Raw genomic sequence first — 114,705 nt, forward strand, 5'->3', positions numbered from 1 at the left:
ATCAACAACATGGTAGTCGGTGTAACCGATGGCTATCAGAAAGTTCTGGAGGTAAACGGTGTTGGTTACAGAGCTTCCAAGCAGGGCAAGAAATTAACCCTTAACCTTGGTTATTCCCATCCGGTAGAGATGGAGGACCCGGAGGGTCTGGAGACCGTTCTCGAGGGACAGAATAAGATTACGGTTAAAGGTATCGATAAAGAAAAAGTTGGCCAGTACGCTGCTGAGATCAGAGACAAGAGAAGACCTGAGCCTTACAAGGGCAAAGGTATCAAGTATGCCGATGAGACAATCAGACGTAAAGTTGGTAAGACTGGTAAGAAATAATTTAAGGAGAATACGAAGATGGTTAGTAAGAAATCAAGAAGCGAAGTTCGCGTTAAAAAGCATACCAGATTACGCAACCGCTTTGCAGGTACTGCAGAGAGACCGCGTCTGGCTGTGTTCAGAAGTAACAACCACATGTATGCTCAGATTATTGACGACTCAGTCGGCAATACTCTGGTAGCAGCATCCACCACAGAGAAGGCAGCCAAGGCTGAGCTGGAGCATACCGATGACACCGCAGCAGCAGCTTATGTTGGAACTCTGATCGCTAAGAGAGCACTGGAAAAGGGCATCGAGGAAGTCGTTTTCGACAGAGGCGGGTTCATTTACCAGGGTAAAGTTCAGGCACTTGCAGACGCAGCCCGCGAGGCTGGTCTGAAATTCTAGTAGAGAGGAGAACGGCATGAAGCGTACAATTATTGACCCAAGTCAGTTTGAGTTAAATGACAATGTAGTAGCAATCAAGCGTGTATCTAAGACCGTAAAAGGTGGACGTACCATGAGATTCTCTGCTCTGGTAGTAGTAGGCGATGGCAACGGCCACGTAGGCGCAGGTCTTGGTAAAGCTGGTGAGGTTCCGGAAGCGATCCGCAAAGGAAAAGAAGCAGCAATGAAGAATCTGGTAGAGGTTCCGGTAGACGACAACAAGAGCATCCCGCACGACCACATCGGTAAGTTCGGCAGCTCCTCCGTACTTCTTAAGAAGGCTCCGGAAGGTACCGGTATCATCGCCGGCGGCCCGGCCCGTTCCGTACTGGAGCTGGCAGGCATTAAGAATATCCGTGCGAAGTCTTTAGGCTCCAACAACAAGACCAACGTGGTTCTTGCAGTTATCAGCGGCCTGACCCAGCTTAAGACTCCGGAAGAGTATGCAAAACTTCGCGGCAAATCCGTTGACGAGATTTTAGGCTAAGGAGGACAATGAAATGGCAGAGAAGTTAAAAGTAACATTAGTCAAATCCCCGATCGGCGCTGTTCCGAAGCACAAAGCGACCGTTGAGGCTCTTGGTCTTCGCAAGGTCAACAAGACTGTTGAGCTTCCGGACAACGAGGCTGTCAGAGGCATGATTTGGCACGTAAAGCATTTAGTGAAAGTAGAAGAAATCTAATATAGAAGTAAGGAGGTGCATTGCAATGGATTTATCCAATTTACAGCCTGCTGCTGGTTCTAAGCACAGTGATAATTTCAGACGTGGACGTGGTCACGGTTCAGGCAACGGAAAAACTGCCGGTAAAGGCCATAAGGGCCAGAAGGCACGTTCCGGAGCTCCGAGACCTGGTTTCGAGGGCGGTCAGATGCCGTTATACAGACGTATCCCGAAGAGAGGATTCAAGAATCGTAACACCAAAGTGATCGTTGGTATCAACGTGGAAGCTCTGGAGTGTTTCGAGAATGACGCAGTTGTAACTGTGGAATCCCTGCTGGAGACCGGCATTGTTAAAAATCCGAGAGATGGCGTTAAGATCCTGGGAAATGGAGAATTAACCAAAAAGCTGACCGTAAAAGCTGATGCATTCAGCGAGGGTGCAAAGGCAAAAATTGAAGCTTTAGGTGGAACCTGCGAGGTGATCTAATATGTGGAAGACACTCCGAAATGCATGGAAGGTTAAGGAGATCAGACAAAAACTGATCTTCACCTTCCTGATGCTGGTAGTCATCCGTTTTGGATCCGAACTGCCGATTCCTGGAGTAAAGACTGACTTCTTTAAGAATTTCTTTGAGAGTCAGAGCAATGATGCATTTGGCTTTTTCAATACGATGACCGGCGGTTCTTTTACGTCCATGTCGATCTTCGCATTGAGCATTACCCCGTACATCACATCCTCCATTATCATGCAGCTTTTGACGATTGCGATTCCGAAACTGGAAGAAATGCAGCGTGAGGGCGAGGATGGAAGAAAAAAGATTGCAGAGTACACCCGTTATCTGACTGTAGGGTTGGCACTGGTTGAATCCATCGCTATGGCGATCGGCTTCGGCGGACAGGGGCTGCTCGTTGATTACAATGTGTGGAGCATCGTGATCGCAGTTGCGACCATGACCGCAGGCAGTGCGTTCCTGATGTGGATCGGTGAGCGGATTACGGAAAAGGGCGTAGGCAACGGTATTTCCATTGTCCTGCTCTTCAACATCGTATCCTCACTCCCGGAAGACATCAACACCCTGTACACCAGGTTCCTGAGAGGACGCAACATCGGCACGGCAGTTACTGTCGCTATCATTATGTTGGCGATCGTATTTGCCATGGTAGTGTTCGTTATTATTCTTCAGGATGGTGAACGCAGGATCCCGGTGCAGTATTCCAAGAAGATGGTAGGCAGGAAAATGGTGGGCGGACAGGCTTCCCATATTCCGTTAAAAGTAAATACCGCAGGCGTTATCCCGGTAATCTTTGCCTCCTCCATCATGTCTTTCCCGGTTGTCATCGGCCAGTTTATTAAACCGGACGTATCTACTGCCTTTGGCAGAGGGATGTCTCAGTTCCTGACGGTGATGAACTCATCTTCATGGTTTAAGCCGGAGATGCCGTGGTATTCTGTCGGTTTGGTAATCTACCTTGTGCTGATTGTGCTTTTCGCATATTTCTATACAAGCATTACCTTCAACCCGCTTGAGGTGGCGAACAATATGAAGAAGTCCGGTGGATTTATCCCAGGCATCCGCCCGGGTAAGCCAACTTCTGATTATTTAGACAAGATTCTGAACTATATTGTATTTATCGGTGCTGTTGGCCTGATCATCATAAGCATTATCCCGATCATGATTTCCGGGGTGTTTACGGTCAGCCGGCTGTCCTTTATGGGTACGTCCCTGATCATTATTGTCAGCGTTATCCTGGAGACACTGAAAGCGATCGAGTCTCAGATGATTGTGCGGAATTACAAAGGCTTCTTAAACGATTAAGCATTCGTAGAGACGAGCTGCTGCACTGGAATGGGCAGCAGCTCTTTCTGCTAAATAAAAGGAGGATAAGCCATATGAAGATTATCATGTTAGGTGCTCCAGGTGCAGGCAAAGGCACCCAGGCAAAGAAGATCGCGGAAAAGTACGGGATTCCGCATATCTCCACTGGTGACATTTTCCGCGCCAACATAAAAGGCGGCACGGAGCTGGGAATGAAAGCAAAATCCTACATGGACCAGGGACAGCTGGTTCCGGACGATGTGACCATCGGGATGCTTTTGGACCGCATCAGCGAGGCAGACTGCGCAAACGGTTATGTGCTGGACGGTTTTCCGAGGACGATCCCGCAGGCGGAGAGTCTGACAAAGGCACTTTCCGACCGCGGAGAGAAGATGGATTACGCCATTGATGTGGATGTGCCGGATGAGGCGATCGTAACCCGTATGGCAGGCAGGAGAGCGTGCCTGAAATGTGGAGCTACCTACCATATCGTATACAACGCGCCGAAGACAGAAGGTGTCTGCGATGTGTGTGGCGAGAAGCTGGTGCTGCGTGACGATGACAAACCTGAGACCGTGCAGAAACGTCTCACGGTGTATCATGACCAGACCCAGCCGCTTATCGAGTACTATAAAGAAGCCGGTATTCTGGCTACCGTAGATGGAACTAAAGATTTGAACAAAGTATTTGAGGACATTGTAAATGTCCTGGGAGCGTAAACTATGTCAGTGACCATAAAATCTGCGAGAGAGATCGGGCTTATGCGTGAGGCTGGAAAGATTCTGGCAAAGGTGCATGAGGAGCTGGGAGCGGCGATCAGGCCGGGCATGTCCACTCTGGATATCGACCGTCTGGGTGAAAAGCTGATCCGCGGTTACGGATGCGTCCCCTCTTTCAAAAATTATAATGGCTATCCGGCTTCCATCTGTGTATCGGTCAACGATGAGGTGGTACACGGAATACCAGATAAAAACCATATCCTCCATGAAGGCGACATCGTCAGTCTGGATGCAGGTGTCATCTGGCATGGTTATCATTCAGACGCCGCAAGGACCCATGCAGTAGGGAAAATCACTCCCGAAGCGGAGAAATTGATCGAAGTTACGCGGGAATCTTTCTTTCAGGGGATTAAATATGCAAAAGCTGGCAATCATCTAGGTGATATCTCCTCAGCCATCCAGGCTTATGCGGAGAGCTTCGGCTACGGTGTGGTGCGTGACCTGGTGGGCCACGGCATCGGCGAGCACCTTCATGAGGACCCGGAGGTACCCAACTTTGCACAGAAAAAGAAGGGCATTAAGCTGGTGCCCGGCATGACCCTGGCGATCGAACCCATGATCAACGCCGGACGCCCGGATGTGGTATGGATGGATGACGACTGGACTGTGGTAACGGATGACGGCACTTTGTCAGCCCACTATGAGAACACGATTCTCATTACTGAGGGCGAGCCTGAGATCCTGTCTTTGTAAGGCGGTGCGGGCATGACCTACGAGTATGGATGCCCGGCGAGATCTCTTGCCGGACATGACAAAGACCAGTATTTTATCATATTGACCGATGAAGGGGAATACGTTACCATATCGGATGGAAAGACCAGGAAGGTTGAAAACCCAAAACGGAAAAATAAAAAGCACATCCAGGCAGGGAAGACGCCGCTTTTGGTGGGAAGGCCTGCAACGGATGAAGCGATCCGAAAAGAGCTTGAAAACTACTTAAGAAGCCATTGTGGTATTTAGGAGGTAAAACGCATGTCAAAAGCAGATGTGATTGAAATTGAAGGAACTGTAATAGAAAAGCTGCCCAACGCCATGTTCCAGGTGCGCCTGGAAAACGGTCATGAGGTGCTGGCACATATCAGCGGCAAGCTGAGGATGAACTACATCCGTATCCTGCCGGGGGATAAGGTGACCATTGAGATGTCCCCATACGATCTGTCCAAGGGAAGGATCATTTGGAGAGATAAATAGTCGTGCAAAAATGACTGGGGGATTTTATCATGAGTAATTTGCGAAGCAAATTGCGAATGGCACGACGTATGGTTGCAACAACCTGCAGGTAATCGCCTGCAGAAAATCAAATAAAAATTGGAAAAAACGCTTGCATTATACAATCTATGATGTTATAATGTCATGGCGACTTTGTTGAGATACCGGGTGAAGTTTGTCCAAAATCGACCCCGGTTGTACCAATATATCTAGTAAAATGGATATATGCAAGTAGAAAGGAGAATTGCCGTGAAGGTGAGATCATCAGTAAAACCGATTTGCGAAAAGTGCAAAATCATCAAACGCAAAGGCAGTATCAGAGTAATCTGTGAAAATCCTAAGCACAAACAGAGACAAGGTTAAAAAACAAAAAGTATAGGAGGTGTACGACGCAAATGGCTCGTATTTCAGGTGTTGATTTACCAAGAGAAAAACGTGTGGAAATCGGCTTGACTTATATCTACGGTATCGGTAGAACAAGTGCAAACCGTATTCTTGCTGAGGCTGGCGTTAATCCGGACACTCGTGTCAAGGATTTAACCGATGACGAAGTGAAGAAGCTGGCAGCTGTTATTGCTGACTCTCAGACAGTTGAGGGTGATCTTCGCAGAGAGATCGCTATGAATATCAAGAGACTGCAGGAGATTGGCTGCTATCGCGGAATCCGTCACAGAAAAGGCCTGCCGGTTCGTGGTCAGAAGACCAAGACCAACGCAAGAACTCGTAAGGGTCCTCGTAAGACTGTTGCGAACAAGAAAAAATAAGTAACACAGTGAATGAATCACGTTGCATGTTTTAAAAACAGGAAACAGGATTCGTAAGTAAGAAGAAAGTAGGTTAGTTTAAAATGGCTAAAAAAGTGTCCACTACTAAAAAAGTGACAAAAAAGCGTGTAAAGAAAAACGTTGAACGCGGACAGGCACATATCCAGTCTTCTTTTAATAACACGATCGTTACCTTAACTGATGCACAGGGTAATGCATTGTCTTGGGCAAGTGCTGGTGGTCTGGGATTTAGAGGTTCAAGGAAATCTACTCCATATGCAGCGCAGATGGCTGCAGAAACTGCTGCTAAAGCAGCTTTAGTACATGGCTTAAAATCTGTAGACGTTATGGTAAAAGGACCTGGTTCAGGCCGCGAAGCAGCGATCCGTGCGCTTTCTGCATGCGGTATTGAAGTAACTAGTATTAAGGACGTAACTCCGGTTCCGCACAACGGATGTCGCCCGCCAAAACGTAGAAGAGTTTAATAGGAGGTACTAAAAGTGGCAGTAGATAGAGTTCCTGTTCTTAAAAGATGCAGATCCCTTGGTTTAGATCCGATCTATTTAGGAATTGATAAAAAATCAAACAGAGAATTAAAAAGAGCTAACAGAAAAGTAAGCGAGTATGGTCTCCAGTTACGTGAGAAGCAGAAAGCGAAATTCATTTACGGCGTATTAGAAAAACCTTTCCGCAACTACTACAGCAAAGCCGCAAAGATGGAAGGTCAGACCGGTGAGAACATGATGATCCTTCTGGAGAGAAGACTGGACAACGTCGTTTACCGTATGGGATTCGGCCGCACCAGACGCGAGACCAGACAGATCGTTGATCACAAGCACATCCTGGTAAACGGCAAATGTGTAAACATTCCGTCCTACCTGGTAAAAGCCGGTGATGTAATCGAGGTAAAGGAGAAGGCAAAAGCTTCTCAGAGATATAAAGATGTTCTGGAAGTAACCGCAGGCCGCCTGGTTCCGGCATGGCTGGATGTTGATCAGGAAAATCTGCGCGGTACTGTAAAAGAGCTGCCGTCCAGAGATGAGATTGATGTTCCGGTAAACGAAATGCTTATCGTCGAGTTGTATTCCAAGTAAAGCATTGAACGCTTGAGTACACATCCCTCGATAAAAGAACCCAAAAGGAGGGGCTATAGTCGTGTTCGATTTTGAAAAACCAAACATTGAGATTGTTGAAATTTCAGATGATAAGAAATATGGCAAGTTTGTAGTTGAACCACTTGAGAGAGGCTACGGCACCACATTAGGCAACTCCCTGAGAAGAATTATGCTTTCTTCCCTGCCGGGTGCAGCAGTCAGCCAGGTGAAAATCGACGGCGTTTTGCATGAGTTCAGTTCTATTTCCGGAGTAAAGGAAGATGTGACTGAGATCATCATGAACATCAAAAGCTTATCTATTAAAAACAACAGTGACAGCAACGAAGTAAAGACCGCCTACATTGAGTTTGAGGGTGAAGGCGTGATCACTGCAGCAGATATCCAGGCTGACCCGGATATCGAGATCATGAATCCCGACCAGGTGATCGCCACCTTGAGCGGCGGCGCGGACAGCAAGTTCTATATGGAGCTGACCATCACCAAGGGCCGCGGATATGTGAGTGCAGACAAGAACAAAAACGACGACCTGCCTATCGGTGTGATCGCGGTGGATTCCATCTACACCCCGGTAGAGCGTGTCAATATGGCAATTGAGAACACCCGTGTGGGACAGGTTACCGACTACGATAAGCTGACCCTGGATGTTTTCACCAATGGAACTCTTGCTCCCGATGAAGCTGTCAGCCTTGCGGCCAAGGTTTTGAGCGAGCACTTGAATCTGTTCATTGACCTCTCTGAGAATGCCAAGACCGCTGAGATCATGGTAGAGAAAGAGGACAATGAAAAAGAGAAAGTCCTGGAGATGAACATTGATGAGCTGGAACTTTCCGTTCGTTCCTACAATTGCCTTAAGAGAGCCGGCATCAATACTGTGGAGGAGCTTTGCAACCGCACTCCGGAGGATATGATGAAGGTCCGCAACCTGGGAAGAAAGTCTCTTGAGGAAGTTCTTGCCAAGTTAAAGGAATTAGGCTTACAGCTGAACCCGAGCGAAGAGTAAAGCGAGCAAAGCGAGCGCTACCCAAACGTAGCGAAGCGGAGTTCGGGTTTCCCGCAGAACTGTGCGGGAGTCGATCAACTGACAAGAGTGCTTACCCCATAAGTCCAATGAGCGGGGGCGGGTACGTTACAAAATTCGGATGATGCGGTCCAGTAAGACCGAAGGGCATGAGACTGCACTCCACATTTCATGGAGGAAATGATAATGGCAGGTTATAGAAAGCTGGGAAGAACTTCCAGCCAGAGAAAAGCAATGATCCGCAGCCAGGTTACTGCACTGCTGTACAATGGCAAGATCAGAACCACTGAGGCAAGAGCAAAAGAGATCCGCAAAGTAGCAGAGGGTCTGATCGCTTTAGCTGTAAAAGAGAAAGACAACTTTGAGACCGTTACCGTTACCGCTAAGGTTGCCCGCAAGGACAAAGACGGCAAGAGAGTCAAAGAAGTAGTGAACGGCAAGAAAGTTACCGTTTACGATGAAGTTCAGAAGGAGATCAAGAAAGATAATCCTTCCAGACTGCATGCAAGACGTCAGATGCTGAAAGTTCTTTATGATGTGACCGAGGTTCCGACCGAGGCTGCAGGCAGAAAGAAGAACACCAAATCCGTAGATCTTCCGGCAAAGCTCTTTGATGAGATTGCTCCGAAGTACGTTTCCCGCAACGGTGGATATACCCGTATCGTTAAGATCGGCCAGCGTCACGGCGACGGCGCTATGGAAGTGCTGCTTGAGTTAGTTTAATCTGATCTTTGTATTTATGAAAGGCATTATGCGAAAGCATAGTGCCTTTTTTGACAAAATCATTTTAATTCCGTATAATAGAAGAAATATAAAAGTGCAGTGCCAGGATGCGGCAAAGAAGCGATAAACTCAGCGAACTGACACTGCAAGAGGGAAATACGACATGGAAAATAAAACATTGGCAGAGCAGACAGCACAGCGTTTGATGGAGGAAATCCGGCGGCGCCAGTATGTGCCGGGGGATAAGCTTCCTACGGAGACAGAACTGTCGGAATCATTGGGTGTGGGACGGAATACAGTCCGGGAAGCAGTGCGGATTCTGGTATCCAGGAATGTGATCACGGTCCGGCAGGGGGCAGGCACCTTTATATCGGAAAAACAGGGTGTGGTGGATGACCCATTTGGTTTTTCTCTTGTGAGCGACAGGAGGAAGCTTACAAAAGAGCTGATCCAGATCAGGACCATCCTGGAACCGCCCATTGCTGCGCTGGCGGCTCAGAATGCATACCCTCATGAGATTGAGCGGCTGGAATGTATCCTGCATGAGATTGAGGACCTGATCGAGCAGAAACAACCTTATGCAGATAAGGATGTGGAATTCCATGTACAGATTGGCATGTGCACCCACAATGATGTGATCTCGAATCTGCTGCCGGTGATCGGCAATGGAATTTCCATTTTTGCCAGCGAGGTCCGTGAGCCAGAATATAAGCAGACTGTAGCGTCGCACCGGGCTATATTTGATGCTATAAAGAACCGGAAGGGCGTGGAAGCCCAGCAGGCGATGTATTTTCATCTTCTGTACAATGAGAACAGATATGCGGAGGAAGAGCGGGAGCAGGACGTTACAGGAGCGTAAGCTGCAGGAGTTTAAGTAACCAGAATGAAGTCTAATCTTCCATCGGGACAGCGAGTATTTAATGAGCTCTCTTTCAGACAGACAGGCGAAAACGTAAATAGCCTGTGTCAGAAAGAGAGCTTTTGTTATGCCAGGAGCTTGTATATGTTCAGTAATAATTCCATTCACACACAATACATGGGATGAATATGGCAAATAATTTCATAAAATATTGACATTGAGCGATTGATATGATAAAAAAGAAGTATATTCATAGGATGATTGGAGGTCGTTATGAAGAAAGTATATGATGTTCTGATAATTGGCGGGGGAGTCATAGGGAGCGCTGTTGCAAGGGAACTGTCCAGATATAAGCTTTCTATCGGTGTATTGGAGAAGAACCTGGATGTATGTTATGAGACCAGCGGGAGGAATTCTGCAGTGGTACACGGCGGTTTTGCCTATGACACGGGGACGCTCAAAGCGAGACTGTGTGTGGAAGGAAACCGCATGATGGGAGAGCTGTCAAAGGAACTGGATTTTCCCTTTAAGAGGTGCGGAAAGGTATTAGTGGGAAATACAGACGAGGACATGGAAGCTTTAAAACGCACCATGAAGCAGGGAGAGATAAACGGGGCGGAAGGACTGGAGATCATCGACGAGAAACGTCTTCATGAACTGGTCCCGGCGGTTGTTGGCAAATTCGCAATGTTTTCTCCCAACAGCGGTATTTTGGAGCCGTTTGCCTACACGGTTGCGTTGGCTGAGAATGCCCACCAAAACGGCGTGGAGTATTTTTTTGACTGCAAAGTACAGGCCATAGAAAAGCTGGAGGATGGAACCTACAGACTGGCTACTTCTCATGGGCCGTATGAGTGCCGATGGGTTGTGAATGCGGCGGGGCTTGGGTGCGGAGTGGTATCCGATATGCTTGGGATTGGCGGATACAGGATCATCGGTTCTAAAGGAGATTATATTATCCTGGATAAACGGACAGGTCCTCTGCTGCCCATGCCTGTCTATCCGGTCCCCACAAATACCTATATGGGTATCCACGTGACGAATACCATCGACGGAAATGTGATCGTTGGTCCCAATGCTGAGCAGGTTACTGACTTTTCCTACTACGGCGTGCCTCAGAAAAATATGGATTATCTGGCGGAGGATGCGGCGCGGCTCTGGCCTCATATCAGAAAAGAAGATTATATCCGTAATTATTCCGGCATCCTGTCAAAGTGGGTGGATGAGGAGGGGGTGATCCAGGATTTTAAGATTGAGATAAAGGATGAACTGGCGCCTCGTGCGGTCAATCTGATCGGTATCGAGTCACCGGGGTTGACGGCGGCAGTGCCGATCGCCAGATATGCGGTCGGATTGATGCGGGAGAGGGAAGCATTTGCAGAAAATCCGGAGTTCAATCCGGTCCGAAAAGGAATTGTCCGTTTCGAAGAGCTTTCCCTGGAAGAGAAAACGCAAAAGATCGCGGAAGATCCTGACTACGGCGAGATCATCTGCCGCTGTGAGAAGGTTACAAAGGCGGAGTTGCTGCAGGCCATACACAATCCGCTGGGGGTACATACCATGACCGGGATCAAGTACCGGACCCGGGCCATGATGGGGAGATGTCAGGGCGGATACTGCCAGATGCGGCTGGAACAGATGCTGGAGGAAGAGCTTGGAGTCAGAGAGACTGAGGTTTTATATGCGCGTCAGGGTTCCCAGGTACTGATGGGCAGGGTCCGGGAGGAGGTTTGATTGTGGAAAATATAGATGTGATCATCGTCGGAGGCGGGCCGGCGGGCCTGGCTGCGGCAGTGGAGTTATATAAAAAGGGCGTCAAAGATATCCTTGTGCTGGAGAGGGAGAGCTCCCTTGGGGGGATTCTCCGCCAGTGTATCCACGATGGATTTGGTCTGACACGTTTCAAGACCACACTCAGCGGGCCGGAGTATGCCCAGAGATTTATCGATGAGATTGTCAGGGAACATATCCCGTATCAGACAGATGCGGCAGTTTTGGAGATCACAAAAGATAAGGTTGTCACGGTAGCGTCTCGTAATGGATTAAAGCAGTATCAGGCGCGGGCGGTGATCCTGACCATGGGCTGCCGGGAGCGGACGCGGGGCGCCCTGGGAATCCCGGGAGAGCGGCCCGCCGGCATTTTTACGGCGGGAGTTGCGCAGGCATACATGAACCTGTATAACAGAATGCCTGCGAAAGAAGTGGTGATCCTTGGGTCCGGGGATATTGGGATGATCATGGCGAGGAGGCTGACACTGGAGGGGGCGCATGTGCAGGCGGTTTTTGAGATACAGCCGGTGCCAAGCGGGCTGCCAAGAAATATTGAGCAATGCCTGAATGATTATGGGATTCCTCTGTATCTTGGCCATACCGTATCGGAGATCCATGGAGATTCCCGGTTGACAGGAGTTACAGTGTCGCAGGTTGACGGGAATTTAAGACCCATTCCGGGGACAGAAAAAGAATATTCCTGTGATACGCTGATCCTTTCCGTTGGGCTAATACCGGAAAATGAGCTGTCCATAGATGCGGGCGTTGAATTGGATCCCCGCACGAAGGGGGCGGTGGTGGATGAGTATTTCCAGACCAGTGTAGACGGGATCTTTGCGGCGGGAAATGTCCTTCACGTGCATGACCTGGTTGATTTTGTGTCCCTGGAGGCGGAAAAGCTGGCGGATTCTGCGGCTGGATACCTGGCGGACAACGGTCTGCCGGCATGTGATATCCTGATAAAAACGGATTCCCATATCGGACATACGGTTCCGCAGCGGATCAGCGGAGCTTCGGATGTAGTGATCTCCATGCGCGTACGAAGCGTGATAAAAGACGGACGGATCGTGATCAAGCAGGGCGGAGTGGAGCTTGCATCGAAAAAAATGAAAAAACTGCTTCCGGCGGAGATGATCCGGATACCCCTTAAAGCGTCTGCGGTCAAAAGCAGGGAGGAACTGGAGGTGTGTGTAGAATGCTGAGAGAATTCACTTGTATCGTGTGTCCCAATGGCTGTGAGATAGAAGCGGAGATCAAGAATGATAAAATATCTTCGCTCACCGGAGCGGCCTGTCCCAGAGGGGAGGAATATGTGCAGCAGGAGCTTTTGGCCCCTCAGAGGAATATAGCAACGTCCATCCTGGTGACGGGCGGCGTCCTGCCGCTCGCAAGTGTCCGCCTGACAAAACCAATACCTAAAAAGGAAATATGGAATGCAATGCAGGAAATTAAAAAGATCAGGGTCCAGGCGCCTGTCACCGCGGGAACACGGGTGATCAGCGGGATCCTTGGATTTGACAGTGATGTGATCGTAACTAAGACCGTTGAAAGGAGTACCGGGAGGTGAAGCCCGGTACTCTTTTTAATTCACAGGTAATTCATGTAATAGTAAAAGTATATAATAAATCGACAAATGATGGGATGAATAAATGCGAAATAACGAAAAAAATAGAATATATTGCGATATACTCTTGAAATATAGTGAAAAATATGGTACTATTCCGATATAAACATAGGATGTATTTACAATTTTACAAAAAACAAGGAGGGTATTATGATGAAAGGGTTTACAGCAATTGCATTATCAGCGGCATTGGTTTTTGGTGTAACGGGATGTTCTAATGGTCAGACTGCGTCTACTACAGCAGCTCCCACTGCGGCGGCTGAAAAAACGGCAGCGGCAGATACGGCAGCGGCAGGCGCAGCAGAGGCAACAAAAGCAGAGGCGAAACCGGCAGGTGAGAAATACGTCCTGCGTTTTGGGCATGCGCTGACAGAACAGGATAAGGCGCATGAATACATGCTGAAATGGGCTGACGCCGTGCGTGAAAAGACAAATGGGGAGGTTGATATTGAAATCTATGCCAATTCCCAATTGGGAACCGAGGAGGACGTGATCGAGCAGATCCGCCAGGGAGCCAATATCGGATGGCAGACGGATTTTGCCAGACTGGGGTCTTATGTGAATGGCCTGTCCGTATGTAATGCCGCGTATTTTGTGGATACTGTGGAGGAAGCTTCCAAATTGAAGGATTCCAAGACTATCCAGGAGCTGAACAAGCAGCTGGCGGATGAGTTCAACATCTATAACCTGTCCTTTGACTGGATGCAGGGACCGCGTCATCTTTTCACCAATAAGAAGGCAACGAATCCGGCTGAATTAAAGGGACTTTTGATCCGGACGGCTCCGGCGCCCATCTGGGTTGAGTCGGTAAACAGCCTGGGATGCACCGCTACGGCTCTTTCTTATGGGGAAATCTACACGGGGATCCAGACAAAGGTGGTTGACGGCTGTGAGCTTCCGTATAATGCGGCGCTGAACTTGAAGATCAACGAGGTTTGTAAGTATGTGCTGGAGACCGGACACTTTTTCGCCATCAACACTATGATCGTCAGCCAGGACTGGATGAATTCCCTTCCGGAAGAGTATCAGAAGATCGTTATTGACGAGTGCAACAAGGCGGGCATGGAAGAGACCATAGAGCTGGCGAACCAGACCGCAGAGAGCAAGCAGGCCATGATCGATGCCGGTATGACCGTTATCACGCCGGAGGAACTGGACATGGAAGCGTTCAAGGCAGGAAGTGAAGCCGCCTATGTGAATCTGGGCCTTACGGATATAAGGAAAGCCATTTACAGCGAAATCGGAAAGAATTAGTGTGTGAAAAGAGAGTTGGAGTATCTCCAGCTCTCTTATAAGGAGGATGGATCTGGTGAATAAGATTTATAAACGGATATGTGATGCTGAGATGATGTTCGCCATATACCTTTTGATCGCCAGCGTGAGCGTTATTTTTATCGCTGCAATGTCGAGGACATTTGGACACCCTCTCCGATGGGGAACGGATCTGGCGCTGATACTTTTTACCTGGAGCACATTTATGAGTGCGGATATCGTGTTCCGTCTGAGACGCCATGTGGTTGTGGACATCCTGATCTCCAGGCTGCCGGGCGTCCTCAAAAGCTTTATGCAGCTCATCGTCCATCTGGTGATCCTGGCGGCGATCCTGTTTATGGTCGTGTATGGGGCAAAACTGACGTATGCATCCAGGGCGCGGGTGTTCCAGGGAATCCCGTGGCTCAGTTACAGCTATATATCCGCCAGCGTGCCGGTGTGTATGACCATGATGCTGATCACAGAGCTGAGGCAGCTGTATTTTACCTACATTGTTCACAGGGATGTTGAAGATATTTAAGGCATGAAAGTCGGAAAGGAAAACAAATGATAATAGTATTCATTGTATTTGTGGTTTTATTATTCATTGGTGTCCCGGTAGGATTTTCGGTGTTGGCAGCAGGCGCGTGCTTCTTCTTTCAACATCCGGAGCTTCCGCTTACTACGATACCGCAGCTCCCGGTCACGCAGCTTCAGAATGTGACATTGCTGGCAGTCCCGCTGTTCATTTTTGCGGGAAACCTGATGAATGCGTCAGGCATAACACAGCGCCTGATCAAGCTGTCCATGGCCCTTACCGGGCATATGAGAGGCGGGATGGCACAGGTCAGCGTCGTTTTGTCTACATTGATGGGCGGAGTTTCCGGCTCTGCCAACGCGGATGCAGCTATGGAAGCCCGTGTGCTTGGCCCGGATATGCTGTCGCAGGGGTATCCCAAGGGATACACAAGCTGTGTGATCGCGTTTACCGCGCTGATCACAGCCACGATTCCGCCGGGAGTCGGATTGATCACCTATGGAACTACGGGAAATGTATCGATCGGAAAGCTGTTTGCAGCGGGTATCACCGTGGGCCTGATCATGATGGTCATGTATATGCTTCTGGTAGCGGTCACTTCGAGAATTTACGATTTCAAGCCCATACGGGAGGAGCGGGCTTCGTTCAGGGAGATAATGGGTATCCTGAAGGAATGTATCTGGGCGGTGATCTTCCCCGTGCTTCTGCTGGTGGGGATCCGTCTGGGCCTGTTCACTCCGTCTGAGGTTGGTTCCTTCGCGTGTGTGTATGCGATCTTTGTAGGCAAGTTTGTGTATAAGGAGATGACGAAGGAGGTCTGGATCCAGACACTGAAAAATTCTATCGTAGACATCGGTTCCATCATGTTCATGATCTCCATGTCCGGAGCCTTTGGCTACGGGATACCGATCGATAAGCTGCCTCAGAAGGTCACGCTGCTGATCACAGGGCTGACCAGCAGTCCGCTTATTGTTATGGCGATGGTGGTAATATTCCTGGTGATCGCCGGAATGTTTATGGAGGGCTCCATCATTATCCTGCTCACCACTCCGATCCTTTTGCCTCTGGTACAGAGCTATGGGATTGACCCGGTAGTGTTTGGCATGATCATGTGTACGATCGTTACCATGGGAAATATGACGCCTCCTGTGGGCATGGCAATGTATACGGTCTGCGGGATACTGAAGTGCAAACTGGAAGATTACATTAAGGCGTGTCCGCCGTTTATTATCCTGGTCCTGGTTGAAGTATTTATCCTGACACTGTTCCCGGGGCTGGTGATGTTTTTGCCGAACCTGATGTACCGGTAGGAGTGGTTTTTCATAAAAATGAAGAGGAAAAACAAATGAATAATGAAAGAAAAATATTATGCCCGTCAACCATGAACCTGCCGATCGACCATATGCGGGAGGAGATCGAGAAGTTGGACGCGACGGATATGGACATTTATCATGTGGATATTATGGATGGCATGTTCGTACATAACTTTGGCATGTCGGTCCGGGAGCTGGAGATGATCCGCAGGATCACGGACGCCGGGCATCACCGGATGATCGACTGCCATATGATGGTGATGCAGCCGCATCGGTATGTGGAGATGATCGCAAAAGCCGGAGCGGATATCATCTATATCCATCCGGAATCGGAGTTGATCCCTTCGGCTACTCTGGATCAGATAAAGCAGTTGGGGAAAAAGAACGGGCTGATCGTAAACCCGTGCACCTCCCTGGAGTTTATTAAGGATATGCTTCCCATCACGGATTACGTCATGGTGATGGGGGTCAATCCCGGTTTCGCGGGAAGGGATTTCATGCCCTATACCAGGGAAAAATTCGTGGAGCTGAACCAGTACCGGAAGGAAAAGGGGCTGTCATATCACCTGCTTTTAGATGGAGGAGCCACAAAAGAGGTGATCCATGATCTGTATCACAATTGCGGGGTGGAAGGCTATGTGCTGGGCAAGCAGGAGCTGTTTTTCCAGGAGGAGGATTATGCCGCCTGCATTGACCGGGTGAGAAGCATCTGATTGACGTGAGAAAGGCAGGGATGGAGGATGAGATTTGAGAAAAAAGTCGTATTTGTGACCGGGGCCGGAGCGGGGATCGGCCGCGCGGCTGCCATGCGGTTCTGTGAAGAAGGCGCGGCGGTGGCCTGCAATTCTGTCAGCAGTTCTGCGGAAAAGGTGGTGGAACAGCTGACGGCGCAGGGAAAAGAGGCCATGTTTGTACAGGGGGATATTGCGTCGGAGGCAGATGTGGAACGGATGGTCGCAGCGGTGATCGGGAAGTACGGAAGGATTGACATACTTGTCAATAACGCAGGGATCGTGATCGGCGGGACCCTAGAAAATACAGTGCCGGAGGATTTTAAGAGAACTCTGGACGTCAATGTGGTCGGCACGTTTTTGATGTCACAGCATGTTGTGAAACATATGAAGGAAGCCGGTGGAGGTGTGATCGTCAACACGACCTCGGTAGCTGGAAAAACAGGGCTTGTCAACCGCCTGGCTTACTCTGCGAGCAAAGGGGCGGTGGAATCCCTGTCCCGGGCAATGGCAAGGGAGCTGTGCCATGATAATATCCGCGTGAACTGCGTCTGTCCAGGCACAGTTCTGACGCCGTCGCTGGAGGACCGGATCAACCAGTCTGAGGATCCGGAAAAGGCCATGAAAGAGTTTTGCGGCAGGCAGCCTGTCGGGAGGCTTGGGAAACCATCGGAGATCGCGGAGGCTATTTTGTTTGCCGCCTGTGATGAGGCTGCGTTCATGACAGGCAGCTCGGTTGTGATTGACGGAGGTATGCTGATTTGACCTGTATGAAATATCAATGGGAATATAAAAGGCGTCTGCGGATTGGGATGGTCGGAGCCGGATCTCATACTTACCGGAATCTGCTGCCGGCATTCAATTACCTGCCAGTGGAACTGAAGGCGATCTGCGGGTATTCGGACCGGAATAAAGGGGAGGCCCTTGCCCGTCAGTATGGCTGCCATTATTGGCAGGGGATGGATGAGCTCCTGGACAGAGAGGAACTGGATGCGGTATTTCTGTGCGTATCTCCGCAGCTGCATCCTGAGCTGGCTATAAAGGCGCTGGATGCGGGGCTTCACATTTATATGGAAAAACCAGCCTCCGCCTCCGCGGAAGCTGTACAGGCAATTCTGGAGCACCGAAAGGATCAGGTCGTAGTTGTCGGATATAAAAAGGCCTTTATGCCCGGTACGGACAAGGCCGTTGAGCTGGTACACGACCCGTCATATGGAAAGCTTAAGTCCATATTATCGGTCTATCCCGTCCATGTGCCGACAGCAGGGGACGACAGGGGGGAATGGCTGGCCAACAGCTGCCACCCGCTTTCTTTTATGGCGGCGGTGGGCGGTGATATCAGGAGTATAGAGACGCTGCGGGGCAGGAGCGGGAATACCATCTGTACAGTAGAGTTTGCAGACGGTGCGATCGGAACTCTGCATGGAGCGACCGGGCCTCATCCCATAGAGTCCTATTCTGTTTTTGGTTCCGACTGGAACTTAAGAATAGAAAATGGCGACCGGGTTATATTAAACCGGGGGATCCCGTTTGAGTACGGCAGGACAGAGAGCTTTGTCTCCTGCGGAGAAACAGGAGGTTCTCTTATATGGGAACCGCAGAACTGCCTGGCGACAATTGAAAACAGTACGTTATTCATACAGGGGATTTATTTTGAGATGAAATATTTTTGTGATTGTGTGCTGGAGAAGGAGAAGCCCGAGCGGGGCACTCTGGAATTTGCGCTGATGATGGCGAAGCTATATGAGGCCGGGATACGGTCGGAAGGCAGCAGGATCTATATTGATTGATCAGTGGAGCGGGATTCTTCGGAAACCTGCTCCTTTTTGTTTTTAGAGTGAACATCGTGACATTTGTCATCGAACATCGTGACGGACGGTATCTACAAACTCAGCCTCCATCCCTATATAATAAGATCATAAGAAACAGGAAAAATTTATGGAAAGAGGGGTTGGGTATGTATATCATCGTAGTGATACTTATCTGGTTTTTGGCTCCGATCGTGGAGTTGGGAGTCATCATTGGGCTGGCGATAGCCAACGATAATAAGAAACGGAAGATCAGGGAGCTGACCGGACGGCTGGAGCGAAATCAGGCGCTGGCTCCGGAGTCCACGGCGGCGGAGCAGGTTTTGGCTGAGGAACAGTCGTGGGCAAGTGAGGATGGACCACACAAAGAACCCATAGAGACAGAAGCAAAAGAGCAGAATAAGAATGACAAGGATTCCTCAGGTTTTCAGCAACCAACCCGTTTAACGCATTTCAGCAGGGAAAATAAGGCGCGCAGCCTTGTCAGAAAAATAGATTTTGCCTCTGCCGCGTTTCAGGGGACGGCAGCGTTGATCATAGGCGTGGTGCTGGTTGTTCTTGCAGGTGCTGTGTTTGCCACAACCACCTGGGAGGTTTTGCCGGATATCTGTAAAGCGGTGGGAGTGCTGCTCTTTGCAGGTCTGTTTTTTGGAACAAGCGCGCTGGCGGAACGTAAGCTGAAGCTGCACAGGACCAGCTGGGCGTTTTATACGCTGGGATGTGTATTTTTATTCCTTACGGTACTGGCGGTTGGGTATTTTGAGATTTTAGGACCGGGATTTGTACTGTCGGGGCTGGGACGATGGCGCGTGCTCTTTGCAGGCAGCCTGATGACCGAGATCGCCTGGTGCTGCGGTTATAAAAGATTCAGGGACCGTGTCTATACCATCTCCTGCCTGTGGGGAATAACAGTCTGCATGACATTCCTTTTGCTGGCCTTGGGACTGGGATACTCCGGATTTATAAACGGACTGATGATCTATGCGGGAATATTGACATTGTATTCCGGGAATCTGGAGGGAATCCTGGATACTGACAGGCAGTCAGAGGTCCCGAAGCCGGATTTCGGACAGCCGGACCCTGACCAGTCTGATCATGATCCGTGTTGGAATGTGGGGGCGGTGATCCGGATTTTCGAGCTGCGCATTTCTGGTGTGTCAGCCTGTTGATGATCTTTCGTGGGATCTGGGGGTCCTATACATTGGGGACGGTGCTTGCTTTGGCAGTACAGCTTCTGGTGACTGACCGGCTTACGGCAGAAATGGCAGCGGGGGCTGATCCAGCAGCCATTGGTGCAAGCGCCAACAGTACAGCAGGAAACGGTACAGCCGGAAGTTCTACGCGGAAAAAACTTCTTCGCTGGCTGATACCGGTTGTTATGTTTTTACTGTTCATGAACGCGCGCGGCTGGTTTAACCTGACCTTTGAACAGAAATGGGACTGGGATGTACTGATGCTCGTTTACCTCACCGCATTATCTGTCTGGGACCTGGTAAGGAAGGAGCGTTTCTGGCTCCTGCTGACCATTGTGGGAGTTATGTCCCAGGCTTTTTACTGGATCATAAATATAAGGCCTCTTCCCATGCTTCTTGTGCTGGCAGGCTATCTGTATCTGAAGCGTGGCCAGGTTGAGGCGGAGGAACGAAGCCTGTACTTAAAGGACAGCTGTCTTTTGATGTTGCTGGGACTGTACCTGTGTGCAGATCATTATGCAGGATTCAGGCTGCAGGCCATAATGCCGTCATTGACCGTATATACAGTGGGGTATGCTGCTGTATTCTGGAAAAAGGGCGGTTTCAGGAATCCGGCTCAGAAACGGGATGAATTTTGGGATGTGCTTGCTGCAGCGATCCCGTCGGCCGCATTGTATTTTTATTATGGGCAGGCTGCTTTTAAAGGTTCGGCCTGGTATCTGATTCCCTGTATGGCAGCATTTGCAGTCTGTTATGGAATCCTGTATCTGGGAGAACGAAGCTGGCCGCATGTTATCCTGGCGCTGTTTGCCCTGCCGCTGCCGTTTATCCTGCTGGACTATAGGGTATTCCCGGAGGACTGGTTTTACGGAGGGTTTGCGGTAGTGTCCCTCGTGCTGGGACTGTTTGCCAGACGGTATGGCGCAGTTGTGCGAAGAAAGGAAGGCCTCTGCGGCTGGTCTGTGGACTGGTATCATATCCTGATCGGCCCGACGTTTGTATTTCTGGCCCTGATCTCCGGTTCTATAGTAAGGACGCAGGTCTGGATGTCGGTCTATCTGATCCTCCTGGCACTGTATCTCCTGCAGTATGCGGCTCTGCCGCGGCTGCGAAAATACGCTGCCACTTCTGCCCTGGCGATCCTGGGGTGGGCATGGTGGGTTCAGAAGCTGATCAGCTGGCCGGAATGGCTGGAGCTGGGAATGCAGATTCTTCCGGTTGCCGGCATGGCGGCGATCCTTCCATTTATCTGGGGAAGGAACCGCGGTACGATGTGGCTTGGGCGCAGTGTGCACACAGCCTGTCTGTTTCTCCTGACGGCGGATGCGCTGATGGCCGGGGATGTCAGCAGGGCTTTGGTTTTGGAGGCAGTATGTCTGGCAGTGTTTCTGGGGAGCCATGCAAGGAAGTCTGTCTGGTGGATGAGGATATCCGGCGCGGTGCTGGTTACGGTAGCGCTTTATATGACCAAGGCATTCTGGCTGAGCATCTCCTGGTGGGTATATCTTCTGGCGGCAGGCCTGGGGCTGATCCTGTTTGCAGCTTTTGGTGAGAAAAGGCGCCAGGAAAAGGAAAAGAATTTTGACAGGTAAATAGATAAAAGGTATACTATGGATAAAGGCGCAGGAGGAGACAGGCAATATGATCTGGACAACATTATTAAATGTAATATATCTCGCAGTGATCGCCCTGTCTTTCTATATGGCGGGCTGGCTGCTTTTGAAAGCTGACAGAAACCAGGTCACCAGTTCGCTGGCGGCCTGCCAGATCCTGATGATGCTGTGGTGTATTCCGCAATTGTTTTTGGCTCTGCCCATGAGCCTGGCTGTAAAATATCTGGCATATGGGATTTCCTATATAGGGATCAGCTTCATCGGCCCGGCCTGGCTGCGGTTTGCCTGCCTTTACAGCAAAAGGAGGCTGGGGAAGACGGCGGCATGTATGCTGTTTGTCATAGCTGCGGTGAACTATGCACTGTTCTGGAGCAATGAGTACCATCATCTTTTTTATGAGGTATTTGAGATAGACCGGGTGGTCTATGGACCGGTATTTTATGGTCATATGATATATACGTATCTGTGCGTACTGGCAGGTATGGCGGTAGTCCTGTGGGATTTTCGGAAAAGACAGATCGCCCCAAGAAATATCCTTATGATCGTTCTGGCGGCGGCTGTCCCACTGGGCTTCAACCTGCTGTATATCACAGGGATCGTGAAGGCAGGATTTGATCTGACGCCTCCCGCGTTTGCACTGTCAAGCCTGCTGATGCTTCTGGCGGTGTTCCGCTATGATCTTTTAGATGTCAACCCCATGGCATTTGAGCGGATATTTGATTCCATCGCAGAGGGCGTTATCGTGCATAACCGGAGCGGAGTCATTACCTACTGCAACGAGACTGCCACCCGGTGGACCGGTGCGAAGACAGGGGGGCGGATCGAGGAACTCTCCGGGGAACTTAGCGGCAGCGGGGACATTGACGGGGAGAAGCTCCTTACACTGGAGGGGAACCGGAAGGTGGAAGCCAGGTGTTACCAGTACAGGGACAAGAATGGACAGGTGATCGCAGGTACATTTCTCCTGACAGATGTGGGGAAATATTTTGAGCTTCTGGAACAGAGCCGGGAGCTGGCAATCTCCAATCAGAGACTGGCGATCGAGCGGGAACGGAACCGGATCGCCCAGGAGGTCCATGATACTACCGGACATACTTTGACTATGATCCAGTCCCTGCTGAAGCTGATGCGGGTGACATGGAGGACTCAGGAGGCGGAGGACAGAACTGGGAGTGAGAGTGGGGAGCAGTTTGAGGAGTACCTGGCACAGGCCCAGGAGCTGGCTGGTTCCGGGATCCGACAGCTGCGCTGTGCCATCAATCAGATGCGTCAGACAGCAGCTTATGAACTGGTGACCCAGGGGGTGTATCAGCTGGCCGGACAGGTGAAGGAGCTGAAAGTGGATGTGGAGATCCAGGGAGAGGACGGGCCGGCATACTCCCATCTGTCTTCTGTTGTGTACAGCTGTGTGCGGGAAGCCATCACCAACTGTCTGCGCTATGCGGGAGCCGCACACATGGATGTGATCCTCAAATTCCTGCCTGAGGGATTAAACCTCTATCTGTTTGACGACGGCGCAGGCTGCGGGGAGATCGTGGAGGGGAACGGAATCCGAGGTATCCGGGAGCGTGTGGAGCAGGCGGGAGGAACGGTGCGTTTCCGCTCGGAGAGCGGGGCAGGATTCCAGATCACCATACAGCTTCCGCTGAAAGAAACGTGAATACAGCCACAGCAGTATACAGGAAAATCATAGATCATGGAGGACCGGATGAAAATAAAAGTACTGATAGCAGATGATATCCAGATCCTGCGGCAGGGCCTGCGGGCCATCCTCATGCAGGATGGGGACTTAGAGGTGGTTGGCCTGGCTTCCAATGGGAAAGAGGCGTGGGAACTGTGCGGCAGGGAGCACCCGGACGTGGTGCTGATGGACATGCGTATGCCGGAGTATGACGGGGCTTACGGGATCAGGCGGATCAAAGCAGATTACCCGGGTATCCGTGTGCTGGTGCTGACTACATTTGACGACCGGGAGACGGTGGACGCAGCTATGGACAGCGGAGCGGACGGCTATATCTTAAAGGAAATGGAGGATGAGAAGGTCATCCAGTCGGTGAAAGCGGTACACGCCGGTATGCGGATATTTGGGGAGAGCATTTTTGAAAATATCAGACGGCCCGCGGTTCCTGCAAAAGGGGCGGATGCAGCTCAGGTCCCGGAGCTGACGCCGCGGGAGCGGGATATGATGAGGCTTGTGGCCCAGGGTCTGGACAACCGGGAGATTGCAGCCGAGCTGTTTCTGGCAGAAGGCACGGTCCGCAATAACATTTCCCGTTTGCTGGAGAAGCTGTCCCTAAAGGACCGGACCCAGCTGGCGGTATTTGCGGTGAAGCATGATCTGGATACATAGATTCTTAATAGTTTTGCAATAAGGTAAGAATATCGTAAGTTGACCATACATCGTCCGCAGTTTATAATAAAATTACAAAGTAAACGGATAGTTTCAGAAAAACAGTTTTTTGGAAAAGAGGGAGTTTATGGGTAAAAAGAAATATTTATTGTGGACTGCACTTTTTGCAGCGTGTGTCAGTGCGATGGGGGCGATGACATCACTGGCGGCAGACAAAACGGTTTCCAGTGTCAGCATACGGGTGAATACCAAGCTGGAGCCGGGGACTTCACTGCCCGATATAGACTATAATAATACGGGCGGAACCGAGGTCTCAGATGGCGATATCTGCATTTCCTCATCTTCTGATAAGTATTCCATAACAGCAGTTGACTGGGTGACGTCCAAGTCTAAGACGATGGATGTAGGAGACCAGCCGGAGATGAAGGTCACGCTGAGTCCCAGTGTGGATTATCAGTTTAAGGGGACTTACCGCTCCAGCAATGTCAGTATCAAGTACGGTACCTTTGTCAGCGCCAAAAAGAGCGGCGACGACCTGGTCGTGAGGCTGAGAGTACGCGCGATCAAAGGAACCTTCTCACCGCCGGAGGATGCATACTGGAAGGATAACTCGAAGGGAACGGCCAGATGGGAAGAACCGGAGGAAGGCGGTACCGGTCGCTACGAGGTCGTGCTCAGGAAAGGTTCGACCAAGATCCATTCGGTGGAGACCACATCCCGCAGCTACAATTTCTATCCCTATATGACCAAAGCAGGGACCTACACCTTCCGGGTGCGCACCATTGCCAAGACGACAAGAGAAGAAGATTATGGACAGAGCAGCGAGTGGGTGGAGTCAGACGAGATCTACCTTGCCAAGGAGGACGTCTCTGACGGCAGCGGACAGAGTAGTTCAGGAGGAACCAGCAGCGGCCCAGGCACCAGCGCCGGACCGACAGGCAACACCAGAGTGGGCTGGCAGTACATCAACAATTACTGGTACTACTACTATCCGGACGGCTCCTGGCAGAAGGACGGCTGGGCGGCGGTGAACGGCAAGTGGTATCTGTTCCAGAGTGACGGAAAGATGCTGACCGGCTGGCAGAACCGCAACAACCAGACCTACTACCTTGCGGACAGCGGTGAGATGGTCATCGGCTGGGTGAAGTGGAATAATCACTGGTACTACATGAATCCGACCCAGGATGCCTATGTGGGCTGTATGCTCAAGAACCGCTGGGCTGATGTGGGCGGGAAGAGCTACTATTTCGGCAATGACGGCGCCATGGCAGAAGGCTGGGTACAGGTGAACGGCAGTTGGTACTACTTCTATCCTGGCTCAGGGCATAAGGCAGTGAACACCTGGATCAATACATTTTATGTGAATGAGAATGGCGTATGGGTTCAGTAAGCTTATCGTAGCTTGATGAAGGAAGAAAAGCGTTAAGAAAATAGTTATCAATAAATTGCAAAAAAGTTCTTTACAAGCTAAAAAATAATGGTATAATCGTTATACAAACAAAGTTTGTTTTCTCTGCTGCGGAGAAGAAAAATATGAGCAGAATAAATGTTAAGCGAACAGCGTAAGCTATAAGCAATCGGGAGCAGCTCCTGATTTCTCTGCTGCGGAGAGTTTAAATATGAGCAGAATAAACGTTAGCTGCAGGAAAGGGTTCTGGTTTTCCAGAGCCCTTTCTTTTCAATTTTACCGGAGGTGGCATGTATAACATCATACAACTAAAGCACTTGAAGTCAAAGCCTAAAATTAACGATATTTCTTTACATCTGCTCTGTGAATACTATGAAGCTTTTTTAAATCCGTTTATCTATCAATACGAAATCGAATTTGCAAACCACACTAAAAAGAAACTTAAGCTTAAATTTGAACTTGAAAATTTCTGCCATTTATTAGGTCTTGAATCAGTCGCTAAAAATTCTGTGAAATCGGCGGAACGATTCCAATATAAAGGAAAAACTGGTTGTTCCCACTGCCGTAACAAGGTCTGGGACTATTTTCCAAAAGAATAAAATGGGAATGATTTACAAGGAGATCGTTGCTGGTTATAATGTATTTTATGGTAGTACTACGGGGAGTGGAAGATGGGGAGGAAAAATCATGGAATTGAATCAGCTTAGGTATCTGGTCAAATTGAGTGAGATCCAGAACTTTTCAAAGGCAGCGGAGGCGCTCTATATAACACAGCCGACGCTGTCGCAGCAGATTGGGCGGCTGGAGGAAGAGTTGGGTGTGAAGTTCTTTGAGCGGACGACCAGAAGCGTGGTGCTGACGGAGATTGGAAGTAACTGTGCTGCCTGTGCGAAGGCCGCTTTAGAGCGCATTGACGACATGGTGTCGGCGGCAGAGAAGTATAAGCGGTCGGAGAATACGGAGCTGTTGGCGGGAATCCTGACAGTGCTACCGCAGATTGGTATCACGGATATCATTGCGGATTTTCGCGAAAAACGCCCGGAAACGAAAATAGAGCTGATGTTTGGATGGAGCGCGGATTTGATCGAGATGCTGCTTCAGAAAAAGCTGGATATCATCATATCCAATGTGTATTTTGAGGAGATGAAGAACAAGCAGGAGAGGCTTAACATAGTTCCGTTCCTGGAGGACAGGCTGGTTGTGGTCGTGAGCAATAGAAGTCCTTATGCGGACAGGGATGAGATTGCGCTGCAGGAGTTTGTTCAGGAGCGGTTTTGGGTGGTGGACCCCAATTCCAGTGTAAAAATTGCTGTGGAGAGGAAGATCCAGGAGAGCGGGTATCCGATGCCGGAGTTTAAGAATTGCCACAGTATGGCCAGTGTGATGAAAATGGTGGCGTCCAATTTAGGTGTTTCGGTCATCTCCTCCAATGTGGCGAAGGAGTACCTTCTGCCGGAAGTCAGGATCGTGCCGATCGTTCCGCGCATAAAAACTTCCACGGCGATCATTACGCTGAAAGACGGGAATGAATCCCGGAGAGTGAAGGACTTTAAAGAATTTTTTCTGAATTCCATATCGTAAAATTCATCTCCAGCTTGTGCACGGCATGTGAAAAAGACGGATTTATAGATACAGTCTATAAATGAATTGATAGTAACTATTTCACAATTCACATTGCCGGATTTATACTTAAAATATAAAAAATGCACAAGACTGGAGGGGTTGTATGTATTACAAAATTTCACCGGGCGGTAGTCTTTTGGGAGATGTCAGGATTCCAGGGTCCAAGTCCGGCACAGCCAGGGGACTGATCATCGGTACGCTGGCGGAGGGGGTCTCACGTATCCAGAATCCCATGCCCGGAATTGACAGCTATTCGATCGCGGACTGCTGCCGGGCGCTTGGCGCAAAGATCGATACGGACAATGAGAAGGAGTGGATCGTAGAAGGAGTGGGGCTTGAGAATCTGAAGGTGCCGTCCTGTGTCCTGGATGTGGGAAATTCCGGGACTGGATATTATTTCCTCACAACCCTGGCGGCGATGATCCCGGGGAAATCTGTAGTGACCGGGGATTATCAGATCTGCTACCGGCCCATAGCCCCCCTTTTAAAAGCGATCAGGGAGCTTGGCGGCAGTGTGGTTTCGAGCCGTGGCAATGAGCTGGCGCCGCTTATGGTGGAAGGCCCGATGGAAGGCGGTCATACGGTCCTTATGCCGGGAGAGAATGTGCAGTGGTCAATCGGGCTGATGGTGTGCTGTCCGCTCCTGAAAGGCGACACAGTCATAAAGTTCCACAATCTTGGCGAGCGTCCTTATGCGGCGCTGACCATGGACTGGATGAAGGCTGCTGGTGTGGAGATCATCAATCATGATTACGAGGATTTCGTGATACCTGGCGGACAGGTTTACCATCCGTTCACGAAAAAAGCGCCGTCAGACTGGTGCGGGGCGTCCTATCCGATGGTGGCGGCAGCCATCACAGAAGGCTCAAGGATACGGCTCCTGGATATGGATATCCATGATTTCCAGGGGGAAAAGATGTACGTGGACATTATCAATCAGATGGGCGGGCATGTGGAAGTGTTAAATGACGGGGCGGACGGTGTGATCGTGGAAGGCGGACATGAGCTGCACGGGATCGAGATTGACTGCAAAAATACGCCGGACGCCATTCCTGCGCTGGCGGTCCTGGGATGTTATGCACAGGGCAGGACCGTTCTTAAAAATATCCAGGCATGCCGCATGAAAGAAACGGACCGGTGTAAAACCATTGTGGAGGAACTGACCAAGATGGGAGGCAGGTTTGAGGAATATGAGGACAGTCTGGTGATCCATCACAGTAAATTACATGGAGCGACGTTGAGCGGGCATCACGACCACCGGATCGTCATGGCGTCAACCTGCGCGGCGCTGATGGCTGACGGAGAGACTCTGATTGATTCGGCAGAACATGTGGGAGTGTCATTCCCAAGATTTTATGAGGAGATGACCGGAATTGGAGCAGATATCAGACGGCTGGTGGAAAAATAGTCAGAAGGGAGTTTCATTATGATAAAAAGAATTATAGCAGGTATTTTGGTTACAACCATGTGCATCAGTATGACGGCGTGCGGAGGCAGCAGCGGACAGAAACCAGCGGCGCAGGATACGGCGGCGCAGTCAGGGGCACAGGCAGGCAGCTCCGGTGGAGAAGCTTCGGGGACTGGATCTGCAGGGGCAGAGAAATCCGGCTCCATAAAGCGGATCACGATCGGGACGGCAGGAACCGCAGGAGCGCTGTATCCCATGGGGGTTGCCATGGCCCAGACTATCACGGATCACGTAGATGGGATCGCGGCTACGGGTGAATCCACCGCTGCATCCATCGAGAACTTAAGGAATATGCATCAGGGTGCAATGGAACTGGGCATATCCCAGACTGAGGTGGCTTCCTTTGCCTATTATGGGCAGCGGGACTATGAGGGAGAGGCCTATGAGGACATCCGGGCATTATTTTCCACCATTTACAATTACCTTCAGGTATTCACACTGGAGGGAAGCGGGATTGAGAGCATAGCGGACCTGGAGGGCAAGACGGTCAGCATGGGGGCAGCGGGAAGCGGCGGAGAAATGGCGGCCCGTGCGCTGCTTGCTGTGTACGGCCTGGATTATGACAGCGTGGACGCCCAGTTCATGGGGGAATCTGACGGTGTTACTGCACTGAAGGACGGCAAGATCGATGCAATGATAGCCACCAACCCGATTGGTTCAGCGAGCCTTACAGAGCTGACTACATCTGCTGACGCAAAGCTTCTTCCGATCGACAATGATGCATTTTATGAGGCATATCCTGCCTATACAAAATACACAGTACCTGGAAATACCTATACAGGGATAGAAGAGGATGTGATAATCCCCAAATCCCGGATCATCATGTGCACCTCCACCAATTCCGGTCTGACGGATGACGAGGTATATGAGATCGTGAAAGCGGTCTGGGAAAACCGTGCGGAGTGGAGTGAGAGCGCAAAATCCGTTTCCACTCAGGCGGTTCTTGAAACGGCTCTGGAGGAGATCGATATCCCGCTCCATCCGGGAGCGGTCCGTTATTTCGAAGAAAAAGGGATGGAGATCCCGGATAAGCTGAAAAAATAGCAGAAATCGGGGTACCCTTTGCAGGCGATAGGAGGAGAGAGCATGGATCCGGCGGGTAAAAAGATACAAAAATGTTTGGTATTGTTACTTTCGTTAAGTTGTCTGGTGGTATCTCTGTTTCACATTTATGTGGCATGGGATTCGTCCATCAGCGTGGCGCAGCAGAGGGTGCTCCATGTGTTTTTGATGCTCTTTCTCTATTTTCTGTCCCAGACGGTGCAGTATATAGAGAAAGACAAACGATGGAGCGCCGCAGCGCACCTTATCTTTACTGTAGTAATCATTGTGGTGGGGATTTATTTTGTAAAGAATACCACGTTGGCGGCTCTGGCAAAGCGGGGGATCTCCGGTGCGGACAAGACGGATATTGTGATGGGCTGTATCATGGTCGCGGCAATCCTGTTTATTGCGTGCAGGACGGTCGGATGGGCGCTCACGGTCCTGTCAGTGATCTTCATAGCCTATGCCCTGCTTGGCCCGTATATGCCGGACCTGATTGCGCATAAGGGCTACCGGATCCCCTACATCATAAGCTATGTGGCATGGACGACGGAATCCGTGTTCGGCTCCTGCATTGGCGCGTGTGTTTCTTTTGTGGCGCTTTACATTGTGTTCGGAGAACTGCTTGACAAGTTCGGTGCGGGACAGTTCTTTATTGATATCGCCTATGCTCTCACCGGGAGGATGAAGGGGGGACCGGCGGAGGCGTCCGTCGTTTCCAGCGCTCTGATGGGGTCGATCAACGGCAGTGCGGTGGCCAATGTGGTCACCACGGGCACGTTTACGATCCCGCTGATGAAAAAAGTCGGCTATAAACCGGAGTTTGCGGGAGCGGTGGAAGCCGTGGCGTCCACCGGGGGCCAGCTGCTTCCTCCGGTCATGGGGGCAGCCGCGTTTGTGATGGCGGATATGACAGGGATTCCCTATTCTCAGATCATCATTGCGGCGATCATTCCCGGTATCCTCTATTACATAAGCCTGGGGGTATCGGTATATTTGGAGGCAGATAAAGGGAATATGACGGCGGAGGATCCATCCCGGCTTCCGCAGGTGAAACGTGTCCTGCAGGGCGGATGGTACTATGCGATCCCGATCGTTGTCCTGATCGCTGCGCTGATGGGCTTCGGTCTGTCGGCAAACTATTCAGCTATCTTTGCGATCCTCTCCCTGCTGGTGATCGGAATAGGGAAATGCCTGCTCCGGGAGAAGCGGTTTCCCTTAAGAGAGCTTTACAATGCCCTGGTCAGTGCGGCAAAGACCACCATACCGGTGTCCATCGCCTGTGCCTGCGCGGGGATCGTGATCGGTATCGTGAGCATGACGGGGATCGGAGTGAAATTCACCAGCATCGTGTTCCGTGTATCCGGCGGAAACCTGTTCTTTATGCTGCTCATGATCATGCTGGCATGCATTGTTATGGGGATGGAACTGCCGTCTACCGCTGCGTACATTATCGCAGCCAGTATCGGCGCGCCGGCATTGGTGGAGGCGGGGATTCCTCTGATCGCAGCCCATCTGTTTGTGTTCTATTTTGCGATCATGTCCTTTATCACGCCGCCGGTAGCCATGTCCGCCTATGCAGCGTCAGGGATCGCGGGCAGCAGCTCGGCAAAGACCGGCTGGCTTGCATTTATGCTGGGCCTGCCCGGATTTATTATCCCGTTTATCTATGTCTACAGGCCGGCGCTGCTGATCATTGATACGCCGGTACTGGATACAGTCGTTGTGGCGGTATTTACCACGCTTTCGGTTGTCGTGATATCTGTTGCGGTCATTGGATGGTTTAAGCGAAAGCTGACTCTGGCGGAGCGGGCAGTTCTGTCCGCGGCAGCCGTGCTCATGGCGATGCCGCACCTGGTATTTAACCTGGCGGGAGCAGCCGCAGCGGGAATAGTGGCTGGCTACATCATTTTTAAAAACAAAAACACAGTTTCTTCATAATTTCCCTGTATAATACAAATGATAAAAGCCACGGTTTTTTGGGGAGAGGTGACGGATGAATACAGGGAAATGGTTTCAGGATTTGATGAGCGGCGGCAGGCTGATGGGGGTATGCCTAACAGCAGCCGCATTGTCGGCAGCCGTATTTTTCACTACAGCCGCCGGAGTTGCGGAGGTCATGGTATTCTCCGCCTACGCGTCGGATAAAGCGGTGGAGCAGGTGTATTTAGGCGCGCCGCAGCATGTGTGGTGGGAGACGGACACGATGGGAAAATGGTCGTCTGTCAGCAAAGCGCACGAGTATCAGGTGAAGCTCTATATTGCGGATTCTGTGAGCCGGAACGAAGAGAACTGGAAGTACATTGATTTTAATGATGAGGATATGCTGGAAGCAGAGTGTGTGATGACAAAGCGGACGTCGGAGCTGAGCTGCGATTTCACCAATTATATGAACGATCTGCACTCTTACTTTTTCGTGGTGCGGGCGACCCCGAAGGTGAGCGAGCAGGCGTATGTGTCTGCCGGTGAGTGGGTGGCTTCCCCGGATGTGGATTTTCGTGAGAAACAGGTCCAGGGCATCACGGAAGGGAAATGGCGCAATTATCTGGAGGGCAGTAAGTATGAGGACGGCGACGGGAATTTCCTGCCGGGCGGCTGGCATCTGATCCGGGGAAGCTGGTATCTGCTGGATGCAGACGGATACCGGCTGGACGGCTGGCAGACCGTGGATGGAGACCGCTATTATCTGGGAGAGACGGGCCAGATGGCCACAGGCTGGTTTGTGTGGGACGGAAACTGGTATTATGCAGATCAGAGCGGCAGGATGCAGACAGGCTGGGTGATGGATCAGCCGGGGAAATACTATTATCTCAATGAAGATGGTATCATGGCTCACAATGTGGTGGTGGACGGATACTGGCTGGATGACAGCGGGCAAGCCTCAATGGATGAAAAAATAAGTTGATTTTTTAGTGTAATCGGATATAATATAAGTAGAGCAGTAATGCCTCGATGTGAGAGCATCGTAAAAAGTTGTGCTGCAGATGGAGCAGGTTAAATGTCCATTTCGTTAGATGCCTTAACTGGGCATCGAGCCTGGCAGCTTGGATAAAGTTGTAGTCCACGTGGGGGACTTAATGATTTCCACGTCGTTATGGGTATCTTAACTGGATGCCGAGGCTGACAACCAGCATAAAACTCTTTTTGAAAAAATCTTTGAGGGGTGTGGAGACACACTCCTCTTTACGTTAGAGGTGCAAATGGCAACAAAAATCGATAAAAAGAATGCAATACGACAAGATATTATAGATGCTGCAGAAATATATAGGGATCGTTTGGCAGGTAAAAATTTTCTTTATATATATGGAGAAGAATATTTTGAGGTTTCATTTCCAACAGATCACTTTTTACATCTTACTGGGGTGGAAACAAGTTTATCAGCTAAGGACTTCTACAAAAATTCTAAAAAAGGAAAACTTACTGCCAGGCAGTTTTTCTTTTCAGACAGACATCCGTATGCAAATGCAAAGAAAAAACTCCCATGTTTAAAGCGTCTCCCAGAATTGACCAATGATATGGTATGCATTTTGAAAGATATGCAGACAGTATCGATTGTTTATAAAATAAGTGTCACCAATCTGGAATTTACACTTGGACTTACTGAGAATATAGATGGAAAGGGAAAGAAAATAAATGATTTATTTCTTCCTATGTCACTCAGAGTGGGAGACTCATCAGTAGCCAAAAGTAATGATGGTGAGGTTGTTGATTTTATTTTTTCAAAGGATGCGTGTGATTCCAAATATAAGGATTTGATTGTGAATGATAGAGGAAAAAACATACCAGAAAGTGTGCATCATTTAGTTGCAGATTACTTTTATGATGAGAAAACAGAATAATACATAACTATGACAGACGCGCGGCTGCTTCCCAAAGCTATGCACCCGCGCAGAATATTTTGTCATGTACAATGAAGAAATTCAGAAGTAGTCATGTTTTACAACCACACCGCCCAGTCCCCATACTCAAAGGTCCCGCTGCCATGGTGCAGCTTCCTTTCTGCCTCAAGCTTTCGGAATTCATCACGCATCCTGACAATGATCTCAGGCTGGATGTCCAGGGAGTGATGGGCGGGGAATATTTTTGTGGCAGGCAGGGCGGCAAGCCTCTCAAGAGAACGGAGGTAGCTTTCTGGATCGGTGGAAGGATAATAGGCGAACAGGGTATCTTTGTAAACCAGATCCCCGGTAAAGAGATACCCCCGGTCCTCCTCCCAGAAACACAGGTGCCCCGGCGAATGGCCCGGAGTGTGCAGGATGCGGATGCTGCGTCCGCCCAGGTCGATCACATCGTTGTCCTGCACAAGCTTCGAGGGCATCCCCTGGAAAAACTCGTAGGTATCCACGTCATAGCCTTCCGGCAGGTCGCAGCGGTCAACTACCATGTCTTTGATGGTTTCCAGCGTCAAAGGAAAGGCGCCGTTTAACCAGTCCAATTCCTCTCCATGTGCATAGAAATCAGGAAAATACCGGTGTCCACCGATGTGGTCCCAGTGGATATGGGTGGCGACGGCTGTGACAGGCTTGTCTGTCAGTTTTACTACTTCGTCATAAATATTGCAGATCCCAAGCCCGGTGTCGATCAGCAGGCTTTTGTCCGCACCGTTTAAGAGATAGCAGTGGGTCTCCTCCCAGTGCCGGTATTCGCTGATGATAAATGTGTCCTTGTCAATTTGTTCCATCGTGAACCAGTTGTTCATACTTCTTTCTCCTCGTCTATTTTCCTGAGCAGGCAGGGAAACAGTCCCAGGCTCCTCTCCAGGATTCCTTTTAAAAATGCAATGGTGATGCCATAATTGGTAAATGGTACGGCAGCATCTTCCGCACACTTCTGCCGGTAATGGATCTCCCGCTCGTTCAGCATACAGCCGCCGCAGTGGATCACCAGGCGGTAGGGCGAGAGGTCCTCGGGAAAGTCATTTCCGGAGCTGGTATCAAACAGCAGCTCTTTTCCCGTGTAGTTCCTGATCCAGTTGGGAATCTTTACGGAGCCGATATCCCCACACTGGCGATGGTGGGTGCAGCCCTCACAGATCAGCACACGGTCCCCATCCTCCAGACGTCTGATGGAAGAGACGCCAAGGACAGCAGTTTCTAAAAAGCCCTTGTAGCGCGCCATCAGGATGGAGAAGGAGGTCAGGGGGATCGCAGCAGGGACGATCCTGCCGACCGCTTCAAAAGCCTGGCTGTCCGTGATGACCATGGCGGGCAGGATGCCTTTTAAGACCAGCCTGTCAAGGATTTCGGAGAGCTCTGTATCTTTTGTTACCACAGAAACAGCCCCGGCCTCCAGGATATCCCGGATCATCTGCTGCTGCGGCAGGATCAGCCGCCCCTTCGGCGCGGAAGAATCGATGGGGATGACCAGAACCGCAAGGTCACCGGGACTTAAAAGGTCTCCCACCAGACGGCGGTTGAGACTGTCTGTCTGTACCAGGGAGGCGATCCGTTCCTTCAGTTCATGGATGCCGGAGCCTTTCAGGGCGCTGACACAGATGGAAGGCTCGCCATCTGCAGCAGGAACGCCTGCCGCAGATATCCCTGCCGCAGATGTGCATCCGACAGCCAGATCACATTTATTGTAAACTACAATATAGGGAATCTGCTTCTCCTTAAAAAGTGAGATCAATTCCTCGTCCGCTGCGGTCCTGCCCTCGCTCTGGTCGATGACCAGAACAGCGCAGTCCGATTTGTTTAATATCTGCCGGGTGCGTTTGATGCGCAGTTCTCCCAGCGCTCCTTCATCGTCAAAACCGGGGGTGTCGATGACGACCACCGGTCCCATGGGAAGCAGCTCCATAGACTTATATACCGGGTCGGTGGTGGTGCCCTTCACATCAGACACCACCGATATCTCCTGCCCGGTCACTGCATTGACGACGCTGGATTTGCCGGCGTTGCGCCGGCCGAAAAAGCCGATGTGGATACGCTCGGCGTAGGGCGTGCTGTTTAATCCCATAGTCAGTCACCTCTCTGTAGAATCCATTGAAAACAGTGGGTACCGGGATCAGAAACGGAAATCCCGGATTCCCTGTTCGATCTTTTCCAGGTGGTCTTTGCAGATCTCACGCACCTTTTCCTTGGGAATGTTGTCAAGCTCTGCTAAGATCAGCTTTTCGCCGATGGCTTTTGTCTCTTCTGAAGCGTAGTCCATCAAGTATTCCTTTAAAGTCATCAGGGCGTTGGGGTGGCAGCAGTTCTGGATCTGCCCGCTCTTGCACAGGCTCATGAAACGGTCGCCGGTCCGTCCCTCCCGGTAGCAGGCCGTACAGAAGGAGGGGATGTAGCCCAGCTCCATCAGCCATTTCACCACTTCATCCAGGGTACGCTGGTCGGAAACGTCAAACTGCTCCGTGTCGGTGGGACGCTCTTCCTCCTGGTAACCGCCCACGGAAGTGCGGGAGCCGCCGCTGATCTGGGATACGCCCAGGCGGATCACTTCCTCCCGCACCTTCTGGCTCTCCCGCGTCGAGATGATCATGCCGGTGTAAGGCACAGCCAGGCGGATCAGGGCGCAGAGCTTTGCAAAGATCTTGTCGTCTATGCCATTGTCAAAGGCGGATGGGTCAATATCATCTGCGTGCTTGATGCGCGGCACGCTGATGGTGTGAGGGCCAACCCCATGCACCGCCTCCAGATGTTCTGCGTGCATCAAAAGTCCGGCAAATTCATATTTATACAGCTCCAGCCCGAACAGAACGCCCAGTCCCACGTCGTCGATGCCGCCCTCCATAGCCCGGTCCATGGCCTCCGTGTGATAGCAGTAGTCATGTTTCGGTCCCGTCGGGTGCAGGGTTTCATAGCTTTCCTTGTGGTAGGTCTCCTGGAAAAGAATATAGGTTCCGATGCCGGCGTCCTTTAACTTCCGGTAGTTCTCCACGGTAGTCGCTGCGACATTTACATTGACCCTCCGGATCGCACCGTTTTTGTGTTTGATGGAATAGATGGTATCGATGCATTCCAGTATGTATTCGATGGGATTGTTGACCGGGTCCTCGCCGGCCTCGATGGCGAGCCGCTTGTGGCCCATGTCCTGCAGTGCGATGACCTCGTCGGCAACCTCCTGCTGAGTCAGCTTCTTGCGTGCAATGTGTTTGTTTTTGCTGTGATAAGGGCAGTAGGTACAGCCGTTGATACAGTAATTGGACAGATACAAGGGCGCGAACATGACAATACGGTTGCCGTAAAACTTCTTTTTCAGTTCTTCAGCCAGGTCATAGATCTCCCGGATCTTTTCCTGGTTCTCACAGGCGAGGAGCACGGAGGCCTCCCGGTGGGTCAGACCCTTGCACAGACGGGCTTTCTCGATGATACTGTCGATGAGCGGGAGATTGTCTTTGTTCTCCTCTGCATAGGCGAGGGTGTTAAGGATCTCCTCGTGGTTGATGAATTCTTCTGCTTTTAATGAAGCTGGATTGTAAGTATACATGATTTCTCCTTTCTTTTGGGTCAGCGTTGCTTCCCCGTCAGTGAATCAGACTGTCGCCGCGGTCTGCTTCGATGCGGTATCCGACGCTCTCCACACGGCGCCTTAAGCATCCCAGGCATTCGGCGGCCTCCTCACCGGTACAGATCTTATTGTCGTAAAGCTCGTATTTCTTCCGCACAGCGACTGGGGATAGATTGGGCATGATCACATTGGCGCCGTGCAAAAGACCGGCTTCCCGTCCGTCCGAACGGGCGGTTCCCAGAGCCGTGGTGGCTGGGAGCAGGACTCCGGGCAGCAGCAGGCGGATGATGGATAAAAGGTACAGGGTCAGGTCCACGGAACCGTTCGGCTCTCTAAAAAAGGGTGTGTCCTTGTGGGAGAGAAACGGTCCGATCCCTACCATATGGGGACGGAATTCCTTGATGAAACGCAGGTCCCGCACCAGATGCTCTGCGGTCTGTCCCGGCGAGCCAACCATAAAGCCGCAGCCAGTCTGATATCCGATATCCCTTAAGTCGTGCAGGCAGTCCATCCGTTTTTTAAAGCTCATGCCCGCCGGATGGAGCATCTCATAATGGGACTGGTCTGCAGTCTCATGGCGGAGCAGGTAGCGGTCCGCGCCCGCGTCAAAAAGCCTCTGATAGCTCTCGTGGCTCCGCTCCCCCAGAGACAGGGTGATGGCGCAATCAGGGAACTCCCGGCGTATGGCGGATACGATGGCAGTCATGCGGGCGTCATCGTACCAGGGGTCTTCTCCACCCTGCAGAACGAAGGTGCGGTAGCCCAAAGCATAGCCCTGACGGCAGCAGGCCAGGATCGTCTCTGTGTCCAGACGGTAGCGCTGTGCGTTCTGGTTGCTGCGGCGGATCCCACAGTAGAGGCAGTCGTTTTTGCAGTAGTTGGTAAATTCGATCAGCCCCCGGAGAAAGACCCGGTTCCCGTACATGTTCCGGCACTGCATGGCAGCCTGTTCCTGAAGAAAATGGTCCGTCTCACCGTCCCGTCCGTTGATCAGTTCCAACAGGCCCTGGTCCGGCAGGTCATGGCGCTCTGCCAGTTCGGCGGCAAGGGCCAGCATCATGTCCCCACTCCTGAGTAGGCGGTCTTGGAGCTGATGCCCTTCAGCTTCCCGATCTTTCCTGAGAGCGCGGAGATGACCGGCTGGGGCGCGTCGATGGCGATGCTGATAATGCTTAAATTCTTCTGGCGGTAGGGGATGCCCATACGCCCAATGATGTACTCGCTGTAGCCATGAAGGATCTCATTGAGCGATTCCACTGCCTCCGGGTTTTCCACAACAATGCCGATTACGGCGATTCTGGTTTCTGGCTGTTCCATCCATAGTCCTCCTTTGAATAATAAATAAACCGTATCGGACTGGTGATCCGGTACGGTCTGCAATATATCCCTCTAAAAAAGTTTGATTGTCTGCCGAACCTTTTACCTCAAACCCAGTTTTTGGTGTCAGGATACAAGGTCATCGTATCACACGAGAGAAAATTTCGCAATAACAAAATATCCTGTCCGATCCCCCGCCTGCCGCCGCTGCAAAATGCGGGACACGCAGGAAAAATATTTTGTCCATATTCTGCCAAATATACTAGGAATACTTGACGGCGCACCAGTTATCGCGTAAAATTGAGAAACGTATCAACGAAGTTTTCAGGAAGGGGAATCCAATATGGGGATTATCAGGGCTTCCAAGTTAATATATGATTATATCCGCAGGGATGAAGAAGACCATGTGGAGGAAGTGAACCGGGCCATTGACGAACTGACGCTGGATATCAAGACCGGCGATTTCGTTGCGATCCTGGGTCACAACGGTTCCGGCAAGTCCACCTTTGCCAAGCAGATCAACGGCATCCTGCTCCCGACGGACGGGACGGTGTGGATATCCGGCATGGACACCGCCGATGACGCCCATATCTGGGATATCAGAAAGACGGCGGGGATGGTTTTTCAGAACCCGGACAACCAGATCATCGGGAATATTGTGGAGGAGGATGTCGGGTTTGGGCCAGAGAACTTAGGTGTTCCCACGGACGAGATCTGGAGGCGGGTAGATGAGAGCCTGGAGGCAGTCGGCATGGCTGCGTTCCGCATGAAGTCGCCCAACAAGCTTTCGGGAGGACAGAAGCAGCGGGTAGCGATCGCCGGCGTCATGGCAATGAAGCCCCAGTGTATCATCCTGGACGAGCCGACCGCCATGCTGGACCCAAACGGGCGGAAAGAGGTGATCTCCACGCTCCATGAGCTGAACCGGAAGGAAGGCATCACGGTGCTTCTCATTACCCATTATATGGAGGAGGTCATCGACGCGGACCGGGTCATCGTCATGGACGACGGGCGGCTGGTCATGGACGGGACGCCGCGTGAGATATTTTCCAGAGTTGGCGAGCTTAAGTCCTACCGCCTAGATGTACCGCAGGTGACGGAGCTGGCTTACGAGCTGAAACAGGATGGTGTGGAGCTGCCGGATGGGATACTGACCATGGAGGAGCTGATGGAGCACCTGCTCCCCATGCTCAAGGAGCGGTATCCGGATGAGGTATGGCTGGAGGAAGAAGCGTAATGTCAATTAAGGCAGAACATGTGAACTATATATATGGAGAAGGCACGGCCTTTGAGCAGTATGCGCTGCGGGATTTAAGCTTTGAGATCGAGGATGGACAGTTCATCGGGCTGATCGGTCACACGGGTTCCGGTAAATCCACCCTGATCCAGCATTTGAACGGGCTTTTGCGGGCGACCAGCGGAACCATCTATTATAATGGAGAGAATATCTATCAGAATGGCTACGACATGAAGGCGCTGCGCAGCAAGGTAGGACTGGTGTTCCAGTACCCGGAGCATCAGCTTTTTGAGGTAGATGTGTTTTCCGACGTTTGTTTTGGACCGAAGAACCAGAAGCTGCCGAAGGATGAGATTGAGGCCAGGGCAAGGGAAGCCCTCAGGCAGGTAGGGCTGGATGAGAAATTCTGGGACCAGTCGCCCTTTGAGCTTTCCGGAGGACAGAAGCGCCGCGTGGCGATTGCCGGGGTGCTGGCGATGCAGCCGGAGGTGCTGATCCTGGATGAGCCGACCGCCGGACTGGACCCGAAGGGCAGGGATGAGATCCTGGATGAGATTGAGACGCTGCACCGGGAGAAGAAGATGACGATCATCCTGGTATCCCACAGCATGGAGGATATTGCGCAGTATGCAGACCGGATCATGGTGATGAACCAGGGAGAAAAGATCTTCGACGCTCCTCCGCGGGAAGTATTCAAGCATTACCGGGAACTGGAGAAGATTGGTCTGGCAGCTCCGCAGATTACCTACATTGTGCATCACTTAAAGGAGCACGGGGTTCCGATCGACAATGATATCACAACCGTTGCGGAGGCGAAGGATGCGATCCTGAAGCTTTTAAAGGATTGACCTGTGGCAGCATATCATATAGAAAGAAGAACAAAAAATGATACGAGATATTACATTAGGACAATATTACCCGGTGGATTCGCTGCTGCACCGGATGGACCCGCGGACCAAGCTGTTCGGTACGCTGGTGTTTATCATTTCTTTATTTATAGCAAACAGCATTCCGGCATATATTGCGGCGGTTGTATTCCTGGCTGGAGCGATCCGGCTGTCGAAGGTGCCGTTTAAGTTCATTGTGCGTGGCTTGAAAGCCATTGTGTTCCTGCTGCTGATCAGCGTCAGCTTCAATCTGTTTCTGACGCCGGGGACGGTCCTGTTCCAGATCGGATTTTTGAAGCTGACGTTGGAAGGGCTGAAAACAGCGGGATTTATGGGGCTGCGCCTGGTATTTTTGGTGATCGGTTCCTCCATCATGACGCTGACCACGACCCCCAACGAGCTGACGGACGGTCTGGAAAAGAGCCTTGGGTTTTTAAATAAGATCGGAGTGCCGGTGCACGAAGTATCCATGATGATGTCCATTGCGCTGCGCTTTATCCCTATCCTGGTTGAGGAGACTGACAAGATCATGAAGGCGCAGATGGCGCGTGGCGCTGATTTCGAGAGTGGGAACCTGATCCAGAAGGCCAAGGCCATGGTGCCGCTGTTAGTGCCGCTGTTCATCTCCGCATTCCGCCGGGCTACGGACTTAGCCATGGCGATGGAAGCCCGCTGTTACCACGGCGGAGAGGGGCGGACCAAGATGAAGCCGCTCCACTATGCGCGGAGGGATAAGATCGCTTACGTTGTATATCTTGTATATTTTGTGATCGTTTTTTTGCTGAGAGGTAGTCTATGAAACGGGTGAAGCTGGTTGTAGCCTATGACGGCACCAACTACTGCGGCTGGCAGCTCCAGCCCAACGGCGTGACCATAGAGGAAGTGTTAAACCGTGCGCTGTCAGAACTTTTAAAGGAGCCTGTCACTGTGATCGGTGCAAGCCGCACCGATTCCGGCGTCCATGCCAGAGGAAATGTTGCAGTGTTTGATACGGAAAACAGGATGCCCGCAGACAAGATCTGCTTTGCCTTAAACCAGCGTCTGCCGGACGACATCCGCATCCAGTCCTCAGAAGAAGTCCCCTTAGACTGGCATCCAAGAAAAGCCAACTGCACCAAGACCTATGAATACAAGATCTTAAACCGTAAGATCGCCATGCCCTTAGAGCGTCTGTACTCCCATTTCTGCTACGTCCCCCTGGACGTAGAAAAGATGAGGCAGGCGGCCCAGTACATCATCGGCGAGCACGACTTCAAGAGCTTTTGCACCGTGCGTACCCAGGCGGAAGAGACCGTGAGGACGGTTTACAGCCTGGATATCACGAAAGAAGATGACATGATCACCATCCGCATCAGCGGAAACGGTTTCCTCTACAATATGGTCCGGATCATCGCAGGGACCCTTATGAAAGCAGGGATGGGAGTCTATCCGCCGGAGCATGTGCAGGAGATCATTGAGGCGAGGGACCGGCAGCAGGCCGGCCAGACCGCGCTGGCAAAGGGACTGACCCTGGTGAGTATGGAGTATGAGACGGAGCTTCCACAGTGGCAGTACAGCGAGAACCTCCACTGGAATTATGACATCCTCCAGTCCCATATCAAGGCGGACGGGATCGCCTATTTCCTGATCGAGCGTTGCGAGGACGAAGAGTGGGAAAGACTGCTCCGGCGAAACATCCACCATGCATTTCAGAACGGCGCGCGAAAGGTTTTTCTGATCGATCTGGAAAAGGACCGCCTGACGCCTGGAGATAGCTACGGATATTATGTGATCGAGGACATGGAGCCTGAAACCATGGGCGATGCCATGATGCTTCTGGATGACGATGAGAACATGGCGATCATGGAGATCCATTGCATGGCGGAGCGAAAGACCGGCGGAATGCCCATGTGGTACCTGGCGGTGGATAGCGGCCCAGCAGTCGCCACTTCCTCCCGCTCTTGAATTTATGTGCGGATGCGAGATACCAGAAGGTCGGCCACGTTCAGTTCAGCCTAGTTTGTTACTATGGGAAGGCGCGGACGGCAGAGTGACCTCCAGATGCGTTCTGCCGTCCGCGCCTTCCACCGCGACACCCTCCCCCGCGCTGAACTGAACGCACTCCCATTATGAATTTTCCCCGCATCCCCCCAAAAATCAAGAAAATCTGCTTGACACACGTGGACAGGTGGGATATAATGTATAACTGTGACGTTAGGTGGAAATGCTTAGGCCAAAGCCCCGGAGTAGGCATTTTACTATAATTGTTAAGCGAAAAGTTGAATCAGAAGCAGTAATTTAACAGGAGGTTAACCAATGAAAAGTTTTATGGCTAGTCCAGCGACAATTGAGAGAAAATGGTACGTAGTAGATGCTACCGGATATACATTAGGACGTTTGGCTTCAGAAGTAGCAAAGGTTTTGAGAGGTAAGAACAAACCGATTTACACCCCGCACATGGACTGCGGCGATTATGTGATCGTAGTAAACGCAGACAAAGTAAAAGTTTCCGGCAAGAAGATGGATCAGAAGATTTACTACAGCCATTCTGATTATGTTGGCGGCATGAAAGAGACCACTCTGCGCGAGATGATGGCGAAGAAGCCGGAGCGCGTTATGGAGCTGGCAGTTAAGGGTATGCTTCCGAAAGGACCTTTAGGAAGAAGCATGATGACCAAACTTCATGTGTATGCAGGCCCGGATCACGAGCAGGCAGCTCAGAAACCAGAAGTTCTGGAAATCAAATTTTAATTAAAGGTACTGAAAGGAGGAAGTTATCATGGCAAACAAATTTTACGGAACAGGCAGAAGAAAAAAATCTATCGCAAGAGTATATCTGGTACCGGGTACCGGCAAAGTTACCATCAACAAGAGAGACATGGATGAGTACTTCGGTCTTGAGACCTTGAAGGTAGTAGTTCGTCAGCCGCTTGTGGCTACCGAGACTACCGATAAATTCGACGTACAGGTTAACGTTCGCGGCGGCGGTTTCACCGGCCAGGCAGGCGCTATCCGTCACGGCATCTCCAGAGCACTGCTTCAGGTTGATACGGATTACAGACCGATCCTGAAGAAAGCAGGCTTCCTGACCAGAGACCCGCGTATGAAAGAGAGAAAGAAATACGGTCTCAAAGCAGCGCGTCGTGCTCCGCAGTTCAGCAAGAGATAATTATTCTGCAAACAGAATATCAAAGATTACGACAATCCCCGAAGCGGTTTTTGCTTCGGGGATTTTTTTCTTTTGTGATATGACATATTAGACGGGCTGTCTCAGGGGGAGCGCCGTAGAGTTACTTTTCCGTGAATTCAGCCGGAAGATAGGCAGCGTTATGTCCCAAAATATCATCCATCAACGGTTTTGCAAGGCTGAAATCACCGATCAGAGGATGAATCATCATGCTCATTAAGAGTTCACGTCTGCTCCGATGAACAGCGGCATCAATGAGTGTGTTCTCAAAAGCCTTCATTGTAGAGATAATAGGGGCGGCGGTGGCAGGCAGCTTCCCGCAGGCAATGGGACGGACCAGATTTTTATTGACAACGCAGGGTACTTCCACAAAACTTTCGTAGGGCAGATCGGGAATTGCGCCCAGGTTTTTTGTGACAATATAATGGGTCCGGTTATCTCCGGTCTGCAGGGAACGGATCACATCAACTACGGTCTTGGAATAGCCATACCCCCCACGTTTGGTAAGGGCTTCCGGTACGTAGTTTACACATTCATACTGTTCCAGAAGTTCTGCATTGATTTCTTTGACAAGCTGTGAGCGTACCTGTATAGCCGCCTGTTCCTTTGTTACCAGCTCGCGTTCCAGAAAATAGTATTGGAAGTACTGGTTGGGAAGGTAGCCAAGTTCCCTGCCCAGAAGCGCGGGGAATGGTGTACGGTCGGACTCGTAGTCTTCCAGAGAGTCGAGAATTTCAGGCAAAATTTCTTTGCCATTTAACTGGAAGGAATCTACTACAGTCAAGTGGTTGAGTCCGCGCCAGCTCATAAAGCAGGAATCGTCCTCTGAAAATCCGATTTTTTCTTTTAAAAATCCCATCAGGCGGGTGGAGGCATTGCACACCCCGATTACTTTTGTGACACCGCAGGCAGACAGGGACTGGGCCACCAGCTCTGCCGGATTGGCGAAATTCAACACCCAGGCATGAGGCGCTTTTTCCAGGATAATTGCAGCTATTTTTTCTATTTCGTAGTAAGTGCGAAGGAATGTTGCAATGCCGCAGACGGATACTGTCTCTACAAAAGGGATGTGGTATTTTTTTCCCAGAAGTTCATCATCGATCCGGGCATCCTCGCCTCCCACCCGAAACTGGATCAGAAGGTAATCGCAGCCATCGATGACTTCCTCATAGCTGTCTACATAAGATATGAAAACAGGGGCATTTGTTTTGAATACGATTCGTTCGCAAAGATCGCCCACCACTGCCTGCCTTTTTTTATCTATATCCATAAAACGGATATGGACCTCTCCAAAATTCCCGGTCTCTTTTGCTATCAGATCTACCAGCTCAGGAGAGAAGATACTTCCTCCGCCAATTACGCCAAATTTAATTACATTCATACCTGTTACCTCTGCTTTCCTTTATTTTCATTATTTTTTTATCAAATGTATCCATACATTGTTCCAATGGGAGATATATCTCATGATAAAGTTCTTTAAAGTAGTCAGTCCGGGCGGGTTCGGGCTGAATCACACGGACTTCTGCATTGTGGGTAACTCTGCCGGCCTCCTGATGACTGTGGTACAATCCGCAGCCTACGCCGGCTAACAGGGCAGCGCCCAGGGCGGAAGCCTCCTCCACGTCGGGAATGCATAGGCGCATGCCGAGAATATCCGCTTTGACCTGCAGCCATGTAGGGTCTTTACTTCCGCCGCCTGCCAGGATCATATCTTTACAGGGTGGATGGCCGTCTTCCATGTAGCAGATCATTTTCCGCAGCTGAAAACACATTCCCTCAATCGTGGCCAGTAAAAGAGCTGCCGCGGTGGTATGCTTGTTAAGACCGCAGTACATGCCGAAGCTGTGCTGGTCCACACGGGGAATATAAGTCCCGAACACTTTAGGAATAAACAGTTCGGTCCGGGGAAGCTTGTCAGCATAGAGCGGAGCAATCTGTTGAAAGAAATCCTCCCATGATAGAGTAAGTCCCAGAGTGTCATTGGCGGCAATCTGATTTTTCAGCCATTCAGTCTGCACGGCTCCCGGAGTCTCCATCATGCAGCTCCGCTGTCCGGGGATCACATGACGGTCGGATATATGGCGGCATCCCTGGATATTGGCCGGAAGCTTTTCTTCATCGAAAGAAGCCAGCATATCAATGGTACCTGTGATGTTGAAAAGATTTCCCTCTACAAAGGAATGACAGGCAAATGCCGCGCATTCGTAATCGTGCCCCCCTGTGGACACCAGAACATCTTGCGGAAGACCGGTCTCCTTACTGGCTTTGGCGCTTACCTTGCCTATGGGAATACCGCTGTCTGTGGGTATCCCCATAATCTGGGCGGTAAGGCCGGTTCGTGACAGAAATTCCGGCAGCCAGCGGTTGGTTTTCCAATCCCACATTCCACAGGATACGGCTGTGCTGTAGTTCCTGGACAGTTCTCCACAGAGCCGGTAAGCAATATAGTCATCAACATTGACAACATGGGCGATCTGGTTGTGAATGGTCTGCCGGCAATAAGCGCTCAGGTGGAAGCTGGAGTTTTCTTTATCAAGAGGATATCCTGTCCGGGCAGAGAATTCCTCATCATGGTACAAACCTGCGTAATGGAGGATCTCCTGCTCCCGTACCCCGGCCTCTATATGAAGGTCAATCTGTTGGTCCTGTTCGTCCAACAGGATGACCGTACAGCCGCAGCAGCTTACAGAGATACCACGGAGTACACAGTCCTTTGGCAAAGCGGATACGGCATGACGGATGGTTTCGGCAGTGATGGCCCAGAGCTTATTCGCATCAAAACGCCGCTGAGGACCGGTGTCTGTGGTTTTCCCATCCGTCCCGATATAAGCGGGAAGTGTGGGGGATTTTTCCAGTACGATCCGGTGGGCCTGTGTGTCGCAGATCAGCACTTTTATACTGGTTCCGCCGATATCCACACCGGCAATGCATTCTTTTTTAACAGAGTTTAACATATCATGACACCTATCCTTTCGTCGCGCCGCCGACAATTCCCTTCATGAGGAATTTGCGGAACACAATGGCTATGATGGCCGGAGGGATGATCGCAAGAATGCCGCCGGCATTCATCAGCCCGTAATCCACGCTGCTTTTTGTGACGAACTCGGACACAACAACAGCTATGGGCTTGGTCGCTTTGGAAGGCGCAAGGATCAATGGGATCTGAAACTGATTCCATGTGGTTAAAAATACGATCAGGGTGTCTGCAAAAATAATAGGGTAAGAGACCGGCATTATGATTGACAGCATGGTCCTGAATTTTGTGCACCCGTCCACATACGCGGCCTCCTCAAGCTCCTTCGGCAGGGTATCAAAATAGCTGATCAGCAGCCAAACGGACAGCGGAAGGAATGAGGTGATATAAACCATAATGAGTGCCACCAGATTGTCCAGCAGGTTCATATTGGCATACATGCGGTACAGCGGAATAATTGTGGCGAATACCGGTATGGCCATGGTAAACAGCAGGACGTTGCGAAAGGCAGCGGAACCTTTAAATCTCAGCCGGGACATTGGATATGCGCACAGGATTGACATCGGTATCCCCAGCAGCAATGAGACTATCGCAGCTTTCAGGGAATTCAGCATCCCGTTTCTGAATAATTCGCCCTGCTGGTCTGCATTCGATAAAAGCTTCCGGTAGTTATCCAGTGTTGGATTGACTGGGAGGAGCCTGGTAGTCTTCCCAGCCAATTCGGTTTGGGGTGTGATACTCATGATAAAGGACCACAGAATCGGACCTAAGGCAAACAGTACGAATGCAAGAATGGCGAGAGTATACCATGTCCGGAAAAGGATTGTATTTTTTCTTCTCATATGTAGTCCACCTCCCTGTAAACGTTCCTGATATAAATAAGTCCGAGGACTCCTGCAAATATCATAATGATATAAGTCATTGCGCTGCCCATGCCATAATCCAGAAAACTGAATGTCTTTAAATATGCCTGCAGCATCAATGTTTTGCTTACATCTCCGTAGCCTGACAGTGAGACGATCTCGTCAAATACATTGATTGCCGTGATAGAGGTATTGGTCAGCACGATCCCTAAAGACGGCATTAAGAGCGGCAGGGTAATCCGCTTAAATGTCTGAAAGCTGCTGCTTCCGTCGATGCAGGCGGATTCATATACCTGCGTAGGTATGGACTGCATGGCAGAGAGGATCACTATGGAACAGAATGGGATACACCTCCAGGCAACGACCACCGCCGTAATAAAAATGACAGACCATCGCTCTGAAAGCCACTGTACCGGTTCGCTTATGATACTTAAGTTTAATAAAATCCGGTTCATCAGGCCGTAACTGGGATGAAAGATCCAGCGCCACATGACGCCGTTGACAATAGGAGGCAGTGACCAGGGGATGATCGCGATGGCCATCAGGATCCCTTTGACCTTGGTATCCACATTGAGCAGCAGGGCGATCAACATGCCCACAATGGCAGTAAAAAGCACTACACTGACCAGAATAACGACAGAATTACTCAGAGCATACCAAAAATCAGGGTCCTGCAGGATGGTTATGTAATTATGTAATCCTATAAACTTTGTATTCGCCGGCTCAGTCAGCTTCATCTTCTGAAGACTGTATAAAAAGGTCCGGAGGATAGGATAGAAAACCAATACCAGCATAAGGATCGTGCCGGGCGCCAGCATGATGTAGGGAGTTGAGTTTTTCTTCATGCCTTCTCCTTTCATGGGAACGCCACTATGGAAAATGGCGTTCCCACTTATTTTTATTGATTCAGTTCCTTTACTTTTGCAGAGATTTTTTCATAAGCCTGTTCCGGCGTCAGGCTTCCGGTTACCATCTGGTTTACGCTGTTGTATATGGCATTGCTCATCTCTGAATACCAGGCAGGAATCCCTCCGGGGAATGGGGAGGCAATATATTCGGACTGTTTCAGCATCACTTCGCCATTTTCCAGGATTCCGTCATCGATCAGTTTTTCAAGTGCAGATGTCCTTGTGGGGATATTACCCAGCTCATTATATAACTGAACCTGGATATCGGGAGAGGTATACCACTTCACAAACGCGAGGGCGGCTTCTTTGTTTTCTGAAAACTTAGAGATACCAATCCCTTCCGGAAGGGCAAAGGTGGCGGTCTCGGTGCTGCCGTTTCCGGGGATCAGCGTCGGCACAAGCTTGCCTACGACGCTTGAGTACTCCGGATTGTTGATCCTTCCGACAAAATAGGTGGGACCAACCATGAAGCTTGCAGAATCGGATGTTATTTTCTCATACACCTCCACGTCCTTCATGTTCTGGCTGGCAGGATCGATCAGCTTATCCTCCTTTACGATCTTATCGATACTTTCCAATGCCGTCACAACATTGTCCCTGTTAACCGTAAAATCGCTGTTAAAGAAATCTCCATACCTGGAGATGGTCATCCACAGGAGACTGGTAGTTGCGGCTTCTGTTGCAGACAACGTAAAGGACAGCGGGTATTCACAGATGCCTTCGGCCTTGATTTTTTTACATGCTTCGATCATATCATCCCAGTTATCGGGGGCTTGATCTAATCCGATTTTGCTGAAATGCTCTTTGTTGTAATAACCTAACCGGAAGTCGTTGGCGTAGGGCAGTGCAATGGTGGTATCCCCGTACTGGAAGGAGGCCGCTGTTGGCATGCCTGCTTTTTCTTCATCTGTCAAGATGATTGGCTCGAACCAGCCTGCCGCTCCGAATTCGCCGACCCATGACCAGTCAACCTCAATGACATCAGCAGGCGCTTTATTGCCTACCGCGGCGATGGATACTTTGTTGCGGATATCATCCCAGCCGACAATATTCATCGTTACCCTGATCCCGGTATCTTCAGTAAAGGAATTCAAAAGCTCCGGTGACGGCTCGGCCCACGGCGGGACCATGACCGTGATCTCACCCCCATCTGCAGCTTTTACTGCAGTTTCTGCTTCTTTTTCAGTCTCCGGTGCCTCGGCTGTTATGTCCGGGGCGCCCTCCTTTTTGCCGCTGTTTCCACATGCCGCAGTAGCAGTTGCCATAGCAAGGCAGCAGGCAATACTGGTAACTCGTTTTGTGATCTTTCGCATCATTTGTCCTCCTTTTTTAGGGTTGGTTTTGTTACTCACACAATTGGTATATACCAATGTTAGCATAATGCATAATGAAAGTCAATATAACAACCTAAATAAAAGATAATATGACTATTTGTTTGGCGAAAATCCAATGGATCGTTGACAGATTACACAATAAAGACATTTATATGATCTTATGATATAATGTAGTAAAGTCAGGTGATAGAGGAGAAAAATATGGATTCGAATGTCTACCGTTACAGTGAAATACTTAATTTGTTTCTGGAGAAGATCAACTCGGATGAATGGTCAAAAGGATTTCGTCTGCCCACAGAGCGTGAATTGGCAGAAGAATATGGTGTGAGCAGAGGGACAGTGCGCAAAGCGCTGGATGTGCTGGAACAGAGGGGACAGGTTTACCGCAGGCAGGGAAGGGGCACGTTTGTGAAAAACAGGCCATTTGACCACCGTTTGTCCAAATCCTACAGCCTGAGAGAGGAACTGAGCAGACGGGGGGTGAAATGTATCGTGAAGATCCTGGAATATTCCCATATCCGGGCGGCCGGTGAGGTATGCAGCAAGCTGGAACTCCGGGAAGAGGATTCCGTGATTAAGGTGAAGCGGCTGTTTTATGCAGAAAATACTCCCTTTGCAGTAGATACCACTTATCTGCCTCTTGATATGTTTGGTGAGATATCAAGAGCGGAAATTGATAAAAATGGCCTTTATAACACCTTTTATAAACACGGTATTACCATTACCCGCGCGTTGGAGACGATCCGTGGTATCTGTCTGTCAGAGGATGATGCTAAGCTTTTGAGGATTGCACCTGGTGAAATGACTATGTGGAAATCGCGTGTCGCCTATAACGACCAGGATCGTCCGATCGAGTACAGTGACGGCGTTGTGCGCAGCGACTTCTTTTCTTATACGGTAGAGCTGCGATGAGAGTGGTTACAGCCTGATACAAGACAACTTGAAACTAAAGAAACGGAGGTACAGATTCTTGAAGCCTGCAGATAAGTTACAGCGGAGCGTCCAGCTTTATGTCCCAGGAGTCGGTACCGGCCACCAGTGAGAATATCCGGCGGGCCATTGATTTTATTGATCAGGAGAACGGCGGAGGGGGAACGGAACTTGCCCCGGCTCTCAACGAGGCGATCGGGCTTGCGCGGGCCGAACAGATGACGAGAAATATCGTGATCGCTACAGACGGATATATTTCTGGAGAAAAAGAGATCTTCGATCTGATCGACGGGAATCTTAATACGACCAGTTTCTTTGCCTTTGGTATCGGAGATTCCGTCAACCGCTATCTGATCGAAGGGATCGCAAAGGCAGGCCAGGGAGAAGCGTTCCTGGTGACGGATTCTGAGGATGCGAAAGAGACTGCGGGACGTTTTAAAACCTATATAGAAACGCCGCTTTTAACGGACATCCAGATTTCCTATGATGGGTTTGACGTGTATGACACAGAGCCGTCCTCCGTGCCTGCCCTGTTTGCCCAGCGGCCAGTGACCATATTTGGGAAATGGAAGGGAGAGCCTGCGGGAACGATCCGGATCACCGGCAAGACTGGCGGTAAAGATTATGAACAGGAGATAGACGTATCCCAGGTGAAGTCCCTGGCGGTCAACGACGCAATCCGTTACCTGTGGGCGCGTAAGCGGGTGGAACAGCTTACGGACTATGGAAGCGGCAGCCCGAATCAGGAGGATGTGAAAGAAGAAGTGACCTGGCTGGGTTTAAACTACAGTATGATGACGCCCTATACTTCCTTCGTGGCAGTGTCGGAAAAGGTGCGCAACCCGGACGGGAGCAGCACGGAAGTGGAACAGCCCCAGGTACTGCCCCACAATGTATCGAATTTTGCAGTCGGCGGATATACAACAGGTTCCGAACCGGGGACATGGCTGTTTGCCTTTGCGGCGGTTCTGATGTTGGTGTGCGGGCTGCGCGGGAAGCGTGGAAAACGCAGCTGAGAAAAAGGAGCAGTATGATATGACGGTGTGTTCTGTGAAGGATGCTGCGGCAAAACGATGCTGGGGATACCATATCCTCACTGTGTTGGCCGTACTTGGAATGAAACTGTACTACAGCAGGGCGGACAGCAGCGCCCTGCGCTGGATTCTGGCTCCCACCGCATGGTGGGTGAGGCTTTTGAGCGGGACTGCTTTTGTCTATGAGCCCGGGGTTGGTTATGTCAACCACGCGATCCGTTTTATTATTGCGCCGTCCTGCTCAGGCGTTCAGTTCCTGATGATCGTGTTTGCGGTGCTGGCAGTTTCCTTTGTCCACCGAATGAGGACTCCCCTGGGGAGAATCCTCTGGATGGCAGGGAGCGCGGCAGCATCTGTGCTTCTAACGGTTTTTGTGAACGGGTTCCGGATAGCGCTGTCAATATGGGTTCCGGAGCTGGTATTTCGTCCGGAAGCAGGTTTAAGCAAGGGCGGATTGAGCGGTTGGCTGACCCCGGAGCGGCTGCATACCATAACCGGAGTAGCCGTCTATTTTACGGCGCTGCTGGTGATCTTTGGCATCGCTGACCGTGCTGCCAGCCACATGACGGAAAGCTGTCCTGAGAAGGGGGCAGAAGGAATGACGGGCGGAGTGCGGAGACATTGCGGTTGGACGTTGCCGGTGTTGATGTATTTTCTGGTAGTGTTGGCGCTGCCCCTGTTCCATGGGGCATTTGCGAAGAATCCGGGGCAGTTTGCAGAGTTTGCAGCGCTTGTGGCGGCTGTCTGCACGGTGATCTTGTGTCTGGTGCGCGGGATTGCAGCGGTTTGGAATGGGAGGCGTGTCTAAAATCCGCGCCGGTATTCCGTTGGCGTTACGTTCTTATATTTCTTAAAACACCGGCTAAAATAATTCAAGTCGGAAAAACCTACATAAGCAGCGATATTCTGCACAGACATGGAGGAGAAGGCCAGCAGCTCGGCGGCCTTCTCCACACGCGCTCTGGAGATGTAGCAGGAGATGGACTCGCCGGCTTCCTGGTTGAAGGTCCGGGACAGGTAGGAGGCGCTCACCCGGATGCCGCCTGCGATCTGTGTGAGGGACAGGGTGTCTGCCAGATGAATGTGGATGTAGGTGATGGCCCGCCGGATCATGGGCGAATACTGGTCCAGCCGGTTTTTCTGGACAAACCGGCTGTAAGCGCTGACCATATGGGACTGGATCTCCCCGATCTCCTCGACCCGCGCGGCATTCTCAATCAGCATGGCAAAATTGGAGGAAATGATATCTAAGTAGACCGGGTGGATCCCTGCCTCCTCCACACTTTTGCGCAGCATGGTGTTTAAGGAAAATGACAGGTTTTTCCGGGTGCGCAGAGGATCTGCCGTCCGGTTGATAGACTGTCCGGCGCGGTGGAATTCACGGAAGTATGCCAGCGCCCGGTCCTGATTGCCCTGGCGGACCTCCTGCAGCATCAGGTTCTCATAGTAGTACCGGTGCTCCATCAGCTCCATCTGAGCCTCATCCACGCCCTCGGGAGACAGGTTGGCAACCTCATGGCGGTAGTTGGAATAGGGCTGGAAATGGAGGTAGGGGATCTCATCGGCGTACCGGTTGATGGTCTTTATTGCAGTCCTGGAGGCGGAGATGACAGTGGAATTCCCCACAACCGGCAGGGTGAGGTAAAACTGGTAAAGCGGGACCAGCAGGGAGAGGGTGCGGCTGTTTTTTTGCAGGATCCCTTCGCAGAATGCCTTATCCGGCGGGGCGCTCAAATAAGGACCGGTCATCAGGACAAAGCCCCCGTCCCCGTAAAGGAGCAGGTTATAATTCAGTCCGGCATAGTCCGTAACGTGGTACAGCGCATTCATGCAGAGTGATTCCGTCATCTGCGGGGTGAAGAACGGCAAAAAATTCTCCAACAGAAAATTCGGCTGGTTCTGACGCATACAGGTGGAAATGGCAGTGTGTTCCTTCTGGCATAATTGTACCGGGATATCCAGCAGTTCTTCGATAAAACGGGCGGCCAGTTCCGCCTTCTCCTGACAGGGCAGCATTTTTCTCCTTTTCTCCGGGGCTGATCCGGGTACCTTCCGGCACGCCGGCATTTCCCGGTGCGGCAATCTGCCGCAGTATTCTCTGCTTGAAAGTTTTCATTAAAGTGCACAAAAATCCCATATGATCCATGTAGAAAAAAACGAATCAGTTATGACAAAATATTACTAATCAGTATTATATAATACTAACTCCTAAAAGGCAACTGTGTTAAAATAAGAATTACAAAAGCCGGCAGCAACATGTAAACAAGGGATTTTTAGGAGAGGTAAAATGGAAAAGCAAGCAAAAGCAGCAGTACAGTACAACAATGCAAAAATGTGGCAGATCGGGTTCTTTTCTCTAAACAACTGTGCGACCAACATCGCCATGTTCCTGATGATGCAGTATTCCTATTACACGCAGAATGTGTTGGGGCTGGCGGCAGCCATCATTGGGATCATTGCCACGGCAACCCGTATTTTTGACGCAGTCACAGACCCGCTGGTAGGCTTTTTAGTGGACCGGACCAACGGGCGTTTCGGCAAATTCCGCCCCTATATGCTGGTGGGCAACATCATCATCTGGGCCAGCCTGATCGTGATATTCAACACGCCCACAACGTGGAGTATCCAGCAGAAATATTTATACACAACATTGTTTTACATTATCTATATCATCGGCTATACCTGCCAGACGGTTGTGACCAAGGCGGGCCAGGCGGTGCTGACCAACAACCCGAAGCAGCGCCCGGTCTTCTCCGGATTCGACAGTGTTTTGACCCAGATGGCAAGTGCGCTGGTGCCCATGCTGATCACCACGATCCTGGCGGAAAAGTATTCGGTAGGTGAGTTTATCGCAGAGAACGGCAAGAGCCTGGGCATGATCAATCCGGCTATGTGGAAAGAGGCAGTCTTGATCCTGGCAGCGGTTTCCTTTATTTTTACTATCCTTGCGATCATCGGCATCAGCCAGAAAGACCGCCCGGAATTCTTTGGCGAGGGCGGCAGCCAGCCGAAGGTAGGTTTTAAGGATTACAAGGATATCGTGATGCACAACCGTCCGATCCAGATGCTGATCATCTCGGCGGCGACAGACAAGCTGGGACAGCTTCTGATGAGCGGCACCATGACATATGTATTTGCCAATATGCTCCTGGATTCCAAGCTGCAGGGTGTTTTTTCCAGTATCCTGATCGCTCCGCTGGTGGCGGTCTCCATCGGAGGCGTGTTCGTATCCAGGAAATTTGGTTTAAAGCGCACCTTCCTTGTGGGTACCTGGACCTCCATGGTTATGCTGGCTGTCATGTTTGTGGTGAAGCCCGATCCGGAGATGCCGGCGTTGTTCCTTGGCATGTTCCTGGTGCAGAAGTGCTGTGCCAGTATGGGAAATGCCGGGGTTATCCCGATGATCGCCGACTGTACAGACTACGAGACCTACCGCAGCGGCCGCTTTGTGCCGGGCATGATGGGGACCATGTTCTCCTTCATTGACAAGATCATATCCTCCTTCTCGGCGCTGATCCAGGGATTTGCACTGACCATGGCAGGAGTGGGAAATGTGGTCATCCGCCCCAATGAGCCGGTGAACGACACCTTCAACATGGCGATCATGATCTGCTTCTGCATCGTGCCGATCCTGGGACATATCGCCACCGTGATCGCTATGCGCTGGTACAATCTGGACCGGGAGAAGATGGCCGAGATCCAGCATGAGCTGGAGCAGAGAAAGCTTCGGGCTCAGGAAGGCTGAGACGAAGGGGACCGGACTGCGGGGACATTGAAAGAGAGGAAAGGAAAAATAGATTATGAATAAAGCTACATCCAATATCCGTTATTATAAAAACCAGGACGGCCCAACCATCGGTGTGACGGTCCGTCCGGTGATCGAGCGGGATGGGAAGTATTTTAAGGATCTGACTGGTGACGGAAGGCTCACGGCCTACAAGGACTGGAGGAGAAGTCCCAAAGAGCGCGCAAAGGCCCTGGCGGAGGAACTTTCCGTGGAGGAAAAGCTTGGGCTTCTGTTCGTGAACTCCTGGAAGATGGGGATCTTCCAGGAGGACAAAGAAAAGGTAGATGAGAGCGGGCTGCTGAATGAGGAGATCGTGGAGCGGGACGAATCTATCTTCAATGTTGAAAAGACCTATGGAACTACCTATACCTTGAAGAACATGGGGATCCGCCATCTGATCCTGCGCCAGAATCCGGCGCCGGAGGATCTTGCAGACTGGATCAACCAGTTAAACCAGGTGGCGGAGGGCGTGGGCCACGCCCTGCCTGTGATGGTGGTCTCCAATTCCCGCAATGAAAACGGGGAGATCGTCTTTGGAATGAATGACGCGGCGGGGGTGTTTGCCACCTGGCCGGGGACCATGGGCATTGCGGCGGCTGTGAAAGGAAATGGGCCGGAGCTGATCGATGATTTTGCGGAATGCATCCGCCAGGAGTGGAATGCGGTCGGTATGAGAAAAGGCTACATGTACATGGCGGACGTGATGACAGATCCCAGATGGCAGCGGAGCTATGGTACCTTTGGAGAAGACCCTGAGCTGGTCAGCCAGATCATGGAGCGTTTAGTCCCGGGCATCCAGGGAAGCGACGAGGGTGTGACCGGAGACGGCGTGGCGGTGACGATCAAGCATTTTCCGGGAGGGGGAGCCAGAGAAAATGGTTTTGATCCCCACTATGTCCAGGGACAGTGGAATGTCTATCAGACAGAGGACAGCCTGAGGACCTATCATCTTCCGGCATTTCAGACGGCGATCCATAAAAAGGCATCGTCTATCATGCCATATTATGCAAAACCGTCCAGGGAGAAAAGCAGCACCCAGTATGACCTGGGCGGTCAGCCGGTACCTATGGAAGCGCGGGGCTTCGCATTTAACCAGTTCTTTATCCAGGATCTGCTGCGGGATCAGATGGGGTTTGAAGGCTATGTAAACAGTGACTCTGGGATCAGCAACAAGATGGCATGGGGCGTGGAGGAGCTGGATGTGCCGGAACGGATCGCGCTTGCCGTCAATAACGGCGTGGACATCATCAGCGGTTCCCTGGATGTGTTTTCCGCAAAGGAGGCCTGGGAGCGGGGGCAGAATGGCTACTATACCACCCAGGGACATCCGGCGCCGGAGGGATACCGGGCAGAGCAGCTGGTCCTGACGGAGGAAGCGCTGAACCGTGCCGTGGCGAGGACCCTGGAAGAGAAATTCGCCCTTGGCATGTTTGAGAATCCTTACCGGGACCCGCAGCAGGCGGCGAAGGTGGTGGCGGAGGAGAAGCATTGGAACGATGCTTATCATGTTCACGTACAGTCGGTGGTTCCTTTAAAGAACCGGGAGGGGCTGCTTCCTCTGAGCGCAGAGACAGTCAGAGGAAGAAAGGCCTACGTGGAGAGCTTCCGCTCCGAACAGGAAAAGGCAGATCAGGAGACGAGCGCCCTTCGCAGACTGGTCCAGGAGCAATACGGTTTTACGCTGACAGAAGATTACCATGAGGCGGATCTGGCAATCCTCTTCGTAAGCCCCACGTCAGGCGCTTATTTCCATGCCACGAAGGGATATCTGGAGCTGGATATCTGCCAGGATAAATGCGTGCCGGATGTGGATGAGGAGGGCAGACCGGCAGCCGGTACCCATATGGAGACCACACTGTGCGGAGCCGGGAAATTGAAAGAGATCGCACAGGATCTGCACAGCCGGGGCGGCAGGGTCATCACCAGCGTGAACTTTACCCTGGCCTGGCTTCTGGGCAATGCAGAGCCTTATGCGGATGCTCTTTTGGCTGGGTTTGATACCTGTCCGGAGGCGGTGCTGGATATCATCACCGGAAAAGCGCTGCCCAGCGGCAAGCTGCCCATTACTTTGCCTAAGAATGACGACGTGATCGCGGTGGATTCAGATGGGGTCTGTGTTTCCAGAAATGATGTGCCGGGCTATGATAAAGACAGATATATGCCGGAATCCTTAAAGGATGAGAATGGAAAAGCTTATGCCTACCGGGATGCGGATGGGAATTATTATGAGCTGGGGTTTGGGCTGGAGTGGACACGCAGCGCAATCAAGTGAGAGAAAACAATACTACAGACAGCGGGGACGGCAATACCGTCCCCGCTGTCCCGTTTTAAAAAGCTTCCTGTCTTGCGGTGAGAAACTCACGGACTTCCCTGTCAGTTGGAATAGAAGGTGCCGCTCCTTTGCGGGACACGGCAATGGCAGAAGCAGCGGAAGCCCTCCTCAGGCAGTCGGGGACAGAAAGGCCGTTGCCGATACCGGCTAAAAAGTATCCGCAGAACGTATCCCCTGCGGCTGTGGTATCCACAGCATCTACGTGAAAACATGCATGGTAAAAATGCTGTCCGTCCATCTGGCAGAGTACGCCGTCGGTACCCAGGGTCAGGACAATAACAGCCTGCGGGAAACGAAGAGTCAGAGCCTCCAGGATGCGGCGGCCATCCGCTGTATCTGCTGGCAGTCCTGCCAGAACAGCGCCTTCCAGTTCATTCAGAATAAAGTAGCGGACACAGTTAAGCGGCAGCCTCTCAGCATGATCCGGAACCGGGGATGGATTGAAAGCCACCTGGCAGCCCTTTTCTGCCGCTTTTTTCATGATAGTATCCACGGCGTTCGTTTCGTTCTGCAGCAGGACAATGTCGCCTGCACGTGCAGATGAAAGCATCCTGTCGATATACCCCTCTGTAAGCTTCTGATTGGCGCCTCCATGGACGATGATGCAGTTCTGTCCCTGACTGTTGACCTGAATGACAGCATGTCCGCTTGTCTCCCCCAAGATCTGAATTCCGGCTGTATCCACCCCGGCTTCTTTTAAGGTGCCGCACAGAAAGATGCCGTCAGAACCCACTGCACCTGCGTGGATCACAGTAAGTCCGGCGCGCGAGGCGGCGACGGACTGGTTTAAGCCTTTTCCTCCGGCATACTCCTGATAGCTTTGGGAATGTACGGTCTCGCCGGGCGAAACAAAATGTGGCAGATTATAGACTTTGTCAATGTTCAGTGACCCGAAGTTTATCATGTTCATAGGCTGGTTCCTTTCCTTGTGGGGGAATCCGCCAGGATACGGCGCGTGCTGCCGCGGACCTTTAAGGTGGGTTGGAGTATCTTGGGGGTGTGGACATGGCTGGAGGATGGAAGCATCAGATCCAGCAGTTTTTTTACCACAATATCGGCAGTCAGTGCGATCGGTTGTGCCACAGTGGTTAAAGGAGGCTGAATAATCTCTGATAGAAAGATGTCATCCAGTCCGACTACCGATAAATCTTCCGGGATACTCAGGCTGTAATTCCTGGATTCCTTGTAGATACCATAGGCGATCAGATCGTTAAATGCGAAAATAGCGGTGACGTTGTGTCCCAGCAGAGAGGGAAGGGCATGGATTCCACACTCGATGTTGAGATTGTCTTCATACACCAGGGCAGGATCGAAATCGATCCCGAACTCCTCCAGGGCCTTCTTGTAGCCTGCAAGCCGGTTGGAACAGTTCCCAAGACCCAGCGGACCGGAAGCGCAGCCAATCTTCCGGTGTCCCAGTTCAAGCAGGTGATGAGTGGCAAGATAGCCTGCAGCTACCTGGTCTACCAGCACGCAGTCAATATTAAGATCCTTGTAAACGCGGTCCACCAATACCACAGGTGTTCTGAGTTCCTGGATCAGTTTCATACATTCCTCACTCTCCTCAGGCGTTGTAAAGTCTGCCTGGGCAAGGATAATACCGTCAACCTGGTGGTCAGCAAAGATCTGGAGATAGTTGCGCGTACTCTTGGGGTCATTGTTGGTATTCCCTAAAATGACAGAAAAACCATTCTGGTTTGCCTCTTTTTCAATATAATTGGACAGGGAGGCAAAAAATGGGTTGGAATTATCCGGAATGATCAGCCCGATGGAGTTGCTCTTACTGGTGACAAGCCCCACAGCCAGTTGGTTGGGACGGTAGTTGAGCGTATTGGCAGCTTCCAGTACAGCAGCGCGGGTGGCAGCTGAGATGGGGACCGGTTTTTCATTCAGCACCAGAGAAACGGTTGAAGTGGATACCCCTGCCAGTTTGGCGACATCTTTGATGGTTGTTCGCTTCATGGGAATCACACCTCCTCTCATAGTTAATTAAAACGATTGAATAATTTTAATGTAGCACACGAGAATTAAAAGGTCAATAGGGCGCCGGTAAAATTATGGAAAAAGCAGCAAAAAGAGAAATTATTAAAAGTTTTTAATAATTAAATTGTTTATAAAAATATAAAAAATAGACAAATTAGAACAATTAATATGAGAAAAAATAGAATAAATTACAAAAATGGATTGACATGATTATGATTGTATAGTATATTGTGCCTATAAGAGGTGCCATTTATGGTAGTATAAATAAAACGTTTGAACCCCTTGGATTTATCGTTTATATGCCATAAATGACTTAAATTTTAACCATTAAAACGTTTTAATGATTTGAAAAAGGAGGAAGAATACGAATGAAATTTTCATGCTGTATCGAGATGATCTACACGGAGTACGATTTTATTGACCGTATCTGTAAGGCAAAAGAAGATGGTTTTGAATATGTGGAATTCTGGAATTGGGATGACAAAGACATTCCGGCGATAAAAAAAGCATTAGATGAAACCGGAATGAAGCTGGCGGCATTTCAGGGGAATTCTAAAGGACGTATGGTGGATGAACGAGATGCGGAGCTTTACCTGGAAGGCGTGGTAAAAGGGATAGAGGTTGCTAAGGAGTTGGGGGCGGTCAATATGTTCCTGATGAGCGATATCATGCAGGAAGACCGGTCGGTAAAGCCCATGGACCGGCCATGCAGCGACGAGGAAAAGGAAGCGGCCAGTCTTGCCATGCTCAGAAGGATCGCTCCTTTGGTGGAAGCGGCCGGCGTGACGGCAGTGATCGAGCCGCTCAACACGATCGTGGATCACAGCGGATATTCCCTGTGCCACACAAAACCTGCTGTTGAACTGTTAAAGAAGGCAGGCAGTCCCAACATAAAGCTGCTGTACGATGCTTATCATATGCAGATCATGGAGGGCAATATTATTGATTCTATTAAAAGGTATCACGAGTATTTTGGGCATTTCCATATTGCAGATGTTCCTGGAAGATTTGAGCCTGGAACCGGGGAATTGAATTATCGCAATATCTTAAAAGCGCTGGCGGAGACCGGGTATGACCGGCTGGTTGGATTTGAGTTTGAACCGCACTGTGGCCCCAGCAGCCAGGTGATCCGCACAGTATTAAAAGAATTTGGAGATATCTAAGGGGTCTGAGGAATGAAGAAAAGTGCGTGTTTAAACAGTGAGGTGTCCTATCTGATAGCAGATATGGGACATTTTGACCAGCTGACGATCAGCGATGCCGGACTGCCGGTGCCTGGGAATGTACAAAAGATCGACCTGGCGGTAACTTACGGAGTGCCCCGGTTTTTGGAAGTCCTGGAGGTGGTCTTGGGAGAACTGGACATACAGAAAGCGGTCATTGCGGAGGAACTGAAAGGATGCAACCGGGATATGTACGAGAGGCTGACGAAACGTCTGGCACAGGAAGCGGTGCAGATTCTTGAGGTTCCCCACGAAGAACTGAAACGGTTGTCGTCCGGGAGCCGGGCAGTGATCCGGACGGGGGAGTGTACGGCATATTCTAATGTGATCCTGGAATCCAGAGTTTCTTTTTGACAAGGTAGAGAGAGGTGCAGAGAGATGAAGAAATTGATGAGGGCAGCGGTATTTGAAGGAGAAGGGGTACTGAGCATAAAAGAAGTGCCGGTCCCTGTTATCCAAAAACCGGACGACCTGATCGTAGAAGTGGAGCTTTGTTCCATCTGCGGGACGGATGTCCATATCATGTCGGTGCCGCCTGCATACCAGGCCACGCCCGGAACGATCCTGGGACATGAGCTGATCGGCAGGGTCGTGCAGACCGGCGAAGGTGTGAAGACAATGAAACCCGGTGACCGGGTGATCGTAAATCCCAATGATTATTGCGGGGTCTGTGAGTACTGCAAAAGGAACCTGCCCAATGAATGCGAACATATCATTGCCATGGGAATTGACGCGGACGGTGGATTTGCAGAATATGTCCGTATGAGTGAAAAGGTTGCCTTTAAGGTGTCTCAGGAGCTTCCAGCAGAGCTGGCGGCTTTTGCAGAGCCGCTGGCCTGCCTGATGAATGGAATGAATAAGATCCGGGTCAATCCGGGAGAGAGCGTGACAGTCATCGGCGCCGGGCCGATCGGCCTGATGTTCTGTCAGGCGCTCAAGGCTTCCGGTGCCGGTCCCGTCATTGTGTCGGAGACGTCCAGGCTCCGCCGGGATTTTGCGAAAGCCTGTGGTGCGGATTATGTGATCGATCCGCTGGAACAGGATCTGGCGGAGTTTGTGAAGCGTATTACCGGGATAGGCACGGACTATGCAGTGGACGTAGTTGGTTCGCAGATGGAAGAATGCGTCCGCGTAGTGCGCAAAGGAGGAAAGGTGCTGCTGTTCGGAGTCAACAAAAATGCCCGTCCGGTGGTAAACCAGAGCGAGATCACCACAAAGGAAGTGACCGTTTATGGAACCTGGCTTGCCAATGCATCGTTCCCGGTAGCTGTAAAGATCCTGGAGAGCAGGAGCCTGGAGCTGGAAAAGCTGATCACCCATACGCTTTCTCTGGAACAGCTGGCAGAGGGGATTGAGCTGCTGAAAAAGGGAGAAGCTGTGGAAGTGCTCATCGATTTAAAACGTCAGGTGGTTTGAAACATACGAAAATAAGGGAGGAAAAGCGAGTGAAGACTTATTTGGAAGATAACACCATAAAAGGCCGGAGAGCGGAGATCGATATTAAGGTGAAACGCCTCCAGGACGCAATGCAGGACACGGGCCTTGATGCTGTCATGATCACAAAGAGCAATAATTTTGCGTGGATCACGGCGGGGGCGAGCAATATTATTACCCGATACAGTGAAGTGGGAGCCACAACTGTAGTAGTCACGAAGGAAGGCGCCCGGTATATCCTGCTGAATGTGATTGAAGAACCGCGTGTGAGAGAGGAAGAACATATAGAAGAACTGGGCTTTGAGGTGAAGACCCAGCCGTGGTACGAGAACCACAACCTGGAGTTTGTAAAGGAAATAACCGGGAACGGAGTATATGGAAGCGATATTCCATTTCCGGGGGCGTCCGATGCCGGTCATCTGATCGAGACCTGCCAGTACAGCTTGACGGATAATGATATTGCCCGCTATTTATACCTGGGTGAAACGTTCTCCAGAGCGCTTGAGGAGTGCCTGTCTGAGGTGAGGCCGGGAGATATGGAGCTGGATATCGCGGGAAGAATCAATGAAAAGCTCTGGAAATATGATATTGACCCGGTCCTGTTCCTGGTGGCTGGTGATGAGCGGATCAACAAATACAGACACTGCATCCCCACTGGGAACTGCATCCGGGAACGCCTGATGGTGTCCTGCAATGGGCGGTATAAAGGGCTGGTCACGAAAACCACTCGTTTTGTAACCTTTAAAAATGACGCTGCATTCCTGGAGCAATACGCGGCTACGCTGGACATCGAAAACCAGATGATCGGAGCGACTGTGGCAGGAACAGACGATATCGTTCCCCACCGGCTGGCAAAGGAACTGTATGCACAGAAGGGATATCCGGAGATGTGGAAGGTCCACCACCAGGGAGGACCGCAGGGATACAGCAATGGCTATTATCTGGTGACCGAGGAGAATCACGGGATCATCCAGAAGAACCAGTGTTACTGCTATAATCCGTCGATCACCGGGACTAAGACTGAGGATGGTTTTATCGTGACGGACGAGGGCCCGGTCATGATCACAAAACCGGTTCTTTTCCCGAAAATCCAGACGGAGATAAACGGCGCAGTGGTTGAACGTCCGGGAGTCCTGACGCTTGCCTGACCGGAGAGAGGAGGAACAGCATGGGAGAGCAGATCCTGAAACTGGAGAACATCTCCAAAGTCTTTCCGGGAGTAAAAGCGCTGGACAATGTGTCCTTTGAGCTGGAAAAAGGGGAAGTGCATGTACTGCTGGGAGAAAATGGCGCAGGAAAATCCACACTTATGAAGGTCCTGGCGGGCGTGTACAGACCGGACGGAGGATCGATCATTTATAAAGGAGAGAAGGTTGAGTTTTCCAATCCGAAGCAGGCACAGGAAAAACATATTGCGATCATATATCAGGAATTCAATCTGATGCCGAACCTTTCGGTGGCCCAGAATATCTTTTTGGGGAGAGAACCAAAAAACGCAGCGGGTCCATTGACAAGGCGAAACTCTGCGAGGAGGCGAGGAAGATGCTTCAGTTCCTTCAGGTGGATATCGACGTCAATGTCCGGGTAAGAGAGCTGGGGGTCGCGCAGCAGCAGCTGGTGGAGGTGGCAAAAGCCCTGTCTGTCAATGCAGAGATACTCATTATGGACGAGCCGACGGCTACGCTCAGTGACCTGGAGATCGAACAGCTTTTCAAGACCATAAAGAGACTTCAAAAAGAACAGGTATCCATCATTTACATATCCCATCGCCTGCAGGAACTGAAGGTGGTAGGCAATCGGATCACGGTGCTCCGGGATGGAAAAAGCGTAGGGACAATACCTGCGGCGGACTGCCAGATTGACGACCTGATCGCAATGATGGTGGGGAGAAAACTGAAGAAGCAGCGGATCCGGGAGAATGATACGTCGCTGGAAGAGGACGCGCTTCGGGCAGAGCACATCTCAAACAGGAAGCTGCGTGATGTGAGCCTGTACGTAAAGAAGGGTGAGATTGTAGGGCTTGCGGGACTGGTAGGCTCGGGAAGGACAGAGCTTGCTAATGCGGTCTATGGGATCGACCACATTTCCGGAGGTACGCTGCAGGTGTTTGGAAAGGCGGTAAGCCGGCCCGTTCCTGCTCTGAGTATTAAAAACCATATGGGATTCATACCGGAAAACAGAAAAGAGGACGGTCTGGCGCTTGCCCTGAGCATCCAGAATAATATTATCTGTGCTTCCCTGAAAAAATTATTTCCCCGCGGATGGATTGACGAAAAACTGGAAAAGAACACGGCTCTGAAGCTGAGCCGGGATTTAAAGCTGAATACGGAAAATATGGGGACGCTGGCGCAAAACCTGTCAGGAGGCAACCAGCAGAAGGTGGTTCTGGCAAAGTGGCTCTGCACGGATTCTGATTTCCTGATTTTTGATGAACCCACGAGGGGTATTGACGTGGGGGCCAAAGAGGAGATTCACAACCTGATCTGCGGACTGGCTTCAAATGGGGTTGGAATCCTGATGATCTCTTCCGATCTGCCGGAGATACTCACCCTTTCGGACCGCATCTATGTGATGCGGGAAGGACAGATCGTAAAAGAGCTTCCCGGAGTCGGGACTACGCAGGAAGATGTGATCGGCTATGCAGCGGGAAGGGGGGAAGCTGTTTGAAGCGGAAAAGTAAGTTGAGGACTATGGTTCCGGGAAGCGTATGGGCGACGCTTTTGATCATCCTGGTATTCTGGCTGATCTGCAAACCCGGTACATTCCTGACGGCGAAAAGTGCCGTGAATATTGCAAGACAAAGCTCATTTCTGGCGATCGTCTCCATTGGTTCGCTGCTGGCGATCATTACCGGGGGGATCGATCTGTCGCTGGGCGGGATTATGTGCCTGTCAGGAGTCGTCACGGCAACCCTGGTCAAATTCCACGGCGTGGGAATGGTTCCTGCGATGCTGGTCGCACTGGCGGCGGGTACATCGATCGGTATGCTGAACGGCCTGATCATAGCAAAGAATAATGTGGCGCCGTTTATCATCACCCTGGCAACCTCCTTAGTGGCAGAGAGCCTGGCCCTTGTGGTATCGAAAAGCCAAACGGTTTCGGTCAACACAGAGGAGTTCCGGGCGCTGGGCGGAGGCTCTTTAGGGCCAATTCCCTATTCTGTGCTGATCATGATCGCCATTTACTGGGTGTTTCATTATCTGACCCAGCACAGGGCTTTTGGAACCTATGTCTATGCGATCGGAGGGAATGAAAACGCAGCACATTTGACCGGGATCCAGGTGGAAAAGGTGAAATTCCTGGTGTACACCCTTGGTGGGTTTGTGGCGGCGCTTGCCGGTATCATCCTGGCTTCCAGGCTGGGCAGCGCCAACCCGGGACAGGGGGAAGGATATGAGTTTTACGGGATTGCCAGTGCAGTGGTTGGCGGGGCTTCTATGGCAGGCGGGACCGGTACGGTCTGGCGGACGCTGCTGGGGGTACTGATCATCAGCATATTAAGAAGCGGTTTAAATATTGCGGGACTGCCTAATTCCCTTCAAATGATCGTATTGGGACTTGTGATTGTAGGTGTGGTTATAATCGATGTGCTGAGCAGGAGGGACAAATAATGAAAGATAGAATAAAACTTTCGGAAACATTTTCCCGTGTGATGGCGCTTATGATTATTTTTGTACTGCTGAGCGTGGTGTGCCCGAACTTCCTTGCTGTGAAGAACCTGCTCAATATCTGCAACCAGGCTTCTTTAAATGTATTTATCGCCATCGGTATGACGATGACCATGCTGATCGGGGGGATCGATTTGTCTGTGGGTTCGGTCCTCGCCCTGACCTCGGTGGTGGCGGCACGCCTGTTTGTGAGCGGAGACCCAATGGAAATGCTGCTGGGCGTTGTTCTGGCTCTGGTGCTGGGGCTGGCTTTGGGGGCTGTGAGCGGAACTCTGACTGCATATTTAAGCCTGCCGGCGTTCCTGGTCACATTTGGCATGTCGCAGGTGGCGAGAGGTCTGGCCTACCTGTATATGAACGGCAATATATTCAACAAATTTGACCAGAAGTTTCTGGTGATCGGTAAAGGAAAGGTTTTTGGCATTCCCATGCCGATCCTGGTCGCGGTGGCGGCGCTGACGGTTATGGGGATCATTTTAAAAAAGACCGTTGTGGGGAGAAGGATCTATACGGTGGGATCAAATCCCAGTATGGCAAAGTATTCGGGAATCTATAACAATCGGGTGGTGGTGCTCAGTTATGCCATATCAGGATTTTTTGCAGCGCTTGCCGGATTGATCTATATTTCCCGGCTGGATGCGGCGGAGGCGACAATTGGTACCAGCTTTGCCAACAATGCGATCGCGGCGGCGGCTATCGGCGGCATTTCATTTTCAGGAGGAAAGGGCAATGTGCTGGGCACAGTCATTGGAGCGCTGCTTCTCACGCTCATCCAGAATGGGATGAACCAGTTGGGTATCACTACGGAATATCAGAGCCTGGTTACAGGAATGGTGATCATCGTTGCGGTGCTGCTGGACCGGAAGTCCGTAAAGCTTGCAAGATAACTTTAGGAACATGAACCCTGGGACGTGGGTTGATGAATAAAAAAAGAAAACGGAGGAGCAACATGAAAAAAAGACAGTTTAGTTTGATGATGGCACTGGTGATGACGGCATCTCTGGCAATCGGATGCAGCAAACCGGAAAGTAAACCGGAGAGCAAAGCGGCTGCGGAAACGGCAGCGGCTGCGGCAGGGGAAACAGCTCAGAAGGAACAGGCTCCGGAAGAACAAAAAGAGGCTTATAGAATTGCGGTTATGGTAAAGGATTCTACAACGCCGTTCTGGCGTTATCTGGTATCGGGGGCGAAGGATGTCGGCGACGAGCTGGGTGTGGAAGTGATCGAGTATGCGCCCATGGAAGCGCAGAACCTGGACGAACAGGTGAAGCAGGTGGAAGATGCGATCCAGGCAGGTGTGGATGCAATCTGTATCGCTCCGGTTGATTCAGATGGGATCGTACCAGTCCTGGAAGAAGCCAACGAAGCCGGTATTCCTGTGATCACGACCAATACCAAGGCCAATGGCGGCAAGATCGAGACCTTTGTAGGCGTAGACAACTATGAAGCGGCCAAGACCCTGGCGTCTTATATGGTAGAGCAGCTGGGTGGTTCCGGAAACGTCGTGATCATAGAAGGGAATCCGGCGGGACAGACCAGCCAGGACCGTGTCAAAGGCTTTGAGGAAGTCATTGCAACCCATCCGGATATCAAGCTCCAGGTATCCCAGCCTGGCAACTTCAAGAGAGACGAAGCCATGACGATCATGGAAAACCTGATCCAGTCCAATCCGGATATTGATGCAGTCCTTGCGCTGAACGATGAGATGGCGCTGGGAGCCTGGCAGGCGCTTGACGAGGCGGGCAAGGCTGATGTGCTGGTGACTGGTTTTGACGGTGCGCTGGAAGGGCTTCAGGCAATCCTGGATGGAAAAATGTACGCGTCTATGAACCAGGATGCATTCGCCCAGGGAGGGGAAGCAGTCCGGGCGGCAGTAGAAGTATTAAATGGAAATACGATAGATGAATGGATCCGGGTAGGCGGCGAGGTATGCGATAAGGATAATGCACAGGGCCTGATCGACTATTTTGCAGAGCACGGGTTCCAGTAAGCCGGTTAGGCGGCGCCTCGCATGAATATGCGGGGGCGTCCGTATCAGAAAGGACTGGGTATGATCAAGATAGGAATAGCAGGATGCGGAAAGATCGCACAGGTCCGGCATCTGCCGGAGATCGCAGCAAACGAAAAAGCGCTTTTGGCGGGGGTATATGACCGGAATGGCCGGCGGGCTGCGGAGATGGCAGCGCAGTACGATACAAAGCAGTACGCTACATATGAGGAAATGCTGGAGGACCCGGCTGTGGATGCGGTTTGTGTCTGTGTGGCAAACAAAAACCATGCGGAATTTACGGTGAAAGCGCTGGAACATGGCAAGCATGTGCTGTGTGAGAAGCCAATGGCAGTCACCAGGGAAGAGTGCAGATCGATGCTGACAGCTCAGGAAAAGAGCAGAAAAACGTTGATGATCGCACAGAACCAGAGGTTTGCAAAGGCCCATGTGCTGGCAAAGGAGCTTCTTTTAAGAGGCGAGATCGGTAAACTCCTGACTTTTAAAACTTCATTTGCCCACAGCGGGCCGGAGAACTGGAGCGTTGTAAAGGGCGGGCAGACATGGTTTTTTGATGATGCAGAGGCTGGCTTTGGAGTGATGGCGGATCTGGGAATCCATAAGATCGATGTGATCCGTTTTATAACAGGATGTGATATTGCAGAGAGCCGCCTGTGGAGAGGCACTCTGCACAAAACAGATGCAGAGGGGGAGAAGATCAGTCTGGATGATAATATGATCTGCTTATGCACGTTGAAAAACGGAGCGGCCGGGACGGTTACGGTAAGCTGGACCTGTTATGGTGCGGAAGATAATTCAACGGTTTTATATGGTACAGAAGGTGTTATCAAAATATATATGGATGATGCATATCCGCTGATCGTCGAAAAGAAAGACGGAACGCGTGTCCTCTATGAAACAGAGGGGATACAGACCAATGTGAACCAGACCAGGTCCGGGGTAATGGATGAATTTGTAGAAAGCCTTTCTGCGGAGAGAAAACCGGAAGCGGACGGACAGGATGTGATGAAGTCCATGAACGTGATCTTTGATGCTGTGGAGTGACCAGTGCCAGGTGTTTTCCATATTATTGGTAAAATCAGCATGTCTTTTGCCTCCGATTTATGGTATAGTAATAGAAAGTACCAGGAAATCAGGAGGCAAAATACTATGAGATGAACCATAACCGTAATAGATAAGGATGGAAATGAGAAGGCATCTGCCACCGGCAGCCAGCAGGCTGTGCTTGCATGGAAAGGCGTATATGAGGAGGGCGACAGCATCCGCTTCACCCTGCCGGAGAAAAATGCTTACTATGTTTTAAAGGTAGATGACACCATGGAGGAGTCCTTTATCTATAGCACAGAACAGGAGCTTACCTATCATATCCCGTTCCATGAGAAAAAGACTTCCTTCAATCCCAAGGCGTTTACCGGCGAGCTTCACTATCTCAGCGTCCGCTGCGCCATGGAGGCGGAGTGCACGGCATACCGGAACCTTGCGCGGAATGCGGCGGACCAGCATGAGGCGTGCGGCTATTATCCTCACGCCAGCGCCAATGTGGAGACCAGAGGCGAGGCGGTGTTTGCAGCCAGGAATGCCATCGACGGCGTTGTGGCGAACCTGTCCCACGGCAACTGGCCCTATGAGTCCTGGGGGATCAACCGGCAGGATGACGCGGAGTTCAAGCTGGATTTTGGCAGGCCCGTGGATTTTGACCAGATCGTGCTTTATACCAGGGCAGATTTCCCGCATGACAACTGGTGGGAGCAGGTGACCCTTACTTTTTCGGACGGCACCAGCGAGACTGTGCAGCTGGAAAAGAGCCTGGAGCCGCACTATATCCGGATCGAGAAAAAGGGGATTACCTGGCTTACGTTTGGGAAGCTTATCAAAGCGGATGATCCGTCGCCGTTCCCTGCACTGACGCAGATCGAAGTGTATGGATGGGAAAGCAGGGAATAGCCATGAGAGAAAAACTGACCCAGAATGATATCCAGAAGATCCGGGAGGAGATCGAGCACCGTAAGCTGGTGGTGCGCCAGGAGTGTTTGGAGGCGGTCAAGGAAGCCCGTGCCCATGGAGATCTGAGCGAGAACTTTGAGTACCATGCCGCGAAGCGGGAAAAGAACCAGAATGAGAGCCGGATCCGTTATCTGGAGAATATGCTGAAGAATGCGATCGTCATATCCGATGCCTCCAAGGATGATGAGGTAGGGCTCAACAAGGCTGTGACCCTCTATATGGAGGATGACGACGAGGAAGAAGTGTACAAGCTGGTTACAAGCATCCGCGGCAACTCCATGAACAACATGGTCAGCGTAGAGTCGCCGCTGGGGAAGGCTATCCTGCGCCACAAAGTAGGTGACCGGGTGCTGGTGAAAGCAAATGACACTTACAGCTATTATGTGACGGTCCGCAAGATCGAGGCTGTCAGCGATGAGGACGACCAGATACGCAGATTTTAAAATGATAGAAGATGAGCCGTCCTGAACAGTTAGGATATAAGAATATGCACAAGATCACAGTTCCGAGGCCTGGGATAGATTCCTTAGCCCCGGAACTGTTTTGTTTTCTGGAGAGATTGTTTCTGAAGAAATGTTTTGAAAAGTTTCTGTTGACAAAACAAGATATTTTATGTATTATTGTACTAAGCACTTAATACAGTAACACAAAGAGAGGTGATGATATGGCATGGCAATTTGAAAATAATCTGCCGATCTACACACAGATCCTGGAACAGATCCGGCTGGGGATCATTTCGGGCGTATATCCGGCTGGGTCAAAGCTGCCATCGGTCAGAGAACTGGCGTCGGAGGCTTCTGTCAACCCCAATACCATGCAGAGGGCATTGGCGGAATTAGAGCAGAGCGGGCTGATCTACACGCAGCGGACAGCCGGCAGATTTGTGACGGAGGATTTAGATATGATAGGGAAGCTTAAGAAGAATATTGCAGAAGAGCAGATCAGAAAATTTTTTCAGTCTATGTTAGAATTGGGATTTACAGAGGAAGAGACGATTCAGCTTATGGAAAAAGCAGTAAAGGAGACAAAATTATGAACACGATTTTAGAATGCAGCCACCTGACAAAACGATATGGTTCGCTGACTGCACTGGATGATGTCAGTGTTACTGTCCGGCCGGGCCGGATTGTTGGGCTTTTGGGACCCAATGGCAGCGGCAAGTCCACATTTATCAAGACTGTTGCGGGGCTCTTGACGCCTCAGAAGGGAAGTGTCGCTGTCTGCGGTTTTCCGATCGGAGTGGAGACCAAGAAGCGGGTAGCATATCTGCCGGATAAAGAATACCTGGATGAGAATCTGAGGGTGGAGCAGCTTGTTGATTATTTCTCGGATTTTTATGAGAATTTCGACAGGAATAAAGCGCAGGAGATGCTGCAATGTCTGGAGATTGATGAAATGCGCCGTTTTAAAGCGCTATCTAAGGGGACGCGGGAAAAGGTACAGCTGGTTTTAGTCATGAGCCGGAAGGCGGATCTCTATCTGCTTGACGAACCCATTGGAGGAGTGGACCCTGCGGCACGGGATTATATTTTGAAGACCATTGTTTCTAACTATAATGAAGAGGGATCTATTTTGATCTCCACTCACCTGATCTCCGATATCGAGCCGGTCCTGGATGATGTGATCTTCATTAAGGATGGTTCTGTGGTGCTGACCGGTACAGTAGATGAACTGAGGGAGGAACATGGAAAGTCGGTAGACGTATTATTCAGGGAGGTGTTCAAATGTTAGGAAAGGTTTTGAAATATGAGATGAGATCGCTGGCGAAGCCGTTTTTGCCGCTGTTTGGAGGCTTCCTGGCAGTTACGCTTCTGTGCAAGCTGTCCTTTGAGGCGGCTTCAGCCAATGTGGTGAGGGCGGATATCCTGGATCTGGTATCTGTGATGTTCGGCGTGCTGTATGGTATCTACGTGGTAGCGTTGTTTGTGATGTCTGCTGTGTTTATTGTCACTCATTTTTACAGGACCATGGCGGGGACCCGTGGTTATTTAAGCCACACGCTGCCGGTAAAGACCGGCACGCTGATCCATGCCAAGCTGCTGGCAGCCCTGATCTGGCCGGTGATCGCCTGTCTGGTATTGGCTTTTTCTGTTGTTGTGTTTGCCCTGGGCCATGTATCCTTTGGAGAGTTGGGGATGGCTGCGGCAGAGTTCTTTAAGATAATGGGTGAACTTTTGACGGAGCTTTTTACAGGCCCGGTCTCCCAGCTTGTCAATATGCCGCTCTTGACGGTTGAGTTGATCCTGTGCGTGATCGCGGAACTTCTCAGCTTCCCGCTGATGGTCTATGCGAGCATTGCCATCGGGCAGTTGTTCCTGAAACGCCGGGTGCTCTGGTCTGTAGCGTCATATTTTGGAATGTATATCCTGCTGCAGATCATATGTACATTTTTCATTGGTTATATAGGGCATGGAAATTATGCATCGCCGGAGGGCAATGCGCTGTTCGTAAACAGGTTTATGTTTTTTATGACTGCGGTCAACGTTTTGTCGGTAACGGCATATTACCTGATCACCAGATATATCTTTTCTAAAAAGCTGAATCTGGAATAAATTGGGAGCCGTATGCCGCCGCATGCAGTCTGCTGCCGTTTGAGATGGCCGGCCGGTCAGACACGAGTTTGTCTGTGCCGGCCGGCCATCTGTTTGTTCAGATCCAGCCGCCGTCCATCCCGATCACCTGACCGGTCAGGTAGCTGCCTTTGTAGCCCAGATGGTAAACAAAATCGGCGATCTCCTCCGCCCGTCCAAGTCTGCCGGCCGGGATACTGTCCACCAGGCGGATCAGCTCTTCTTCCTCCATCCACTGGTTCATCTCCGTATCGATGGCTCCGCAGGCCACGGCGTTGACCTGGATATTGCTGGGAGCCAGTTCCTTGGCAAGGGCGCGGGTAAACGCGTTGATACCGCCTTTGGTGGCGGAGTAGGCTACTTCGCAGGATGCGCCCACATTCCCCCATACGGAAGAAATGTTTACGATCTTCCCCCCTCCGCCCGCAAGCATCATGGGAATCGCCAGTTTGCAGCAGTTGAACACGGAGGTTAAGTTGGTGCGCAGGATGCGGTCCCAGTCCTCACAGCTCATATCCTGCAAAAGGCCAATATAATCGATTCCTGCGTTGTTTACCAGGACATCCAGGGTACCGTATTGTTTCTGGATGGTCTTGAACAGCTGCCCGCATGCGGCCATGTCTCCCATGTCGCCCAAAACTGCGGTGCAGGTTGTCTGGTAGCCTTCGATTTCTTTCTTCGTCTGGAGCAATTCCTGCTCCCTGTGGGCACAGTTGATCACCACATGATATCCTTTTTTTGCAAATTTCACAGCGATGGCTTTTCCGATCCCACGGGAAGCTCCAGTTACAAGCACTACTTTTTTAGCCATAAAATCATCCCCTTTTCATAAACTTATTATACCACAACTGTGCAGGAAACCAAACTGGAAACAGGTAATATTTTACAATTAGATTACATTTTAAAGAACGGTCTGTATCTTTAAAAAGACTTGTGATATACTTAAATACAAATCGGTTTGGAACAATGTGTAAAGCAGACAGGACAGGAGAGAATTGCATGGAAAAACAGTATGATCTGGTTATTATCGGTTCAGGCCCGGCAGGACTGGCAGCCGCGATCTATGCCCAGAGGGCAAAGCTTGATACCCTTGTGATAGAGAAAGAGATGATGAGCGGAGGACAGGTGCTCACCACCTATGAAGTGGATAATTATCCGGGGCTTCCGGGCATAGGAGGATTTGATCTGGGGGAGAAGTTCCGCCAGCACGCAGAGCAGCTCCAGACAGAATTTGCTGAGGATGAGATACACCGGATCGAGCTGGAGGCAGCTGGAGCCGGAACTGGAGGCAGTGACGAAAAAGCCGGAGCGGGGAGCCGGGATGCGGACGGCGAGCTGCAGGCGGCAGAGCTCCATGCGACGGAGCTGCAGGCTGTGGCGCCGAAAGAGGGCAGCAGTGTTTGGAAAAAGATTGTCGGTGCAAAGGATACTTACCTGGCAAAAAGTGTGATCATTGCTACGGGAGCTACCCACAGAAAGCTGGGCGTGCCCGGCGAGGAGAGGCTGGCCGGCATGGGCGTCAGTTACTGCGCGACCTGTGACGGCGCGTTTTTCCGGAAAAAGGTGACCGCTGTGATAGGCGGCGGGGATGTGGCGATCGAGGATGCGATCTTCCTGGCAAGGATGTGCGAGCATGTGTATCTGATCCACCGCAGGGATGAGCTGCGCGGGGCAAAGTCCCTGCAGGAGAGCCTGTTTGCCCTGGACAATGTGACTGTGCTCTGGGACAGCGTGGTGGAGGAGATTCAGGGGGAAGAGAAGGTGAGCGCCCTGGCAGTGAAGAATGTGAAGACCGGGGAGAGATCCACACTTCCGGTAAACGGCGTATTCATTGCAGTGGGGATCACGCCCAACAGCGCGCCTTATGAGGGCCTGGTGGATATGGACCACGGTTATATCAAGGCAGATGAGACCGGAGCGACCAGCATTCCCGGTATCTATGCGGTGGGAGATGTACGCACGAAGCAGCTCCGGCAGATTGTGACCGCCGTGGCGGATGGGGCCAACGCAGTGACCAGTGCGGAACGTTACCTGACAGAGTATTAAGGAGGCAGGGCAACCAATGAGGAAGATTTTAAAAGTACTGGCAGCTGGCTGCCTTTGTACTGCCTTCGCAGGCAATATCACGGCGTATGCGGCGGTGGAAAAGTCGGTTCATGAAGTGACCCTGGTGACTGCTCAGGCGGACTATGCCAATATAGCAGTTTCCCAGGTGACAGATTATGTGAATATCCGGGAGCAGGCAACCACCAGCAGCAAGATTGTCGGAAAGATTTACAACAACTGTGCAGCCACGATCCTGGAGACCGTGGAGGGAGAAGGCGGGACCTGGTACCGGATACAGTCCGGTACAGTCAACGGCTTCATCAAGGCGCAGTATTTTATAACCGGGGAAGCCGCGGAGAAGCTGGCCCAGTCTATCGGGCGGGAGTTTGTGACCGTCAATGCGGACAACCTTCGTCTGCGGTCAGAACCGAACCTGACCAGCGAGACATTGACCCTGCTTTCCCAGGGCGCGCGGTATGTGGTACAGGGGGAGGACGGCGACTTTTTTAAGGTGGAAGTTGATGCGGACTTGATCGGTTACATTGCCCAGTCCTACTGTAAAACTGAGGTGGAATTTGACCAGGCAGTATCACTGGAGGAGGAGCGGCAGAAGCTGGAGGAAGAATCCCAGAGAAAGCGGGCTGCGGATACGGCGATCGCGGCGCTTGAGCAGGTGAAGCGCGTGGAGGCGAACCGGGAGGCGTCGGCTGGGGCAGCGCCGGCCCCTGTGAACACAGAGGAGTTGATCATCGCAGCCAATCCGGTCCAGAGCAATAACCCCCAGAGCGCATCTGCGCCGACTACGGCAGCAGCATCCAAACCGGCAGCGACTCCGGCAGGAGGTCCGGGCGGAAGCGGTAATAACAGTAGCGGCAATGGCAGCAGTACGGTTTCGGAAGGGCCGGGTTCTGCGGCGGTGGTATCCGCTACCAGGACCGCGATTGTGGCTTACGCCAAGCAGTTCCTTGGCAATCCTTACGTATATGGAGGTACCAGCCTGACAAACGGAGCGGACTGTTCCGGATTTACACAGGGCGTATTTGCGCATTTTGGAATTACCACAGGGCGCAGCTCACGGGATCAGGCGGATAAGGGACGGGAGATCGCGGTGGCGGATGTGCAGCCGGGAGATCTGCTGTTCTATGCCAGCGGGGATTATATCAACCATGTGGCAATATACATAGGCGGCGGGCAGATCATTCATTCCAGCACCCCGACCACAGGTATCACCATTACCAAATATAATTACCGTACTCCGTGCAAAGCCGTGACATTCCTGGATTAGGAGGCCGGCAGAATGGAGAAAAAACAACAATTTTACGGCTTGGATATCCTGAAATTCGTCATGGCGGTCCTGGTAGCGGCACGCCATATGATCCAGGTGTTCTACGCTGGTGACAGCCGGTGGCGGCTGCTTGTAGGGTCCTGGCTGTCCAATCTGGCAGTGCCGGTGTTTTTCATTATCGCAGGTTTTCTGCTGTTTCGGAAAGTGCCGGAGCCGTTGACTGCGCGTCGCTATATGCGGACGGCAGGCGGCGCCGGGGGGAGAGGCGGCACGGATGCCGCGGCCGGAGAAATACAAAGCGGCACGGACGCTGTCAGCAGTGCAGCAGTAAATGCTGTTAAGGAACTGCGCCGGTCCGGAAGAAATACGGTCTTTGTCTATTGCTGGCGGATCTTAAAGCTGTACCTGCTCTGGTGCGTGCTATACTGGCCCATCGATATCTACAACTGGTATCACGGAGTGGAGAGTGTGCGTGAATTTGTGATCCACTATATCAGATCCTTTTTCTTTTCCAGCACTATCGCCCAGCTGTGGTATCTGCCGGCGCTGATCGTGGCCTGCCTGATCGTGTGGACATGTTACCGGTGCGGGATGCGCATCTGGCAGATCCTGGCAGTGACTGGGATCCTGTTTGTGATGGGATGTATCGGGGATAACTGGTATTTCACCCAGTATCTGCCCCAGAGCTGGCAGCAGCTGATCTACGCATACGGGCAGCATTTTATGACCATGAGAAACGGCGTGTTCTACGGAAGCTTCTATGTCTGCCTGGGCCTGCTGTTTGCAAAAAAGAGCTGGAAGCTTCCGCTGTGGATGGCTGCGGCGGGGAGCCTGGTGTTTGTATATGCGGCGTACCGGGAGGTGCGGCACTGCCAGAATATCAATATGGTGTTCATGGCTGCGCCTGCGGCCTGCTGTCTGGTGGAGACGGCTCTTTTGCTGCGGTTGAAAGACAGGAAACTGTATCCCCGGCTGCGGGCTATGAGCGAGTGGGTTTACCTGTCACATTTCTACTTCTTTTACGTATTTTCCTGGACGGCGCCATGGAATCCGGTTCCGCTGACAGAGCGGAATATCGCGCTCTTTATCTTTGTGCCGATGGTGCTGTTTGCGTGGTGCATGGCCTGTCTGTCAGAGCAGGAGCGGTTTCGGTGGATACGCAGGCTGATTTAACGGGTGGCAGAAAGTGGTTCTGAAAATTAATGAAAGAGGGAAGAGAAGCCTCCGGGACGGTGGGAAAAGTTTCTGTGTCTGCGAACGGAAGACACTTAGAAATCTTTTTTCACCGTCCTGGAGGCTTCTTTTTCCTGCCGAGGGGATTGGCGAAACGGTCGCTGGGGGCCGGCGGGGAATACAAGGAGTGGAGTGTCAAAAAATATGTAAAAGCGTAAAAGGTCTTGACAAATGATTCGATGTCGAAGTATTATGGAGATAAGGATACTTCGATATCGAAATAAAAGGAAAAGAGGGAACATATTATGGTTTACGAGGGTGAGGAGAAGTTAAAGAAGCAGGCGGAGAGTGGTTTTCCGAAAGGGATCACGAAGATCTGTGACAATGTGTATTTTGCGCTTGGGTATGGCGGGAGTACCTGTACGTTGGTGATAGGGGAGAATTCCTGTGTGCTTGTGGATACGCTTAATGGCGTAGCGCCCGCAAGGGCTGCGAAGGAGGAGTTTGAGAAGATTACGGATAAGCCGATCCGGACGATCGTCTATACTCATTACTTCCATTTTGACCACACTTCGGGAGCAAAAGTATTTGCGGAGGAGGGGACAAGGATCATTGGGCGGAAACCGACATATCCCCAGTTTGGACGGACTGGCATGATCAAGGATATCTGCGGAGTGCGCGGAGCCAGGCAGTTTGGTGTGGGACTGACACCGGAGGAGGCGATCTGTGTCGGCATTGGTCCGAGAAATGAGATCAACGGGGAAAAGGGAAGCCTGCCATGCAATGAATTTTTTGAGGAAGAGAAGCTGGAGTTGGACATCGACGGGATCAAGATGGTTCTTGTGGCGGCTCCGGGCGAGACGGATGACCAGATTTTTATCTGGTTCCCACAGTATAAGGTACTGTGCTGCGGCGACAATTACTATGAATCCTGGCCGAACCTCTATGCGATCCGCGGAGGGCAGTACCGGGATATCAGCGGTTGGATCGATTCTCTGGATAAGATGAGAGAGTACGGGGCGGAGTACCTGCTTCCAGGGCATACCAGAGCCGTGATTGGAAGTGCGGCGGTGGAGACTACCCTGAAAAACTACCGGGATGCATTGGAATACGTGTTGGTGGAGACCCTGCGCGGGATGAATGAGGGACTTACACCGGATGAACTGGTGGAAACGGTGCGGTTGCCGGAGGAGCTTGCGAACCTTCCTTATCTGCAGGAATATTACGGGACCGTGGAATGGTCGGTCCGTTCTGTCTATACCGGATATTTGGGCTGGTTTGACGGGAATCCGACGAAGCTGGGGCATATGCCGGTCAGAGACCGCGCAGAAAAGACGGTTGCCATGATGGGCGGTGCACAGGCAGTGCTGGCTGAAGCAAAGGCCGCCCTGAAACGGGGAGATGCCCAGTGGTCGGCAGAACTCTGCGACCTTTTGCTTGACAGTGGGAATGGAGAGGCCGCAGGTCTTAAGGCGGATGCCCTGACAGAACTCGGAAGAAGGCAGACAAGCGCCAATGCCCGTCATTACTATCTGGCCTGTGCCAAACAGCTGAGAGGAGAGGGCGAGGTGCTGAAGCTGAATGGTGCTATGCAGGATGTAGGCAAAAAACAGAGGGATAATGGATGATTGATAACACGTTTACGTTGATCAGCCGTATAGATGGCGAGATACGGCGTTTCATTATGGACCAGCTTGCTGCGGAGGGAATCACCGATATTGTACCCTCCCATGGAACCATCATTGTGGAGCTGATGAAGCATGGACGGCTTTCCATGAATGAGCTGGCTCGCCATATTGACAGGACGCCTCAGACGGTCACCTGTCTGGTGAAGAAGCTCGTAAAGGAAGGGTATGTGGAAACGGGGAAGGGAACAGAGGACAGCCGGGTGACCATGGCCGGCCTTACAGAAAAGGGGAGGACCCTGGCGGCGATCCTGTGCAGGATCTCGGAACAGATCTACCAGATTCAGTATAGCGGGATTGCCAAGGGGGATATCCGTATCCTGCGAAGCTCCCTCATGCAGATGTACGAGAATTTTTCAGAGAGGGAAGATGCAAAAGAGGGGCGCAGGGCATAAGGACATAGTATAAGAGCATGACATGAAAACAGGCCGTTATAAGGACTGTGCATAAAAAGAAGCGCCGGAAGGATGTCATTCCCTTCCGGCGTTATCACTGCCTGTCCGTATGATTTATCACAAATGAAATGTTAGAACTCCGGCTCGATCAGGCCGTAGGTGCCGTTTTTCCTCTTGTAAACCACATTGACTTCCTCGGTCTCTGCGTTTAAGAATACGTAGAAGCTGTGTCCCAAGAGTTCCATCTGAACGCAGGCCTCCTCGGGATCCATGGGCTTCACTGCGAACTTTTTGAGCTTGACGATCTTGATCTCGTCGTCGCTCTCATACTCCTCGTTGAGGAACAGGGAGGAGAATGCCTGGGCGGACTGCTTTTTGTCAATGAGTTTATTTTTATATTTCTTCATCTGACGTTCGATGATCTCCTCAACCAGGTCAAGGGATACGTACATGTCACTGCTGGATTCCTCCGCGCGGATGGTACGGCCCTTAAGCGGGATGGTTACCTCGATTTTCTGTCTGTCCTTCTGTACGCTGAGAGTTACGATAACTTCTGTATCCGGGTTGAAGTAACGGTCCAGCTTTCCAATCTTTTCCTCGATCGCGGCCCGAAGCCCCGGAGTCACATCGATGTTTCTTCCTGTAATAGTATAACGCATAAGTCATCAGCTCCTTCTTTTGAGATGGTTTAAGTATAGCATACAAGTCCGAAAAATTCAACTGAAACACCGGAATTGTTGCGACAATTATTCTTAAAAAATACTAAAAATGGATATTTTTAGCGGCAATTTGAAATTGCATTGATACCAGGACAGGATGAAAAATGTCAAGTATTTGGAATGTATTTTTTGTCGAAATATGTAAATTTATGACAAGTGTACAAAATAGAAGAAAGTAGTTCTAAAGAAGAGCATTCCATGAGAATGAGGAAAAAGTTTGTGGATAATGTGGATAACTTGGTGTATAAGTGGTTCTTGGCTTAAATCCGTCCACCTGGGATGTGGATAATTTTTGGGGTTATCCGCAGACAAGCTTGTGGATAATGTGGATAAGTCAAAAATCGAACATAGTTTTTGTGCAATTTGATGAGTTGACCATAATTTTATTTTTATGTTATCCATAATTCTGGCAGACTATGAGTGGAAATGTGGAAAACGGGGGAAAGTTGTAAATGGAAAGTTAATTTTTTATGAACAAGGAGGGGAAAACTTGAATAAATCGTGGGTTGGTGCTACAATGTATAAGATTGACTTGAAAAGAGGGCCCCATTTTGGGCCGCACCGTTGAAAACTCAGAACACAGACAAGCAACAAAACAAAGTTTAGGAGAACGAACTATGAATTTCATAGAAAAAGTATTTGGTACCCACAGCGAGCGGGAGCTGAAGATGATCTATCCGATTGTGGAAAAGATCGAAGCTTTGAGACCGGAGATGCTGGAGAAGACAGACGAGGAGCTGCGTGACCATACCCGCATCTTCAAAGAGCGTCTGGCAAATGGGGAGACTCTGGATGATATTCTGCCGGAGGCATTCGCCACAGTCAGGGAGGCGGCGAGAAGAACCCTGAATATGGAGCATTATCCCGTACAGCTCATCGGCGGCATCGTCCTGCATCAGGGACGTATTGCGGAGATGAAGACCGGTGAAGGTAAGACCCTGGTTTCCACAGCGCCTGCATATTTAAACGCGCTGTCGGGTAAAGGTGTGCACATCGTTACAGTCAATGACTATCTGGCAAAGCGTGACGCGGAGTGGATGGGGCGTGTCCATGAGTTCCTGGGCCTGACCGTGGGCGTGGTATTAAACTCCATGACGCCGGAGGAGCGCAAGGTTGCTTACAACTGCGATATCACCTATGTGACCAACAACGAGCTGGGATTTGACTACCTTCGCGACAACATGGCTATTTATAAGGAACAGATGGTTTTGCGTGAGCTGGATTATGCGATCATTGATGAGGTGGACTCGGTACTCATTGATGAGGCGAGGACTCCGCTTATCATTTCCGGACAGAGCGGCAAGTCCACCAAGCTTTACGAGGTCTGCGATATGCTGGCCCATCAGCTTGAGAAGGGCGAGGCTTCCGGCGAGTTCACCAAGATGAATGCCATCATGGGCGAGGATATCGTCGAGACCGGTGATTTCGTTGTCAATGAAAAGGATAAGGTTGTAAACTTAACGGAGGACGGCGTTCGGAAGGTGGAGGAATTCTTCCATATAGAGAACCTTGCCGATCCGGAGAACCTGGAGATCCAGCACAACATCATCCTGGCGCTGCGTGCCAACAACCTGATGTTCCGCGACAAGGATTATGTGGTCAAGGACGATGAGGTGCTGATCGTTGATGAGTTTACCGGACGTATCATGCCGGGCCGCCGTTATTCTGACGGACTGCACCAGGCGATCGAGGCCAAGGAGCATGTGAATGTAAGGCGTGAGAGCAAGACTCTGGCGACCATCACCTTCCAGAACTTCTTTAACAAGTTCCGCAAGAAAGCGGGTATGACTGGTACGGCGCTGACTGAGGAGAAAGAGTTTCGGAATACCTATGGGATGGATGCGATCGCGATCCCGACCAACCGTCCCGTAGCGCGTATTGACCATGAGGATGCGGTTTACAAGACCAAGAGAGAGAAGTTCAATGCGGTTGTGGACGAGGTGATCGCGGCCCATGAGAAGGGGCAGCCGGTGCTGGTAGGTACGATCACGATCGAGACCTCTGAGATGCTCAGCAAGATGCTTCATAAGCGCGGCATCCAGCACAAGGTCCTGAATGCGAAATACCATGAGCTGGAGGCTGAGATCGTAGCGGATGCCGGTGTTCACGGCGCGGTTACCATCGCCACCAACATGGCAGGCCGTGGTACAGATATCAAGTTGGACGAGGAATCCAGGCAGGCCGGCGGTCTGAAGATCATCGGTACGGAGCGTCACGAGTCACGGCGTATCGACAACCAGTTGCGCGGACGTTCCGGTCGTCAGGGAGATCCGGGTGAATCCCGTTTCTACATTTCCTTAGAGGATGATCTGATGCGTCTGTTTGGTTCCGAGCGGCTGATGAGCATGTTTGAGGCTCTGGGCGTGCCGGAAGGCGAGCAGATTGAGCACAAGATGCTGTCCAATGCCATCGAGAAGGCGCAGATGAAGATCGAGAACAACAACTACGGCATCCGTGAAAACCTGCTTAAGTATGACGAGGTCAACAACGAGCAGCGTGAGATCATCTACGATGAGCGCCGCAAGGTGCTGGATGGCGATAACATGCGTGATCTGATCCTAAAGATGATCACGGATATTGTGGAGAACGCGGTGGATTTATCCATTTCCGACGAGCAGATCCCGGAGGACTGGGATCTGGTGGAGTTAAACAGCCTGCTGATCCCGGTTGTTCCGCTTCAGCCGGTCTCACTTGAGAACCATCCGGTCAGCAAGAAGAATGAGCTTAAGCATATGCTGAAGGAAGAGGCTATCAAGCTCTATGAGGCGAAGGAGGCCGAGTTCCCGGATTCCGAGCAGATCCGTGAGATCGAGCGCGTGATCCTTCTGAAGGTGATCGACAATAAGTGGATGAACCATATCGATGATATGGACCAGCTGCGCCAGGGTATTGGCCTGCAGGCATACGGTCAGCGTGATCCGGTTGTTGAGTACAAGATGAATGCATATGAGATGTTTGAGGCGATGACTGCGGCCATCACCGAGGAGACTGTCCGCATCCTGTTCCATATCCGTGTGGAGCAGAAGGTGGAGCGTGAACCTGCTGCGAAGGTGACCGGCACCAACCGTGATGATTCTGCGGTGCAGGCTCCCAAGCGAAGAGATGTGCAGAAGATCTATCCGAATGATCCGTGTCCGTGTGGAAGCGGGAAGAAGTATAAGCAGTGCTGCGGCAGGAAGCGGATCTAGGCGTGTGAGCGGGATCAGACAGCCGTGTAATGCCTGCGGCGGGACTCGGTCCCACCGCAGGAGCAGTATAAAATCATAATAAGAAAGAGGGTGACACAGTGGTAGAATTAGATCAGTTTAAGTACAGATTATCAACGTTTGAAAAACCATTAGTGGAAGTGAGGGATTCACTTTGACCTGGACAACAAGGTCAGACGAATCGATGAATTAGACAAATCCATGGAGGAACCGGGATTCTGGGATGACGCGGAAAAGTCCACCAAACTGGTGCAGGAAGCGAAGAATCTCAAGGATACAGTGGAGCTTTACCATGGTCTGGAACAGCAGTATGAGGATATCCAGGTGATGATCGAGATGGGGTACGAGGAAAATGACCCGTCCCTGATCCCGGAGATCGAGGAGATGCTCGGGGCGTTTGAGGCGGATTTGGAAAAACTCAGGCTGGAAACTCTGCTGTCCGGTGAATATGACAAGTACAATGCCATTCTGCGCCTCAACGCGGGCGCGGGCGGCACGGAATCCTGTGACTGGTGCAGCATGCTTTACCGCATGTACTGCCGTTGGGCAGACAAGATGGGCTACAAGACCGAAGTGCTGGACTTTTTGGACGGTGACGAGGCGGGCATCAAGTCTGTGACCATCCAGATCAACGGGGAAAATGCATTCGGCTACTTAAAGTCAGAGCGCGGCGTTCACCGGCTGGTGCGGATCTCTCCGTTCAACGCGGCAGGCAAACGCCAGACCTCCTTTGTATCCTGTGATGTGATGCCGGATATTGAGGAAGACTTGGATGTGGATATCAACCAGGACGACTTGCGTATCGATACCTATCGTTCCAGCGGCGCGGGCGGACAGCATATCAATAAAACCTCCTCTGCCATCCGGATCACTCATATCCCTACTGGAGTTGTGGTACAGTGCCAGAATGAGCGCTCTCAGTTCCAGAACAAGGATAAGGCCATGCAGATGCTGAAAGCGAAGCTTTACATGCTGAAGCAGCAGGAGAATGCGGAGAAGCTTTCTGATATCCGTGGAGACGTGAAGGATATCGGCTGGGGCAACCAGATCCGTTCCTACGTGCTGCAGCCTTACACCATGGTGAAGGATCTGCGGACCGGAGAAGAGACCGGGAACGTGGCGAATGTGCTGGACGGCGGGCTGGATCTCTTTATCAGCGCGTACTTGAGGTGGCTGAGCCTTGGATGTCCGGACAGACGGACCTCCGGGGACGATTAATTCACAATAAAAACCCGCTCAGGCATGCTATTTGTGATATGGCAGCCGGGCGGGTTTTGTTTATTCTTCCGGGGGGATGCTGTCACTGTCTCTGCGCACTGCATCCAGGTAATTGTAAAGGGTAAATCGGGATATTTTTAAATGTTCATATACTTTTTCGGAGGCTTTCGTAATGAGAAAGGCTCCTTTTTTGTCGAGGAAACGTATAAACTCGATCTTGTCCTCCCGCTTCATCTGGGCAACCGGCTTGCCGATGAGTCGGTCCGCCTCTGAGATCAGGTATTCCAGTACCTGTGAGACATCATTCGCAAATACTTCGCCTGTGTCGGAAACGGTATGGGCCTGAGACTGGACTGGTTCCCCCTGCATTGCGGCGGGGACTGTCTGTCCATACATCTGGGCGGTCGAGGGGTTGTACTGGTTATACTGCTTTAAAAATTCTTCAAAACGCACGGTCTCTGTAATGTCAGTGTTGATGCAAAGGCAGCCGACGACTTCATCGTTGGAATTGCGGATATACAGGGTGGAAGAACGAAGGATCTTCCCGTCCCGAGTGGTAACTACATAATTGTAACGGTTTCCATCTTGTACGGTGCCTCTGAGAACTTCAAGTCCCAGATTGGACCCGCAGTCCCCAATCTTGCGGTTGGTGATGTGGCCGTTCCGGATATCAACAATGGTATGGTCATATTCTTTTGTGAGGTCATGTAAGATGATTTCGCAACGATTTCCAAACTGATTTTCCAACATGGACAGCAATTGCTGCCACATGGGCCATTCGTCATATATCGTGTTCATAATATTGATCCTTTCCGTCTCTTTGTAACAGGCCATATCAATTTCACTGGAAAAAAATGACAGGACTTATGTATTAGTATAATACAGAACCTCATAAAAGTACAAGTTTAACGTATCGATTTTCCGTTCTTTATTACGCGGGTGACATGGCCCAGGGCGGTTAGATCCTCAAGTGGATTTCTGTCGGTAAATATGAGGTCCGCCTTTTTTCCGGCTTCCAGCGATCCGACAGAACTGGCGCCGATCGCTCTGGCTGCGCGGGAGGTGGCGCTTAAGAGGACGTCCTCCGGTGACATACCCACTTTTTGGTGAAGGAGCATCAGCGTGAGATGGAACTCATGGAAGTAGGAATACTTGCATCCTGCGTCGGTTCCTGCGATAATGTTGACTCCCTCTTCATACATGGTTTTGGTGGTCTCAAAGCGGCTTTGCTGGAACTGGCGCCATTCAGGAATTTTCTCAGGCAGAGGTGCGCCTTCTTCCGGCGGCAGGATATATGCTTTGCCGAAGGCCGGACATACGGAGATTCCTTGCTCTGCTATGCGCTGCGCTAATTCATGGGAATAGGAGACATCCTGCTTTCGGGAAGGATCTTTAAAGCTGCAGTGTTCGATTGTATCGAAACCTGCTGCAACTGCATTTTCAATCCCGGTTGTGGTGTGGATATGACCGGCAACCAGCTTGTTGCGGGAATGTGCTTCAAAGGTAATCATTTCCAGAATGTCCCTCTCATATTGATTGGCCAGCGAATTGCTGCCGGGAGTCATGTTCCCGCCGGATACCATAACCTTTATAAAATCCACCTGGTTTTTACAGAGAAAACGGACTGCTTTTTGGACTTCCTGGAAGGAGTCAGCTTCCATGCCAAGGAAATGGCAATGTCCTCCGGTAATCGTGATGGGAGGACCGCAGGAGATGATATCGGAACCAGCCAGAAGCCTCGAACTGACTGCACGTTTTAGATCCATGATCCCCAGTCCTTTGGCGCCGCAGTCTCTTACGGTGGTGACGCCGCTTTGCAGCTCTGTCTGGGCGGCAGAGGCCATTCTCAGCAGCGTGGCGCCTGCGTTTTCCTGCTCCAGGGCAGTGATGGGATTGGTGCTGGAATCAAAACACAGGTGAAGGTGCGCGTCGATCAGTCCGGGCAGGACATAATCCTTTCCGGCATCTATTATTTCTGTGGAATCGTCCTGTAAATAATCCTCTAACTGGGATAGAGGGGCTGTTTCACGGATATGATCACCTTCGATCAGGATTCCCATTTGTGGACGGCATATGGCCTGGTCCTGGCTGCAGTCTATGAAATGCCTGGCGATAATTAATTTCATATAGACTCCTTTCTTGATAGAAATTATTGTTTTAATTCTACTATCATTTCGATTTCTACAGGGGTGTTGAAGGGCAGCTCGCTTGTTCCTATGGCAGCTCTTGCATGTCTGCCGCCTTCTCCAAACAACTCGATCAAAAGTTCAGAGCCGCCATTAATCACGGCAGGGTGCTGGCCGAATCCTGGAGCGCTGGCAACAAAACCCAGCAATTTTACGATCTTTTCCACACGGTCAAGGTCTCCGATCGTGTTCTTTAACGCTGCAAGGCAGTTTAAGACGGATTGTCTGGCACAGAGCACTCCTTCTTCTATGGTAACCTCTGCACCAAGCTTCCCTTCATAAAGCAGCTGGCCGTCTTTTTTACAATCCTGTCCGGAGATATAGACAAGACGGTCCAGAAAAATCTGCCCTGGTATGTAGCTGGCAACCGGCACAGGACAATTGGGAAGCTGAAGTCCCAATTCTTCTAAACGTTTCTCGATTTTTGACATAAAGCGGGTCCTTTCTTGCTGTTGATCTTTCCTTTAAAGTTGTGAATGATATGATAAGTGGATGCTAAGATTAATTGTACGAAATTTAAAACAAAAAATCAACTAAAATGTCAATATTATAATAAAAAATTTTGGTATTTTCAAATTTGTGTTGTAAAAATAGACATAAAAAACAAAAAATTATAAAAAACAGAAAACATAATTGACATATTGTTGAAAATGGAATACAATAATCGTATGATAAGTGGAAACGAACCAAACAAAAAATTTTAGGAGGAAGCAGAATGAAGAGAACATGGTGTATGGTTATGGCTTTGGCAGTGGCAGCATCCCTTTGCGCATGTGGCGGAGGCAAACAGTCAGCTCCGGCAACGCAGCAGGTGGTATCTACAGAGGCAAAAACGGAAGCGCCGGCATCAGACGCTGCCACAGAAGCGGCAGCACAGACGGATGGTGATGTGATTGTGCTGAAATATGCGGCTGCAGAGGTTCCGGGGACTCCTGAGAATGATGCAAATTTGAATTTTATAAAAACGATCGAAGAAAAGTCCAATGGTAAGATCAAAGTAGAATATTATCACAGCAGCCAGCTTGGAAACGACAAACAGGTGGTCGTGGCGGCTCTTGGAGGATCGCTTGATATTGTGAAAAGCTCGGCAGGGAATCTGATGGACTATTCTGACGCATTGGCCTTCGCAGATCTTCCGGGATTATTTAAAAGTCAGAAGCATTTGAGGGCAGTATTCCAGAACGAAGCGATCAGGCAGGAGATCAGCGATGCGATTTACAGTGACATTGGCATGGTGCCTGTCAATTTTGATGTGGATGGCGGAGCCGCGAGAGCTCTTTTTTATAACAGAAAAGGTGGAATCGCAAAAGTGCCTTTCGATATGAAGGGCGTTAAACTGAGAACCACCGGATCGGAGATCGAGATGGCGCTGTTCTCCCAGTGGGGGGCATCCTCTGTTCCGATGAACTTTAATGAACTTTATCTGGCCCTGCAGCAGGGGACTGTGGATGGTCTGTACGGACATCCGATCGGCACCTACGGAAACAAGCTGTGTGAAGTGACAAAATACTGTACCGTGATAGATATGTCCTATATTGCATCAGTACAGTTGATGAGTCAGAGCTGTATTGAGAAGCTGGGAGGAGAAGGTTCCGAACTCTATCAGATTGTTATGGATGCGGGGAAAGAACTGGAGCTGTATAAGGATAAACTGATCGAAGAAAAGTTGGGAACTATTATGAATCAGATTCAGACGGATGGCGTTGAGGTTTATGTGCCGGATGATCAGGAAATCGAGCAGTGGAGAGCTACAGGACAGGCTGTCTGGGATGACTATGTGGGGGATGGGAAGATGGTTCCTCAGAAGATCGTAGATGAAGTGGTTGCAGTGGGAACGGATTATTAGGCTTTTTAGGAAGAAGGAGTAGGTATGGAGCAAAGACATGGTCCGTTTTATATGGCATACCGGATTTTTGATAAGATCAGTGAGTTTTTGAATACCATATGCAAAGTGTTTTGTCTTGTTATTGGCAGTGTGCTGGTCATCAATCTTTTTCTTGGAGTATTCACGAGATTTGTGCTCAACGATCCTCTGGATTTTACAGAGGAAATCGCCCGTTTTTGTATGCTGTGGTTTGCATTTATAGGTGGGAGTATTGCCTTGAGGCAGAAGGAGCTGATCTCATTTACGTTTGTCATTGATAAGGTTCCGAGGCCCGTGAGACAGGGGATGAAGATCTTGAATATCATCCTGATAATCGTGTTCCTGGCAGTGTTTCTGTATGTGGGGGCAGACGCCTTGAAGATATACCGGTTTGGCAAGGCTTCTGTCACGAAAATAAACCAGGCATGGACTGCGGCGGGCATTTATGCAGGGGCGGCGGTGATGATGATCCACTGCATTACGGACCTGCTGAAGGAGTTGTATATGATGTCACGGGGGAAAAAATTGGAGTGCAGAGAGGGGGAGGAGCTATGAGCGCCATGTTTCTTTTGTTCGGATCGCTGGCAGTGCTTCTGATATTGGGAACGCCGATCGCATTTTCTATTGGGTTGTCCGTGGTCCTGACCCTGTCGCTGCACGACCAGCTTCCCATGGTGATCCTGTTTCAGCAGACGTATCAGGGGCTGGACAGCTTTACTCTTCTGGCGCTGCCGCTGTTTATTATGGCTGGTGACTTGATGGGCAGGGTGGGGCTGATCGATGATCTGCTGGCGGTATGCGAAGTGCTGCTTGGCCGGGTGAGGGGAAGCCTGGCCCATGCCAATATTCTGGGGTCCATGTTCTTTGCAGGGATATCCGGCTCCGCAACTGCGGATACGGCTGCGATCGGCGGGATATTGATCCCAGCCATGGAGAAGCAGGGATATGACAGCGACTTTGCGGTGGCTGTTACGGCGTCATCGTCCGTGATTGGCCCCATCATACCGCCAAGCATTGGATTTGTATTGTATGGTGCGACCATGATGGTATCGATCTCAGACCTGTTTATTGCCGGCATGGTACCAGGGATCATGCTGGGGATCGCTCTTATGATCCCAACCGCCTATATCAGCCATAAACGGAACTATCCGAAAAGTGATAAAATCTATAGCCCTCAGGATATATTGAGGACTATGATGCGGGCGATCCCGGCAGTGATCATGCCAGTTTTGATCCTGGGTGGAATCCTGGGCGGTATTTTTACGCCGACAGAGGCCGCCGATGTTGCGGTGGTGTATGCGTTGGTTGTTGGAATTTTGTATTACAGATCCTTGAATCTGCGTACGGTGTGTACCTGTATAGTACAGTCAATCATTTCCTGCGGAGCAGTTCTATTGATTGTTGGATTTTCAGGTTGCTTTGGCGCTCTGGTTGCCATGACCCAGGTGCCACAGGCCATAGCCGGGTTCCTGCTGTCGTTTACCTCCAGCAAGATTGTATTATTGCTGCTGATCAATATCTTTTTACTGATCATGGGATGTGTGATGGAGAGCAATGCGATCCTTTTGATCTGTGCGCCCATATTGGCCCCGATCGCAGTGCAGTTTGGAGTAGATCCGGTGCATTTCGGCGTGATCTTTCTACTGAATATTATCATCGGGCTGGCGACGCCGCCGTTTGGAATGTGCCTGTTCATCGCAACCAGCAAGGCCAATGTCACCCTGTCGAAAGCCATGCGGGCAATCATACCATTCTGCCTTGCGGAGATCATTGTACTGTTCCTTGTGACCTATATACCTGAGATATGTCTGTTTTTGCCAGGGCTTTTAAACGGTTAAAAGAAAGGAGCCGGAAATGTATATTCAGTTGGAGAAGGACTTTTACATAGTGGGTGGAGGAGATACCGGACCAGGTATCTCCTCCTACAAAGACTGTAACGTGTATCTGATCGTGAACGGGGAGCAGGGAATTCTGTTTGATGCGGGCAGCGGTCTGGACACAGGCCGCATTTTGAATAATATACAGGAAACGGGGATGCAGTTGTCTGGGATACAGTACCTATTTATTACCCACTGCCATGGAGATCACACGGGAGGAGCTGGGGATATGAAGGAAGCCATGCCCCACGTAACGATCGTTACATCTGAGAAAGAAGCGGAGCTTATGGAACATGGGACGGAAGAACTGCTTGGGCTGACTGCGGCAAAAGTGAAGGGCGCGTATCCTGCGGATTATGTTTTCCGTCATCAGAAAGCGGACCGGACTGTGAGCAACGGGGAGACGATGACCATGTCGGGACTTACACTTGAGGCTGTTGTGGTGCCGGGACACAGTATTGAGTCGGTTTGTTATCAGGTGGACTGGAGGGGAAGGCGGTATCTGTTTTCCGGGGACAGCGTTTATAAAAAAGGAGCGTTGAGCCTGCAGAATTGTTATGGGTCCTCCCTGGAGCAATACAGAACGTATCTGCCAAGGCTTGCGGGACGGAATATAGACGCGTTGATCCCTGCGCATTTTGGTTTTACTTTGACAGGCGGACAGGTGCACATTGATAAAGCGCTGGCGTATTTAAAGAGTTCTGCGCTTCCGCCGATGGTATAGGGGAGGATGGTATATGGAAGAAAAAGTTTCAATCGTTAAGAAAAATGGTAAGTCTGTGTTGGAGACGGTAAAAGAAGCCGTTGATCTTATTGGCGGCATGAGCGCATTTGTAAAGCCGGGGCAGAAGGTCATGCTGAAGCCTAACTGCACAGGGCCTTTAAGCTCGGATGACGGTGCTGTGACCTCCAATGAAGTGATAGAGAGTGTGATAACTCTGGTGAGGGAGGCAGGGGCTGCACAGGTGGATATTGTGGAGGGATCCGGAGCGTTTCATCTGGGGACGAAGCGGATCTATGAGACGCTGGGGGTGGCTGCGCTGGCTAAAAGACTGGATGTCTCTTTGTATGACGTGAATGAGACTGAATTTATTGCAGTCAAGAACAAAGAATTCCGTATGATGGATGAGATAGAACTGGCTAAAATGGTCTGGAAGTATGACGTAATCATCAACATCCCGGTTATGAAGACCCATCCGCTGACGGAGATCACTGTGGCTTACAAGAATATGAACGGCCTGCTGTCTCCCCGTGATAAGCGCAGATTCCATGACTATAATATGCGAAAAGCTATAGTGGACTTGACCACGGCATTACCGCCGTATTTGACAATTGTGGATGGGTTGACGGCGATGGAAGGCCTGGGGCCGCTGGAGGGTACTCCGGTAAAACTGGATATCATCATGGCGGGGAGTTGTCCTGCGGCTGTAGATGCTACAGCCGCCAGAGTGATGGGGTTTGAGGCGGAAAAACTGGAGTACTTAAGGGCGGCAGAAGAAGCTGGGCATGGTTCGGTCCGGGAAGAAGATATCCTGGTTTTGGGTGAAACCATCAGGGATGTGACCTATCCGTTCAAGACAGCGGAACCCGGAAAACGGGAGTATGAAGGCGTCTCTGTTTATGAACTGGAAATGCCTGAAAAATGCTATGGCTGCCGGGCGGTCATGACGATTGCGCTGACCAGGATCAGGGAAGCCGGTCACCTGCCGGGGTTTAAGGGGATGCAAATCTTGATGAACGGGGATGATCCGGGAGAACTGCCGCCGTTAAAAGATGGTGAACATTTATTCTGCCTGGGAAACTGTACAAAAGGCTATTATGAGAAAAATAAAGGCAATGAAAATGTCCATTTTATCATGGGGTGCGCACCGGCCGGCCTTACTACGGAAGAAGCATTCCGGGACTGCTACGGGATCAGCCGGCCGGACAGACATGTCCGCGGGCATGTGGATTAGGAGGAATGTTGGAAATGAGGACTGTATCAGAATTTGAGGAATACCGGAGGCTTCTGCCGGCAGCAGAACGTTATACTTATCTGAATTCGGCAGGGTGCGGACCGCTGCCTAAGCCGGTGATGGAGGGGATGGACCGGGTCTTTCGTTATATGTATGAGGAAGGACAGATCAAGGTACAGGTGCATGATGATCTGTTTGAATACCTGGAACAGGCACGACGGGATGTGGCTGCGTTTATCGGCGCTTCCCCGGAGGAGATATTCTTTGTACGGTGCATCGCGGAAGGCCTGAACACGGTGGATTATATGCTGGATCTTGGTCCGGGGGATGAGGTGCTGGTATCGGACCAGGAAAATCCGGCTTCCCTGCTCCCTTTCTTTGCAGCTGAAAAGATAAGGGGCTTTTACACGGATAAGTTCTGCGCCACAGGCGGCTATGAGGATATCATCGGCCAGTTTGCCGCGGCGTTGGGGGAGAAGACAAAACTGGCAGTGTTCAGTCATGTGCTCCACGCTGTCGGGACATGTATGCCTGTAAAAGAACTCTGCGCCGCTGCCAGGAAAAAGGGGGTACTGACGGCTTTGGACGGAGCACAGGCGGCGGGAAATACCATCATTGATGTGAAGGATATCGGGTGTGATTTCTATATCTTCTCGTGTCATAAATGGTTGTGCGGTCCAGAAGGGATCGCTGCGGTCTACATCCGAAAGGAATTGATCCCGAAGGTCCGTGTACCGTTTGGCGGCGTGGGCATGCAAAAGGAATTCGACATTGATACCAATACGATCAGCCTCAGGGATGATGCGCGCCGCTTTGAATATGGTGGAAAGCATATTCCCATGTATACTGCTTTTTCAACAACGATTGCGCTGGCTGAGGAAATCGGGATGGAACATATCGTGGAGCGTCAGAGGCAGCTTAATGATTATTGCAGGAAGACATTGAAAGAGCGCCTTCCTCAGGCGATGATTCTGTCACCAGAGGATGACCGGTTAAAATGTGGGATTTTTGCATTCTCTCTTCCGGGAACCGATCACCGGAAGCTGGTCCGAGATGCCTTTGCACAACAGGGCATCATCATACAATACCGGACTGTTGATCTAAGATCTAAGAAAGAAGGAATCCGAGTCTCCAACAACTGGTTTGTGAGAGAAGCAGAAATTGATAAGCTGGTTGATTTCCTCTGTGGATATCTCTCGAAAAAGGGGGAATGACGATGCCGGAGGTAATAACCCTGGGTGAGACCATGGCCTGCCTGGTACCGGAGAAGCCAGGGCTGGTGCGTTATGCAAGGAGCTTTGGTATCTGTACGGCAGGAGCAGAGAGCAATGTTGCAGTTGGCTTGAGTAAGCTGGGGCATGAGGCCGGCTGGTGGAGCGTGTTGGGGCAGGATGAACTGGGGGCTATGGTCCAGAACACCATACGTTCTGAAGGCGTGGACACAAGCCAGGTGAAATTTACTGAAGAGAGGCCTACGGGCCTGATGATAAAGCAGTCAAGGATAAACGGGGAGACTGAGGTTTTCTATTACCGCAGCCGGTCTGCGGCCAGCGGGATGCAGCCGGAAGACCTGGATGAAGCTTATATTGGCTCGGCGAAGATCCTGCATCTGACAGGGATCACGCCTGTGCTCAGCCGTTCCGCTATGGAGACGGTGGAGGAGGCCATGAGCATGGCAGAACGTGCTCATACGGCGATCAGTTTTGATCCCAATATAAGAAAAAAACTCTGGAAGTCGCAGGATTACAGCAAGGAGATCCGGGAGATGGCGCTTCGTGCCCAGATTGTGCTGCTGGGCAGAGAAGAAGCGGAGATTCTTTTTGGGACCAGTGAAGAACGGCGGGTTTTTGATATACTCTTTTCTCATGGTAATGCATGTTATGCAGGGATCAAGTATGGATCGCAGGGGGCGTCCGTGGCCACACCGCAGGAACGGGTGACCATACCGCCATATCCATGTACTCCCGTAGATCCGGTCGGTGCGGGTGATGGGTTCCACGCTGCCTTTCTTGCGGGCATCCTGGAGGCAAGACCGTTGAAAGAGTGCGGAGCTATGGCCGGGATCGCAGGTGCGCTTGCGACGGAGAGCAGCTCGGATACGGAGGGATATCCGTCCAGGAAGAGGCTGGAGCAGATTCTCTGTGGAAAAGAATACACATTTCGATGAAAGGAGACGGAATGGAACAGTTATTTAAGAAGCATAAGATCTGCGCCATCCTGCGGGGGCTGCCTGATGAAGTCTGCCTTCCTTATGCGCAGGCGGCGTACAATGGCGGGGTACGGATCTTTGAGGTTGCAATGAATTCAGATCATCCGGCAAGACAGATTGAAATCCTGAAAACTCATCTCGGAAATGATGCGTCCGTTGGAGCTGGGACTGTGACCACTCAGGAACGCTGCAGAGAAGCAGAGTCAGCAGGGGCATCATTTTTTCTGACGCCCTCGGTCTCTGTTCCGGTGCTTGAATACTGCCGTGAACGCCATATCCCGCTGCTGCCTGGAGTGATGACACCCAGCGACGTTTCATTCTGCTTGGAATATGGGTACCGTGTCATGAAACTTTTTCCGGCGGGAGATCTTCCGTTGTCTTATATAAAAAGCCTGAAAGGACCGTTTGATGAGACGGAGTATGTTGCTGTGGGCGGTGTTGGAAAAGAGAATGTTCAGGAATTTCTGAAAAATGGGTTTATTGGGGCAGGTATTGGGAAAGCACTTATTCCAAAGGTTTACAGGGAAAATGGAATGTGGCAGGAAGCGTCTCTCTATATTAAAGAAATGCTTTCTGTGCTGTAATACGAACATCGGCAAATAGTTGAAAAACAGGATGTACGCAATAAAAAGCTTGCATCCTGTTTCTTTTTGTGCTAATATCTTCCACATGAGTACAGATGTACATCAGAGACGAACAATAGGAGAACAGGGAATGGCAGAGGAAAAGAGCAAGTATTTTGTATTAAAGCAGAAAGCAGTGCCGGAAGTACTCTTGAAGGTGGTGGAAGCCAAGAAGCTTCTGGATTCAGAAAAAGTGCTGACTGTGCAGGATGCCACGGAGCGGGTTGGGATCAGCCGCAGCTCTTTTTACAAGTACAAAGACGATATATTTCCATTTTACGATAACGCCAAAGGCAAGACGGTGACATTTGTGGTACAGATGGACGACGAACAGGGGCTTTTATCGGACCTGTTACATATCGTAGCAGTTTATAAGGCGAATATCCTGACTATTCACCAGAGTATTCCGGTCAATGGTGTAGCCACCCTGACCCTTTCTGTGGAAGTTAAATCCAACACTGGCAATGTGTCGCGGATGGTGGAGGAGATCGAGGAGCAGAACGGCATCCACTATGTAAAGATCCTGGCCCGGGAGTAGCGCTTTAAGTCTCTGATTATGAAAAATAAGAAAAAGTGAGGAAGATCATTATGGTACAGGTAGCAATCATGGGATATGGTACGATTGGCTCTGGCGTGGCGGAGATCCTGGAAAAGAACCGGAAGGAGATCGCCCATGGAGCAGGAGCTGATGTAGAGTTGAAATATGTGCTGGATCTGCGGGAGTTCCCGGAGAGTCCGGTGGCGGATAAGCTTGTTCATGATTTTAAGGTCATTGAAGAGGACCCGGAAGTGCAGGTGGTCGTGGAGACCATGGGGGGCTTAAACCCGGCGTATCCGTTTGTTAAAGTGAGCCTGCTTGCGGGCAAGCACGTGGTCACCTCCAACAAAGCGCTGGTGGCGGCTCACGGTACCGAGCTTCTCGCAATCGCCAGGGAGAAGCATGTGAACTTCATGTTTGAGGCCAGCGTAGGCGGCGGGATTCCGATCATCCGTCCGCTGTATACCAGTTTAAAGGGAGAGCGGATCCAGGAGATCACCGGCATTTTAAATGGAACCACCAACTATATCCTGACGAAGATGGACAAAGAAGGCGCGTCCTTTGAAAATGCGCTGAAGGAAGCTCAGAGGTTAGGCTATGCAGAGCGCAATCCGGAGGCGGATGTGGAAGGCCATGACGCCTGCCGCAAGATTGCGATCCTGACGGCTATGGCTACCGGAAGAGAAGTGAATTACGAGGATATTTACACCGAGGGTATTACGAAGATCACGGATGTGGATTTCCGTTATGCGGAAAAGATGGGGGCATCGGTCAAGCTGTTCGGCTCAAGCAGGATGGATGGGGAGGAAGTCCACGCCTGGGTGGCTCCGGTAATGATCGGGAAGGATCATCCTCTCTATATGGTAAGTGATGTGTTCAATGGAATCCTGGTAAAGGGCAATATGCTTGGTACGTCCATGTTCTACGGAAGCGGCGCGGGCAAACTGCCGACAGCCAGCGCGGTTGTAGCGGATATCATCGAGTCTGCACAGAACCTGGATCAGAATGTGCAGCTGGGCTGGAATGAGAAACGTCTTGAGATTGCAGATATGGACACCTCAGAGTTCTGTTATTTTGTACGGATCGCCGGGAATGATGCAGAAAAACAGGCTCAGGCGGAACGGACGTTCGGACCATTGAAGGTGATCGTGCTGGATGGACTGGATGAGTTTGCAGTTCTGACGGAGAAGATGAGCGAGGCGGAATTTAAAAAGAAGGCTACAGAGCTTGACACGGTATGGATGGCAGCGGGCGGCGACGGTATCCGCCAGATGATCCGTGCAGAGCTGTAGGCAGCTGCAGTCAGTGAGGCGGGACTTACTATGATGACAGCGGTGATACATGTAAAAGAGATTATGTACGGCTTGTTCCACATGCCCTGCCTGTTCCAGCTGCTGACAGGCCTGTATTGTCCCGGCTGCGGTGGAACGAGGGCGGCTGTATATCTGTTGAGAGGGCAGGTGCTGCAGAGCATGGTGTACCATCCCCTGGTCCTTTATACGGTGCTTGTGGTGGCGGCGGAGACCGGATCTGCCTTTGTTGCTAAAAGGACGGGAAAGCCGGGCCGCTATCTGGGGCATGAGACATTGTTCATCTATATCGGGGCCGGGATTATCCTGGTGAACTGGGTTGTAAAGAATGTGCTTCTGATTGGATTTGGGATTGATCTGCTGGCGGTTCCGCTGGTGTGAAAAGAGAAAAACAAAATGCCGCTGTTATCTTAGCAGCGGCATATTTCCTGTCAATTTATTCACTTTTTTCTTCGCTCCGCAGATTGCAATCCCAAAGTAATTGAGATCCGCCTCGGGCACCTGTCTCATTTCTTCGATAAACTGGTCATATACGTTGCAGCCCTGCGCCACATCTGAAAAATCCACCACGGTCAGATCTGAAAAATCCGGCTCATAGAGTTTCTGGCGGATGGATTTGATGATCCCGGCATTCCCTTTCAGCACGGGAACGGGGATTGCGATGATTCCTAAGTGCTCCTTGCCTGTCTTGTCATAGACGTCCTCGCCTACCGTCTCAGGAAGTTTTTTTCCCAGAGTGATACCCATGATGGCGGCAGTATTTGCGATCATTCCCAGAGGCAGGGCCTCATCGATCACCATCACACATTTTTCATTTTGTAAATCCATTTTCCAATCATCCTTCCCTGTTCTTTTCTCGTCCCGACTGGGCTGGCTTTTATTGTACCGCCGGGATTTTGAAAAGTCTTGTAAGATATCTTCAAATTTTTCTTAAGTTTCCATATTTTGCAGCGGCGGCAGGCGGGGAATCGGACAGCAGGGTTTTGGTTCCGGTTTCGGTCTAAGAAGATGTAAGTCCTCAGAATTTTCTTAAAAACCTGCCAGTGGAAGGGGCAACTCGCTAACGCTCAGACAACCCCTTCCGCTGTCAGAACAGAAAATCCTGAGGGCTAACACCTTCTAAAGACCTGCAAAGTCACCAAAACCCTGCTGTCCGATTCCCCGCCTGCCGCCGCTGCAAAATGTGGAAACTTAAGTCAATTTTTTTGTTGTGGTGCGTTTTTTATTCTGATATAATAAAAACAGGCAGATTTTCTAAATTCATTTGTCCGGAGCAGCGCTTTCGGGCATCGAAGCATCATCTCTGATATCTTCTCGGAAAATTCTTGCTTACATTCACACTATTGAGCAGGAGTTTTCAAAGCAGAAGAAACCTCCTGCGACAATTACATAAGGAGGTTTTTAATGAGTGAAATGCTGAAGAAACGTACGTCCGGAGAAAAGGACCGGACGGAAAAGTATCTGGAGGCTTACCCGGATGTTTTTGCCGACATCACAAACGTTCTGATCGTGGGAAAGAGCGTGGTACAGCCAAAGGATTTAAAGGATGGTCCCACCGAGTCCGTCTACAAGGCGGAACATCAGGATGGCCTGCGGGAACAGCGGCGGGACATTGCAAAGTATGTGGAGAGGGCAGGCGTGGGGATCATACTGATTGGATTGGAGAATCAATCCACAGTAGATTGCGATATGGTATTCCGCGTTATGGGATACGACTATGCCTCCTATCGCGGACAGATCGATGCTGGAAAACACCGTTTTCCTGTGATCACCGGGATTCTGTACTATGGAGACCGCCCATGGCGCGCACCCTGTACCATTGGGGAAGCTGTGAAGGTCCCGGAAGAATATCAGGAGATGTTTTCAGATTACCGGATTCATGTGATTGATGTTCCGCGTCTCCCGGAGGAGGTGCGAGAAAAGCTGACCAGTGACTTCAGGGTGGTGGCAGATTACTTTGCAGGACGAAAGAATGAGGACTATGTCCCAATTGACCAGCCTTTGAAGCATCCGGAAGCGATGCTGGAATTCTTACGGGTGTTCGCAGGGGACGAGAGATATGAGCAGATAGAAGAAGAGATTGCTGAGCAGAGCAGGAAAGGAGAGCCAGTCAGAATGTGTGAGGTGTTAGACAGGGCAGAGCGTAGAGGGATTGAGCAAGGAATTGACAGTATTTTGCAGCTTATGAATCTGATGGAACAGGGCGGCGACGGCGACAGGGTTTTACTCCTGCAAAAAGATCCGAAGTTCTTAAAAGAGATGTGTGACAAGTACAATATAAAAATCTGATATGCCAGGCAAAACTGCCGCCGGTTTTCACGCTGGCGGCAGTTTTGAACAATTCCAAGGTCTATTCCACAGGTGTTCCCAACAGCTGATTGAGTACGTCCTGGGACTGGCGGAACACTTCCTTCACCATGGAGGCATTGTTGGGATCGGCCATAAGATCCATCGCCCAGATATACTGAATGAATATGAGGATGCTTAAGACAATGGACACAATGCCCATGACCATTCCAATGACCGCAGGTACCGCCATTGGTTTTCCGTTTTTGGAAAGCCAGGAGAGCATAACGGCGGCTGCACCGAATACCAGCTGTACGGGCGGACTGCAGCAGGATGACAGTGCGAAAAGGCCAGCCGCAATACTGAAAACAGCGAGATTATCATAAAGAGACTTTTTCTGTCCCGGTTTTTGTTCCATGAGGTTTCCTCCGATGTAAACAATAGTATAAATACGCTACAGTGTACCATTGTAACATGAAAAGACAGGAAACTCAAGGGAACTTGCATAAGCGGGAAGAATGGATTATACTGTTTGGGTAGGCAGCGGATGCTGCAGATCAACCAGGAGGAGAATGCAGAAAGATGGACATAATCAAAGTATTGCAGCAGGAGCTGCAGATTGCATATAAGCAGGCCGAGGCGGCGGTGCAGCTCATCGACGAGGGCAACACGATCCCGTTCATTGCCCGTTACCGCAAGGAGGTCACCGGTTCCCTGGACGATGAAGTCCTGAGAAACTTAGATGAACGCCTCCGGTATCTCCGGAATCTGGAGGAGAAAAAAGAGCAGGTGCTTGCATCCATCCGGGAGCAGGAAAAACTGACGCCGGAGCTGGAGAAGCAGATCCTGGATGCTATGACTATGGTTGCGGTTGATGATCTGTACCGCCCGTACCGTCCGAAACGCCGCACCAGGGCCATGATCGCGAAGGAGCGCGGGCTGGAGCCGCTGGCGGACCTGATCAGCCTCCAGATGACAAAAGAACCGGTGGAGAAGCTGGCAGAGGACTATGTGTCAGCGGAAAAGGAAGTCCTCACGGCGGAGGACGCGGTTGCAGGGGCGAAGGATATCCTGGCGGAGCGGATTTCCGACAATGCGGATTACCGGACTTATATCCGGAAGGCGACCATGGAGCAGGGGATGATCCGGTCCTCTGCGAAGGATGAGAAGCAGGAATCCGTCTATGAGATGTATTATAATTATGAGGAGCCGGTGAAGCGCTGCGCCGGTCACCGCGTTCTCGCACTGAACCGGGGAGAAAAGGAAAAACTACTTACGGTAAAGGTGGAGGCGCCGGAGGAGACGATCCTCCGCTATCTTGAGAAAAAGACCATCACCCGGGACAACCCTTATACGGGGCCTGTCTTAAAGGAGGTAGTGGCAGACAGCTACGCCCGCCTGATCGCGCCAGCCATCGAGCGGGAGGTGCGCAATGATCTGACAGAGAAAGCTGAGGCCGGCGCCATCAAGGTGTTTGGCAAGAATTTGGAGCAGCTTCTGATGCAGCCCCCGATCACGGGAAAGGTTGTACTTGGATGGGACCCGGCCTTTCGGACCGGCTGTAAGCTGGCAGTGGTGGACGCCACTGGAAAGGTTCTGGATACGGTGGTGATCTATCCGACCGCGCCCCAGAACAAGGTGGAGGAGTCCAAAGCCATCCTCAAAAAGCTGATCAAAAAATATCATATTTCCCTGATCTCTGTCGGAAACGGCACGGCTTCCAGGGAATCGGAGATGATCATTGTGGAGCTGTTAAAAGAGATCCCGGAACAGGTGCAGTATGTGATCGTCAACGAGGCGGGGGCGTCGGTATATTCTGCAAGCAAGCTGGCTACGGAGGAGTTCCCCAACTTTGACGTGGGGCAGAGGAGCGCCGCTTCCATCGCCAGAAGGCTCCAGGATCCGCTGGCAGAACTGGTGAAGATCGATCCCAAGTCGATCGGCGTTGGCCAGTACCAGCATGACATGAACCAGAAGAATCTGAGCGAGGCCCTTCAGGGCGTGGTGGAGTCTTCTGTAAACCGGGTCGGCGTGGATTTGAATACGGCTTCCGCGTCCCTGCTGGAATACATTGCCGGTATCAGCAAGGCCATCGCGAAAAATATCGTGGCCTACCGGGAGGAAAACGGTGCATTTACGGACAGGAAGCAGCTTCTCAAAGTGGCGAAGCTGGGACCGAAGGCGTATGAGCAGTGCGCCGGTTTTACAAGGATCACCGGGGGGAAGAATCCTCTTGACGGAACTTCGGTCCATCCGGAGAGCTACGGGGCTGCGCTGGCTCTGCTTGAGAAGCTGGGCTGTCGTCCGGAGGACATCGCAAAGGGCGGCCTTGCCGGGCTGGGCAAAAAGATCCATGATTACAAAAAAACGGCGGCGGAGCTGAATGTAGGCGAGATCACACTGCGGGATATTGTAAAAGAGCTGGAGAAACCGGCCCGGGACCCGCGTGAGGAGATGCCAAAACCAATCCTGCGGACGGATGTGCTGGAGATGAAGGACCTAACTCCCGGGATGCTCCTGAAAGGGACTGTGCGCAACGTCATTGATTTTGGCGCATTTGTGGACATCGGAGTCCATCAGGATGGGCTGGTGCACATATCCCAGATGACAGACAAGTATATCAAACATCCCATGGAGGTAGTGAGCGTCGGCGATATCGTGGAGGTGAAGGTGCTGAGCGTGGACCTGGCAAAAAAACGGATCGCGCTTACCATGAAATTGTGATGGCAGGGATGATAAAATGAAAACGGAGGACAGGATGGAACCGAGTGTGGAAAAAAAGAAAGGCGCGGAACTGCAATTCGAATTGAAATTGACGGTGAAGGATCTGTGGACATTCTCCATGTATCATGACAATGCCGGGTTCCGCGGTATTTTTAATCTGTTGTTTACGGCAGCAGCTCTGTTTCTGCTGGTGTTTAAGTGGGGGAGCCTGCCGGTTTCCTCGCGGCTTCTGCTGGTGCTCTGCGTGCTGCTTTTTACAGTGTGGCAGCCATTACTCGTATATATCAAGGCCAGGAGGCAGGCAAAGGCCCCGGTGATCCGGGATGTGATGACCCTGACCTTTGGGGAAGAGGGGCTTACGGTGGAGCAGAGCGGACAGACGGCGGAGTTTACCTGGGATCAGATGGGGCGGATGGACAAGATGCCGTCGATGATCGTGCTGTATATGGACCGGGTGCATGCGTACCTGCTTCCGAAGTCTGTGACAGGGGATCAGGAAGAGGCGCTGTGCAAGATGGCGCGGGAGCATTTGCCGAAGGAGAGGCGCCGGAAGATTTAGGACAGTGAGAGAAAATGGAGAGAACAGGATGGAGAGAATAACGAGCAGCCCTGAGGAAACCTTTGCCCTTGGCAGAGAGCTTGGGCAGCAGGCGTCTCCCGGGCAGATTTACTGCCTCGACGGGGATTTGGGCGTAGGAAAGACCGTATTTACTCAGGGCTTTGCTGCTGGGCTTGGCATAGAAGGGCCGGTAAACAGCCCTACGTTTACGATCGTCCAGCAGTATGACGACGGACGCCTGCCCCTATATCATTTTGATGTGTACCGGATCGGGGATGTCAGTGAGATGGATGAGATCGGTTATGAGGACTGTTTTTATGGGGATGGTGTTTGCCTGATCGAGTGGTCCCAGCTGATCCCGGAGATTTTGCCGGAGCATGTGGTCCGCATCCGGATCGAGAAAGATCTGGACAAGGGCTTTGACTACCGGAAGGTCACGGTAGAAGGTCTTTTGGCGGAGAATGTTTTGCCGAAAGGACTTTGGGAGCAATAAAATGTCAGAGAGAGGAAGGATAAACAGGAATGCGGATTTTAGGGATTGAGAGTTCATCGCTGGTGGCGTCGGTGGCGGTTGTGACGGACGATGACCTGACAGCAGAGTATACAGTGAATTTTAAAAAGACCCATTCCCAGACACTGCTGCCCATGATCGATGAGGTAGTGCGGATGCTGGAACTGGATCTCCAGACGATAGATGCCATTGCGGTTTCTGGAGGCCCCGGCTCCTTCACGGGGCTGCGTATCGGCTCTGCTACCGCCAAAGGCTTAGGGCTGGCTCTTGATAAGTCGCTGGTCCACGTACCGACGGTGGATGCCATGGCCTTTAATCTGTTCGGGGCTTCGTCGGTGATCTGCCCCATTATGGACGCCAGGCGGAATCAGGTATATACGGGATTATATGAGTATCAGAAGGACTTCCGGGTCGTGAAACCCCAGTGCGCCATGGATATCAGGGAATTGCTGGAAGAACTCAATGAGATGCGTCGGAATGTGATCTTTTTGGGGGATGGGGTGCCTGTCTATAAGCCGGTCATAGAAGAGCTTATGACGGTTGAGTATTCGTTTGCCCCTGCCCAGTCGAGCCGTCAGCGCGCCGCCAGTGTAGCAGCCCTGGGAGCGGTTTATTTTGCGGAAGGAAAGGTGGAAACAGCCATGGACCATGCCCCCGATTATCTGCGGAAGGCACAGGCTGAGCGGGAGCTTGAGGAAGCGAAGCGGCAGGGGAAGATGAGTGAGCTTGCAGCCGGTCACAGCGTTGGGACCGGGGACACAGAAGTTGATCCTGCAAAGACCGCCACAGCCGCGGACGCTGCTCCCGGTCGTGCACCGAAGGAGACATGCTGATGATCCGTCTGATGAAAGCTGCTGACTTGGAGCAGGTGGCAGAGCTTGAAAAGATCTGCTTTACGGAGAGCTGGTCCTATGGAATTTTGGAGGCCGGGATTCACAGCCCTTTTGACGTGTATTATGTATACGAACAGAATGGGCAGATCCTGGGGTATTGTAACCTGCGCTTGCTGGCAGGGGAGGGGGAGGTACAGCGGATCGCTGTCCTTCCTGAATACCGCCGCATGGGACTGGCGAGAAAAATGATGGAGATTATGGTGGATTATGCCAGAGAGAACCATGCTCTGTCTGTCAGCCTGGAAGTGCGTGCAGGCAATCTTCCGGCCAGGAACCTTTATGAAACCTATGGTTTTACAGCGGAAGCGGTGCGCAAGGGCTATTACCGCAATCCGTCCGAGGATGCCATCATCATGTGGAAGCGGGATCTGTAAAGGCCTGCATACAACATTTACCACTTAAAAATCGTCACGTTTGCGATTATAATGTAGGGGTATCCGCCAAGGTGGGTATCCCTATATTGGTTATGAGGCAACATGAAAAAAGAAAGGCGAGAATAAGATGAGAAAATACAAAAGCAGCGGAGTGCTTGAAACAGTGATCTGTAATTGTTGTGGAAAAAAGATGATAGTGGAAAATGGAATCCTGCGGGAAGGGGCATTCCCAGTGAACCATTCATGGGACTTCTTTTCTGAAAAAGACGGGGAGACACATCGATGGGATCTGTGCGAGGAATGTTATGATACGGTGGTCGGCCAATTTTTGATTGAGCCGGAAGTGGAGGAACAGGTTGAATTCATCTGACGTGTGTGTTATCATTTGGTAAGATGTGGTATGGCGCCTGCCAGGCGTAGCCGCAGCAAATGTTAGAAGTGAGGACAACACATTTATGTTAGATATCTGTTTATTGGGAACTGGTGGAATGATGCCGCTGCCTTACCGCTGGCTGACAGCGATGATGGCGCGGTGTGATGGGAGCAGCCTGCTGATCGACTGTGGGGAGGGGACCCAGGTGGCGCTCAAGGAAAAGGGATGGAGCCCGAAGCCCATCGACGTGATCTGCTTTACCCATTATCATGCGGATCATATCAGCGGCCTTCCAGGCCTTCTCCTGACCATGGGGAATGCAGAGCGGACGGAGCCGCTGACGCTGATCGGCCCGAAGGGACTGGAACGGGTGGTTACTGCGCTGCGCACGATCGCGCCGGAGCTGCCGTTTCCTCTGCAGTTTATAGAGCTGGATGAGAGCAGGCACCAGATGAAGCTGGGACCTTACGTGATCGACGCTTACCGGGTGAACCATAACGTGGTATGTTATGGCTATTCCATTTCCATCCCGCGAGCAGGCCGGTTTGATGTGGAGCGGGCGAAAGAGCAGGGAGTGCCGATGAAGGCATGGAGCCGTCTGCAGAAGGGCGAGACCCTGGAGGTGGAAGGAACGGTATATACCCCGGACATGGTGCTGGGACCGGACAGGCGGGGGCTGAAGGTGACGTACTGCACCGATACCAGGCCGGTGCCGGTGATCGCAGAATATGCCAGGGACGCAGACCTGTTTATCTGCGAAGGGATGTACGGTGAGGACGGCAAGGAAGCAAAGGCGCGGGAGTACCGGCATATGACCATGTACGAGGCGGCGGAGCTGGCAAAGAAGGCTCAGCCCCAGGAGATGTGGCTGACTCATTACAGCCCGTCCCTGACCAGGCCGGACGAATTCATTGATAAGGTGCGGAAGATATTTCCACGGGCGAAGGCGGCGAGGGACGGATGGACCATGGAGCTGACCTTTGACGAGGAGGAGACGCCGTAACACAGATTTGTCCGTGAATACGACTTATGACGTGGAGAAGCCGCTGCGCTGCAGCGGCGGGTGAGGAATGAAAGATGGAGATTAAAGAAGATAAAGATGTTTTGATCCTGGCGATCGAGAGCTCCTGTGATGAGACTGCGGCGTCTGTGGTGAGGAATGGGCGGGAGGTGCTGTCCAATGTGATATCATCCCAGATAGCTCTGCATACCCAGTTTGGCGGTGTGGTACCGGAGATCGCATCCAGGAAACACATCGAGAAGATCAACCAGGTGATCACACAGGCGCTGGAGGATGCAGGCACGACGCTGGAGGATATCACCGCGATCGGAGTGACCTACGGTCCGGGACTGGTAGGAGCGCTCCTGGTAGGTGTGGCGGAGGCCAAGGCGATAGCCTATGCGGCAAAGAAGCCGCTCATTGGCGTGCATCATATTGAAGGGCACGTATCTGCAAACTATATTGAAAACCTGGATTTAGAGCCGCCGTTTGTATGCCTGATCGTGTCGGGAGGCCATACCCATCTGGTGATCGTGAAGGATTACGGGGAGTTTGAGATCATTGGACGGACCCGCGATGATGCGGCGGGCGAGGCATTTGACAAGGTGGCGCGCGCTGTGGGACTGGGATACCCTGGCGGACCGAAGATTGACAAGACAGCGAAGGAGGGCGATCCCCATGCCGTGGAGTTCCCCCGTGCGAAGGTGGAAGGCTCCCCCTACGATTTCAGCTTCAGCGGCCTGAAATCAGCAGTCCTGAATTATATCAACAAAGCAAGGATGACCGGCGAGGAATTCAATGTGCCGGATCTGGTGGCTTCCTTTCAGAATGCAGTTGTGGAGGCTCTGGTGAGCCGCGCTGTGCTGGCAGCAAAAGAATATGGCTATGACAAGCTGGCCATTGCCGGAGGAGTGGCGTCCAACTCTGCGCTGCGGGAAGCCATGGAGAAAGCCTGTGCTGCGGAGGGGATTGCATTTTACCATCCCTCCCCCATATTCTGTACGGACAATGCAGCTATGATCGGAGTGGCGGCGTATTATGAATATAAAAAGGGTATCCGCCATGATTGGGATTTGAACGCAATACCTAATTTAAAACTGGGGGAGCGTTAAGACTGGAATATATGCCAGAGTAAAAGACGGGAAGATTTGGAGGGCCAGGAGCCATGGAGGGATGTACATCACCGGAAATGTTAAGGATCGGAGCGGTAGTTCTGGCGGGAGGCCAGGGAAAGCGGATGAACAGCCATGTGCAGAAGCAGTATATGATGCTTGAGGGACGGCCGCTTATTTCTTATGCGCTGGAAGCTTTCGAACAAAGTCCGGTGGATAAGATCGTCCTGGTAGTCGGCCCAGGGGAAGAAGAGCATGTACGCAGGGAGATTTTAAAGCCCCTGGGTTTAAAGAAGGTAACAGCGGTGGTTCCGGGCGGAAAAGAGCGCTATCATTCGGTCTATGAGGGCTTAAAGGCACTGGAAGGCTGCGGTCATGTACTGATCCATGACGGCGCCAGACCGCTGGTCACAGCAGATATCATCCAACGGGCGATCCATGGCGCGATCAAGGAACATGCCTGTGTGGTGGGAATGCCCGTGAAGGATACCATTAAGATATCGGATGCAGATGGCTATGCGGCAGGCACACCGGACCGTGCCCTCCTGTGGCAGATCCAGACGCCTCAGGCTTTCTCCTACCAACTGGTGCGCAGCGCGTACGATCAATTGATGTCGGACCTGTCTTTACAGACCGGGATCACAGATGACGCCATGGTGGTGGAAACCTGTGGTAAGGGTAAAGTAAAGCTGGTGGAAGGAAGCTATGAGAATCTGAAAGTGACGACGCCGGAGGATTTGATCCTGGCTGAGGCGCTTCTAAAAAAAAGGCGGCTCTGATCGATTGGAGCCGCCTTGCAGGTACCGATATGTTCTATTTGCCTTATCTTGCCGGCATCTGAAATCCGGCGAGTGCTTTATTCAGATAATCGTTAAAGGGCTTCATGATCTCAAAAAGCTTTACCGCTTTTGAGAGAAAGCTCTCTCCATCCTGAAACTCTTCGTCCCCGATTGGATATTCCAGATACCAGCTTTTGAACTTCAGGTAATTTGCCTGAGGATGGTCTTTGTCATATCCGGCCGGAACATTTTTAAGGGCTGAACCTTTCACTGTAAAATATTTCTCAAATTCCGGTTCGTGGATCGTGCGGTCCCATTCCTCGGGATGTGCAGCGATATAATCCCGCACCATAGCTGTTGCATCCTTGAACATATCTGCGAACAGGCCGCCGCCGAGGAAAGACTGGTTGCCCGGCTTTATCATAATATAGTATCCCACAGGAACAGGCAGCTTGCCCATGGATGAGATGTGAGCGCGGAAGGCGGGATTGTAGGGGGATTTGTCGTGGCTGAAACGGGTATCCCGAACCAGCTTGAAGGTTAAGTCTTTTGGGACATTTCGGATCACGGTGTCGTCAAAACGTCCGATCTCCAGGATCATCTCTTGTATCAATGCCTCGAATTCCGCATTTGCCTGTCTGTAGTCGTCCTTGTGAGAATGATACCAGTCCCGGTTGTTATTTCTGCTTAACTCCTCTAAATAATTGATCATAAGCTTTGTATCCATCTATCAGTGCTCCTTTCGTGCTGTTATGGGTTGGTGACAGTGGCAGCCAATGCGGAGTCCAGGAAATCCGCAATAAACTGTCTCAGGCTTTCTGGTGATCCATAGGATTTACAGAAAGAAAACTGCTGCGACAGACTGTCAATTTCCTCCATTGCATCTTTTACATCCAGCATAGTCTGGCTGTCTATTTCTGCGGCTTCAGTGTAATCCAGATGAGCGGGATTTAACCGGTGGCTCTGAATGGCATAGTTGATCCTGTTGCGGCATTTGCATTTTCCGTCACCGTATTCTCCGCAGTAAGCTGAGAGAAAGTCTGACATTTTCCGTCGTATACGTGAGAATCTCTGACGGTATGCTTCCGGCGTGATTCCCAAAATATCCCCAGCAATACGGCTGTCCACCTTAAACATGGTCCCGAGCACAAAGATACAGCGGCTTTCCGGGTCAAGGCATTGCAGCATGACGTTGGTACATGACATTTTCAGTTCCTCTGCCAGGATTGCTTTTTCCACATCCTGAGTCAGATCAGGCAAATTTTCTAATTCTGCTTTTTCAATATCATTGCCATAGAATTCAAAGCTCAGTGGGAAATGGGCAAACATGTGCTTTTTGTAATTCTTTAAATGATTGGCTGCAATACGGAAGACCCAGGTGGTGAAGGCGCATTCCCGGCGAAAGGTGGACAGGTGGGTGATGACCTTCAGCAGGATATCCTGTGTGGCATCCTCTGCATCAGCAAATGTCCCGAGCATCCGCAGCGATAGATTAAATACAATATCCTGGATACTGGTGATAAGGATTTCAAGAGATTGTTTGTCTCCTGCAGTGGCTTTATCGATCAAAGCCAGCAATTCTTCGTTTGTTTTTTTATGCATAGATTGATACCTCCTATTTATATAGACAAGATTTCATCATCTGTGTGACAGGCGATTTGAAGTATTTTGTGTCTGTGTCTTTGACAATCAAATGTCGTTTTCTGTAATTATATAGAGAGAGATGAAGAATAGCAATGGGGTAAAGGGAAAGCGGGGAAAAGTTTGGCCAAAGTTTACGAAAAAGGTTGAAAAGAGGGATTGACATATAGAAGAAACCGTGTTAGAATTACTAACTGTCGCGTCAAGACAATAATGTTTAAAAAGGTTGAAAATGCGACAAAGAAAATATAAAAACCGCTTGACAAACTGCAAGCTTTCTATTAAAATAGAAAAGCACGTTTGAGGAGAGGTATCGAAGTGGTCATAACGAGGCGGTCTTGAAAACCGTTTGTCCGCAAGGGCGCGTGGGTTCGAATCCCACCCTCTCCGTTGGACAGGTTTAATACCTGCCGGTCATGCTATATATTGAAAACTGATGTTCAGGCATCGGTACTTTGCAGAAGTACCCAAGAGGCTGAAGGGACACCCCTGGAAAGGGTGCAGGTCGTTAATAGCGGCGCGAGGGTTCAAATCCCTCCTTCTGCGTTCCCGATAATCGGGAAAACATCTTGAAAAAAGATGAAAAAAGTTGTTGACAGATTCGACACAATGTGATAAACTAATCAAGTTGCTGTCGAAATGGCAACGGTCAAATGAACCTTGAAAATAAAAGATTGAACAGTGTTTAAAACCCTGAAAATTCTAATAAAAAAGCGTCCTGGTTGGACAGCTTTGAAATGAGATTTCAGAACAAAAACAAACCAAACAACAGTAGAACGGTTTAATGATTAGCTAGCAAGTTAATCTTGAAACCTGGACACAAACAACCAAAAGGTTTGGTCAGGCAACTGGCTGGGCCGCTTCTAAAGAAGCTAAAATTTGAGAGTTTGATCCTGGCTCAGGATGAACGCTGGCGGCGTGCTTAACACATGCAAGTCGAGCGAAGCGATTTGACGGAAGTTTTCGGATGGAAGTCAGATTGACTGAGCGGCGGACGGGTGAGTAACGCGTGGGTAACCTGCCTCATACAGGGGGATAACAGTTAGAAATGACTGCTAATACCGCATAAGCGCACAGTATCGCATGGTACGGTGTGAAAAACTCCGGTGGTATGAGATGGACCCGCGTCTGATTAGCTAGTTGGTGGGGTAACGGCCTACCAAGGCGACGATCAGTAGCCGACCTGAGAGGGTGACCGGCCACATTGGGACTGAGACACGGCCCAAACTCCTACGGGAGGCAGCAGTGGGGAATATTGCACAATGGGGGAAACCCTGATGCAGCAACGCCGCGTGAGTGAAGAAGTATTTCGGTATGTAAAGCTCTATCAGCAGGGAAGAAAATGACGGTACCTGACTAAGAAGCCCCGGCTAACTACGTGCCAGCAGCCGCGGTAATACGTAGGGGGCAAGCGTTATCCGGATTTACTGGGTGTAAAGGGAGCGTAGACGGCGAGACAAGTCTGAAGTGAAAGCCCGGGGCTCAACCCCGCGGACTGCTTTGGAAACTGCCTTGCTGGAGTGTCGGAGAGGTAAGTGGAATTCCTAGTGTAGCGGTGAAATGCGTAGATATTAGGAGGAACACCAGTGGCGAAGGCGGCTTACTGGACGATAACTGACGTTGAGGCTCGAAAGCGTGGGGAGCAAACAGGATTAGATACCCTGGTAGTCCACGCCGTAAACGATGAATGCTAGGTGTTGGGGAGCAAAGCTCCTCGGTGCCGCCGCAAACGCATTAAGCATTCCACCTGGGGAGTACGTTCGCAAGAATGAAACTCAAAGGAATTGACGGGGACCCGCACAAGCGGTGGAGCATGTGGTTTAATTCGAAGCAACGCGAAGAACCTTACCAAGTCTTGACATCCTCTTGACCGACGAGTAACGTCGTCTTCCCTTCGGGGCAAGAGAGACAGGTGGTGCATGGTTGTCGTCAGCTCGTGTCGTGAGATGTTGGGTTAAGTCCCGCAACGAGCGCAACCCTTATCCTTAGTAGCCATCATTAAGTTGGGCACTCTAGGGAGACTGCCAGGGATAACCTGGAGGAAGGTGGGGATGACGTCAAATCATCATGCCCCTTATGATTTGGGCTACACACGTGCTACAATGGCGTAAACAAAGAGAAGCGAGACCGCGAGGTGGAGCAAATCTCAGAAATAACGTCTCAGTTCGGATTGTAGTCTGCAACTCGACTACATGAAGCTGGAATCGCTAGTAATCGCGAATCAGAATGTCGCGGTGAATACGTTCCCGGGTCTTGTACACACCGCCCGTCACACCATGGGAGTCGATAACGCCCGAAGTCAGTGACCCAACCTTATAGGAGGGAGCTGCCGAAGGCGGGATTGATAACTGGGGTGAAGTCGTAACAAGGTAGCCGTATCGGAAGGTGCGGCTGGATCACCTCCTTTCTAAGGAAGAAGAAGTAAGGGTTTTACACACTGTTGAGTCTTTTATAAGGTTCAGATATTTCCGGTGCTGATGCGCCCGGGGGTCACACTCGTTCCCATCCCGAACACGACAGTTAAGCCCCAGGCGGCCGATGGTACTATATTGGAAACGATATGGGAGAGTAGGTGGGTGCCGGATTATGTGGGGGTGTAGCTCAGTTGGGAGAGCACCTGCCTTGCAAGCAGGGGGTCAAGAGTTCGAATCTCTCCATCTCCACTCGGTATAAAAATAAAACTGTTTTTATACCAGCCATGTACCTTGAAAACTGCATATTGAATTATATCTAGATAATGAGTTCGAAGGATCAGCGATGATCTGGAGGACGAAATATCAAGACATCCGAGGTGTTACATCGCGAGATGTAACCAATAAAAAAACTGTAACTCGTTGGGAGATGACACTTTTAGTGGAATCGAACAACAACCTAAGACCAGAGATTCAACGCTATGAATCTTAGACAGATACCCGCACCCGCAGGTGGAAGTCGAATTGGTCAAGCTATAAAGAGCGCAGGGTGGATGCCTTGGCACTAAGAGCCGATGAAAGACGTGATAAGCTGCGATAAGCTGCGGTGAGGAGCAAATATCCTTTGACCCGCAGATTTCTGAATGGGGAAACCTACTTGAGCAAACCTCAAGTGTCGTATGGTGAATACATAGCCATACGTCGGGAACCGCCTGAACTGAAACATCTAAGTAGGGCGAGGAAAAGAAAGAAAACTCGATTTCCAGAGTAGCGGCGAGCGAAATGGAAGGAGCCTAAACCAGAGCGCGTGCGTTCTGGGGTTATGGACTGCAACAAGTGAGCTGATTTGTTAGTGGAATGGTCTGGGAAGTCCAACCACAGGGGGTGAAAGTCCCGTACACGAAAGCAATAGGCAGCGAGCAGGATCCAAAGTACCGCGAGACACGAGAAACCTTGCGGGAAGTCGGGGGGACCACCCCCCAAGGCTAAATACTCCTTAGTGACCGATAGCGCATAGTACTGTGAAGGAAAGGTGAAAAGGACCCCGGGAGGGGAGTGAAAGAGAACCTGAAACCCTGTGTTTACAAGCTGTGGAACCACGTTAAAGGTGGAACCGCGTACTTTTTGTAGAACGGTCCGGCGAGTTACCTGTACTGGCAAGGTTAAGCACTGAAGGTGCGGAGCCGAAGGGAAACCAAGTCTTAACAGGGCCAAAGTCAGTATGGGTAGACCCGAAACCGGGTGATCTATCCATGTCCAGGTTGAAGTCACCGTAAAAGGTGATGGAGGACCGAACGCACATCCGTTGAAAAGGGTGGCGATGAGGTGTGGATAGGGGAGAAATTCCAATCGAACCCGGAGATAGCTGGTTCTCCTCGAAATAGCTTTAGGGCTAGCCTCGTATTAGTCTGCTGGAGGTAGAGCACTGAATTTCCTAGGGGGCGTCAAAGCTTACCAAAGAATATCAAACTCCGAATGCCAGCCAGATGATGTACGGGAGTCAGACGGCACGAGATAAGTTGGGTCGTCAAAAGGGAAAGAGCCCAGACCTACAGCTAAGGTCCCAAAGTGTGTGTTAAGTGGAAAAGGATGTGGGATTTCAAAGACAACTAGGATGTTGGCTCAGAAGCAGCCACACATTCAAAGAGTGCGTAATAGCTCACTAGTCGAGAGGTCCTGCGCCGAAAATGTCCGGGGCTGAAACACAACACCGAAGCTTAGGATTCATACTTAGTATGAGTGGTAGAGGAGCATTCTTAGAGGAATGAAGCAGTACCGTAAGGAGCTGTGGACTTTTAAGAAGAGAGAATGCCGGAATGAGTAGCGAGATGGAGGTGGGAATCCTCCAGGCCGAATATCTAAGGTTTCCAGAGTAAAGCTGATCTGCTCTGGGTAAGTCGGGGCCTAAGGCGAGGTCGAAAGACGTAGTCGATGGACAACAGGTTGAGATTCCTGTACCGCATATCATCAGAACTGTGGGGACACAGAACCGAATCCAAACCCGGGAATGAAAAGACCGGGGCAAGCACAGGACCAGTATGGCTGGCAAAACCGCCATGCAATGGGAGGGTGTGACGCGTACCGAACAAAAGTAGGGAAGTTGGAGTAGGGGCTGTCAAGAAAAGCCGCTATTGTGTGATATGTGCCCGTACCGTAAACCGACACAGGTGGATGAGGAGAGAATCCTAAGGCCGGCGGGAGAAGCATTGTTAAGGAACTCGGCAAAATGACCCCGTAACTTCGGGAGAAGGGGTGCCACAGAGATGTGGCCGCAGAGAATAGGCTCAAGCAACTGTTTAGCAAAAACACAGGTCTATGCAAAACCGAAAGGTGAGGTATATGGGCTGACGCCTGCCCGGTGCTGGAAGGTTAAGAGGAGAGGTTAGCGCAAGCGAAGCTTTGAATTTAAGCCCCAGTAAACGGCGGCCGTAACTATAACGGTCCTAAGGTAGCGAAATTCCTTGTCGGGTAAGTTCCGACCCGCACGAAAGGCGTAATGATTTGAGCGCTGTCTCGACAATGCACCCGGTGAAATTGAAATACCAGTGAAGATGCTGGTTACCTGCGCCAGGACGGAAAGACCCCATGGAGCTTTACTCCAGCTTGATACTGGGATTCGGTCATGCATGTACAGGATAGGTGGGAGGCAATGAAGGAAGGACGCCAGTCTTTCCAGAGCCGCTGTTGGGATACCACCCTTGTGTGACTGGGTTTCTAACCTGCACCCGTGACCCGGGTGGGGGACAATGTCAGGTGGGGAGTTTGACTGGGGCGGTCGCCTCCGAAAGGGTATCGGAGGCGCTCAAAGGTTCCCTCAGAATGGTTGGAAACCATTCGCAGAGTGCAAAGGCATAAGGGAGCTTGACTGCGAGACCGACGGGTCGAGCAGGTAGGAAACTAGGACTTAGTGATCCGGTGGTATAAAGTGGGATTGCCATCGCTCAACGGATAAAAGCTACCCTGGGGATAACAGGCTTATCACTCCCAAGAGTTCACATCGACGGAGTGGTTTGGCACCTCGATGTCGGCTCATCGCATCCTGGGGCTGAAGTAGGTCCCAAGGGTTGGGCTGTTCGCCCATTAAAGCGGTACGCGAGCTGGGTTCAGAACGTCGTGAGACAGTTCGGTCCCTATCCGGCGTGGGCGTAGGATATTTGAGAGGAGCTGTCCTTAGTACGAGAGGACCGGGATGGACTGACCTCTGGTGTACC

Annotated in this window: 114 protein-coding genes, 3 tRNA genes and 3 rRNA genes (2 of these 120 running past the window's edge); 98 read left to right on the forward strand and 22 right to left on the reverse strand. The window is 51.0% G+C overall.

Annotated features, from left to right (window positions below):
• From rplF to AB1I67_RS08985, 38 genes are all read left to right on the forward strand, one after another.
• On the forward strand, positions 1-327 hold the 3' portion of the coding sequence (gene rplF, locus AB1I67_RS08800; RefSeq protein ID WP_367029506.1) for a 50S ribosomal protein L6. 216 nt of this gene lie to the left of the window's left edge; 327 of the gene's 543 nt are visible here — the last part of the coding sequence; the start codon falls outside the window, past its left edge; it ends in the stop codon at positions 325-327.
• An 18-nt stretch (positions 328-345) separates the two neighbouring features.
• Entirely contained in the window at positions 346-714 is a 369-nt protein-coding gene (rplR, locus tag AB1I67_RS08805; RefSeq protein ID WP_367029507.1) for a 50S ribosomal protein L18, read from the forward strand.
• Between the two features lie 16 nt (positions 715-730).
• Positions 731-1,240, forward strand: coding sequence for a 30S ribosomal protein S5 (gene rpsE / locus AB1I67_RS08810; RefSeq protein WP_367029508.1), 510 nt, complete (start codon positions 731-733; stop codon positions 1,238-1,240).
• 13 nt (positions 1,241-1,253) lie between these two features.
• Entirely contained in the window at positions 1,254-1,436 is a 183-nt protein-coding gene (rpmD, locus tag AB1I67_RS08815; protein ID WP_367029509.1) for a 50S ribosomal protein L30, read from the forward strand.
• A 25-nt stretch (positions 1,437-1,461) separates the two neighbouring features.
• The gene (gene rplO, locus AB1I67_RS08820) at positions 1,462-1,902 is read left to right on the forward strand and encodes a 50S ribosomal protein L15 (RefSeq protein WP_367029510.1); all 441 of its coding nucleotides are present in this window, start codon (positions 1,462-1,464) and stop codon (positions 1,900-1,902) included.
• 1 nt (position 1,903) lies between these two features.
• Positions 1,904-3,232: a preprotein translocase subunit SecY gene (gene secY, locus AB1I67_RS08825; RefSeq protein ID WP_367029511.1), complete on the forward strand. Its 1,329-nt coding sequence runs from the start codon at positions 1,904-1,906 to the stop codon at positions 3,230-3,232.
• Positions 3,233-3,306: 74 nt separating this feature from the next.
• Positions 3,307-3,951: an adenylate kinase gene (locus AB1I67_RS08830; protein ID WP_367029512.1), complete on the forward strand. Its 645-nt coding sequence runs from the start codon at positions 3,307-3,309 to the stop codon at positions 3,949-3,951.
• 3 nt (positions 3,952-3,954) lie between these two features.
• Positions 3,955-4,704 (forward strand): type I methionyl aminopeptidase, encoded by a 750-nt coding sequence (map, locus tag AB1I67_RS08835; RefSeq protein ID WP_367029513.1) that lies wholly within the window; start codon positions 3,955-3,957, stop codon positions 4,702-4,704.
• A 12-nt stretch (positions 4,705-4,716) separates the two neighbouring features.
• Positions 4,717-4,971, forward strand: coding sequence for a KOW domain-containing RNA-binding protein (locus tag AB1I67_RS08840; RefSeq protein ID WP_367029514.1), 255 nt, complete (start codon positions 4,717-4,719; stop codon positions 4,969-4,971).
• 12 nt (positions 4,972-4,983) lie between these two features.
• Positions 4,984-5,202 (forward strand): translation initiation factor IF-1, encoded by a 219-nt coding sequence (gene infA, locus AB1I67_RS08845; protein ID WP_367029515.1) that lies wholly within the window; start codon positions 4,984-4,986, stop codon positions 5,200-5,202.
• Positions 5,203-5,469: 267 nt separating this feature from the next.
• Positions 5,470-5,583, forward strand: a complete 114-nt coding sequence (rpmJ, locus tag AB1I67_RS08850; protein WP_003497809.1) for a 50S ribosomal protein L36 — start codon at positions 5,470-5,472, stop codon at positions 5,581-5,583.
• Positions 5,584-5,615: 32 nt separating this feature from the next.
• Positions 5,616-5,984: a 30S ribosomal protein S13 gene (rpsM, locus tag AB1I67_RS08855; RefSeq protein WP_367029516.1), complete on the forward strand. Its 369-nt coding sequence runs from the start codon at positions 5,616-5,618 to the stop codon at positions 5,982-5,984.
• 83 nt (positions 5,985-6,067) lie between these two features.
• Entirely contained in the window at positions 6,068-6,469 is a 402-nt protein-coding gene (gene rpsK / locus AB1I67_RS08860) for a 30S ribosomal protein S11 (RefSeq protein WP_367029517.1), read from the forward strand.
• A 15-nt stretch (positions 6,470-6,484) separates the two neighbouring features.
• A complete protein-coding gene (rpsD, locus tag AB1I67_RS08865; protein WP_367029518.1) occupies positions 6,485-7,078 on the forward strand; it encodes a 30S ribosomal protein S4 in 594 nt (197 codons plus the stop codon).
• Positions 7,079-7,139: 61 nt separating this feature from the next.
• Positions 7,140-8,099, forward strand: a complete 960-nt coding sequence (locus AB1I67_RS08870; RefSeq protein ID WP_367029519.1) for a DNA-directed RNA polymerase subunit alpha — start codon at positions 7,140-7,142, stop codon at positions 8,097-8,099.
• Between the two features lie 204 nt (positions 8,100-8,303).
• Positions 8,304-8,840, forward strand: coding sequence for a L17 family ribosomal protein (locus tag AB1I67_RS08875; RefSeq protein WP_367029520.1), 537 nt, complete (start codon positions 8,304-8,306; stop codon positions 8,838-8,840).
• 163 nt (positions 8,841-9,003) lie between these two features.
• Positions 9,004-9,699, forward strand: coding sequence for a FadR/GntR family transcriptional regulator (locus tag AB1I67_RS08880; protein ID WP_367029521.1), 696 nt, complete (start codon positions 9,004-9,006; stop codon positions 9,697-9,699).
• Between the two features lie 273 nt (positions 9,700-9,972).
• A complete protein-coding gene (locus tag AB1I67_RS08885; RefSeq protein ID WP_367029522.1) occupies positions 9,973-11,433 on the forward strand; it encodes an NAD(P)/FAD-dependent oxidoreductase in 1,461 nt (486 codons plus the stop codon).
• A 2-nt stretch (positions 11,434-11,435) separates the two neighbouring features.
• Positions 11,436-12,671 carry an FAD-dependent oxidoreductase gene (locus AB1I67_RS08890; RefSeq protein WP_367029523.1) on the forward strand — a complete coding sequence of 412 codons (1,236 nt, stop codon included), beginning with the start codon at positions 11,436-11,438 and terminating at the stop codon, positions 12,669-12,671.
• Positions 12,665-13,036 (forward strand): DUF1667 domain-containing protein, encoded by a 372-nt coding sequence (locus AB1I67_RS08895; protein WP_367029524.1) that lies wholly within the window; start codon positions 12,665-12,667, stop codon positions 13,034-13,036. Before AB1I67_RS08890 ends, AB1I67_RS08895 begins: the two co-directional genes overlap by 7 nt.
• A 207-nt stretch (positions 13,037-13,243) precedes the next feature.
• Positions 13,244-14,347, forward strand: a complete 1,104-nt coding sequence (locus tag AB1I67_RS08900) for a C4-dicarboxylate TRAP transporter substrate-binding protein (RefSeq protein WP_367029525.1) — start codon at positions 13,244-13,246, stop codon at positions 14,345-14,347.
• A 55-nt stretch (positions 14,348-14,402) separates the two neighbouring features.
• Positions 14,403-14,885, forward strand: a complete 483-nt coding sequence (locus tag AB1I67_RS08905) for a TRAP transporter small permease subunit (protein ID WP_367029526.1) — start codon at positions 14,403-14,405, stop codon at positions 14,883-14,885.
• 26 nt (positions 14,886-14,911) lie between these two features.
• Positions 14,912-16,192 (forward strand): TRAP transporter large permease, encoded by a 1,281-nt coding sequence (locus AB1I67_RS08910; protein WP_367029527.1) that lies wholly within the window; start codon positions 14,912-14,914, stop codon positions 16,190-16,192.
• Between the two features lie 35 nt (positions 16,193-16,227).
• Complete coding sequence (locus AB1I67_RS08915; RefSeq protein WP_367029528.1) at positions 16,228-16,908, forward strand: ribulose-phosphate 3-epimerase; 681 nt, start codon at positions 16,228-16,230, stop codon at positions 16,906-16,908.
• 27 nt (positions 16,909-16,935) lie between these two features.
• Complete coding sequence (locus AB1I67_RS08920; RefSeq protein ID WP_367029529.1) at positions 16,936-17,691, forward strand: SDR family oxidoreductase; 756 nt, start codon at positions 16,936-16,938, stop codon at positions 17,689-17,691.
• Positions 17,692-17,696: 5 nt separating this feature from the next.
• The gene (locus tag AB1I67_RS08925; RefSeq protein WP_367032591.1) at positions 17,697-18,716 is read left to right on the forward strand and encodes a Gfo/Idh/MocA family oxidoreductase; all 1,020 of its coding nucleotides are present in this window, start codon (positions 17,697-17,699) and stop codon (positions 18,714-18,716) included.
• Positions 18,717-18,883: 167 nt separating this feature from the next.
• Positions 18,884-19,903, forward strand: a complete 1,020-nt coding sequence (locus AB1I67_RS08930; protein ID WP_367029530.1) for a hypothetical protein — start codon at positions 18,884-18,886, stop codon at positions 19,901-19,903.
• A complete protein-coding gene (locus AB1I67_RS08935; protein WP_367029531.1) occupies positions 19,900-21,519 on the forward strand; it encodes a hypothetical protein in 1,620 nt (539 codons plus the stop codon). The genes AB1I67_RS08930 and AB1I67_RS08935 overlap by 4 nt, the downstream gene beginning before the upstream one ends.
• Positions 21,520-21,568: 49 nt before the next feature.
• Entirely contained in the window at positions 21,569-23,200 is a 1,632-nt protein-coding gene (locus tag AB1I67_RS08940; RefSeq protein WP_367029532.1) for a histidine kinase N-terminal 7TM domain-containing protein, read from the forward strand.
• Between the two features lie 48 nt (positions 23,201-23,248).
• Positions 23,249-23,890 carry a response regulator transcription factor gene (locus tag AB1I67_RS08945; RefSeq protein ID WP_367029533.1) on the forward strand — a complete coding sequence of 214 codons (642 nt, stop codon included), beginning with the start codon at positions 23,249-23,251 and terminating at the stop codon, positions 23,888-23,890.
• A 127-nt stretch (positions 23,891-24,017) separates the two neighbouring features.
• The gene (locus AB1I67_RS08950) at positions 24,018-25,280 is read left to right on the forward strand and encodes an N-acetylmuramoyl-L-alanine amidase family protein (protein ID WP_367029534.1); all 1,263 of its coding nucleotides are present in this window, start codon (positions 24,018-24,020) and stop codon (positions 25,278-25,280) included.
• Between the two features lie 308 nt (positions 25,281-25,588).
• A complete protein-coding gene (locus AB1I67_RS08955) occupies positions 25,589-25,897 on the forward strand; it encodes a hypothetical protein (protein WP_367029535.1) in 309 nt (102 codons plus the stop codon).
• An 88-nt stretch (positions 25,898-25,985) separates the two neighbouring features.
• Positions 25,986-26,879, forward strand: coding sequence for a LysR family transcriptional regulator (locus AB1I67_RS08960; RefSeq protein WP_367029536.1), 894 nt, complete (start codon positions 25,986-25,988; stop codon positions 26,877-26,879).
• A 145-nt stretch (positions 26,880-27,024) separates the two neighbouring features.
• Complete coding sequence (aroA, locus tag AB1I67_RS08965; protein ID WP_367029537.1) at positions 27,025-28,329, forward strand: 3-phosphoshikimate 1-carboxyvinyltransferase; 1,305 nt, start codon at positions 27,025-27,027, stop codon at positions 28,327-28,329.
• An 18-nt stretch (positions 28,330-28,347) separates the two neighbouring features.
• A complete protein-coding gene (locus tag AB1I67_RS08970) occupies positions 28,348-29,433 on the forward strand; it encodes a TAXI family TRAP transporter solute-binding subunit (RefSeq protein WP_367029538.1) in 1,086 nt (361 codons plus the stop codon).
• Between the two features lie 42 nt (positions 29,434-29,475).
• Positions 29,476-31,374 carry a TRAP transporter permease gene (locus tag AB1I67_RS08975; RefSeq protein ID WP_367029539.1) on the forward strand — a complete coding sequence of 633 codons (1,899 nt, stop codon included), beginning with the start codon at positions 29,476-29,478 and terminating at the stop codon, positions 31,372-31,374.
• A gap of 55 nt (positions 31,375-31,429) precedes the next feature.
• Complete coding sequence (locus AB1I67_RS08980; RefSeq protein ID WP_367029540.1) at positions 31,430-32,338, forward strand: hypothetical protein; 909 nt, start codon at positions 31,430-31,432, stop codon at positions 32,336-32,338.
• A 295-nt stretch (positions 32,339-32,633) separates the two neighbouring features.
• Positions 32,634-33,272, forward strand: a complete 639-nt coding sequence (locus AB1I67_RS08985; protein ID WP_367029541.1) for a PBECR4 domain-containing protein — start codon at positions 32,634-32,636, stop codon at positions 33,270-33,272.
• A gap of 98 nt (positions 33,273-33,370) precedes the next feature.
• On the opposite strand, the gene AB1I67_RS08990 is transcribed toward AB1I67_RS08985, so the two are convergent.
• From AB1I67_RS08990 to AB1I67_RS09010, 5 genes are read right to left on the reverse strand one after another with little or no spacing between them, the layout of a single operon-like run.
• Positions 33,371-34,132 carry an MBL fold metallo-hydrolase gene (locus tag AB1I67_RS08990; RefSeq protein ID WP_367029542.1) on the reverse strand — a complete coding sequence of 254 codons (762 nt, stop codon included), beginning with the start codon at positions 34,130-34,132 and terminating at the stop codon, positions 33,371-33,373.
• Positions 34,129-35,391 (reverse strand): [FeFe] hydrogenase H-cluster maturation GTPase HydF, encoded by a 1,263-nt coding sequence (hydF, locus tag AB1I67_RS08995; protein ID WP_367029543.1) that lies wholly within the window; start codon positions 35,389-35,391, stop codon positions 34,129-34,131. The genes AB1I67_RS08990 and hydF overlap by 4 nt, the downstream gene beginning before the upstream one ends.
• Before the next feature lie 48 nt (positions 35,392-35,439).
• The gene (gene hydG, locus AB1I67_RS09000) at positions 35,440-36,861 is read right to left on the reverse strand and encodes a [FeFe] hydrogenase H-cluster radical SAM maturase HydG (protein ID WP_367029544.1); all 1,422 of its coding nucleotides are present in this window, start codon (positions 36,859-36,861) and stop codon (positions 35,440-35,442) included.
• Between the two features lie 37 nt (positions 36,862-36,898).
• Complete coding sequence (gene hydE / locus AB1I67_RS09005) at positions 36,899-37,939, reverse strand: [FeFe] hydrogenase H-cluster radical SAM maturase HydE (protein ID WP_367032592.1); 1,041 nt, start codon at positions 37,937-37,939, stop codon at positions 36,899-36,901.
• The gene (locus tag AB1I67_RS09010; protein WP_367029545.1) at positions 37,939-38,199 is read right to left on the reverse strand and encodes a TM1266 family iron-only hydrogenase system putative regulator; all 261 of its coding nucleotides are present in this window, start codon (positions 38,197-38,199) and stop codon (positions 37,939-37,941) included. Before AB1I67_RS09010 ends, hydE begins: the two co-directional genes overlap by 1 nt.
• Positions 38,200-38,542: 343 nt before the next feature.
• On the opposite strand from AB1I67_RS09010, the gene AB1I67_RS09015 reads away from it, so the two are divergent.
• The 6 genes from AB1I67_RS09015 (at position 38,543) to rpsI (ending at position 43,471) form a co-directional block, all read left to right on the forward strand.
• Positions 38,543-39,436: an energy-coupling factor transporter ATPase gene (locus AB1I67_RS09015; RefSeq protein WP_367029546.1), complete on the forward strand. Its 894-nt coding sequence runs from the start codon at positions 38,543-38,545 to the stop codon at positions 39,434-39,436.
• The gene (locus AB1I67_RS09020) at positions 39,436-40,284 is read left to right on the forward strand and encodes an energy-coupling factor transporter ATPase (protein ID WP_367029547.1); all 849 of its coding nucleotides are present in this window, start codon (positions 39,436-39,438) and stop codon (positions 40,282-40,284) included. Before AB1I67_RS09015 ends, AB1I67_RS09020 begins: the two co-directional genes overlap by 1 nt.
• A gap of 37 nt (positions 40,285-40,321) precedes the next feature.
• Entirely contained in the window at positions 40,322-41,122 is an 801-nt protein-coding gene (locus AB1I67_RS09025; RefSeq protein WP_367029548.1) for an energy-coupling factor transporter transmembrane component T, read from the forward strand.
• Positions 41,119-42,267: a tRNA pseudouridine(38-40) synthase TruA gene (truA, locus tag AB1I67_RS09030; protein WP_367029549.1), complete on the forward strand. Its 1,149-nt coding sequence runs from the start codon at positions 41,119-41,121 to the stop codon at positions 42,265-42,267. Before AB1I67_RS09025 ends, truA begins: the two co-directional genes overlap by 4 nt.
• Before the next feature lie 351 nt (positions 42,268-42,618).
• Positions 42,619-43,053, forward strand: a complete 435-nt coding sequence (gene rplM, locus AB1I67_RS09035; protein WP_367029550.1) for a 50S ribosomal protein L13 — start codon at positions 42,619-42,621, stop codon at positions 43,051-43,053.
• Between the two features lie 28 nt (positions 43,054-43,081).
• A complete protein-coding gene (gene rpsI / locus AB1I67_RS09040) occupies positions 43,082-43,471 on the forward strand; it encodes a 30S ribosomal protein S9 (RefSeq protein WP_367029551.1) in 390 nt (129 codons plus the stop codon).
• A 121-nt stretch (positions 43,472-43,592) separates the two neighbouring features.
• Here the strand turns inward: rpsI and AB1I67_RS09045 are convergent, their stop codons facing one another.
• The 5 genes from AB1I67_RS09045 to AB1I67_RS09065 are packed head-to-tail and all read right to left on the reverse strand — an operon-like array spanning position 43,593 to position 49,550.
• Complete coding sequence (locus tag AB1I67_RS09045) at positions 43,593-44,870, reverse strand: 6-phospho-beta-glucosidase (protein WP_367029552.1); 1,278 nt, start codon at positions 44,868-44,870, stop codon at positions 43,593-43,595.
• Positions 44,857-46,443 carry an FGGY-family carbohydrate kinase gene (locus tag AB1I67_RS09050; protein ID WP_367029553.1) on the reverse strand — a complete coding sequence of 529 codons (1,587 nt, stop codon included), beginning with the start codon at positions 46,441-46,443 and terminating at the stop codon, positions 44,857-44,859. Before AB1I67_RS09050 ends, AB1I67_RS09045 begins: the two co-directional genes overlap by 14 nt.
• 10 nt (positions 46,444-46,453) lie before the next feature.
• On the reverse strand, positions 46,454-47,305 hold the full coding sequence (locus AB1I67_RS09055; RefSeq protein WP_367029554.1) for a carbohydrate ABC transporter permease: 852 nt from the start codon (positions 47,303-47,305) through the stop codon (positions 46,454-46,456).
• Positions 47,302-48,171 (reverse strand): sugar ABC transporter permease, encoded by an 870-nt coding sequence (locus AB1I67_RS09060; protein ID WP_367029555.1) that lies wholly within the window; start codon positions 48,169-48,171, stop codon positions 47,302-47,304. The genes AB1I67_RS09055 and AB1I67_RS09060 overlap by 4 nt, the downstream gene beginning before the upstream one ends.
• Before the next feature lie 53 nt (positions 48,172-48,224).
• Positions 48,225-49,550, reverse strand: coding sequence for an extracellular solute-binding protein (locus tag AB1I67_RS09065; RefSeq protein ID WP_367029556.1), 1,326 nt, complete (start codon positions 49,548-49,550; stop codon positions 48,225-48,227).
• A gap of 219 nt (positions 49,551-49,769) precedes the next feature.
• Here AB1I67_RS09065 and AB1I67_RS09070 point away from each other — a divergent pair, with 219 nt between their 5' ends.
• The 3 genes from AB1I67_RS09070 (at position 49,770) to xrtK (ending at position 52,340) form a co-directional block, all read left to right on the forward strand.
• Positions 49,770-50,480 carry a GntR family transcriptional regulator gene (locus tag AB1I67_RS09070; RefSeq protein ID WP_367029557.1) on the forward strand — a complete coding sequence of 237 codons (711 nt, stop codon included), beginning with the start codon at positions 49,770-49,772 and terminating at the stop codon, positions 50,478-50,480.
• A 98-nt stretch (positions 50,481-50,578) separates the two neighbouring features.
• Positions 50,579-51,514 carry a hypothetical protein gene (locus AB1I67_RS09075; protein WP_367029558.1) on the forward strand — a complete coding sequence of 312 codons (936 nt, stop codon included), beginning with the start codon at positions 50,579-50,581 and terminating at the stop codon, positions 51,512-51,514.
• Positions 51,515-51,533: 19 nt separating this feature from the next.
• Entirely contained in the window at positions 51,534-52,340 is an 807-nt protein-coding gene (gene xrtK, locus AB1I67_RS09080) for an exosortase K (RefSeq protein ID WP_367029559.1), read from the forward strand.
• Here the strand turns inward: xrtK and AB1I67_RS09085 are convergent.
• On the reverse strand, positions 52,337-53,548 hold the full coding sequence (locus AB1I67_RS09085) for an AraC family transcriptional regulator (protein ID WP_367029560.1): 1,212 nt from the start codon (positions 53,546-53,548) through the stop codon (positions 52,337-52,339). The two genes, xrtK and AB1I67_RS09085, sit on opposite strands and share 4 nt — an antisense overlap.
• 271 nt (positions 53,549-53,819) lie before the next feature.
• Between AB1I67_RS09085 and AB1I67_RS09090 the strand changes: the two genes are divergently transcribed.
• Positions 53,820-55,277: an MFS transporter gene (locus AB1I67_RS09090; protein ID WP_367029561.1), complete on the forward strand. Its 1,458-nt coding sequence runs from the start codon at positions 53,820-53,822 to the stop codon at positions 55,275-55,277.
• Between the two features lie 55 nt (positions 55,278-55,332).
• The gene (locus AB1I67_RS09095) at positions 55,333-57,591 is read left to right on the forward strand and encodes a glycoside hydrolase family 3 N-terminal domain-containing protein (RefSeq protein WP_367029562.1); all 2,259 of its coding nucleotides are present in this window, start codon (positions 55,333-55,335) and stop codon (positions 57,589-57,591) included.
• Between the two features lie 55 nt (positions 57,592-57,646).
• On the opposite strand, the gene AB1I67_RS09100 is transcribed toward AB1I67_RS09095, so the two are convergent.
• Together AB1I67_RS09100 and AB1I67_RS09105 are read right to left on the reverse strand one after the other, a co-directional pair.
• Positions 57,647-58,561 carry a ribokinase gene (locus AB1I67_RS09100; protein WP_367029563.1) on the reverse strand — a complete coding sequence of 305 codons (915 nt, stop codon included), beginning with the start codon at positions 58,559-58,561 and terminating at the stop codon, positions 57,647-57,649.
• Positions 58,558-59,613 (reverse strand): LacI family DNA-binding transcriptional regulator, encoded by a 1,056-nt coding sequence (locus AB1I67_RS09105; RefSeq protein ID WP_367029564.1) that lies wholly within the window; start codon positions 59,611-59,613, stop codon positions 58,558-58,560. The genes AB1I67_RS09100 and AB1I67_RS09105 overlap by 4 nt, the downstream gene beginning before the upstream one ends.
• A 389-nt stretch (positions 59,614-60,002) precedes the next feature.
• On the opposite strand from AB1I67_RS09105, the gene AB1I67_RS09110 reads away from it, so the two are divergent.
• The 15 genes from AB1I67_RS09110 (at position 60,003) to AB1I67_RS09180 (ending at position 72,523) form a co-directional block, all read left to right on the forward strand.
• A complete protein-coding gene (locus AB1I67_RS09110) occupies positions 60,003-60,797 on the forward strand; it encodes a TIM barrel protein (RefSeq protein WP_367029565.1) in 795 nt (264 codons plus the stop codon).
• A gap of 12 nt (positions 60,798-60,809) precedes the next feature.
• Positions 60,810-61,211, forward strand: coding sequence for a D-ribose pyranase (gene rbsD, locus AB1I67_RS09115; protein WP_367029566.1), 402 nt, complete (start codon positions 60,810-60,812; stop codon positions 61,209-61,211).
• A 24-nt stretch (positions 61,212-61,235) separates the two neighbouring features.
• Positions 61,236-62,273, forward strand: coding sequence for an alcohol dehydrogenase catalytic domain-containing protein (locus AB1I67_RS09120; protein WP_367029567.1), 1,038 nt, complete (start codon positions 61,236-61,238; stop codon positions 62,271-62,273).
• Between the two features lie 29 nt (positions 62,274-62,302).
• Entirely contained in the window at positions 62,303-63,439 is a 1,137-nt protein-coding gene (locus AB1I67_RS09125) for an aminopeptidase P family N-terminal domain-containing protein (RefSeq protein WP_367029568.1), read from the forward strand.
• A gap of 20 nt (positions 63,440-63,459) precedes the next feature.
• Positions 63,460-63,879: an ATP-binding cassette domain-containing protein gene (locus AB1I67_RS09130; protein WP_367029569.1), complete on the forward strand. Its 420-nt coding sequence runs from the start codon at positions 63,460-63,462 to the stop codon at positions 63,877-63,879.
• Positions 63,834-64,958, forward strand: a complete 1,125-nt coding sequence (locus tag AB1I67_RS09135) for a sugar ABC transporter ATP-binding protein (RefSeq protein WP_367029570.1) — start codon at positions 63,834-63,836, stop codon at positions 64,956-64,958. The genes AB1I67_RS09130 and AB1I67_RS09135 overlap by 46 nt, the downstream gene beginning before the upstream one ends.
• Positions 64,955-65,902 carry an ABC transporter permease gene (locus AB1I67_RS09140; RefSeq protein WP_367029571.1) on the forward strand — a complete coding sequence of 316 codons (948 nt, stop codon included), beginning with the start codon at positions 64,955-64,957 and terminating at the stop codon, positions 65,900-65,902. Before AB1I67_RS09135 ends, AB1I67_RS09140 begins: the two co-directional genes overlap by 4 nt.
• Positions 65,902-66,846, forward strand: coding sequence for an ABC transporter permease (locus AB1I67_RS09145; protein ID WP_367029572.1), 945 nt, complete (start codon positions 65,902-65,904; stop codon positions 66,844-66,846). The genes AB1I67_RS09140 and AB1I67_RS09145 overlap by 1 nt, the downstream gene beginning before the upstream one ends.
• Before the next feature lie 62 nt (positions 66,847-66,908).
• A complete protein-coding gene (locus AB1I67_RS09150; protein WP_367029573.1) occupies positions 66,909-67,949 on the forward strand; it encodes a sugar ABC transporter substrate-binding protein in 1,041 nt (346 codons plus the stop codon).
• 21 nt (positions 67,950-67,970) lie between these two features.
• Positions 67,971-69,011, forward strand: a complete 1,041-nt coding sequence (locus AB1I67_RS09155; RefSeq protein ID WP_367029574.1) for a Gfo/Idh/MocA family oxidoreductase — start codon at positions 67,971-67,973, stop codon at positions 69,009-69,011.
• A gap of 177 nt (positions 69,012-69,188) precedes the next feature.
• Entirely contained in the window at positions 69,189-69,911 is a 723-nt protein-coding gene (locus AB1I67_RS09160; RefSeq protein ID WP_367029575.1) for a carbohydrate-binding protein, read from the forward strand.
• A 2-nt stretch (positions 69,912-69,913) separates the two neighbouring features.
• The gene (gene greA, locus AB1I67_RS09165) at positions 69,914-70,414 is read left to right on the forward strand and encodes a transcription elongation factor GreA (RefSeq protein ID WP_367029576.1); all 501 of its coding nucleotides are present in this window, start codon (positions 69,914-69,916) and stop codon (positions 70,412-70,414) included.
• Positions 70,415-70,635: 221 nt separating this feature from the next.
• Positions 70,636-71,007 carry a GntR family transcriptional regulator gene (locus AB1I67_RS09170; RefSeq protein WP_367029577.1) on the forward strand — a complete coding sequence of 124 codons (372 nt, stop codon included), beginning with the start codon at positions 70,636-70,638 and terminating at the stop codon, positions 71,005-71,007.
• Positions 71,004-71,702, forward strand: a complete 699-nt coding sequence (locus tag AB1I67_RS09175) for an ABC transporter ATP-binding protein (RefSeq protein WP_367029578.1) — start codon at positions 71,004-71,006, stop codon at positions 71,700-71,702. Before AB1I67_RS09170 ends, AB1I67_RS09175 begins: the two co-directional genes overlap by 4 nt.
• Entirely contained in the window at positions 71,696-72,523 is an 828-nt protein-coding gene (locus AB1I67_RS09180; protein WP_367029579.1) for a hypothetical protein, read from the forward strand. Before AB1I67_RS09175 ends, AB1I67_RS09180 begins: the two co-directional genes overlap by 7 nt.
• Before the next feature lie 97 nt (positions 72,524-72,620).
• On the opposite strand, the gene fabG is transcribed toward AB1I67_RS09180, so the two are convergent.
• Positions 72,621-73,352 (reverse strand): 3-oxoacyl-ACP reductase FabG, encoded by a 732-nt coding sequence (gene fabG / locus AB1I67_RS09185; RefSeq protein ID WP_367029580.1) that lies wholly within the window; start codon positions 73,350-73,352, stop codon positions 72,621-72,623.
• A 188-nt stretch (positions 73,353-73,540) separates the two neighbouring features.
• Here fabG and AB1I67_RS09190 point away from each other — a divergent pair, with 188 nt between their 5' ends.
• The 5 genes from AB1I67_RS09190 to AB1I67_RS09210 all read left to right on the forward strand — a co-directional run bounded on the left by AB1I67_RS09190 (position 73,541) and on the right by AB1I67_RS09210 (position 79,125).
• Positions 73,541-74,587, forward strand: a complete 1,047-nt coding sequence (locus tag AB1I67_RS09190; protein WP_367029581.1) for an FAD-dependent oxidoreductase — start codon at positions 73,541-73,543, stop codon at positions 74,585-74,587.
• Between the two features lie 16 nt (positions 74,588-74,603).
• Positions 74,604-75,872 carry an NlpC/P60 family protein gene (locus tag AB1I67_RS09195; RefSeq protein WP_367029582.1) on the forward strand — a complete coding sequence of 423 codons (1,269 nt, stop codon included), beginning with the start codon at positions 74,604-74,606 and terminating at the stop codon, positions 75,870-75,872.
• Between the two features lie 12 nt (positions 75,873-75,884).
• On the forward strand, positions 75,885-77,045 hold the full coding sequence (locus tag AB1I67_RS09200) for an acyltransferase family protein (RefSeq protein ID WP_367029583.1): 1,161 nt from the start codon (positions 75,885-75,887) through the stop codon (positions 77,043-77,045).
• Positions 77,046-77,350: 305 nt separating this feature from the next.
• Positions 77,351-78,673 (forward strand): alkyl/aryl-sulfatase, encoded by a 1,323-nt coding sequence (locus tag AB1I67_RS09205; RefSeq protein ID WP_367029584.1) that lies wholly within the window; start codon positions 77,351-77,353, stop codon positions 78,671-78,673.
• Positions 78,670-79,125: a MarR family winged helix-turn-helix transcriptional regulator gene (locus AB1I67_RS09210; RefSeq protein ID WP_367029585.1), complete on the forward strand. Its 456-nt coding sequence runs from the start codon at positions 78,670-78,672 to the stop codon at positions 79,123-79,125. The genes AB1I67_RS09205 and AB1I67_RS09210 overlap by 4 nt, the downstream gene beginning before the upstream one ends.
• Positions 79,126-79,256: 131 nt before the next feature.
• Here the strand turns inward: AB1I67_RS09210 and raiA are convergent, their stop codons facing one another.
• The gene (raiA, locus tag AB1I67_RS09215) at positions 79,257-79,784 is read right to left on the reverse strand and encodes a ribosome-associated translation inhibitor RaiA (protein WP_367029586.1); all 528 of its coding nucleotides are present in this window, start codon (positions 79,782-79,784) and stop codon (positions 79,257-79,259) included.
• Positions 79,785-80,461: 677 nt separating this feature from the next.
• Here raiA and secA point away from each other — a divergent pair.
• Together secA and prfB are read left to right on the forward strand one after the other, a co-directional pair.
• Positions 80,462-83,032: a preprotein translocase subunit SecA gene (gene secA, locus AB1I67_RS09220; RefSeq protein ID WP_367029587.1), complete on the forward strand. Its 2,571-nt coding sequence runs from the start codon at positions 80,462-80,464 to the stop codon at positions 83,030-83,032.
• 98 nt (positions 83,033-83,130) lie between these two features.
• A protein-coding gene (gene prfB, locus AB1I67_RS09225; RefSeq protein ID WP_367029588.1) for a peptide chain release factor 2 occupies positions 83,131-84,268 on the forward strand; the annotation gives its coding sequence in 2 pieces (ribosomal slippage) (positions 83,131-83,205 and positions 83,207-84,268; 1,137 coding nt in all).
• A gap of 60 nt (positions 84,269-84,328) precedes the next feature.
• On the opposite strand, the gene AB1I67_RS09230 is transcribed toward prfB, so the two are convergent.
• The 3 genes from AB1I67_RS09230 to AB1I67_RS09240 form a co-directional block, all read right to left on the reverse strand.
• Complete coding sequence (locus tag AB1I67_RS09230) at positions 84,329-85,066, reverse strand: helix-turn-helix transcriptional regulator (protein WP_367029589.1); 738 nt, start codon at positions 85,064-85,066, stop codon at positions 84,329-84,331.
• A 107-nt stretch (positions 85,067-85,173) separates the two neighbouring features.
• Positions 85,174-86,394 carry an amidohydrolase family protein gene (locus tag AB1I67_RS09235; RefSeq protein WP_367029590.1) on the reverse strand — a complete coding sequence of 407 codons (1,221 nt, stop codon included), beginning with the start codon at positions 86,392-86,394 and terminating at the stop codon, positions 85,174-85,176.
• Positions 86,395-86,417: 23 nt separating this feature from the next.
• Positions 86,418-86,885 (reverse strand): RidA family protein, encoded by a 468-nt coding sequence (locus AB1I67_RS09240; RefSeq protein WP_367029591.1) that lies wholly within the window; start codon positions 86,883-86,885, stop codon positions 86,418-86,420.
• A 284-nt stretch (positions 86,886-87,169) separates the two neighbouring features.
• On the opposite strand from AB1I67_RS09240, the gene AB1I67_RS09245 reads away from it, so the two are divergent.
• The 11 genes from AB1I67_RS09245 (at position 87,170) to AB1I67_RS09295 (ending at position 97,211) form a co-directional block, all read left to right on the forward strand.
• Positions 87,170-88,300: a TRAP transporter substrate-binding protein gene (locus AB1I67_RS09245; RefSeq protein ID WP_367029592.1), complete on the forward strand. Its 1,131-nt coding sequence runs from the start codon at positions 87,170-87,172 to the stop codon at positions 88,298-88,300.
• Positions 88,301-88,324: 24 nt separating this feature from the next.
• The gene (locus tag AB1I67_RS09250; protein ID WP_367029593.1) at positions 88,325-88,873 is read left to right on the forward strand and encodes a TRAP transporter small permease; all 549 of its coding nucleotides are present in this window, start codon (positions 88,325-88,327) and stop codon (positions 88,871-88,873) included.
• Entirely contained in the window at positions 88,870-90,156 is a 1,287-nt protein-coding gene (locus AB1I67_RS09255; RefSeq protein WP_367029594.1) for a TRAP transporter large permease, read from the forward strand. The genes AB1I67_RS09250 and AB1I67_RS09255 overlap by 4 nt, the downstream gene beginning before the upstream one ends.
• Before the next feature lie 16 nt (positions 90,157-90,172).
• Entirely contained in the window at positions 90,173-90,919 is a 747-nt protein-coding gene (locus AB1I67_RS09260; protein ID WP_367029595.1) for an MBL fold metallo-hydrolase, read from the forward strand.
• 13 nt (positions 90,920-90,932) lie between these two features.
• On the forward strand, positions 90,933-92,150 hold the full coding sequence (locus AB1I67_RS09265) for a DUF362 domain-containing protein (RefSeq protein ID WP_367029596.1): 1,218 nt from the start codon (positions 90,933-90,935) through the stop codon (positions 92,148-92,150).
• A 14-nt stretch (positions 92,151-92,164) separates the two neighbouring features.
• Entirely contained in the window at positions 92,165-93,364 is a 1,200-nt protein-coding gene (locus AB1I67_RS09270; protein WP_367029597.1) for an aminotransferase class V-fold PLP-dependent enzyme, read from the forward strand.
• A 2-nt stretch (positions 93,365-93,366) separates the two neighbouring features.
• The gene (locus tag AB1I67_RS09275; RefSeq protein ID WP_367029598.1) at positions 93,367-94,317 is read left to right on the forward strand and encodes a sugar kinase; all 951 of its coding nucleotides are present in this window, start codon (positions 93,367-93,369) and stop codon (positions 94,315-94,317) included.
• Between the two features lie 11 nt (positions 94,318-94,328).
• Complete coding sequence (locus AB1I67_RS09280) at positions 94,329-94,943, forward strand: bifunctional 4-hydroxy-2-oxoglutarate aldolase/2-dehydro-3-deoxy-phosphogluconate aldolase (RefSeq protein WP_367029599.1); 615 nt, start codon at positions 94,329-94,331, stop codon at positions 94,941-94,943.
• Between the two features lie 130 nt (positions 94,944-95,073).
• Positions 95,074-95,520, forward strand: a complete 447-nt coding sequence (locus AB1I67_RS09285; RefSeq protein WP_367029600.1) for an ACT domain-containing protein — start codon at positions 95,074-95,076, stop codon at positions 95,518-95,520.
• 50 nt (positions 95,521-95,570) lie between these two features.
• Positions 95,571-96,812: a homoserine dehydrogenase gene (locus AB1I67_RS09290; protein WP_367029601.1), complete on the forward strand. Its 1,242-nt coding sequence runs from the start codon at positions 95,571-95,573 to the stop codon at positions 96,810-96,812.
• Between the two features lie 30 nt (positions 96,813-96,842).
• A complete protein-coding gene (locus AB1I67_RS09295) occupies positions 96,843-97,211 on the forward strand; it encodes a DUF2752 domain-containing protein (RefSeq protein WP_367029602.1) in 369 nt (122 codons plus the stop codon).
• A gap of 24 nt (positions 97,212-97,235) precedes the next feature.
• Here the strand turns inward: AB1I67_RS09295 and AB1I67_RS09300 are convergent, their stop codons facing one another.
• Positions 97,236-97,658, reverse strand: coding sequence for a DUF2000 domain-containing protein (locus AB1I67_RS09300; protein WP_367029603.1), 423 nt, complete (start codon positions 97,656-97,658; stop codon positions 97,236-97,238).
• A gap of 576 nt (positions 97,659-98,234) precedes the next feature.
• On the opposite strand from AB1I67_RS09300, the gene AB1I67_RS09305 reads away from it, so the two are divergent.
• Positions 98,235-99,119: an Rpn family recombination-promoting nuclease/putative transposase gene (locus AB1I67_RS09305; RefSeq protein WP_367029604.1), complete on the forward strand. Its 885-nt coding sequence runs from the start codon at positions 98,235-98,237 to the stop codon at positions 99,117-99,119.
• Positions 99,120-99,180: 61 nt separating this feature from the next.
• Here the strand turns inward: AB1I67_RS09305 and AB1I67_RS09310 are convergent, their stop codons facing one another.
• Complete coding sequence (locus AB1I67_RS09310; protein WP_367029605.1) at positions 99,181-99,534, reverse strand: hypothetical protein; 354 nt, start codon at positions 99,532-99,534, stop codon at positions 99,181-99,183.
• 164 nt (positions 99,535-99,698) lie between these two features.
• On the opposite strand from AB1I67_RS09310, the gene AB1I67_RS09315 reads away from it, so the two are divergent.
• The 9 genes from AB1I67_RS09315 (at position 99,699) to ispD (ending at position 107,441) form a co-directional block, all read left to right on the forward strand.
• Complete coding sequence (locus AB1I67_RS09315) at positions 99,699-101,840, forward strand: Tex family protein (protein WP_367029606.1); 2,142 nt, start codon at positions 99,699-99,701, stop codon at positions 101,838-101,840.
• Positions 101,841-101,886: 46 nt separating this feature from the next.
• Positions 101,887-102,399, forward strand: coding sequence for a YcxB family protein (locus AB1I67_RS09320; protein WP_367029607.1), 513 nt, complete (start codon positions 101,887-101,889; stop codon positions 102,397-102,399).
• 28 nt (positions 102,400-102,427) lie between these two features.
• Positions 102,428-102,892 carry a tRNA (adenosine(37)-N6)-threonylcarbamoyltransferase complex ATPase subunit type 1 TsaE gene (tsaE, locus tag AB1I67_RS09325; RefSeq protein ID WP_367029608.1) on the forward strand — a complete coding sequence of 155 codons (465 nt, stop codon included), beginning with the start codon at positions 102,428-102,430 and terminating at the stop codon, positions 102,890-102,892.
• 29 nt (positions 102,893-102,921) lie between these two features.
• Entirely contained in the window at positions 102,922-103,743 is an 822-nt protein-coding gene (tsaB, locus tag AB1I67_RS09330; protein ID WP_367029609.1) for a tRNA (adenosine(37)-N6)-threonylcarbamoyltransferase complex dimerization subunit type 1 TsaB, read from the forward strand.
• On the forward strand, positions 103,743-104,177 hold the full coding sequence (rimI, locus tag AB1I67_RS09335) for a ribosomal protein S18-alanine N-acetyltransferase (protein ID WP_367029610.1): 435 nt from the start codon (positions 103,743-103,745) through the stop codon (positions 104,175-104,177). Before tsaB ends, rimI begins: the two co-directional genes overlap by 1 nt.
• A 127-nt stretch (positions 104,178-104,304) precedes the next feature.
• Entirely contained in the window at positions 104,305-104,547 is a 243-nt protein-coding gene (locus tag AB1I67_RS09340) for a hypothetical protein (RefSeq protein WP_367029611.1), read from the forward strand.
• Positions 104,548-104,632: 85 nt separating this feature from the next.
• Complete coding sequence (locus AB1I67_RS09345) at positions 104,633-105,553, forward strand: ribonuclease Z (RefSeq protein WP_367029612.1); 921 nt, start codon at positions 104,633-104,635, stop codon at positions 105,551-105,553.
• A gap of 74 nt (positions 105,554-105,627) precedes the next feature.
• Complete coding sequence (tsaD, locus tag AB1I67_RS09350) at positions 105,628-106,662, forward strand: tRNA (adenosine(37)-N6)-threonylcarbamoyltransferase complex transferase subunit TsaD (RefSeq protein ID WP_367029613.1); 1,035 nt, start codon at positions 105,628-105,630, stop codon at positions 106,660-106,662.
• A gap of 53 nt (positions 106,663-106,715) precedes the next feature.
• Positions 106,716-107,441 carry a 2-C-methyl-D-erythritol 4-phosphate cytidylyltransferase gene (ispD, locus tag AB1I67_RS09355; RefSeq protein WP_367029614.1) on the forward strand — a complete coding sequence of 242 codons (726 nt, stop codon included), beginning with the start codon at positions 106,716-106,718 and terminating at the stop codon, positions 107,439-107,441.
• A gap of 43 nt (positions 107,442-107,484) precedes the next feature.
• On the opposite strand, the gene AB1I67_RS09360 is transcribed toward ispD, so the two are convergent.
• Together AB1I67_RS09360 and AB1I67_RS09365 are read right to left on the reverse strand one after the other, a co-directional pair.
• Entirely contained in the window at positions 107,485-108,168 is a 684-nt protein-coding gene (locus AB1I67_RS09360) for a DUF2461 domain-containing protein (protein ID WP_367029615.1), read from the reverse strand.
• Positions 108,169-108,191: 23 nt separating this feature from the next.
• Complete coding sequence (locus AB1I67_RS09365) at positions 108,192-109,043, reverse strand: RNA polymerase sigma factor (protein WP_367029616.1); 852 nt, start codon at positions 109,041-109,043, stop codon at positions 108,192-108,194.
• A gap of 343 nt (positions 109,044-109,386) precedes the next feature.
• On the opposite strand from AB1I67_RS09365, the gene AB1I67_RS09370 reads away from it, so the two are divergent.
• The 6 genes from AB1I67_RS09370 to AB1I67_RS09395 all read left to right on the forward strand — a co-directional run.
• A tRNA-Ser gene (locus tag AB1I67_RS09370) sits at positions 109,387-109,472 on the forward strand.
• 67 nt (positions 109,473-109,539) lie between these two features.
• Positions 109,540-109,628, forward strand: a tRNA-Ser gene (locus AB1I67_RS09375).
• A gap of 329 nt (positions 109,629-109,957) precedes the next feature.
• Positions 109,958-111,489, forward strand: a 16S ribosomal RNA gene (locus AB1I67_RS09380).
• A 60-nt stretch (positions 111,490-111,549) separates the two neighbouring features.
• A 5S ribosomal RNA gene (rrf, locus tag AB1I67_RS09385) occupies positions 111,550-111,667 on the forward strand.
• Between the two features lie 5 nt (positions 111,668-111,672).
• Positions 111,673-111,745, forward strand: a tRNA-Ala gene (locus AB1I67_RS09390).
• A gap of 275 nt (positions 111,746-112,020) precedes the next feature.
• A 23S ribosomal RNA gene (locus AB1I67_RS09395) occupies positions 112,021-114,705 on the forward strand; it runs 204 nt beyond the window's last position.
• The 16S, 23S and 5S rRNA genes sit together here with 3 tRNA genes alongside, the layout of an rRNA operon.

The sequence above is a fragment of the Clostridium sp. AN503 genome (assembly GCF_040719375.1).
GTDB lineage: Bacteria > Bacillota > Clostridia > Lachnospirales > Lachnospiraceae > Brotaphodocola.

Coding starts and splice junctions, on each gene's coding strand:
- rplR (WP_367029507.1), top strand. CDS start 346: ATGGTTAGTAAGAAATCAAGAAGCGAAGTTCGCGTTAAAAAGCATACC.
- rpsE (WP_367029508.1), top strand. CDS start 731: ATGAAGCGTACAATTATTGACCCAAGTCAGTTTGAGTTAAATGACAAT.
- rpmD (WP_367029509.1), top strand. CDS start 1,254: ATGGCAGAGAAGTTAAAAGTAACATTAGTCAAATCCCCGATCGGCGCT.
- rplO (WP_367029510.1), top strand. CDS start 1,462: ATGGATTTATCCAATTTACAGCCTGCTGCTGGTTCTAAGCACAGTGAT.
- secY (WP_367029511.1), top strand. CDS start 1,904: ATGTGGAAGACACTCCGAAATGCATGGAAGGTTAAGGAGATCAGACAA.
- AB1I67_RS08830 (WP_367029512.1), top strand. CDS start 3,307: ATGAAGATTATCATGTTAGGTGCTCCAGGTGCAGGCAAAGGCACCCAG.
- map (WP_367029513.1), top strand. CDS start 3,955: ATGTCAGTGACCATAAAATCTGCGAGAGAGATCGGGCTTATGCGTGAG.
- AB1I67_RS08840 (WP_367029514.1), top strand. CDS start 4,717: ATGACCTACGAGTATGGATGCCCGGCGAGATCTCTTGCCGGACATGAC.
- infA (WP_367029515.1), top strand. CDS start 4,984: ATGTCAAAAGCAGATGTGATTGAAATTGAAGGAACTGTAATAGAAAAG.
- rpsM (WP_367029516.1), top strand. CDS start 5,616: ATGGCTCGTATTTCAGGTGTTGATTTACCAAGAGAAAAACGTGTGGAA.
- rpsK (WP_367029517.1), top strand. CDS start 6,068: ATGGCTAAAAAAGTGTCCACTACTAAAAAAGTGACAAAAAAGCGTGTA.
- AB1I67_RS08875 (WP_367029520.1), top strand. CDS start 8,304: ATGGCAGGTTATAGAAAGCTGGGAAGAACTTCCAGCCAGAGAAAAGCA.
- AB1I67_RS08880 (WP_367029521.1), top strand. CDS start 9,004: ATGGAAAATAAAACATTGGCAGAGCAGACAGCACAGCGTTTGATGGAG.
- AB1I67_RS08885 (WP_367029522.1), top strand. CDS start 9,973: ATGAAGAAAGTATATGATGTTCTGATAATTGGCGGGGGAGTCATAGGG.
- AB1I67_RS08895 (WP_367029524.1), top strand. CDS start 12,665: ATGCTGAGAGAATTCACTTGTATCGTGTGTCCCAATGGCTGTGAGATA.
- AB1I67_RS08900 (WP_367029525.1), top strand. CDS start 13,244: ATGATGAAAGGGTTTACAGCAATTGCATTATCAGCGGCATTGGTTTTT.
- AB1I67_RS08910 (WP_367029527.1), top strand. CDS start 14,912: ATGATAATAGTATTCATTGTATTTGTGGTTTTATTATTCATTGGTGTC.
- AB1I67_RS08915 (WP_367029528.1), top strand. CDS start 16,228: ATGAATAATGAAAGAAAAATATTATGCCCGTCAACCATGAACCTGCCG.
- AB1I67_RS08920 (WP_367029529.1), top strand. CDS start 16,936: ATGAGATTTGAGAAAAAAGTCGTATTTGTGACCGGGGCCGGAGCGGGG.
- AB1I67_RS08925 (WP_367032591.1), top strand. CDS start 17,697: ATGAAATATCAATGGGAATATAAAAGGCGTCTGCGGATTGGGATGGTC.
- AB1I67_RS08930 (WP_367029530.1), top strand. CDS start 18,884: ATGTATATCATCGTAGTGATACTTATCTGGTTTTTGGCTCCGATCGTG.
- AB1I67_RS08940 (WP_367029532.1), top strand. CDS start 21,569: ATGATCTGGACAACATTATTAAATGTAATATATCTCGCAGTGATCGCC.
- AB1I67_RS08945 (WP_367029533.1), top strand. CDS start 23,249: ATGAAAATAAAAGTACTGATAGCAGATGATATCCAGATCCTGCGGCAG.
- AB1I67_RS08950 (WP_367029534.1), top strand. CDS start 24,018: ATGGGTAAAAAGAAATATTTATTGTGGACTGCACTTTTTGCAGCGTGT.
- AB1I67_RS08955 (WP_367029535.1), top strand. CDS start 25,589: ATGTATAACATCATACAACTAAAGCACTTGAAGTCAAAGCCTAAAATT.
- AB1I67_RS08960 (WP_367029536.1), top strand. CDS start 25,986: ATGGAATTGAATCAGCTTAGGTATCTGGTCAAATTGAGTGAGATCCAG.
- aroA (WP_367029537.1), top strand. CDS start 27,025: ATGTATTACAAAATTTCACCGGGCGGTAGTCTTTTGGGAGATGTCAGG.
- AB1I67_RS08970 (WP_367029538.1), top strand. CDS start 28,348: ATGATAAAAAGAATTATAGCAGGTATTTTGGTTACAACCATGTGCATC.
- AB1I67_RS08975 (WP_367029539.1), top strand. CDS start 29,476: ATGGATCCGGCGGGTAAAAAGATACAAAAATGTTTGGTATTGTTACTT.
- AB1I67_RS08980 (WP_367029540.1), top strand. CDS start 31,430: ATGAATACAGGGAAATGGTTTCAGGATTTGATGAGCGGCGGCAGGCTG.
- AB1I67_RS08985 (WP_367029541.1), top strand. CDS start 32,634: ATGGCAACAAAAATCGATAAAAAGAATGCAATACGACAAGATATTATA.
- AB1I67_RS08990 (WP_367029542.1), bottom strand. CDS start 34,132: ATGAACAACTGGTTCACGATGGAACAAATTGACAAGGACACATTTATC.
- hydF (WP_367029543.1), bottom strand. CDS start 35,391: ATGGGATTAAACAGCACGCCCTACGCCGAGCGTATCCACATCGGCTTT.
- hydG (WP_367029544.1), bottom strand. CDS start 36,861: ATGTATACTTACAATCCAGCTTCATTAAAAGCAGAAGAATTCATCAAC.
- hydE (WP_367032592.1), bottom strand. CDS start 37,939: ATGCTGGCCCTTGCCGCCGAACTGGCAGAGCGCCATGACCTGCCGGAC.
- AB1I67_RS09010 (WP_367029545.1), bottom strand. CDS start 38,199: ATGGAACAGCCAGAAACCAGAATCGCCGTAATCGGCATTGTTGTGGAA.
- AB1I67_RS09015 (WP_367029546.1), top strand. CDS start 38,543: ATGGGGATTATCAGGGCTTCCAAGTTAATATATGATTATATCCGCAGG.
- AB1I67_RS09020 (WP_367029547.1), top strand. CDS start 39,436: ATGTCAATTAAGGCAGAACATGTGAACTATATATATGGAGAAGGCACG.
- AB1I67_RS09025 (WP_367029548.1), top strand. CDS start 40,322: ATGATACGAGATATTACATTAGGACAATATTACCCGGTGGATTCGCTG.
- truA (WP_367029549.1), top strand. CDS start 41,119: ATGAAACGGGTGAAGCTGGTTGTAGCCTATGACGGCACCAACTACTGC.
- rplM (WP_367029550.1), top strand. CDS start 42,619: ATGAAAAGTTTTATGGCTAGTCCAGCGACAATTGAGAGAAAATGGTAC.
- rpsI (WP_367029551.1), top strand. CDS start 43,082: ATGGCAAACAAATTTTACGGAACAGGCAGAAGAAAAAAATCTATCGCA.
- AB1I67_RS09045 (WP_367029552.1), bottom strand. CDS start 44,870: ATGAATGTAATTAAATTTGGCGTAATTGGCGGAGGAAGTATCTTCTCT.
- AB1I67_RS09050 (WP_367029553.1), bottom strand. CDS start 46,443: ATGTTAAACTCTGTTAAAAAAGAATGCATTGCCGGTGTGGATATCGGC.
- AB1I67_RS09055 (WP_367029554.1), bottom strand. CDS start 47,305: ATGAGAAGAAAAAATACAATCCTTTTCCGGACATGGTATACTCTCGCC.
- AB1I67_RS09060 (WP_367029555.1), bottom strand. CDS start 48,171: ATGAAGAAAAACTCAACTCCCTACATCATGCTGGCGCCCGGCACGATC.
- AB1I67_RS09065 (WP_367029556.1), bottom strand. CDS start 49,550: ATGATGCGAAAGATCACAAAACGAGTTACCAGTATTGCCTGCTGCCTT.
- AB1I67_RS09070 (WP_367029557.1), top strand. CDS start 49,770: ATGGATTCGAATGTCTACCGTTACAGTGAAATACTTAATTTGTTTCTG.
- AB1I67_RS09075 (WP_367029558.1), top strand. CDS start 50,579: ATGTCCCAGGAGTCGGTACCGGCCACCAGTGAGAATATCCGGCGGGCC.
- xrtK (WP_367029559.1), top strand. CDS start 51,534: ATGACGGTGTGTTCTGTGAAGGATGCTGCGGCAAAACGATGCTGGGGA.
- AB1I67_RS09085 (WP_367029560.1), bottom strand. CDS start 53,548: ATGCTGCCCTGTCAGGAGAAGGCGGAACTGGCCGCCCGTTTTATCGAA.
- AB1I67_RS09090 (WP_367029561.1), top strand. CDS start 53,820: ATGGAAAAGCAAGCAAAAGCAGCAGTACAGTACAACAATGCAAAAATG.
- AB1I67_RS09095 (WP_367029562.1), top strand. CDS start 55,333: ATGAATAAAGCTACATCCAATATCCGTTATTATAAAAACCAGGACGGC.
- AB1I67_RS09100 (WP_367029563.1), bottom strand. CDS start 58,561: ATGAACATGATAAACTTCGGGTCACTGAACATTGACAAAGTCTATAAT.
- AB1I67_RS09105 (WP_367029564.1), bottom strand. CDS start 59,613: ATGAAGCGAACAACCATCAAAGATGTCGCCAAACTGGCAGGGGTATCC.
- AB1I67_RS09110 (WP_367029565.1), top strand. CDS start 60,003: ATGAAATTTTCATGCTGTATCGAGATGATCTACACGGAGTACGATTTT.
- rbsD (WP_367029566.1), top strand. CDS start 60,810: ATGAAGAAAAGTGCGTGTTTAAACAGTGAGGTGTCCTATCTGATAGCA.
- AB1I67_RS09120 (WP_367029567.1), top strand. CDS start 61,236: ATGAAGAAATTGATGAGGGCAGCGGTATTTGAAGGAGAAGGGGTACTG.
- AB1I67_RS09130 (WP_367029569.1), top strand. CDS start 63,460: ATGGGAGAGCAGATCCTGAAACTGGAGAACATCTCCAAAGTCTTTCCG.
- AB1I67_RS09135 (WP_367029570.1), top strand. CDS start 63,834: ATGCTTCAGTTCCTTCAGGTGGATATCGACGTCAATGTCCGGGTAAGA.
- AB1I67_RS09145 (WP_367029572.1), top strand. CDS start 65,902: ATGAAAGATAGAATAAAACTTTCGGAAACATTTTCCCGTGTGATGGCG.
- AB1I67_RS09150 (WP_367029573.1), top strand. CDS start 66,909: ATGAAAAAAAGACAGTTTAGTTTGATGATGGCACTGGTGATGACGGCA.
- AB1I67_RS09155 (WP_367029574.1), top strand. CDS start 67,971: ATGAATATGCGGGGGCGTCCGTATCAGAAAGGACTGGGTATGATCAAG.
- greA (WP_367029576.1), top strand. CDS start 69,914: ATGAGAGAAAAACTGACCCAGAATGATATCCAGAAGATCCGGGAGGAG.
- AB1I67_RS09170 (WP_367029577.1), top strand. CDS start 70,636: ATGGCATGGCAATTTGAAAATAATCTGCCGATCTACACACAGATCCTG.
- AB1I67_RS09175 (WP_367029578.1), top strand. CDS start 71,004: ATGAACACGATTTTAGAATGCAGCCACCTGACAAAACGATATGGTTCG.
- AB1I67_RS09180 (WP_367029579.1), top strand. CDS start 71,696: ATGTTAGGAAAGGTTTTGAAATATGAGATGAGATCGCTGGCGAAGCCG.
- fabG (WP_367029580.1), bottom strand. CDS start 73,352: ATGGCTAAAAAAGTAGTGCTTGTAACTGGAGCTTCCCGTGGGATCGGA.
- AB1I67_RS09190 (WP_367029581.1), top strand. CDS start 73,541: ATGGAAAAACAGTATGATCTGGTTATTATCGGTTCAGGCCCGGCAGGA.
- AB1I67_RS09195 (WP_367029582.1), top strand. CDS start 74,604: ATGAGGAAGATTTTAAAAGTACTGGCAGCTGGCTGCCTTTGTACTGCC.
- AB1I67_RS09200 (WP_367029583.1), top strand. CDS start 75,885: ATGGAGAAAAAACAACAATTTTACGGCTTGGATATCCTGAAATTCGTC.
- AB1I67_RS09205 (WP_367029584.1), top strand. CDS start 77,351: ATGGTTTACGAGGGTGAGGAGAAGTTAAAGAAGCAGGCGGAGAGTGGT.
- AB1I67_RS09210 (WP_367029585.1), top strand. CDS start 78,670: ATGATTGATAACACGTTTACGTTGATCAGCCGTATAGATGGCGAGATA.
- raiA (WP_367029586.1), bottom strand. CDS start 79,784: ATGCGTTATACTATTACAGGAAGAAACATCGATGTGACTCCGGGGCTT.
- secA (WP_367029587.1), top strand. CDS start 80,462: ATGAATTTCATAGAAAAAGTATTTGGTACCCACAGCGAGCGGGAGCTG.
- AB1I67_RS09230 (WP_367029589.1), bottom strand. CDS start 85,066: ATGAACACGATATATGACGAATGGCCCATGTGGCAGCAATTGCTGTCC.
- AB1I67_RS09235 (WP_367029590.1), bottom strand. CDS start 86,394: ATGAAATTAATTATCGCCAGGCATTTCATAGACTGCAGCCAGGACCAG.
- AB1I67_RS09240 (WP_367029591.1), bottom strand. CDS start 86,885: ATGTCAAAAATCGAGAAACGTTTAGAAGAATTGGGACTTCAGCTTCCC.
- AB1I67_RS09245 (WP_367029592.1), top strand. CDS start 87,170: ATGAAGAGAACATGGTGTATGGTTATGGCTTTGGCAGTGGCAGCATCC.
- AB1I67_RS09250 (WP_367029593.1), top strand. CDS start 88,325: ATGGAGCAAAGACATGGTCCGTTTTATATGGCATACCGGATTTTTGAT.
- AB1I67_RS09255 (WP_367029594.1), top strand. CDS start 88,870: ATGAGCGCCATGTTTCTTTTGTTCGGATCGCTGGCAGTGCTTCTGATA.
- AB1I67_RS09260 (WP_367029595.1), top strand. CDS start 90,173: ATGTATATTCAGTTGGAGAAGGACTTTTACATAGTGGGTGGAGGAGAT.
- AB1I67_RS09265 (WP_367029596.1), top strand. CDS start 90,933: ATGGAAGAAAAAGTTTCAATCGTTAAGAAAAATGGTAAGTCTGTGTTG.
- AB1I67_RS09270 (WP_367029597.1), top strand. CDS start 92,165: ATGAGGACTGTATCAGAATTTGAGGAATACCGGAGGCTTCTGCCGGCA.
- AB1I67_RS09275 (WP_367029598.1), top strand. CDS start 93,367: ATGCCGGAGGTAATAACCCTGGGTGAGACCATGGCCTGCCTGGTACCG.
- AB1I67_RS09280 (WP_367029599.1), top strand. CDS start 94,329: ATGGAACAGTTATTTAAGAAGCATAAGATCTGCGCCATCCTGCGGGGG.
- AB1I67_RS09285 (WP_367029600.1), top strand. CDS start 95,074: ATGGCAGAGGAAAAGAGCAAGTATTTTGTATTAAAGCAGAAAGCAGTG.
- AB1I67_RS09290 (WP_367029601.1), top strand. CDS start 95,571: ATGGTACAGGTAGCAATCATGGGATATGGTACGATTGGCTCTGGCGTG.
- AB1I67_RS09295 (WP_367029602.1), top strand. CDS start 96,843: ATGATGACAGCGGTGATACATGTAAAAGAGATTATGTACGGCTTGTTC.
- AB1I67_RS09300 (WP_367029603.1), bottom strand. CDS start 97,658: ATGGATTTACAAAATGAAAAATGTGTGATGGTGATCGATGAGGCCCTG.
- AB1I67_RS09305 (WP_367029604.1), top strand. CDS start 98,235: ATGAGTGAAATGCTGAAGAAACGTACGTCCGGAGAAAAGGACCGGACG.
- AB1I67_RS09310 (WP_367029605.1), bottom strand. CDS start 99,534: ATGGAACAAAAACCGGGACAGAAAAAGTCTCTTTATGATAATCTCGCT.
- AB1I67_RS09315 (WP_367029606.1), top strand. CDS start 99,699: ATGGACATAATCAAAGTATTGCAGCAGGAGCTGCAGATTGCATATAAG.
- tsaE (WP_367029608.1), top strand. CDS start 102,428: ATGGAGAGAATAACGAGCAGCCCTGAGGAAACCTTTGCCCTTGGCAGA.
- tsaB (WP_367029609.1), top strand. CDS start 102,922: ATGCGGATTTTAGGGATTGAGAGTTCATCGCTGGTGGCGTCGGTGGCG.
- rimI (WP_367029610.1), top strand. CDS start 103,743: ATGATCCGTCTGATGAAAGCTGCTGACTTGGAGCAGGTGGCAGAGCTT.
- AB1I67_RS09340 (WP_367029611.1), top strand. CDS start 104,305: ATGAGAAAATACAAAAGCAGCGGAGTGCTTGAAACAGTGATCTGTAAT.
- AB1I67_RS09345 (WP_367029612.1), top strand. CDS start 104,633: ATGTTAGATATCTGTTTATTGGGAACTGGTGGAATGATGCCGCTGCCT.
- tsaD (WP_367029613.1), top strand. CDS start 105,628: ATGGAGATTAAAGAAGATAAAGATGTTTTGATCCTGGCGATCGAGAGC.
- ispD (WP_367029614.1), top strand. CDS start 106,716: ATGGAGGGATGTACATCACCGGAAATGTTAAGGATCGGAGCGGTAGTT.
- AB1I67_RS09360 (WP_367029615.1), bottom strand. CDS start 108,168: ATGGATACAAAGCTTATGATCAATTATTTAGAGGAGTTAAGCAGAAAT.
- AB1I67_RS09365 (WP_367029616.1), bottom strand. CDS start 109,043: ATGCATAAAAAAACAAACGAAGAATTGCTGGCTTTGATCGATAAAGCC.